This is a genomic window from Chryseobacterium shigense (genome assembly GCF_014207845.1).
GTDB classification, from domain to species: Bacteria; Bacteroidota; Bacteroidia; order Flavobacteriales; family Weeksellaceae; genus Chryseobacterium; species Chryseobacterium shigense_A.
The window spans coordinates 1-115,343 of record NZ_JACHLC010000004.1 but is presented as its reverse complement, the minus strand read 5'-3'; the positions used below and the strand labels follow the sequence as shown (position 1 = coordinate 115,343).

Here is a 115,343-nt window from a genome sequence, read left to right as displayed (position 1 = left end):
TCAAGTTTTACATTAGCTAGAAAATTATTGGCCTGGATTACAGGATCCTCATCAGCCCTGTAAAAATGGTAAGCTCCGCGAATCAGGTTGTGCTTTTGTGCTTCCACCCAGAACTCATCAAAATGCTTATCTGCATTCCGGTTGCCCATTGTGGCACGCATCACAACAAATTCAAGAGGGATTGTTTTATTCCCGATGCTCAGGCTGTCCCATTTGATATCTTCTTTATTTTGGTAATGGGAAACATCAAAACCATACGTCTTGTCCAGATTAGCCGTAAGGATTTTCTGGATTCTGACTGCTTCTGCTTCACTGTTATGCAGTTTTTTATGATGAAATTTATTAAAATACAACGCATAATAATAGCTGACGGATTGCTTCAGATAAAACCCTGTTCCTATTAAAGCAATAATTAAAATAGCCAATATCACTTTTCGTCGGAAAAAATAATTCTTCCGGCGGTTCTCATGTACTTTTTTGGCAGTTTTTTTGGTGTACTTTTCTGGTGTCATAAAGTTTTGCAAAACTAACTTATTTCACTACTAAATGCTAAATAAAATCAGTAAATTTGTGTACTATGGAAACACGCGAAAAGATCATCATTATAGGAGGAGGATTTGCGGGACTGCAACTTGCCAAAACATTGAATAACAAGAACAAAAAGGTAATTGTTCTGGACCGGATGAACCATCATATGTTTCAGCCGCTTTTTTATCAGGTGGCATGCGGGAGGATAGAACCGTCCAACATTTCTTTTCCTTTCCGTAAGATTTTTCAGCAATCCAGGAACACACAGTTTCGTCTTACAGAAGTAAAAGAGATTGACCCTGTCAACAATAAAGTAATCACAGATGAAGCTGAATTTACCTACGATAAACTGGTCATTGCCACAGGATGTAAAACCAATTTCTTTGGTAACAAAGACATGGAATCAAGGGCTTTCGGGATGAAAAATACCCAGGAAGCAATAAGCATCAGGAATCATGTGCTGATGACCTTTGAAAAGCTTATTCTTGAAAAAAGCAGAAGCGATGACGGTAACTGGAATATCGTTATTGTAGGAAGCGGTCCTACCGGTGTAGAGCTGGCAGGTGCTTTTGCGGAAATGAAAAAAGAAATTCTTCCGAGAGATTATCCGTACATGAATTTTGACCAGCTTAAGATTATCCTGGTAAGCTCCACAGAGAAACCGCTTGCTGTAATGAGCAGTGAAGCGCAGGAGAAATCTGAAAAATACCTGAAAGACCTTGGAGTTACCTTTCTAAGCGGTGATGTTGTTACAGATTATGATGGTAATAAAGTATACCTGAAAAGCGGGAAAGATATTCCTTCCAATAATGTGATCTGGGCAGCGGGTGTTACAGGAAATATAGTAGCTGGGTTTCCGGCAGAAAAATTAGTTAAAAACAGATATATAGTAGACAGATATAATAAGATAAAAGGGTACGATAATATTTACGCAATCGGGGATATTGCCTACATGGAAACACCAAAGTATCCGCAGGGGCATCCGCAGGTAGCCAACGTAGCCATTAATCAGGCAAAAAATTTAGGTAAAAACTTTTTGAAGAAGAATTCCGGCGATTGGGCAGAATATGAATACAAGGATAAAGGTTCCTTGGCAACTATTGGAAAACACAGAGCTGTTGTAGATCTTCCGTTTATCAAGTTCCAGGGATTCCTGGCCTGGTATTTCTGGATGTTCCTTCACCTGATGCTGATCCTGAGTGTAAGAAATAAGCTTGCCGTCTTTTTCAACTGGATGTGGAGCTATTTCAATAAAGATTCCTCTTTAAGATTAATTATTTCGCCTACTAAGAAAAACGGTACTTTACAATGAGAATTGATATAATAAGCGTGCTTCCCGAATTAATGGAAAGTCCGTTTCAGACTTCTATTTTAAGAAGAGCAATGGATAAGGGATTAGTAGAAGTTCACTTCCATCACCTGAGAGACTGGGCAGTCAATAAGCACAGGCAAATTGATGATGAGCCTTATGGAGGCGGAGCAGGAATGGTGATGATGATAGAGCCGCTGGACAAATGCATTTCTGAACTTAAATCCCAGAGAGCATATGATGAGGTAATCTATCTGACGCCGGACGGTGTTACCCTAAACCAAAAAATAGCGAATACCCTTTCCATAAAAAATAACCTGATCTTTCTTTGCGGCCACTACAAAGGTATTGACCAAAGAGTCCGTGACCTTCATATTACCAGGGAAATTTCAATCGGTGATTATGTGCTTACAGGAGGAGAACTGGCAGCGTGTGTTCTTGCAGATTCCATTATAAGACTCCTTCCGGGAGTTCTGAATGATGAGCAGAGCGCCCTTACAGACAGTTTCCAGGATGATCTTCTTTCGCCGCCTATTTATACAAGACCCGAGGTTTATAAAGGATTGGAAGTCCCAAAAGTACTGTTGAGCGGGAATTTTGCAAGGATTGAAGAATGGCGTCACGATGAAGCCGTAAGAATTACCCAGGAAAAACGCCCGGATTTACTTTAAAAATAACAATCAACATCTTTTAAAAAAAATATTCTTTTTTCATATTTATAAGATTTTATACATGAAAAAGAATGAAAACACGCATTAACTTTAAATTAACGGAAATTATTAGTTGTATCCGTTAATGCTTATATTTTTTTTCACACTAATTTGATATGTGTAAATTATTTTAATTTTATTTTCTGTGACAATAATTTTAAATACTTAATAATTTAGTAGTATAAATATGTTTTCTGTTGATGTTTTTTGCTAAATATTACATACTGCTTATATAACATTAATATGAAAATATTATAAATAAATTAACAAAGTTTAAAAAAAAATAATAAATTTACAACGAAAAAGAAATTGATAATTTTAAGATAGCAATTTTGCAGATGGAGATGTTCTCTTTTTATAACGTTGAAAATTTATTTTTGCCTGATCCTGAACCTGTTCATAGGTTAGATCCTACAAAATCAGGCTTGAAAAATTGGGATGAGAAAAGATACAGGAATAAGCTTTTTAAAATTTCACATGTTTTTCAGTTAATGAAGGAGGAAAATGGCACCCTCCCGTTTTTAATTGGACTTTCTGAAGTTTCCGGAAGGAAGGTTTTGGAAGATCTGGTAGAAATGGAACCTTTTAATTCTGAATACGGAATTGTGCATTACAATTCTATGGATGAGAGAAAGGTAGATGTAGCCATGTTATATCATAAAGACAAAGTAGAGATTATAGACTCAGAAACTATTACCTTCTTCTTTGAAATTATAAATAGAAAAAACACAGAAAATTACGACACAACCAGAGACGTACTATTTTCTAAAATTAAATATAAAGGAACTGTTATTAATATTTTTATCGCCCATCTTCCCTCCAAGCGAGAAAAAGACGTTAATAAGCCCAAAAGAGACTTTATACTTAATGAGATCCACGGCAGGATACTGAAAATTGTAAACAATGAAAAGGAACATGTAATATTGTGTGGTGATTTTAACGAAAACCCTGATGATGAAAATTTAGTAAAAATTCTCTACGACAACAATCACGAAAAGGTTCTGATAAACCCTTTTCAAGAGTTGTTCCAAACAAGAAATTATTCTACTTTTCATTATAAGTCCGGACTGCTGTATGACCAAATTATCATGTCAAAATCTCTTTTTGCTCATGATGTTTTGAATTTTCAGAGCGCCCATATTTTTAATTCTGAAAATATAAGCAGCCGAACGAGAAATTTTAAAGGACGTCCCTTCCGAACCTATGCCGGTACACGGTATTTAGGCGGATATAGCGACCATTTTCCGGTTTTTGTAAAATTTGAGCTAGCAAAAACATAAATAATAAAGTAGAAAATGAAAAATTCAACTAACACAAGTTATCATTTAGACTCGATTGACAAGGAAATCATTTACATGCTGATGGATAATGCCAAAACATCCTTAGCCCATATTTCAAAAAATGTTGGAATATCCACAACAGCAGTACATCAAAGGATTAAAAAACTCGAGCATGCGGGGGTTATTGAAAACTCTATTTCATTTCTTAACCCTAAAAAAATCGGTTATAAAGTAATTTCCTATATCGGAATGTTCTTAGACCAGCCCAGTCATTACCCTGACGTTGTGAAATCTCTTAAAGATGTGAATGAAGTAGTGGAAGCCCATTACACAACAGGGAATTACACCATATTCTTAAAAGTTCTTTGTAAAGACAATGATCATCTGATGCAGATCCTGAGCAAACTTCAGAAGCTGAAAGGGGTGACAAGAACAGAAACTTTCATATCTTTGGAACAAGGTATTTACAGACAACTGAAAGTATAACAATTATGAACATTGCCCGATATTTGGATTCAACCTATTTGAAAACACCTGCACAATCAGGTATTTCAGACGAAGAAACATTACAAATAGACAAAAAGCTTGCGCAGGAAGCCATTGATAATGGTATTTTTGCAGTAATGATCCGTCCGGATTATGTAGCTGATATCAAAAAGTATATTCAGGAAAGAAATTCAAATGTTGTGGTAGGAACGGTAATAGGTTTTCATGAAGGAACCTATTCTGTTGAAGAAAAGCTTGCCGAAGCTTCAAAAGCAATTGAAGACGGAGTAGATGAACTGGATTTTGTAATTAATTACAGTGCCTATCTCAAAGGAGATCTGGCATTGGTCAAAGATGAGTTTATACAATGTACAAAACTTGCTTTGCAGAATCATAAGATTGCCAAGTGGATCATTGAGATAGCTGCGCTCACAGATGTACAGATTGCAGATATTACTAAAAATATTTCAAACTGGGCAGAGGAAAGCTTCTCTGAAAATGATTTTCCGAACATTTTTGTAAAATCTTCCACCGGCTTTTATCAGACAGAAGAGGGTAAGCCCAATGGTGCAACATTTGAAGGCATACAAATAATGCTGGATAATGCAGGAAAACTTCCTGTAAAAGCTGCCGGAGGAGTAAGAACACCCGAAGATGCCGAAAAAATGATCGGCATGGGAGTAAAAAGAATAGGAACTTCTTCAGCTTTAGGCTTAATAAAAAACGAATCTTCTTCAGGAGGATATTAAAAACAAAAAAACCATCAGATCTGATGGTTTTTTATTTATACCTGTGCCTGATATTCTTCGTAGAACTGTTGTGTTTCTTTAATCAGGGCATCCATTTCTTCCAGGGTGAAAACTTCAAGGAATTTTTTTCTGAACTCTTTAAAATGTGGTACTCCACGGAAATAATTACTGTAGTGCTGTCTCATTTCGATAAGCCCTAATTTTTCTCCTTTCCACTCTGCGCTCCATTCTGCATGCTGGCGTACCGCAAGTAAACGGTCTGAAACAGTAGGTTCAGGAAGATGTTCTCCCGTTTTGAAAAAGTGTTTGATTTCATTAAAGATCCACGGATATCCAATGGCTGCGCGACCGATCATAATTCCGTCGCACGCGTACTTTTGCTTATACTCAAGAGCCTTTTCCGGAGAATCTATATCACCGTTCCCGAAAATAGGAATTTCAATATTAGGATTCTGTTTAATTCTGGAAATGTGCTCCCAATCTGCTTCACCTTTGTACATCTGTGCACGGGTTCTTGCATGGATCGTTAAAGCTTTAATGCCGGTTTCCTGTAAGCGTTCCGCCACTTCATCTATATTGATGCTTGTACTGTCCCATCCTAAACGGGTTTTAACGGTTACCGGCAGGTGAGTAGAGCTTACAACCGCTTTGGTAAGGCGTACCATAAGGTCAATATCCTTAAGAACTCCTGCTCCTGCTCCTTTGCAAACTACCTTTTTCACCGGACATCCGAAATTAATGTCAACCAGATCCGGGTTCACAGTTTCCACAATTCTTGCAGACATTGCCATTGCCTCTTCATCTCCACCGAAAATCTGGATACCCACCGGTCTTTCATAATCGAAAATATCCAGTTTCTTTCTGCTTTTTATCGCATCACGAATTAATCCCTCAGAAGAAATAAATTCCGAATACATCAGATCTGCTCCATGCATTTTGCACAGGCGTCTGAATGGGGGATCACTTACATCTTCCATCGGAGCCAGCAAAAGCGGAAATTCCGGCAGTTCTATATTGCCTATTTTTACCATGCGGCAAATTTACGAAATTATAAACATTTGAGAATATGATAATATCTATCATGATAAATGCCGGATATCTATTCGGGGGAAAGTTAAAAAGGGAATGTAATTAGAATCAAGATTTCAGAGATCAGACATCAGATTTCAGATTACTGAAAGCTTAGATTTATTGTTTTTAACCCCATTTACTCTAAGATTCTCAAACCCTCAAACGCTAAAAACTCGCCTTCACCTGCATACTTCCAATATGGATGGTTCTGTCTCCGGAATTCCTGCCTTCATAGTTTAAATTAAGCTGAAGGAAAGAGTTGATTGCCTGCTGGATGAAAACACTCCATACCTGGTTTTTCCCTGGTTTAAGGCCGTCAAGCATCTGGTTTCCTACAATGCTGAAATTGTTTCCGGTAAAATCATTATTGATGAAAGAGAAGTTCCCTCTGATTGAAGTTTTCTTGCGCTCCCACTGAATGGTTCCTGTGATATCAAAAGCTTTCAGTAATTCTTCACCGTCTATTCTCTTTTTCTGACGGTAAGCAGAAGACAATTCAGCCTGGATGGCATCTGTAAATTTATAGGTTGCTTTTGGTTTGGTCTCAATATTATTCAGACGGTAATCTCTTGTGGCAAATAACTGGGATGAATTTTTCAGATCATGGATAGAATTTTCCCAATCGACCCTGAATTCTTTATTAAACCAATATCCGATATTGATAAAATGAGAAACCTGTTCACGTTCTTCGTTGCTGAAATTGGCATTGATGAGGTTATCATTGGTAATGAAGCGGTAATTTCCGTTCCAGCCGGATTTTTCAGTCGGATTAAACTGTACAGAAGCCAGAATATTCTGATTTTTTAAAATCTGATCGCTATTCTTTTCGAAAGGATTTAGAACAAGAACTTTATCTTTTTTATAGAATGAGTTTTGCGAGTTGAGGGAAACATTGAAATTCCATCGCTTTAAAAATGCATTTTCAGAATTGAAAACAATGGAAGGGTTAACAAACAACGCCAGCTGTATTTTATTTTTATTGGAAGGAATATACCGTACAGAATTTGTATAAATCCTGATATACTGGGCAAGATCTGAGTATTCCGCAATTTCAAATTCGTCCAGCTGCTGTACTCCATCACCATTGTAATCCGTCCATTTATAAACACCCTGTCCATCCGTTACTTTTAGATACTGGAATTCTCGCTGTGCTTCCTGTCCGTTTCCAAGTTCGTAAAATGCCTGCAGACGCATTCCGTTTCTGAATAACTGTTGATTGTATAAGATATTTCCGACTACAAAATCATTATTCCTGGTCATATCAGCTTCATCGTTCTGATAAAAGAATTTTCTGTAATGTACCAAAGCATTCAAAGTGGTTCTTTCTGTCTTGATAAGCTGACTTTCAGCCATAACCCCGAGGATATTGTTCATGCTTTCCAGTCTGTTATCCCGCACAGAATCATTATCTCTCATATATACTTTGGCAAGTAACTTTGTACGGGTGCTGTCACCGATCTTTTTCTGTACAAAGATCTCTTTCCAGCTGAAACTGGTGACATCCATAAGCTGGGTATCGTTGTACTTCTTCTCATTATGCTCCATGCTTCCTCCGACAGCCCAGCTTCCTTTTTTGCCGGTATATTCCGTAGAAACTCCGCCCCGGATAAATTTGGTATCCTGAAGGGTCGCAGTTGTGTTTAGGTATGATAAGTTTCCTTTTGTAAAGAATTTTCCGGTGATCCAGCTGAAATCCAGGTCATTTTTCATCCCTTTATAACTGTCCTGCTCATCAAGGTAATTAACGCGGTAATTCAGGGTAGATTTATTATTCCATTTATTTAAAAAGCTGAAAATAAATCTGTTTTGGGTTCTCTGGCTGAATTCCTGAACTAAGTTAAAGTCTCTTGAGAATTCCACATCATTGATTCGGTCTAGAATATGGAACTGTTTATCAATGTACTGATATTCAAAGCTTGGAGTTCCTTTCCAGTTACTCTTTGTGAAACTTTTATTTCCGAAAATACGCCATGCATATCCTATATTTTGAGCTGCATCTTTTGATGAAAATAAATTGATATCATAATTACTCAACGAGAAATCTGCTCCTATTTTTCCTTCCTTTAAAAGATATTCTGAATTTACCGAATAAACCTGTGATTTCTGAGGTGAAGGAAGCTTTCTCACAGCTTTATAATCTCCCATATTATTCCCCACATATTCAAACACGCGGCCATTATTGGTAGTCTGGGTAATTTTATAATCCCCCTGATTAATGCCAAAATACGTAAAAGAAACCTGATAGAGTGTTTCATTCTGGTCTGTAGAAAATTCGTAGAAATTTCCGGCCGTGTTTAAACGGTATAATATTTTATTAACATCATATGCGGTAACCACACCGGATGGAGCGTACATCAGATCGGGGTTATTACCTGCATCGGCAAGGATCTGTTCATCTTCTTTGGAAAGATTTAAGGAAAGAGGGGCATTTTTATTGTCATTTTCCATGAACCAGTTCAGTCCCACTTTAAACTTCTCTCTCTGATGTTCCACCTTTCCGGTAAATAAATAACGGGAATAATTTCTATTGGTATAATTATATGAAATTGTGATAAAATTCTGCTGGAAAATCGGGCGGAAACTGGTAAAAGTTACTTCTCCGGTGTTGTAGTTGATGGTGTAATCCTGGTTTTCACCGCGTTTCATCAGGATACCGTCAATAAATACCTGTTCAGAACCTGAAATAAGAGTAATGAACTGTTCGCCGTTCTTACCGGTCAAACGGTATGGTCCCTGGTTGCCTTCCACCCCCTGAAAACGGACTCTGTGAAATTCACTTCGGGCCACACCCATAGAAACATCTACAAAAGTTTTGTTATCCTTCCCGAATTCAGTCTGGAACTCAAGGCCCATGCTTCGTCTCTGGAACTTGGCAAAATAATTTTTAGCTTCTACAAGATCGAGGTGCCCGGCCCTGAGGATAGATTTATCCTTAATATTAAGCTGCATGTAAATCTTGTCGAATTCTTCCAGGGTTTGTGTATAACCGTCAGCCTGAATAGGAAGATTGTGATCCGAAATACTTGCTAAAATAGTTACATCCTTTGAAAGCCGACCGGAAATCTGGAGATCCATGGAACTTTGTACGGACTGTCCCTGATTGTTACCAAATGTAATTCCACGGATAATGGAACCTTTGGAATTCAGTTCTCCTAAAAATCTTTTTTTATCATTTTTAACCAGTACAGCTTCATCTACAATTATTTTGTTATTGGTTTTTACAAAATCAAGAGTATCTTTTGCGAAAATATCCTGTTCAAATCTTGCGGCAAGAATACTGTCCTTTTTGATACTGTCTTCCGGGATATTTGGATTTTTCCATGAAAAAATTTGTGCATGGGCCGAAAATATGCCCATGAAAAACAAACCGATCAGAAGAAAAAGATTACGCAAGCTTATCAAAATAATCCGTAAAAATAACTAAAAAATGTTAATGGAAATGGGTTAATCATTATTAACAAAAAATTAACTCTATTATTGCCCCAAGTGAAAAAAATAATTTAATTTTGAGAGGTAAATTATTAATAATCAAATTTTTTAAATCATGAAAAAACTTTATTCGCTGGCAGTTGTTTTAACATCTGTTTTATCTTTTAGCCAAGTAAGCTTAACAGCTACAGGTGTTGCTTATACAGAAAATTTCGACGGTATGGCTGCAACTACGACATTACCTGCGAACTGGAATGCTGTAAGAGCTGCGGGAACAGGAACTATCGGACAAGCATTAACATTGATCGTAAGTAATGGTTCATCAAATACAGGTGGAGTTCATAATATCGGATTAACTCCAACTGACCGATCATTAGGAATGCTTGCGTCTAATGCAACAGTAGCAGCTGTTGGTGTATCTTTAGTAAATAATACAGGAAGCGCTATTACTCAACTTAGTGTAAGTTATGTTGGAAGACAGTGGAGAACTTCTGATAACAGTGCTGTAAATGAGGTGGTTTCTTTCGGATATAGCCTTAATGCAACAAGTTTAACAACAGGAACATGGAGCCCTGTTACAGCGTTAGATTTTAATGAAATTTTAACTTCAAGTACTACTGCTGCTCAGGTTGATGGAACATTACCTGCCAACAGCGTTAATAAAAGTGCGGTTATTACAGGTTTGAATATTCCAAACGGAGCTACTTTCTGGATCAGATTTGCTGATGATAACCTAACAGGTACAGATGGTTTATATGCTATTGACAATTTCTCATTAACACCAACAACAGGTGCTTTAGCTGTTTCAGATATCAAAAATCTAAAGGCTGGAAACTTTGTAAAAAATACTTTCGTGAAAAGTGACGAGATTACTTTCGGTGCTGATGTGAAAGATGTAAAAGTTTACAATATGTTCGGACAGGTAGTTAAATCTGCTTCTGTAAAAGAAAATGGCAGTGTAAACGTTGCGGGATTAGCAAAAGGAAACTACATTGTTACAGGAACTGTGAACAACGAGCCGGTATCTCAAAAGATTTTGAAAGACTAATTTTAGTTTCTTTATCAATAGAATTCCGGGCCATTTCGAAGAAATGGCCCGGAATTTTTATGTAACCGGATAATATGATTTTATTTAAAATTTTCGCAATATTTCAAATGGAAGGAAAAATATTTCGCTTCATTGGAAGTATTTATGATGATTTGATTTTTATGGTATTGTATTTGTTATGTATTGAATACAAACAAGAATGTTTATTTTAAAAATATTAAAGTTAGTTTTCAAATATAACATGTTAAAGAAGCAGCTGTTTTTACAACAGTTGCTTTTTTATGTTAATACCATCCTCTTCTTGCAGCATTAATGACTGCTCCTAGGTTTAATACCAATGTATATCTGATGCGTTTTGCATAATCCTTGAAAGAAGGCTCAAAGCCTAATGAAGACTGTATAGGGAAATAAATTTCAAGAAAATCAGGAATAAGCCTTACTTTAATACCGCTGTCCCAGATAAACTCGGCAGGGCGGTTTTTGTTTTTATAGATCCCTGCGTCTGCATACACATGAAATATCTTCCAAACACTTGAGTCTACATTAAGAGAAGAAATCCACTGATTGACAGATCCCGGTATGAAAGATTTGAAGCCACCGTCAGCCAGGATAAACTGCTGTGAAAGAAGGCCGCTGTTAGCACTTTCTCCCAATAAATTATAAGAGAAAGAATAATTTGATACTCTTGAAATTCCGTAGTTGAATGTGTTATTACGCGTATCATTTCTTAAGAAATAACCGGCAAATAACCTGACGCTTAATTTTTGTTTCGGAGCAAATTCCCATCTGTAAAATCCTTCAGCAGTTATTTTGTTGAAGTCCTCCATACCTTGTGTGCTTAAGCTTAAACTCTTTTCATGGATCATCTGGCTGTCGCTGTAGCCATATCCTGCACTCCAGAGGTTATATTTGTCATAATCTTTGCTGGCAATCATTTTGGGGCTCAGATCTCTCTCCAGATAATTGTAAGAAAAACCTAAGCTTCTGCTTACCGTACTTCGCGGATTTTTCCTGAAGTTGAAATTGGAAAATATAGAACCCTTTCTGTAAGCCAGGCCGTAATCATAATGGTAATAAGCGCCGGATACCCCAAAAGTAATGCTTCTGAAAATACTTTCAGCAGGCAGAAAAGAGTAGGAGATAGCTCCTGATCCGGTAAGTTTTCCTGTTCCCGTACTGTAAGTTGGAGTGAAGGAATACAGAAACTTCTGATCGAAGAACGACTGGTTTTTAAGATTCACTCCCAAAAGGAATTTATCGTAAGTATTGTTAAAACGGACCCTCGGGCTGATATATATTTCGTTGTATTCAGGATTGGGGATGTCTTTAATAAGCTTGAACTTTATTTTCTTTGCATTCGAAAACAGGCCTTTTGCGTATAAAAAGTTGTCGCGGTATCTAGATTCAGGGAAAATATAGTCCGAATTCAGAGTTACTTTGTGAATATCTTCCGAAGCAGGAATCGCAAAATTTGTGATTCTTTCGTTTTCCTGGGTTTCTATCCAGTAGGATTTTATTTCGCCTTCGCTTGTTTGTGTTTCAAGCCGTACAGGGATTGGAGAATCTGTATTTTTACCGATTTTGATGTTTAAGGAATCATCCTCTTTCCGGATATTTTTCATCCTGAAATTAACCCTGTTCTTTTGTTTTAAAAAACTGGTGAGATATCCTGATGTTTTTTCTTGTTCAGCCAGCTCTTTAAGAAATTCTTCGGGCTCAGTTTTCTTATCTGTATTTTTGGCGATATAATCTTTCACAATATCATTGAAACGATCATAGCCCATCTTTTCAGCGGTATAATTGAAAAGGCTTCCGGTTTCAAAACTGCTGACAGCCATATCATTAAAGTTGCTCAGAACGGTAAAGTTTTCACTGATCTTCTGATCCAGGTTCTGGGACATGATATATTGATAAGCCAGCCCATAACGGTCTATAAGTTTTACTTTGGACGCATGGAATAATTTTAATGGTTTTACCCCGAACACTTTAGTCTCAGGTAAAGTACCCAATAGCTTGGCATCTTTATAAAATTTCTGTAAATACTGAATTTCAAGATAAGATTTTAAACCGTTTTTGAACCAGTGATTTTTTTGTTTATCCGCAATAATGTTTTCGTCAAGAATCTTTTTTGTGATGATTCCGAAATAGTCAAGATCCGTTTTTTCCGAGTCGGTAAACAGCTGGAATCTGAATTTCCAGAATGTAATATCATTATTCCCGAAAAAGTCTTCCAAAGCCCTGAATTTGTCCGAAATAAAAAGATTTTTCGGAAGAAAACCTATTTTCTCTTTAATGAATTTCAAATGTAAAGGCAGGTAAAATTCAAGATTCTGTTTTTCTTCCGGTTTCAGATTATATCCGAATTTAACTTCAGTATCTGCGCCATCTATATTTACTTTTATAGAAGGAAGTCCGCTCTCTGAGATTACAAATTCAGGATCAGAATCAAGATAGCCTTTGAATGCATTCATCTGGATCTGTGGCAGGTTACTTTCTATAAAGCTGTTGGGTGGAAGATCAAAATTAACAGTCCAGAAAGTATTGAAACTCACAGATTCTTCAATATCATGGTAGTTTCTTTTGGAAATATTGTCCGGATCAAAGTGATCCGGAACAATAAAGAAATATTTTAATGCGGTAATCTGATCAGAAGTACCGTAGCCCGTAAACTTTTTGTCAGGAAGGTGCATTCTGTAATGAAGCTGTAATCTGGTGCTTTCGCCCGGCTTCAAAGCCTGTGTTAAAGGAAGAAAAAGATTCTCATCTGTATTGGAATTTACTGAAACCGTTTGCTGTTCCTGGTTCTTAATCTGCAAATCCAGAAGTTTACCCAGCTCATCAGTTTTAGCAAAATGAAGGTCACTGTTCCTGTCTTCCAGTTTCCTGTAGACTAATGAGGTCCCTTTTTTATTGTAAGCAGAAACCCAGTTTAGAAGCTTTACAGACTGCAGGTCCTTATCGGAATTATTGTAATATACAATCTCCTGGTTAACCTCCAGTGTTTTTCTGTCGGCAGATAATTTCGCTTCAATATATATGCTGTCTTTTTGCCCAGAAACCTGTACAATTCCCCAAAACAAAACAAGGCAAGTGGTAATCTTTTTCAATATCCTGTGATAAAGCCCAAATATAAACTTATTTTGAATATATTCAGCAGGATTTTAGCCCTGTACTGCGTTTTTTTGTAAAGAATTAACATAAGCGTTCCAGCCCTCATTTTTATAGGTAATGGCTGCGGTTTCGGGATCATCAGATTTGTAAATTCCCCTTCCTACAATAATAAAATCGGAGTGAAGCATTTTGAAAACATGTTCAGGGGTATTGTACTGCTGTCCTTTTCCGTCTCCTGAATCCGCAAGATTAACACCCGGGGTGAACAGTAACAGTTCTTCAGGAATCTGGTTCTGTGATACGCCCCCGATTACATTTGGATGCGATAATGCTACTTTTAAAGCCTCCTCACGATAGCTGGCTGTGGTTAGGGTCCCTTTGGAAGACATCCCCACAATTGCTACAACACCTACATTTTTGAAGCAGTCTAAAGATTCAAATCCTCCGATCACTTGTGAAGTGACAAAATCTGCCCAATCTGTAATTTTAAATACGCCGCTGGTAAACTGCAGTTCCTGTGTATTACCGATATCTGCAAATTTTCTGTCCTCCATTAATAAGAACTGATGTTTTTCGGCCAGTGCTTTTAACGGAACAATTGTTTTTTCGTAATCAAAATCCGAAATAATATCAATATGAGTTTTTAATGCAATAATGTGAGGGCCTACTTTTTCAGCAAGAGCAAGCAGTGCCTGTGTTGTAGTAACGTCTGCCGATGCAATCAGGTTTGATTTTTTTGCTAAAGCGGTTTCCAGTAGTTTTTTAGAAACTGAATGCTGTGCATGTTCTAATTTCTGTTCATAAGAACTTCTTGCTTTCTCTTCAAACTGAATATGGTTTCCCTGAAGGAAATCCTGGATTCTTTTTACTTCTTCATCAGACAGTTCTCCGGTTTCCTGAAGAATGGCACAAACTTCTGAAATATTGAAAAGTGTATGAACTCTGTACCCTTTGCTTTCTAACAATTGTTTTCCGCCTTGCTCTCTGTCAAGAACTACAACGATATCGGCTACTTTAAGGTCTTCCTGCTCTACCTCTGCAATAGTTTCCACAAGAGATTTTCCGGAAGTGATCACGTCTTCTACCAAAAGACAGTTCTGGCCTTTCTGATAAATTCCTTCAATCAGCTTTTTTGTTCCGTAGCTTTTTGCTTCTTTTCTTTTAATAATTAATGGGATATAGCTTTCCAGAGACATTGCAGTGGCCATTGGAAGGGCAGCATAGGGCACTCCGCAGATGAGATCAAAATTATCCAGCGGAAGCATTTCCAATAGATAATTAGCCAGATTCTTTAAGATTTTAGGGTCTGAAGCCAAAGGTCTCAGGTCTACATAAAATGGACTCTCAATACCACTTTTTAAGGTAAATCTTCCGAATTTGATGATGCCCAGCTTGTAGCACTCTAAGAAAAACTCTTTTTTACTTTCCATTATTTTTTATTAGATACTGCAAATTTAATCATTTGAAATAAGGCTTAAAAATTTTGTCAAATAAAAAACCACCCTGAAATGTTTCATGATGGCTTAAAGAATATTTCTGTAAATTATTATTTTACAATTTCTGCATCGATAACTTTAGTGCCTCTAAGCCTTTGCTCGGCTTCCCACAGTAAAAATTTATCCACTTCTTTGATAAGCTTTGGAATGGTTAATGACAGTACTGCTAAGTCATCCATAACCCCTAAAACAGGTACAGCAAACTCAGGAAGCAAGTCAATAGGGGAGATTACATATAAAAGCCCCAGAAGAGGAAGGATGATATCGATGGATCTCATCGGATATTCTCCTTTTCTCCATAGTTTAACCATTCTGAAAATATCAGGGATTTTTTTTACGAAGCCTTTGTGGCTTATGGCTTCTTTTGCAAGATTCAGTTTTGAATATTTCATTTTTGTGTTTAGTTTTAATAATTTTTCAACGAAGTAAATTTCGCAAATTCCATACCAAATCCATTATAAAATTTAGTTAAAAAATTTACTTTATGATATTGTCAATGAACTGATGCACAGTCTCTGTGTTCCAATCCCTGTAGGCATCTTCTTTAATGATAATTCTTCCGTGCTGATCAATAAGAAAAGTGGTAGGGAATACTTTGGGAAGAATTTTCTCGGAAATAGGACTTTGGGCAATATATACAGGAACTGAATAATTATTTTCTTTTAAAAACTTTTTTACATCTTCTTCTTTGTCGTTCATGGCGATAAGAACAAAATCTACATTTCCTTTTCGGGAATCATATAATTTCTGGATTGTAGGCCATTCTTTTCTGCACGGAGGGCACCATGTTCCCCAGAAGTTAAGAAAAACGGGTTTGTTCTTGAAAGTCTTAAGATTGGTGCTGGGTACATTGATCCCTTTCAGCTCAATGTCATAATCTTCCTCACTTACATGTACGGCATTTTCAATGGTGGCAATCGGGAAAAACTGATTTCTCAGGAATTCTTTTACTCCCGGAACGAAAGCTACCACACCGATAATGATGATAAGGACAAGATAGATGATATTCTTTTTCATAGTTGATCTTTACTGTTATTGTTGCCGTCTGGGATTCAATTTTATTATAAGAGTTCTAGAATTTCCTGAACGGCATCTTTACCTCTGTTTTTGGCATAGTACAGCTGCAGGTCGTTGTAGAAATTGTCTTTAGGATAAGCTTCAGGATCAGCCTTGTGCTTCATTAAGAGCTCATATCCGTATTTCGGACGAGGGCCCCATGAATTCTTTACATTGAAATCCTTATCGAGAATGATTACTTTGGGAATAGATTCCGTACCATTGGTCAGGTATTGACTGATCAGGCTTTTATCGCTGTCTCTCAGGAAAATCTTCACCTCATTGTGTCCTTTGAAGAAAGTAACAAGAGCAGGAACGGTTGCGCTTGCATCACCACACCAGGCTTCTGAAATGATCAGTATTTTTCCGTCAAAATTTTTAGAGGTTAATTCTTTTAGCTGTTCTTCATCCGGAACATACTTCTTTAAAGTTCTGTCCATTCTCTGAAGTCCAAGCTCATAGTATTGCTTATATTCGGTTTCCTGTTGGTTGGAAGGATTTTCTAATCTTTCTTTTGCAATGGTGATGTATTCTTCAAAAGAAATTCCCTGATCCCAGTAGTTTTTCATTATCAAAAATAGGTGTTAAAAATTATTGATGTTTCTTGTTTTGTTAATTAAAAACAGATCGGCCAGCACAAACGCGGCAAGACTTTCCACAATGGGAACGGCTCTTGGCACTACACATGGATCATGGCGCCCTTTTCCTTCTACAACTACGGGATTTCCATGTTTATCCACACTGTCCTGAGGTCTTAAAATAGTGGCTACAGGTTTGAATGCAGCACGGAAATAAATATCCATCCCATTGGAAATTCCTCCCTGGATTCCTCCTGAAAGATTGGATTTTGTGGTGAAATCCGTATTGAAGGCATCGTTATGTTCTTTGCCTGTCATTTTAGCACCGCAGAAACCGCTTCCGTACTCAAACCCTTTGCAGGCGTTGATATTCAACATGGCTTTGCCAAGTTCAGCCTGAAGTTTGGAAAATATGGGTTCTCCGATACCTACAGGAACATTTTTGATCACACAGGTAACAGTTCCGCCGATGGTATTGCCTTCTTTCTTGATCTCTTTGATTCTTTCGATCATTTTTTCGGCTGTTTCAGCATCCGGACAGCGGACGTCATTGCTTTCCGTTTTTGAAAAGTCTAAAGCCTGATACGGTTTTTCACAGAAAATATCGCCTACGGAAGATACGTATGCATTAATCTCGATTCCGGATAAAAGCTGTTTGGCTAAAGCTCCCGCAACCACCCAGTTGATGGTTTCTCTTGCTGAAGATTTTCCACCGCCACGATAATCCCTGATGCCAAATTTCTGGTCATAAGTGAAATCTGCATGGCTCGGACGGTACGAATCTGCAATATGATCGTAGTCCTTAGACTTCTGGTTTTCGTTTTCTATAATAAATCCAATTGGAGTTCCTGTGGTTTTTCCTTCAAAGATCCCCGAAAGGAACTTTACGGTGTCACTTTCTTTTCTTTGAGTGACAATTGCTGACTGGCCGGGCTTTCTCCGATCCAATTCATATTGAATTTTATCGAAATCTACCGTTAAACCTGCCGGGAAATTATTGATGATGCCGCCATAAGCCACGCCGTGACTTTCTCCAAATGTTGTAAGACTGAGAAGATTACCTAATGTGTTGAACATGTTACAAAATTACCTATTTTTCTTCAGATAATAAAGTTTCAGGATTTGTTCTATTTATCAGTGTTTTTGATATTATTGATAACATTGTCCGCCTGTTGCTTTTCCTGTGGTGTCATTTTTTTCCAGATAAATCCTTTCCGTATATTTTTTTCATCAATGTATTGCGGAAAAATTCCTGTTTTTACATCGTCAAAAATATAACTTGCTGAGATGGCGGGAACGGGAGTATCGAAATTAAAAGGATAATCCTTTGATACGTTGAATTTTAAATTCCCTGTTCTGAAAGTTTCAAATTTCCTGTAATGGTAAGTTGAAGGTTTGTAAAGTTGCTCTTTTTTTACTCCTGCCATGAAATCTCCGGGTCTGAAACTTGGAATATATTGGCGGATAGTATTAGGGAAACTTAAAATTCCTACCACTAATACGCATAACGCTGTGAAGAAAATAAAAGAGTTTCTTTTATTGAAATGAATAAACAGAATGAAAAATATCACAAAAAATACATCGATAAAAAAGCGGTATTGCGCTGAAAAAACTAATACCAGTATACTTTTTATTAATACAGAAATGCAGATCAGGATAATGACCTTTTTCTTTTTGATGAAAGCAAATACCGAAAAAACGATCAGACTTAAAATGAAAAGAATATTGATTTTTGATTTGATCCCGTCCAGTGTAAACCAATTTCTGACAGCACCAAAAGAGGAGAATTTCTCAATTTCCTCATAGTTATACTGCATGTCATATGTTTTCAGGATAGCATATTGTGATGAAATTTTTAATATTTCAGGGTTAGGTTTCCAGCTGAACCCAAAATCACCTGCTGCAACCGGAAATATTGGATATCCGAATATCCAGATGTTTTTGATAAAGAATAAAATAAGGATTCCTGTTCCTAAGATCCAGTTTTTATAATTAGGTTTAAAAATAAATAAAGAGCAGAAAAATACCAGTAATGGAAGCCATATCATTGTTGGCTTTATAGAAAAAACAAAAACTGAGTAAGCAAAGAGAAGACCTGTATTTTTATTTTCTTTAATGATTTCGTTTAAAATAATTAATGATAAAGTAATGACGGGAAGATCAGGACTGGGCGACTGTGAAAAAAGAAGTAATATTGGAACAAAACATAACTGGATCCAGCTTTTGTTTTCAAATATATATAATGTATAAACAATCAGCAGTATAGCATTGATTCTTAAAAAAGGATCTGAAAAACCTGAAAAGCCAGCCTGGAAGATATGCCATACAGACATCTGTCCCAGTGTAAGGTCCAGGTTGGAAATACCTTTTACCAGGCCATATTCTGAAATCCATTTGATAGTGGGAACATAATACCCGAAATGATCCAATATATAAGGATGAAAAGAGCCGCTATATAAAATAACCAGTGAAACAGCACCGATTAAAATGGTATCTTTCTTTGAAAACCGGGTAATTTCCCGGTATATTTTCTTTTGTAAGAAAAAGAAGATTCCGGCTAATACAAAAGGTATTTCTACATATATATTGATAGGTATGAAAAAAGCCAGAATAGTCCATATAAGGCTGAGACCTAATATTCCTGATAATATACTGCCTGAAATTCCTCCGAAGAGAACCCCGAAGAATGTTTCCATGACTTTCCCCCAGCCCGCGAGTACTGAAAGAATAAGAACTGAAGAAAGTAAAAGTAGAATCATAAAAAAAGATTGCCTAAAAATAAGCAATCTTTAAATGGTATCGTGAAAATATTAATTACGCGGCTGAACTCTTCCGTCTTTTCTGTCGCCAGCTCTACCGATGGTATAACCGGTTGCACCACCTACTACACCACCAATCACGGCTCCAAGTCCTCTGTTTTTCTTAGCAACAATGGCTCCTACTGCGGCGCCACCTACGGCACCAATAGCAGTTCCTTTGGCAGCTTTACTCCATCCTTTTTTCTGTGTGGCGGTTGTTCCTGTTCCCTGTGAAGAACTGTTTCCGTTGTTTGCATAATTTCCACCTCCTGAATTAGAGTTTGATCCTCTGTCTCTGTATACTGTTCTTGTTTCTCTTATAATCTGAGGTTTAGAATTATTAGCAGCTGCCGCCTGAGATTTTTTACTTTCAGATATGCTGTCTGCTTTTTTCTGTGCCTCGTACACTATTTTTTCTTTCTCAATGGCCAGCTTTTGCTTTTCTATTTCAAGCTGTCTTGCCTGAAATTCAAGTTTCTGCTCTTCAAGAGATTTTTCAGCTGTTCTTTCGTCTTTTTTACAGGCTGTCAGTAAAAAAACTGATAAAAAACCTGCTAATACTATCTTTCTCATAATTCAAATTTTAATAAGTAGTCTTAGCCAAAACGGCGATAACTTTCTAATTATTTTCAATTATGAAGCCAAAATTCAGTTAAGAAGTGTTAAAGTGATGAATTTTATGATAAAATTAAAAAGGCGATCATGCTGTTTCCACCTGTGGGCTGGGGTCTGATGTAATTTTAAGTTAATTAAAAATTTTCATTCAGTTCATATGAATTGGTTAATTTTGAAAATACCAAATTACTTTAATATGAAAATATCAATTTTTAAGACAATGGCTTTTGTGGCATTGTCGGTTATGACTGTCTCGTGTTCTTCAAATGATGATATGATGGCAGATGTTCAGTCCCAGACTCATACCGGGGCTGCTAAAGAAACTTCAAAAACGAAAACCTATAAGCTAAGATTCGGCATTGTCAATTTAGATGGATCGAAATCGCTTTCAGGAAATTATGATGTAGGAAGCTTTTTAGCAGAGAATACAGCTACAGGAGAAGTTTATGATACGTATTATGGCGGAGGCTTCCAGGGGCTTCCTGCATATAATGAAGGTATTCCGGCGGGAACATATACATTTTCCGCGATGCAGGGACAAGGAGGCTGGGCCGGTTATGGCTCGGTAACGGGAACTGTATCAGATGCTCAGGTGGATGCAGATGGATATGTTACTGTGTATATTCCGATGACATGGGCTGAGTAGTTTGAAAATTAATCTACTTTATTAATCCTTATAAAAGGATCTGATTTGTGTTTTTAAGCCTTCTGAAAGGGAGGCTTTTTTTGTTTTTTTGATTGAAAATAAAAAAGCTTCTCATTTCTGAGAAGCCTTCACTACGTATTGAAAGTTGCTTTAACTTTATTGATGATCCGGTAAAATCTTTGAGTCTGATAATTAAGAAGCCCGTAAATCTCCTGTGAGCTGGTGTATATTTCCGGAACGATCTTATTGTTTATTGTTCTGATTCCTCTTCTTTTCATCGTATCGTGGATTACTTTGGCAAAGGACTCTTTTGCTCCCTGTTTAAATCTTTGCTGCGAGATACCGTTGGAATGCAGACGGTAAAGATACAATGGTTCTTTGATGTATTTTATATTGCCATGTTCCAGAATCTTCAGGTAAAGATCCTGATCTACAGCGCTTTTTAATTGAGGATTGATGCCTGAAGTTTTCAGGTAGGTTTCTTTTTTAAAAGTAAAGAAATGGGCAAACTGGGTAGGGCAGTTGAAAAAATATCTGCTGTTGTAGATTTGTTTTGTTCCTGCGAACACCTTATCCGGGGTAAGATTTTCATTGCAGAGCATCATTTGGGAATAAGCAGCTGTAATATCTTCTGTATTAAATTCCTGAATGGTTTTTTCTAAAGCATCTTCATATAGCGCATCATCAGGGTCCAGATAGGCGCATAATTCTCCCGATGCATGTTTCATGCATTCTCGTTTGGTATACCCACAGCCCTGATTATTGGTGTTCCTGTAAATCTTAAAGCGTGGATCATTCTTTATAATGGCTTCAATGATTTCTACTGAATTATCAGTTGAGGAATCATCAACAATTATTACTTCCCAGTTTTCATAAGTTTGGGCAATCAGTGAGTTATAGCAGTCTCTAAAGTATTTGCCGTTATTATAATTGGCTATGAGTATAGAGAATTTTATCACTTTTTATTGATTTGAATAATTGGTGTAAAGCTAAAAAATAAAATATTGAAAAAATATAACTTAAATCAAAGTATATTTGAGTATTTTTTAATATTTTATATGATTATTTTGAATAATGTTATTTCGTAATTGTTTATTGATGATAATGTTTAATATTTTAAAAGCTAAGCTTCTGTTTCTGAGCATGAAAGTTTTATTTATGAAACAGTAAAGCACTAAAAACAGGTTTTATGACTGTACTCATAAAATGTAGAAAATAAAAAGTACTATTTTCGGAATGTAGAATTAATCATGAATAGTTTTTTATTTAAATTATAAAAATTTTTTTCATCATTTGTGTTTTTGAGGCCTCCGGTAAGGGGGCTTTTTCTATTTCAGCAGGAATGAAATTTGTATTTGAACAGCATTCTTTTACGATGTTATACTTTTCTGATGAAAATGTCGTTTTAAATGTAAAAGATCACGGTTATTATAATGGTGCCAGAACATGATATTGATCATGGAAATACATTGAAAGTCAATAAGAACCGACTGCAATTGCTTTATCTGTAGACTTATTCTGTGGAATAATTTGAAAAGGGGATTGTAATTATATGTAAAAAGTATTTTCAATACGAACAACTTTGGCACGATTTTTCAATATATGAAGCAACTCATGTTTAATTTGAGTTTTCATGGTTATTAGTTTTTATCCCCGAAGCAATTCGGGGATTTTTTATTTGTATTCCGGTGGTTTTATAAAAAAGTTATCTTGAAAATTGAATTTTCGTGAGCTGGATGTTTATGGATTTTTGATTGGGTTTTGTATATTGATCATATCAAAAAAGAGAAATAAAATTTCAATTAATTCCGGTAAATGAAATGTATGATCTTGATAACTGCTTAAAATGAAAATGTTGTAGTTTTTCACTGTCCCAATTCGAAGGTTAATCTTTGTAATTATTCAGGATATGAATTTTTCGTATTGGAGATCATAGATATCAAAAATAATCGGATAGGAAAGTGGTTGGAATATGTGAAAAATAAAAAATCCCTATTCTATTTTTAATCAATAGTTTAGGGATTTACTCTGAGGTACCTAGCGGATTCGAACCGCTGTAGATGGTGTTGCAGACCACTGCCTAGCCGCTCGGCCAAAGTACCATTTTTACCATTTTTGAGGTGTGCAAATATAGTAAAATTTCTTTATGAACAAAAGTTTTTAAATAATTTCTTTCGCTCCAATACTGTTGATATCGCTTTTTAGCTGTCTTTCAGCTTCATAATCTTTGATGTTGATAACACGTGTATTGCTCCAGTTATCGTGGAAGCCATTTTCGCCCAAAAATGACAGCTGGTCAACCAATATAATTCCTCTTATGATATTCCTTAGAAAATAGTTTCCGACAGATGGCTTTTGCCCGTCAATCATAATAACTCTGGTTCCTGTAATTAATTTTCCCAGGCTTCTTCCTCCGGTTACGGTTTCCATCAGGAAAGAAAACAATATATAGGTAATAATACCCATCAATCTTTGTGCAAGATCACTGGAATTGGCAAGCCATTCTCTGTAAGCGGGACTGATAGTCATTACTATCATAAGAATGACAAAAAAGAAAATGTAAAAAGCAACAAGGTCTATTAAATAATTGGCAAATCTCGTTCCTTTGGAAGCCCTGTGCCTGTCGACAATCTGTAGATATTTTCTCATTTGTGGTGGTTTAGTTTTTTTATTAGTTTAAATTCCGTTAAGTATTAATTTTAAAGTTGCGCTGGTTTCAATAACCGCTGTGATTCCGGATTCATTTAACAGGACACTGCCCGGTTTAAGACTGAAAACCTTTCCATTCATCTTTAAACCTTTATAATATTCTTTATTAAATGCTTCCTCGATGCTCTTCTTCGAGGCCAGTTCCAGATCCTGGGTTGGAATTCCGTATTCGTCTTCAATCATCTTCACAATTTTTCCTTTAAAAAGCAGAGTTGCCGTTTTCTGTAGAATATTAGCTGTTTTTAGATTGAATTTCGTATTGGAAAGTACAATTTTCCTTTTCGTTTCATCATATACAGGAACTCCGGAAATAATGGCCTTACCATTCACATAACCTTCTGTTTCAGCTTCAACAATTACCCTTCCTTCAGCACCATAAACCCGGATGTCCTTGATCTTTACTTTAGACCCTCTCACATCATATTCTTTATTCATGAACATGTTCCGTGCAATATTCGTGGCTTCTGAAAAAGGAACGTTAGCGGTGGTCTGCAGCAGAAACTGGTTGGCCAGAGTGGGAACAATATTGAAATTTCCCGCTGATTTTATCATTGGCGAAGCGGCAGGCTTGCTTCCTGTAAAGGTTTCCGAATAAATATCCATTCCGATATTGGTGGTGATTTCATTTCCATAGAATTTCAGTGGAGTCATATTCACGCCAATCGGGCTAATTTTCAGCCACGTATTATATTCCTCCGAAATATTAAACGGTTGGGAGAAAACATTCCAGGCCATTACCGCATATTGCTGGAAATTCAGTTGGGTAGCCATCTGCTGATCAATAGTTTTGGCAAATTTCCCCTGCTGTTCTTTCAGGCTTTTCTCTACCAGTGAAGTGATGGGGATTTGTATTTTACCATAATCCAGAACAGGTTTTGTGACCCATCTGAAACCATTGGGCTGTGTGTTTGTAGTAATGGTCCAGTTATTTTTAAAGCTGATTGTTGTGTTGAAAGACATCACCGTTTCAAAAGTCGTATTCTGATAGGAGTATACTCCCAGCGTACCGATACCTTTTTCAGCCCAAATCTTCAGTGGAACTTCAATCAGGATATTCTGGCTGGTTCCGCCTACCAGACGGATGGGACGGGTTTTCCATACTTTTACCTTGAACTGGTCATTATTATTATCCGTGTATGAATCATCCTGAAATACCAACTCCTTTACAGAAGCATTAATCATATTGCTGATTTCAGTAAGTGGAATAGTTACCGGCATGGTAATATTAGACCGTATTTTCGGGAAATTATATACAGGAGACTGATCACCCGCGGCCTGGCCAAAAAACATGGCAAAGCTTAATAAAAATAATAATTGGATGGTTTTCAACTTCATATGTTTTTGTGAAAATAAGAATTTTTAAATATCACCGGGTTTGAAACTTCTTTCCAGTTCAATACTTGCCCCTTTCATTTCGCCTTCCATTGGCGGAGAAGTTTTTGTAATTTTCAGCTTAATGTAGGAAATCTGGGGAAAACTTTCATGAATCTTCATCATAATTCTTCCCGCCACATGTTCCAGTAATTTGGATTTGATGGCCATTTCCCGGTGAATGATCCCGTTGATATCGGCGTAGCTAATTGTATCATTCAAATCATCTGTTGCAGCAGCCTTCCAAAGATCTGTGTGAAGTTCCGCATTTAAAATATAATAGGTCCCGATGATATTTTCTTCGGGAAGTACGCCGTGATAAGCATATATTTTTACATCTTCAAGAAAGATCTTACTCATTTGCCAGTGATTTTTATTTCAGCAAAAATCGTTTTAATTCTTCAAAATCCGCATTAATTTCTACAGTTTTTTTCTCCTTTTTCATAATGTCACCCAGCTCTTCCGGAACTTCAATGGCGACTTGAATTGCTTTTTCCACTGCATCAGGGAATTTCACAGGATGCGCCGTCCCCAATATAAATCCTTTTCTGTCCGGATTTTCGTTCAGATACTGCTCCAGGGAAGCAAATGCGACAGCACTGTGAGGGTCAAGAGTATATCCATATTTTTCATGAACCTTTTTTATGGTCTGTAATGTAGATTCATCATCAATGGAATACCCGGAAATCATATTCTTCAAGGTATCAAACTGATGTCCGAAAAGCTCCAGGACTCTTGTGAAATTACTCGGATCTCCCACGTCCATGGCATTGGATAATGTTGCTACAGCCTTTTTAGGATGATACTGATGGGTTTTTAAATAATCGGGAATCACATCATTTTTGTTACACGCAGCAATAAAATGTTGAGCCGGAAGTCCCCGGAAATAAGTGAGAAGTCCTGCACAGATATTTCCAAAATTACCACTTGGAACACTGATTACCGGGTCTTGATCTTCCTGTTGTTTCCATTGTTTTAAAGCCAGTAAATAATAAATCTGCTGGGGAAGCCACCTCGCAATATTAATGGAATTGGCTGATGTTAAAAATAGCTGGGAATTGATACTTTCATCAGAAAAAGCCTGTTTTACAAGATTCTGGCAATCGTCAAAGTTTCCGTTAACTTCCAGCGCAAAAATGTTTCCACCTAATGCGGTAAGCTGTTTTTCCTGAACTGCACTTACCCTGTTTTTGGGATAAAGAATAACAACATTAATTCCGGGAACATTGTAAAACCCATGAGCAACAGCACCACCGGTATCGCCGGAAGTAGCCACAAGAACGGTTACCTTTTTGTTCTGATCTTTTAAAAAATATGACAGGCAACGGCTCATAAATCTGGCTCCTACGTCTTTAAATGCTAAAGTAGGCCCATGAAAAAGTTCCAGAACAGAGATGCGGTCATTGATTTTTTTCAAAGGAATATCAAAACTGACCGTTTCCGCAGCAATTTTCTTTACTATATCCGATGGAATTTCATCACCTGTAAAATCTTTCATACATCTGAAAGCGATTTCCTCATCAGAATGCAGATGCAGGTTTTGAATGAATTCTTTATCAAACTGGGGTATGCTTTCCGGAAAAAATAACCCTTTTTGGTTGCCCTGGCTTTTTATAGTAGCTGTTTTAAAATCAACAATCTCCTGATTGTCTTTTAAATTATAATATTTCATTGCTTTTAATTTGTTGGTTCCATCATTCACTTTCTTCAACAGTCTCAATCCCGGAAGGATTTATTTTTGAGATGTATACAAAGTTCTCTATTTCAATTTCATCATATACGGATTTCATGAGCCGGGCAATTTTTTCTGCCGTTTCTTTTTCTTCTGCCAGCATGAAAATTGAAGGTCCGGAACCGGAAATACCGCCTCCAAGTGCCCCAGCCTCCATACTTTTTGTTTTGATCTTTTCAAATCTGGGAATCAGGATACTTCGGACAGGTTCTATCAATACATCATTAAGGCTTCTTCCGATCAAAGAAATGTCATTTTTAAGAATACCGGCTACAAGACCTGCAATATTTCCCCATTGCTCAACGGCATCTTTTAATAAGATATTTTTCTTTAAAATCTGCCTTGCATCAGATGTTTTTACTTCTACCTGCGGATGTACTGCAACTACAAACAGATTGGGCGTTCCCAACGGTATGATATCAATAGGAGAGGAAGATTTTACCAAAGTAATGCCGCCATAAATGCACGGAGCAATATTATCCGCATGTCGTACTCCGGAAGCGAGCTCTTCTCCAAACATGGCAAAGTGAACCAATTCTTCTTTGGATAAAACATTTCCTAATAAAATATTGGCCCCAAAAGCGGCTCCGGCGGCACTTGCCGCGCTGGAGCCGAGCCCACTGCCGGGCTTGATGTGCTTGCGGATAGTAACTTCAAAACCTTTTGTGAGTTTTAAATGCTGTATGATATTTTGAAGTACAACACCGGCTACATTTCTTGACGGATCTTCAGGAAGCCCGAAATGATCTTCATGTCTGATAATGATCTCCGGACTTTCCAGTAATTTCAGTTCCATTTCATCATAAGGCTCATGGATTGCCATGCCCAGGATATCGAATCCGCAAACAAGGTTGGCAACCGTAGCCGGGACTTTTATTTTTATTTTTTTCATAGTATTTATTTTAAACGGAACGTATAATATCTGCAAAAACTCCGCTTGCGGTTACTTCTGCACCTGCACCCGCACCTTTTACCACAAGAGGCTGTTCGGAATATCGTAAGGTTTTGAAGATAACGATATTGTCTTTCCCGTACAGATGGTAAAGATCGCTTTCCGGGGCAACGTGCTGCAGGCCTACTTTGGCTTTTCCGTCTTTAAATTCAGCGGTATATTTTAAGATCTTGCCGTTTTTTTGCGCTTCATTCACTAAATTCTTAAAGTGATCTTCATATTCTGTAAGCTTTTCATAGAAGTTTTCCACACTTCCTTGAAGGCATTCTTCCGGCAGGAAACTTTCATTTTCTATATCTTCAAACTGAAGTGGGTATCCGGCTTCTCTTGCCAGGATCAATATTTTGCGGGCTACATCGGTTCCTGTAAGATCCAGCCTTGGATCTGGCTCGGTAAAACCTTCTTTCTGAGCCTGGGCAACAACATCTGAAAATGTTCTGCTTCCATCATAATTATTAAAGACAAAATTTAAAGTTCCGCTGAGTACTGCCTGGATAGAGGTAATTTTATCGCCACTTTTCATAAGATCGTTAATGGTTCCGATAACAGGAAGTCCGGCTCCTACATTGGTTTCAAAATAAAAACGGCAGCTGTGGTTCCGGGCGGTATTTTTTAAATTTTTATAAATTTCAAAATCTGAGGAAGCTGCAATTTTATTACAGGCTACAATATTAATGCTCTTTTTCAATAGTTTTTCATAAACTTCAGGTACAGATGAACTGGCTGTAACGTCAATAAACACAGAATTCCGGAGGTTTCGTGAGATAATTTCTTCTGCAAAACCATGAATGGAGGCTTCAACTCCTTTTTCATTCCAGCTGCTGTATTCACTTTCAGAGATTCCCTGATCTGAAAAATACATTTTCCGGCTGTTGGAAAGTCCGGCGATTCTTAAATTAATCAGGTTGTTTTCGCGGAGATATTCATTCTGTTCGAAGATCTGTTCCACCAGTTTTGAACCTACATTACCGATTCCACACAGATAAAGATGTACCTGCTTTATTTCAGATTCGAAAAATTCTTCATGAAGTACATTCACTGCTTTTTTAATGTCTTTTTCTGAAATAACAATACTGATATTCCTTTCCGAAGATCCCTGGGCAATAGCTCTGATATTGATACCGTTATTTCCGAGACATCCGAACATTTTAGCACTGATGCCGCTTCGGTTCTTCATGCTTTCTCCTACAAGGGCAACAATTGAAAGTCCGGTTTCTATTTTTACCGGGGCCATCCTCTGTAGTTGTATATCATCTTTGAATGAAGCATTCACTACGTTCTCCGCATGAAATGCATCTTTTTCATTAACAGCTATAGTAATGGAATGTTCTGAAGAACCTTGGGTAATCAGAATAACATTTATTTTTTCGAAGCTCAGACATTGAAACAGTTTCGCTGAAATTCCGGGAATTCCAACCATTCCGCTGCCTTCGAGGGTAAGAAGAGCAATGTGGCTCATATTGGAAACTCCTGCTGCAATCTGATGCTTTTCATTAGCAGGCCTGCTCAATCTGTGGGAAACCAGCGTTCCACAGGCATCTGGATCAAAAGTATTTTTAATCTGAAGATCGATATTTTTTGCCATAACAGGCTGTATGGAAGGCGGATAAAGAACTTTAGCCCCAAAATGGGAAAGCTCCATTGCCTCATGATAAGAGATCTCCGGGATTGACTTTGCATTGGAAGCAAGGCGTGGGTCTGCTGTCATCATACCATTTACATCTGTCCATATCTGAAGCTCATCAGCCGAAACAGCAGCTGCGATAATAGCTGCCGTGTAATCTGAACCGCCTCTTCCTAATGTTGTAGCATTTCCATTTTGATCTTTTGCAATAAAACCTGGAGTCACAATGATCTGGTTTTTATGATCATCTGCAAATTTCTTTATGTTTTCTTCAGTGATATTGAAATCTACTTTTGCGTGGGTAAAATTGCTGTCTGTTCTTATCTGGTCTGCTGAGTTCATCCATAAGCAATCCAAGCCTTCGTGCTGGAGCCTGGTTGCAATAATATTGGAAGACAGAAATTCTCCGTATGAAGTAATCCTGTCTTTGATTTTATCTGTGAATTCGCCTAAAACAAAAATTCCGTTATAGATATCTTCCATATCATTACAATGTTTTTTAACGAAACTGAGCCACGAACTCTGTTCTAAAACGGGGATAAGTTCTTTGACTAAATTCAGGTGTTTTTCTTCCAGGTCTTTGAGGATCGGGATATAATTTTCATCTTTAAGGGAGGCATATTCTGCTGCTTTTATCAGGCTGTCGGTAACACTGTGAAGCGCTGAAACTACAACAATAATTCTGTTCTGTGAAGACTCTTTTTTTATAATATTTTCTGCCAGAAGGATATTCCGGGCATTGGCAACTGAGGTACCGCCGAATTTTAAGACTTTCATCTGATGGGTATTTGAAGTTGGATAAAATGAGTGGATTACTCTTTAAACAAAGAGCACGGGTACAGGAAATGATATGTGAAAATTTACCCCGCTACGGGGTAGTTGTTGTAGATGTAGAAACAGATGATAGCTCCGAAATAAGTGATTCCGGTGTAAGAATATCTGATATGTTTCTTAGAAAATTCATTCTTTACTGAAACAAATGTACAAATTATTTGGAAGTGACAAAATTATTTCTGGCTATATCGTGTTAATTTGTAATTCATAATTTAGAGATATATTTTGTGTTTTATTGTTATTTTTTCCTTTAAAATATTTATATTTAAATACTAAAACAAAATAAAATGAATATGAAAAATTTAAAGAAACTTTCGAGAGAAGAAAAAAGTAAAATCAGTGGTGGGTTTACCGAAATTCAGATTGAAGCTTGCGGCGGGGCTGCTTATGTATGTTTCCGTGGGGGCGGAGCTTGGGGCTGCTGGAGAACGCCGGGAGGAACATGTTATGCTCCAATGTTGTAATTATATGCATTGGAAGATTACTTATACTTCGGATCGATGCAATAAAAAAGCACTGTGAGAACAGTGCTTTTTGTTATTTTATACTTTTTGAAAGATCCAGCATCGCTTCAATGGGTTTCAGGGCTCTTAAACGAAGCTCTTCGTCGATAAGGATTTCCGGAAGTTCATATTTCATACACAGATATAGTTTTTCCATGGTGTTGCGTTTCATGTAGAAACATTCTGAGCAGTTACAGCTTTCGTCGAAAACAAGTGCCGGAATAAGCTCTTTGTGCGGAGCACGCTTTTTCATTTCGTGAAGAATTCCTTCTTCGGTTGCGATGATGAATTTCTGACAGTCGTCTTTTTCCACAAAATTCAACAGGGCAGAAGTAGAGCCAATGAAGTGGGCTAATTTTAAAACAGCTTCTTCACTTTCAGGATGCGCAATCAGTTTTGCATCAGGATTTTCTGCAAGCTGCTGGGCAATTCTCTCCATGGAAAATGCTTCGTGTACGATGCAGCTTCCGTCCCAAAGGATCATATCACGGCCGGTTTTCTTAGATAAATATCTTCCTAAGTTTTTATCCGGTGCAAAAATGATCGGCCTGTCTTTTGGTAAAGCTTCAATTACGGTTTCAGCGTTGGAACTGGTAACGATAATGTCGCTTTCTGCTTTTGTTTCCGCATTACAGTTGATGTAAGTGGCAATTAGGGCATTAGGATGCTGTTCACGCATTTTTCTAAGGCCTTCTCCTGAACATCCGTCTGCCAGAGAGCATCCTGCCATAGTATCAGGAAGAACTACTTTTTTAGTTGGATTCAGGATTTTAGCAGCTTCAGCCATGAAATGTACCCCGCAGAATACAATCATATCTGCATTGGTTTCTTTGGCCTGTCTTGCCAATTGAAGGGAATCTCCAAGGAAATCGGCAATATCCTGAATTTCTCCGGGCTGGTAATAATGGGCGAGGATCACCGCATTTTTTTCTTCTTTAAGTTTCAGAATGGCTTTCACCAAATCTTCTCCTTGAGGGATTGCTATATCTTTTATATCCAGAAATCCTCTTACAGGAATGGCAGATTTAGCTTTTTCTAATGTTTCGGTACTCATATCAACCTCAATGTTTTTTGAATGTAGAAATTAGAAGCTAGAAATTAGAAGTTAGAGTGGTATGCTTAAGTGCTTCCATCTCCGGACTTCCATCTTCCATTCTAATTGCCAACAAATTTTTTTATTAAACTTTCTATTTCTCTTTTTGCTTCATCAAGATCGGTATTAATGACGATCCTGTCAAATTCTTTTGCAAAAGCCATTTCTTCTCCTGCTTTTGCTACACGTGTTTTGATGGTTTCCGTATCATCCGTGTTTCTGGAGATCAATCTTCGTTCCAATTCTTCTATGGAAGGTGGTTCAATGAAAATTGACAGGGCTTTTTCGCCAAAATATTTTTTCAGGGAAATTCCTCCTTTCACGTCTACATCAAAGATTACTACTTTCCCTTGATTCCAGATTTTTTCCACTTCGGATTTTAAAGTACCGTAATATTTGTCAGTATATACTTCTTCATATTCTACAAAAGCATCTTCCGCTATTTTTTGTCTGAATTCATCAGGACTTAAAAAATGATAATCTACTGCATGTATCTCACTTCCTCTCGGTTGTCTTGTCGTGCATGAAATAGAAAATGCCAGTTCAGGAAATGTTTCCAGAGAATGTTTTACCAATGTAGTTTTTCCGCTTCCTGATGGGGCTGAAAATATAATTACTTTATTCATTGTTTAGTTTCGGGTTGCAAGTTCCCGGTTGCGGGTTTGGGATTTTGTTCCTGAGCACGCATTCCGTACCTCGTAACTTATAATACGTTTAACGTCTGTTCTTTTATTTTTTCCAGGTCATCCTTCATCATCACCACCAGTTTCTGGATTTCTGCATGGTTGGCTTTTGAACCTAAAGTATTAATTTCTCTTCCGATTTCCTGTGAGATAAAACCAAGTTTTTTCCCATTGAAATCTTCATTGTCCATCACTTCCTTGTAATATTTCAGATGCTGGGTTAATCTTACTTTTTCTTCGGCTATGTCAAGTTTCTCTGTAAAATAGGCCATTTCCTGGTAGAAACGTGTTTCGTCTACATTCTCGAATTCTTTCAAAGACTTCTGATAACGCTCTTTTACAGCAATGATTCTTTCTTCTTCAAAAGGAATAACTTCCGAAAGATACTGATCAATATTCCGGATATTTCTTTCCAGTTCTTCATGTAAAATACTTCCTTCTGTCTTTCTGAATTCCATAAAGCGGTCTACAGCTGCATGAACAATTGCAGCCAAAGATTCCCATTCTCCTTCCGTAAGCTCATCAGGTCTTGAAGTAATGGCATCAGGAAGTCTTACCGCCATTTTCAGGTATTCAAAGTCCGGACCGTCGGAAGCGATGTTGCGAAGTTCGTTGATATAAGAATCTATTAAACTCTTATTGATTTTCACATCGTTTGATTCTTCAAGGTTCTCCAGATTGATGTAGCAGTCTACCTTTCCACGGATAATTCTGTCGTTAAGGATTTTTCTGATCTCGAATTCTTTCTCCTTATAGCGTAAAGGAACTTTGATATTCAAATCAAAGCTTTTGCTGTTCAGTGATTTAATATCTATCGAAATCTTTTTACCTTCAAAAACACCTTCGGCCCTGCCGAATCCCGTCATTGATAAAATCATAGTTTTTTATTGTTGTACAAAGATAAACATTTAAATTAGCAATGTGAAAAATTTGATTTCTGTTGTAGGACCCACTGGAATAGGCAAAACAAGACTGGCAATTGATCTGGCAAACCATTTCAATACCGAAATTGTTTCCTGTGATTCGCGCCAGTTTTTTAAGGAAATGAAAATAGGTACTGCATCACCTTCGGAAGAGGAATTGGCGGAGGCTCCACATCATTTTATCGGGAATCTTTCGGTTCAGGAATATTATTCTATAGGGCAGTATGAAGAAGATGCCCTGAAAAAGCTCAACGAACTTTTTCAAAATCATGATACCGTCATTTTAGTCGGTGGAAGTATGATGTATGAAAAAGCAGTTATTGAAGGGTTAAATGATTTGCCTGAAGCAGATGAAAACAATCAGAAAAAACTACAGGAAATTTTTGAAACGGAAGGAATTGAAAAACTTCAGGAAATATTAAAAGAACTGGATCCTGAATATTTCGGAGTGGTAGATTTTCATAATCACAGAAGACTTTTAAGGGCTATTGATGTGATCTGGCAAACAGATAAAAAATATTCTGAACAGATTGCCGTTTCACAGGATTCCAGAGATTTTAATACCATTCGAATTGGAATTGAAGCGCCGAGAGAAGAATTGTACGACAGAATCAATAGGAGAGTGGATATAATGATGGAGAAAGGACTTTTGGCGGAGGCAGAGAGCTTGGAAAAGTTTAAAGGTCTTACGGCACTGAAAACTGTAGGTTATTCTGAATTGTTCAAATATTTTGATGGTGAATGGGACCTTGATTTTGCTGTTTCAGAGATCAAAAAGAACAGCAGGAGATATGCAAAACGGCAACTGACATGGTACAGAAAAGCGGATGATATTCATTATTTGCCTTTGGGATATTCTCAAAAAGATTTTGAAGAATTGCTGCAATGGATTTCTGAACAGGTTCATTCGTAAATTTTGTCAATAATATACTGGATTTTTATCTCTAAAACTTTAATTGATCTTCTTCAATCTTCTTAATGGTTCAAATCATGAACACACAATAATGTCAATCTGCTAAATCTGCTCAATCTGTGAGATCTTTATAAAAAATAACTTCAGGATAAGTAGATACTAAAAACTTTATCAAATATTAATCTCTCGCAGATTGAGCAGATTTGGCAGATGTTTGCGTTATTTTTACCGGATTAAGTAGTTTGTGTGGCGAGAAAATAAAAAAACGGTTTCTGATTTTCAGAAACCGCACTTCAAAACAATATAATTAAATTTACTACTTCCAACCGCCGCCAAGCGCTCTGTAAAGATCTACAATGCTACTCAGCCTTTGTCTTTTTACGGATGCAAGATTCAGTTCAGCCTGCAGGGAATTTCCCTGAGCTGTAATCACTTCTAAATAGTTGGCCATACCGCCTTTGTAAAGCATTTCGGCACTTTTTATTCCGCCTTTCAATGTGGTTACCTGTTCTGCTGCCTTTTGTTCCTGAACTTTTAAACTTTCATTGGAAACCAACGCGTCAGAAACTTCACCAACTGCATTTAAAACAGATTGACGGAAGGCCAAAACGTTTTTCTCTCTTTGAATTTTAGCCACGTTAAGGTCTGTTTTCAATTGTCTTTTCTGGAAAATGGGCTGGGTAATTCCTCCCAATACAGATCCGAACAAAGAAGCCGGGATCTGGAACCAGTTATCAAATTTGAATGAATTTACCCCTCCGTTTGCTGTGATTTTCAGTGCCGGATACATATTGGCCTGGGCAATTCCAACCATTGAATTGGATTCCAGTAAAACAAGTTCCTGCTGGCGAACATCCGGGCGACGGCTTACCATTGCTGCCGGAAGCCCCGTTGAAATATCCTGCGGTAAAGAAGTATCGGACATTTCAATCGTTCTGTTGATCTTAGTTGGATTTTCACCTACGAGAATACTCAATGCATTTTCCTGAATGGCAATATTTTGTTCTAATTGAGTGATCAGAAGTTCTGTAGACTGCTTTTGTGCTGTTGCCTGCTGAACACCTAAAGAAGTTGTATCACCACTTTGCCACATTTTTTCTGTGATGGAAAGGGTATTGGTGCTTAGTTCCAGGTTGGCTTTTGCGATCTGGATCTGTTTGTCAAGCATTAATAAATTATAATATCCCTGGGCAATAGCGGCTACAACCTGTGTCTGTACTGCTTTTGTAGCTTCATACGTCTGAAGGTACTGCATTTTTGAAACTTCCTGCTGGTTTTTGATTTTACCCCAGATATCTGCTTCCCATGAAAGGTTGAATGCTGCATTGTAATCTTCAACGTGACTCTGGCCTAAAAATGAATTTAAGCTTTTCCCGTTCATACTGTTTTCAGAAGGTTTTGAAATCTGTGCAGAAACTCCGAAACCTACATCAGGATACTGAAGAAATCTTGCCTGTTTCAGTTTTTCCTGTGAAGAAGCAACCTGCTTTAATGCAATCTGTAAATCATAGTTGTTCTTGATTCCTTTTTCAATCAGTTCCTGTAAGGCGGGATCACTGAAAAATTGCCTCCATTCCAGGTTGGCGATGCTTGCTGTATCGGCAGTTGCGGTGTACTGGAATTTTTCCGGAAGCTGAAGATCCGGCTCCGTGTATGCCAGTTTAGACACACAGGAAGCCGAGGCCACAGCCAATATAAATGTTAGAAAAATATTCTTTATTCTTTTCATAATTTTTTGAATAAATTTTTAATTGATCACAAAACTTTGAGAAGTTGGTAGCAAAGATGTCTTTAGTAGGAGAGTGCTTGCTTTATTATAATTTGACCACAGATTTCGCAGATGATTGCGTTTAAATTTTAATCAAGATTTGAATGCCGTGTTCTTCTTATTCACTAAGTTTTTAACTTAAAATAAATAATGTAAAATCTTTTGTGCCTTTTGTGGTTAAAATATTCTCAAAGTTTTGTCAATCATTTTTATTAATGAGCAGCTGCCAAAAGCTCTTCCTGCTGTTTTTTCAGAAGTCTCTTTTTCTTTCTGCTAGGCATTTTTTCATGCAGATACTGGAAAATTACATACATCACCGGAATAATGAAAATCCCGAATACCACTCCTGTAAACATTCCTCCCACAGTACTGATACCAATGGAATGGTTACCTTTAGCAGCAGCCCCCTGAGTCCAAACCAATGGAAGCATACCGATAATGAAGGCAAATGAAGTCATTAAGATAGGTCTCAGACGTAATCTTGAAGCCTGAAGCGCTGATTCAACCAGTGTTTTTCCGGCTTTTCTTCTCTGAACGGCAAATTCCACAATCAGAATGGCATTCTTCGCCAATAATCCGACAAGCATGATCAGACCTACCTGAACGTAAATATTATTATCAATTCCAGCTAATCCTGTAAAGGCAAATACCCCGAAGATTCCTGTAGGAACTGTAAGAATAACAGCGAATGGAAGAATGTAGCTTTCATACTGCGCTGCCAGTAAAAAATACACGAATAATATACTTAAAAGGAATACAAATGCTGTCTGTCCGCCGGTTTTAATCTCTTCACGGGTAATTCCTGTCCATTCATATCCGAAACCTCTCGGAAGGGATTTCTGGGCAACTTCTTCTACTGCTTTGATGGCATCCCCGGTACTGTAACCCGGTTTTGGTGTTCCGTTGATGGTTACTGCGTTGAAAAGGTTATTTCTTGTTACTGTTTCAGGCCCGAAGGTTCTTTTCAATGTTACCAAAGTCTTTACTGGAACCATTTCACCTGCATTATTCTTGACGTAGATTCCTTCCAGTGAATTCGCATCTGTACGGTAAGGAACATCTGCCTGAGCCATTACCCTGTAATATTTTCCGAATCTGTTGAAATCTGAAACGAAGCTGCTTCCGTAATAAATCTGCATGGTCTGCATCAGTTCTGTTACGGAAACTCCCAGCTGATTGGCTTTGTCTGCATCCACATCAATGGTGTATTGCGGATTTCCCGCGGCATAAGTGGTAAATGCAAAAGCAATTTCGGGACGTTTCATCAATTCTCCGATGAAGGCCTGAGTTGTGGTTCCCAGCTGCTCAAAAGAACCGTTGGTTTTATCCTGAAGCATGAATTCAAAACCGGAAACGTTACCGAAACCTTGTACTGTAGGGAAGTTAAAGAAGAATGCATTGGCATCTTTCACCTGTGATACTTTCCCGGTAAGGGTGGCTGCAATCTGGTCAGGATCTTTCATTTCACCACGGTCTTTATAGTCTTTAAGTTTAATAAAGCCTGCGGAATATGGAGAAGCGTTGGCGTTAGTGATGAAGTTCATTCCATCTGCCACCCAAAGGTGGTTCATTGCCTTTTCACTTTTTACAATCTTATCGATCTGTTCTGTTGCTCTGTTAGTTCTGTTCAGGGAGCTTCCCGGAGCTGTATTTACTGCATAAAGAACGAATCCCTGGTCTTCCGTAGGGATGAATCCTGTAGGCGCTTTTTTAATTAAGAAAATACTTCCTGCAATGATAAGAGCTAAACCTCCTACGGCTACCCATTTGTTTTTAATTAAAAATTTAAGGCTGTAAATATATTTTCTGGTCATGTTGTTAAAGGCGACATTGAATGCGTTGAAAAACTTCGCTCCGAAACCTTTTTTTAGACCATGTTCTCCATGCTCTCCTCCCTGAGGATCATTCAGGAACAATGCACATAGAGCAGGACTCAATGTTAATGCATTTACCGCTGAGATCATAATGGCAATAACCAATGTAAAGGCAAACTGTCTGTAGAAAACTCCCGCAGGTCCCTGCATGAAACCAACCGGAATGAATACGGCACACATTACCAGCGTAATGGAAATAATGGCACCGGAAATTTCGCTCATGGAATTGGTTGTTGCCTGTTCTACGGGCATTCCTGTATGCTCCATTTTGGAATGGACGGCTTCTACCACTACAATAGCATCATCTACCACAATACCGATAGCAAGTACCAATGCAAACAGAGTCAACATATTGATACTGAAGCCAAATAACTGTAGGAAGAAGAAAGTACCGATAATAGCTACCGGAACCGCAATGGCAGGAATCAATGTAGATCTGAAATCCTGAAGGAAAATGTACACTACAATAAATACAAGGATGAATGCAATAACCAGAGTTTCAACAACCTGGTGAATGGACGCATCCAAAAAGTCTTTGGAATTGTACATGATGATCGGCTTTACGCCTTTCGGAAGGGTAGTGGAAAACTTGTCTACCTGATTTTCAATTTCCGTTAAAATGTCATTGGCATTGGAACCAGCGGTCTGTAAGATAGCGAAACCTGCTACAGGCTTTCCGTCAACCCTGTTTTGCGCTGTATAGGTATAAGAACCGAATTCTACTCTTGCCACATCTTTCAGCCTTAAAAATGAACCGTCATTATTGGCTTTGATTGCAATGTTTTCGTAGTCTGCATTCTGGTTTAATTTACCTTTATACTTCAAAATATATTCGTAAGTTTCTTTACTTCCCTGGCCCAGACGTCCCGGAGCGGCTTCAAGGTTATGGTCTTTTATAGCGGCCATCACTTCCTGTGGAGAAAGGTTATTGGCTGCCAGACGGTCCGGTTTTAACCAGATTCTCATGGAATAATCCATAGTTCCGAAAACCTGAGCCTGTGCCACACCCGGAATACGCTGAATTTGCGGGATGATATTGATTTTAAGGTAGTTTTGAAGAAACAGCTCGTCATATTGCTTAGGATCATCGCTGGACAATCCCATGAACATAATCATACTGTTCTGTACTTTCTGCGTGGAAATTCCTGCCTGAACCACCTCCTGAGGAAGCTGGCTCATTGCTTTGGATACACGGTTCTGAACATTCACCGCAGCATTGTCCGGATCTGAGCCCTGCTTGAAAAATACACTTAGGCTCATAGTACCGTCATTACTTGAGTTGGAGGTCATGTACGTCATGTTCTCAACTCCGTTTACGGCCTCTTCAATAGGCGTGGCTACTGATCTTGCCACTACTTCTGCATTCGCTCCCGGATAAAAGGCTGTTACCTGAACACTTGGAGGCGCAATATCGGGAAACAGGGTAATCGGCAGGTTGAAAACCGACAGTGCTCCCAATAGTAGCAGTATGATGGAGATGACCGTTGAAAGTACCGGTCTTTCTATAAATTGTTTTAACATAAGAAGTTTATTTTTTTAAGTCTCCTGTATCGGGATGGATTACAAAGGTTTAGCTCTCAACAGGCTGTCAGACGAAATTGCTTTCGGCTTGATAGAAACACCGTCCTTTAAGTTTCCGATTCCTGTGTATACGATTTTCTCTCCCGGAGCAACTCCTTCAGAAATAAAGTAATAGCTTTCTGTTTTTCCTGAAATCTTAACCGGTTTGCTGGTCACCTTGCTGTCCTTACCTAAGACATATACATAGGTTTTATCCTGAATTTCAAATGTAGATTCCTGAGGAATAACCACAGCATTGGAAAGTAGTTGAGGCATGCGCACTCTTCCCGTATTTCCGGTTCTTAGAGCACCCTGTGTATTGGGGAAAACGGCACGGACACTGATCGCTCCGGTTGTTTTATCGAATTGGCCGTCTACAATGCTCATTCTTCCTTTTTCAGGGTAAATGCTGTTGTCGGCAATTACAAGATCTACCATTGGCATGTTTTTCAGTTTTTCCTCTAAGCTTGTTCCCGGATATTTATTCTGAAAAGCAATGAAATCCAGTTCGCTTAAAGAAAAGTAGGCGTAAATTTCGCTGATGTCCGATAATAAAGTCAATGGATTAGGATCTGTTCTGGAGATCAGGCTTCCTTTTTTGTAAGGAATTCTACCTATATATCCGCTTACCGGTGCTGTAATGGTTGTGAATCCTACATTAATTCTTGCGTTTCCTACTGATGCTTTTGCCTGTGAAGCAGCGGCAACAGCAGCGGCATAATTAGCTTTTGCCGTCTTAAGCTGTACATCGGAAACTACTTTTGCGGCTACCAGCGGCTGAAGTCTGTCAACTTCCACTCTGGCTTTTTCAATATTGGCATTGGCAGCCTGAAGATTGGCCTGAGCCATATTAACCTGCTCGCCGTATGCTCTTGAATCTATTTTAAATAAAGGCTGTCCGGCTCTTACGTAAGAACCTTCCTCCACATAGATCCTGTCCAGATATCCGTCTACCTGAGATCTGATTTCTACGTTATTTTTGCCTTCCAGTGCGGTAGGAAATTCCTGGTATGTTGTAGCTGGAGATGAGATCACGGTGTATACCGGAAGCTCCGGGGCAGGCGGTGCTGCATTGGAACCTTCTGCTGCCTGAGTACAGTTCTGTAAAAGGATGATACTTGATATAAGTATGATAAACCTTATTTTTCCAGATATTTTCATTGTTGGTTTAATTTTTTTAATGAAGTGTTAGATTTAAGTAATAGTGTTCTTTTAACGAATTATGTTATTTTCCCTAACAGTGTTAATGATTAGTTCAAAAAAAATTCAGAATTTTTTAATGATGGAGTCAGATCGTCATTTTCATAATAGCTGTCTGTTTTTTAATGTTGATTTATATATAAAATGGGGTGTATTAATTATGTGCTAATTTATCTAACGGTGTTAAGTGAATCGTAGGACTTTTCCGTAATTATAGTTTTTATTGGTTTTCTTTTTAGTTTTTATGTGAATATTCTAATAATATTCAATGTTATTTTTCCTAACGGTGTTAATTTTTAGTTCAAAAAAAATTTACAAAGACTTAATGAAAGCAGAAACTGTTTCGTCCAAAGTCGTTTTGTTCATAGTAGAAGGAATGTCTGCGTTTCTCATCATCATAATAGAGATCAGTCCGTGTACCGCTGAAAATAGGGCGTGAGACATATGACAGGCATTATCCGTATTTGATCCGTTCTTCTTGATAATGTTGTAGGTACATTCATAGATAAGATCCTGGAAAGATGAAAATTCTTCTTTCATCTGGCCTTTACCGCTGCACTGCATTCCCAAACCAAACATCAGCTGATAATATTCTTTATTTTTAAAAGCGAAATTCCAGTAAGCATCTACAATTGCGGTAAGTTGTTCTTCCGGAGTCTCGAATTTTCTCTGAGCTTTTAATAATTCTATATGAAGACAGTGGAAACCATTGATAGAAATCTCATACAATATGGCTTCTTTGTTTTCAAAATAATCATAAACTACAGGAGCACTGTATTCAATAGCATCTGCTATCTTACGCATTGAAAGTGATGCCCAGCCCTCTGTTTTAGCCAAATTGAAAGCCGCCTGCAAAATATTTGCACGGATAGATTCTTTTTCTCTTTGACGACGTTCATGTAGGCCCATGATTATTATTTACTAACAGTGTTAGCAAAACTACAAACTTTTGAATATATCTTCCAAATAATATTTGATAATTAACATTTAACGCAAGTTTATAAATTCATGGATTGGCTTATATTAAAAGAAACTTTATCTTTGCGGATAAAGAAATAAAGGATATGAATACTCCCTCAAATATGCTGGCATTAGGAACCAAAGCACCGTTTTTCGAGCTTCCGAACCCATCAAAAACCAATGAAATTCAGTCTCTGGAAGAACTGAAAGGAGAAAAAGGAACTTTGGTGATCTTTATGTGCAATCATTGTCCGTTTGTTCTTCATGTAATCGACAAGATTAACGAGCTGTATGAAGATTATAATGATAAAGGAATTGAATTCATTGCAATCAACGCCAATGATGTAGAAAAATATCCGGCTGATGCTCCCGATAAAATGATCGAGTTCCAGATCGAGAGAAAATTTGATTTTCCTTATCTATATGATGAAAGCCAGGCGGTGGCAAAAGCCTATGATGCAGCCTGCACACCGGATTTCTATTTTTTCGATGATAAATTGGATCTTATCTACAGAGGCCAGATGGACGATTCAAGACCCGGAAATAATAAGGATGTTACCGGAGAAGATCTGATTATTGCTTTTGAAAACCTTCTGTTGGGTGAGTCACAGGAAGAAATCCAAAGACCGAGCATGGGATGCAATATTAAATGGAAATAATATACCTGTGAGTTAAGATCTTATCATTGATAATTTTTGATTACCACATTGTAAAATATAAAGCTGTTCTTTTTTCTGGGACAGCTTTTTTATGTGCAAACATCTGCCCAATCTGCCCAATCTGCGAGAGATAAAATATATGCTTCGACTTCGCTCAGCATGACAATGAGATAGTCAAAGCTGGACAGTATAATTTTTCAACAAAAATATTTTCTGTCAGAAATGTCATGCTGAGCGAAGTCGAAGCATATATATAAAGAAGGATAAAAGACTTGTTACACACTCACCTTGTTGTGCGAATAATTCTTAATAAACTCAGAAGGTGTTTTCTCCGTATATTTTTTAAACATCCTGTTAAAATAGGTCACATTATTAAACCCGCAGCTATAACTGCATTCTGAAATGCTTTTATCCTGAGCCATCAACAGACAAGCCTTATTAATACGATACCGGTTTACAAATTCCGTAAAAGTGATCTGTGTTGCCTTTTTAAAAAAATTGCAGAAAGCCGGCAATGTAAGATTCGCCAACTTTGCAACATCTTCAATATTGATCTCTTTATCGTAGTTATGTTCAACGTAGGTGAAAATATTTTCCAGCCTCGTTTTGTTTCTTGAAATGATAGTATAGGGCATGATTTCCTTGTTCAAAAGATCATAATCCTTACACTTTGAGAGCTCAAACAGAATTTCAAGCAGAAGCAGATACCTTTTATAACCTTCCGATTCCAGAAGCAGCTTCAGTTTCGGAAGCATATTCTTTTTTATCTTATGATGAAAGTGTATTCCGTATTTTGAAAGTTCCAGAAGATTTTTAATAGATCTTGCTTCCACTTCCTGTTGAGGAAACTGGAGAATCTCCTCCCTGAACTGAAGAACAATTTCTTCATGCGGATCTATAGAATTCAAACCGAAGCCGGAGTGTGGGATATTAGAACCTATCAATACCAGATCTCCGTTTGTATAATTGCTTTTATGATAGCCAACGTGGCGGGTTCCGCTTCCGGATATAACACACACTAGCTCTATCTCCGGATGATAATGATACTCCCATTTGAATTCCGAAATAGGCGAATTATTGTGGAGTGTACGAAAAGAGCTTTTTTCGCTCGGAATTATTCTTTCAAAACTAACTTTCATTTCATTAATCGTATTTATTCAATAAAAATACTAATTATATTAATATAGTTCAAATATTCATTTATTGTGTTAAATTAATGTTAAGTGAAATGCTTCTATCTTAGCCGCCAAGAAATGACCTCCATGAAAAATTTCAACATTAAAGCTGTATTGTTTTTAAATTATTTCGTTTTCGCGATTCTTCTGAATTCCGTGGGAACAGTCATTCTGCAGGTACAGCAAAACTTTGGAATCTCAAAATCTTCAGCAAGTGTATTAGAAGGGTTTAAAGATCTTCCGATAGCCATCTGTTCATTTATTCTGGCTTCATTTCTGCCGAAAATAGGAATCAAAAACTCTATGCTTATTGCTCTTTTTCTGGTGAGCTGCATGTGTTTTGTAATGCCTTTCACCAGTGAATTCTGGTTTTTTAAGCTGTTATTTGCCATCGTTGGAATTTCATTTGCCCTAATAAAAATATCGGTTTTTACTTCTATAGGTCTTGTTACTGAAACAGATAAGGAACATTCAAGCTTTATGGGATTCCTTGAAGGATTTTTCATGATCGGAGTGTTGGCCGGAAACGTATTGTTCAGTTTATTTATTGATGATCACAACCCTAAATCTACCCAATGGCTGAATGTATATTGGGTGCTAGGAGCACTTTCAGCAGTGTCATTCCTGTTTTTATTCTTCTCAAAACTGAATGAAAGTGAAGCGAGAAGTGAAAAAACTGATCTTTTGGGAGATCTTAGAAACAGTATCAGTCTGTTCAGCTATAAAAAAGTTCTGTTTTTTCTTCTGTGTGCTTTCCTTTTCGTGTTGGTAGAACAGAGTTTCCAGACATGGACACCCACTTTTTATAAAGAAATTTTAAAACTTCCTACTTCTATGAGTATTCAGGCCGGAGCGGTTTTAGCCGGAGCTTTTGCCCTGGGAAGGTTTTTATCAGGCTTTTTCTCCAAGAAATTCAGTTGGATCTATGTGGTTTCCTTCTGTGTGATAGGTTTTGCGGCAAGTATACTTTTGGTTTTGCCTTTAACACACAATATTAAGATCAATGAAGGAACAGGTTGGTTCAATGCACCTCTTGTAGTATACCTGTTTCCGTTAATGGGAGGTTTGCTGGCCCCCATTTATCCGAGTATCAATTCGGTGATTCTTGCCTCTATTCCTAAATATTTGCACAGTGCAATGTCCGGGTTGATAGTAGTTTTTTCAGCCATAGGAGGAACAATAGGCTCCATGATCACAGGTTTTGTATTCCAGGAATTCAGTGGACAGCAGGCATTTTACCTTTCACTGATCCCGCTTTCACTGCTGATCATTTCAGCCATATTCATGAATAAACTAAAAATAAATCCTAAGAAATAATAATGAATAAGCAGCTTTACATAAATGAAATCCAGGCCCTTTTCGATGATGTTCAGAGAGCCAGGGTATTTGAAGATCAGAAGATGATGACTGATGCAGTTCCTGTGTTTCCTGTTTCGCAGATTAATGCGGAATACGAAGAAAAGAAAGGAAGAAAAGATTTTGATCTGAAAGATTTTGTAATGGCCAATTTTGATTTTCTGGGAGCCAAAATTTCAATTCAGAGAGAAGAGCAACTGCCGATTGAGCAGCATATAGAAAAGCTTTGGGATGAATTAACCCGTACTGCTTACGAAGAAAAAGGAACATTATTGAAGCTTCCGAAACCATATATTGTTCCGGGCGGCCGTTTTAACGAATTTTTTTACTGGGACAGCTATTTCATTATGCTTGGGCTGCAGGCTTCAGGAAGAACGGAAATGATGGAAAATATTATAGAAAACTGTTCTTATTTGATTCAGAATGTAGGATTTGTCCCGAATGCGAGCAGAACCCATTTTTTAAGCCGTTCACAGCCTCCGTATTTCTCGCTGATGCTGGATCTGCTTTTTGAAACCACAAATGATGAAAAAATTTATATCAGATATCATGATACTTTAGAGAAAGAATATGCCTTCTGGATGAATGGGGAAGAATGGCTTGATAATGAATCCAGTGTAAAAAGAGTCGTGAAAACGAAAAACGGGGATATTCTGAACCGTTATTACGATGCAGAAAACGCACCACGACCTGAAAGCTATCTCATTGACATTGAAGACAGCGAGAATACAGGAAATGAATTTTACAGAAACATAAGAAGCGCTTGCGAATCCGGCTGGGATTTTTCCAGCAGATGGTTTGCAGACGGGGAACATATACAGACTATAGAAACACTGAATATTGCAGAAGTGGACCTGAACAGCCTTTTATGGCATTTGGAAAAAACTTTAGCCAAATCTTCAGCGCTTCAGAACATGACAGATCAGGAAAATTATTTTGCTGAAAGAGCAGCAAAGCGCAGACAGATGATCAATACATACTTTTGGGATGAAAATACTGAATGTTATAAAGATTATCACTTAAAAAAACACAAAAACACACCGTCTGAACACATTGCTGCTCTTTATCCTTTATTTCTTGAACTGGCAGACCAAAAACAGGCGGAAGCAGTAGCGAAACATATTGCTGAAAAATTTCTCTATCAGGGAGGGCTTGTAACCACCACTAAAAAAAGCGGCCAGCAGTGGGATCTTCCGAATGCATGGGCTCCTTATCAGTGGTTAGGATTTAAAGCAATGAAAAACTACGGCTTCAATGAGCTTGCCGAAAAAATAAAAAACAACTGGTGCGGAAATGTAGAAAGGGTATACAGCAACACCGGAAAATTAATGGAAAAATATAATGCTCTGGACACCGAAACAATTGCAGGAGGAGGAGAATACCCGAATCAGGACGGATTCGGATGGACAAACGGGGTCTATCTCAAATTAAAACAAAACTAATTATAAAAAATCATATGCTATGAAAAAGAGATCGATATTTTTAATGGCTGCCACCGCTACGCTTTATTTTAACAACGCGTATGCACAGGAAACTCCGCAGGACTCCATCAAAACATCTTCTATTGACCAGATTGTTATCACCGGTAACTCAGGTCCGAAAAAGAAAATAGAATCCAGTACGGCTATTTCTACATTTACGGCAAAAGAAATCCAGAAACAGAACCCTATCAGTGCTGCTGCATTATTGCAGAGAGTTCCGGGGTTTGCTGTGGAAACTTCCGGAGGTGAGGTAGGAAACAACCTTTTTGCAAGAGGTATTCCTTCTGCAGGAGCTTACGAATTCGTGCAGGTTCAGGAAGACGGTCTTCCGGTTTTTGAAGACGGTGCGCTTCAGTTTGCCAATGCGGATAACTTCTTCCGTGTAGATAATTCTGTGAGCCGTCTTGAAGCCTTGAGAGGAGGTTCAGGATCCATTTATGCCAATAATTCCCCTGGAGGTTTGATCAACTTTATTACTAAAGAAGGAAGTAATGATTTTAAAGGAACTGCCAAACTGGAAACCAGTACTTACGGCCTTATGCGTACCGATATGAATGTAGGCGGTGCTTTAGTTCAGGATAAGCTTTTCTTTAACGTTGGAGGGTTCTACAGAACAGACAACGGAATCAGAAAGACAGGTTTCAGAGCCAACAATGGAGGACAGATCAGAATGAATCTTAAATACGTCTTCGATAAAGGGTATGCTAAAGTATATTACAAAAAACTGGACGACAGAAATACTTTCTTCCTTCCGATTCCTCTAACTCAAAATGGAAATGATTTGAAGGAATTCTCAGGTTTTGATGCTAATTATGGAACTTACAGTTACAGAGCAATCAGCCAGCTGAATATTCCTCAGGCCGGAGGCGGTTTTTTCAGTAGAAATCTGGAAGATGGAATTCATCCGAAAGTTGATGTTTTAGGTGCTGAATTCAAATATGATCTTGGAAATAATTTCTCTGTTTTAAACAAAACAAGATATACCAATATCAATATGAATTATACAGGGATTTTCCCTGCAGGAGGTCCTGCTACAGCAGCTAAATTTGCAAGCGATAACGGAATCACAGGAAACAGCTATCAATATTTTGCGGTAGGTAGCGGAGCGGCTGTAAATCCGGCTTTTGTTCAGGAACTGGGCTTCTGGGCCATTGATAAGCAGATGAATAATTTTGTGAATGATTTGCAGTTTAATTATAAATTTGACAAAGGGAATGTAACGGCAGGCTTCTATAAATCAAACTGGAAGTCTCACCAATACTGGAACTGGAGTAATATTTTGACGACAGCATCAGATAGGCCGATGCTTCTTAATTTGGTTGATACTTCTCTTAGCCCAAATTCAGTAGGTTATTCTAAAACTTATAACGGAGTTACTGACATGTCTTTCCTGTTGAGAGATTCTCAGGTTCAGGGAAGCTTGAATGACCTTTATGCAAATTTAGATTATAACATTACAGATAATTTAAGTGTTAATGCAGGACTTCGCTACAGCCGTGATTTCTACAAAGGATATTCGGTAAATACAACCACTGCAAATCTGAATAATTCCGGTTTAACAACTGATGGCACACATAGCTTCGCTACAACAACTGCAGATGATAACATGAGTGTTTTAGGAAATAAATATAACTACTGGAGTTACGATATTGATAAGGTTTCTTATACTTTGGCAACAAACTATAAAATCAACAAGGAAAATGCCGTTTATGCACGTTTCTCCCATGGTTTCAGATCACCGAATGAGGAAGCTTATTACAATTACTTCACGACTACTAATCCGGACCAGCCTTTAAAACCAGTACTGACCAATCAGGTTGAATTAGGGTATAAGTACTACTCACGTACATTTGATGTTGCTGTGATCCCTTTTTATTCAACACTTAAAAACCTGTCATTTACAGATGTGTTTTCTAACGGAACATCAGAAAATACTTTTGCAAATACCAAAAACTATGGAGTTGAGCTTGAAGGATATGCAAGATTGTTTAACAATATGTTAGAGCTTACTTTCAATGGAACCATTCAAAATCCGAAATACAGCGGATTGGAAGAAGGAAGCCTTTTGGAAGGGAATGTTGTAAGAAGAATGCCAAAACTGTACTTTAATATCTCGCCAGCTGTAAATATTACAAAACAGTGGAGAACATATGTAAGCTACAACTACTATGGAAAACGTTTTCAGGATCAGTTAAATGTTCAGACTCTGCCATCATTCAGTGAATTTGGAGCTGGAACTTCTTATCAGCTGGGTAAAATCCGTTTTGCAGTTGATGGAACTAACATCTTTAATACAATCGGCATTACAGAAGGCGATCCAAGAGCAGGTTCTCCAACCGGAGACGGAACTATTATGGCAAGACCAATTATGGGTGCAGCTGTAAGAGCTTCAATCACTTTAGATTTCTAATCTTATATTTTCTTCATATGAAACCGTCAGAGATTTTTCTCTGGCGGTTTTGCTTTTAGGGTTGGGAAGAAGGGGCCGGGAATCAAGAGGCAAGAACCAAGATCCTAAATGCCGGATTTCAGACTTTTACCGTAAGCTTGGAAACTTATAACCGGCAAGTCAACTGATAACCCGCAACAATTAACCCCGCATCCCGAAACTCTCAAACCCTCGAATTCTCAAACGCTATCACGTATCTATTTAAAAAACGGATTATACTGTTTCTCAAAGCCTATTGTAGTAGGATTACCGTGGCCGGAAAAAACCTGAGTTTCACCATCAAGGATAAAAAGTTTATTGGTGATGCCTTCAATTAGCTGCTCGTGATTTCCTTTGTAAAGATCTGTTCTTCCGATACTGCCTTCAAAAAGAACATCACCGGAAATCATGAATTTTTGATTTTCATTATGGTAAACTACACTTCCCGGAGAATGTCCCGGAACATGGTAAATTTTGAATTTTTCCCCATCCAGATCAAGTATTTCTCCTTCATTTACATAGACAGTGTCTGCTTTTACGGGATTAACAGAGAAGCCGAATCTCATTCCGCTTGCCTGAAGCATATCAAGAACTTCCTGATCTTCCTGGTGCATATGAACGGGTACTTTAAAAGTATCAAAAGCCCATTGCAGCCCTAAAACATGATCAATATGGGCATGAGTCAGAAGAATTTTCTGAATGGTAAGGCCGTTTTCAGAAATAAAGCTTTCTATGGCTTTGGTTTCCTGTTCATTCATATTTCCCGGGTCAATCAGCCAGGCATTTTTATTTTCGTTATAAAGGATATAAGTGTTTTCGCTGGCAAAATTGAATACGAAGCCTTGAATCTGAAGCATATTGTGAATGTTTTAATAGAGGCAAATTTAGTACAAAAGTTCCTTTTTAGAATACATGAGTTATTTTTCGTTTAAATATTTAGTAATAAAGATGCTTCGGCTCCGCTCAGCATGACAAAGTCAAAACTGACTGGCCATATCTTTCAACAAAAAATGTTTGGCGTTAGAAATGTCATGCTGAGCGGAGTCGAAGCATGTCACGATCTTACGGGGATTAAAAAAATGGTTTTAAATTTCATACAGTTACGGAAATTTCCTGCACGTTATTTAAACTTTACGAATGGAAGTAAGGCTAGGTCAATAGAAGTATAGTCAAATGTGATTCTGCAGATCATTTGTGTTAAAAACTTTCGTGACTTCTATGGTTTAAAATCGATTTTTCGTTATCTTCGTCATAATGAAAACTTTGCGAATACTTTTACTTTCTTTGGGCGGATTGGTTTTTGGACAAAATATCCAAAGTATACAATTATTCAACCCGCAGACGAATGATGAAACGCCGGTGATTAAATTCGGGGAACAGTTGGTTTTAAGCTTTGATGATCTCAGTAATGCCAGTGAGATTTACAGGTATACCATCAAACATTATGACAGAAACTGGAATGATGATAACCTGTTTTTTACGCAGATTGCAACCGGAAGCCTGAACGGGCTTTTGGATCAGTTCCAGTACTCTTTTAATACATTGCAGCCTTATACCCATTATAAACTTACATTCCCGAATGATAAAATACAGCCGAAGATTTCAGGGAATTTTGAACTGATTGTTTACAAAGATTCAGCAGAAAGACCTCTTTTCAAAAAACGTTTTTACCTGGTGGAAGATGCTGCAACAGTTGCTTTGAATATTTCAAGAATTGCAGATGCCAAAAACCCGAATATCAATCAGAGGGTAGAAGTAAAAGCCACTTCAAAGGGAGGAGATCTTTCCTCCAATGTCAATTCCATGACCTTGAATGTCATGCAGAACAACAATTCCAATGTGGTGGTTAATAATTTAAAACCTAGTGCCACTTTAGGGAATCAATTGCTTTTTCAGCAGATGAACTTAACATTTCCGGGCAATAATGAATTCTATTATTTTGATAATAAGAATATGAATATGGCAGCGGATATGGTTCAGGCTACAGAACTGAAGGACGGTATCAACCAGACTTATCTGCATCCGGTATGGGCATTTCCGTTGAATTACCAGTATCAGCCCGATGTAAACGGAGCATGGTATTACAGAAGAAACGATTTGGGGCTGGAAAGAAATGCAGAAAGAGAAGCAGATTATTCCTGGGTACATTTTTATCTGGATTCTGAACCTGTGGATAAGGAAATCTATGTGCTGGGAGGATTCAATAACTTTAAGCCGGGCAAAGAAAACCAGATGCAATATGATGCAGCCAATAAAAAATATGTAGCCAAAATATTTTTAAAACAAGGTTTCTACAACTATATTCTTGCTACAAAAGAAAGTGACGGAACCCTGAATTTCGGAGAGATTAACGGCAACTTCTGGCAAACTGAAAATCTGTACCAGGCATTTTTATATTATGCTCCTTTCGGACGTGATTACGACGGGCTGATGGGATATGGCGAGTTCAGAACACCTGTAAGATAACATCATAAAAATAAAAACCTTACAGGCATGAGCTTATAAGGTTTTTTGCCAAAGGCATACGAATATAATAATAGTGTCTGAGTTATTTTATTAATTTAATTCTTTAAAAATAGCTGTTATAAATAAGTTTTCCTCGTTTTCAAAAACATAGTGGATAACTACAGGAAAGTTATCCATTTTATTCACTGCAATTTCACTGGATTTTATTATTGAAGTTTCCAGAATCTGATGGATGGATACTTTCAGGTCTTCAAGGAAATCAATTCCTTTATTTTCTTTTTCCGCGTTAAAAACCCGCATAAGCATTCTTATGTCATTTTTGGCGATGGAAGAGAGAAGGATATTCATTTTTTTAGGCACAGCTCATTTTCAGTTCAGAAATATTTTCATAAAAATCAAGTTTTGTTTTCGGATTTTCCTGATGAAACTGAATTCTGTACAAAACTTCATCAATCTGAAATTGAGGAACGGATAATTTGTTCTGGATTTCTAAATTCTCAACCATTTTTGCTAAGGTTTCCAGCAGTTCCGGTGTAAAGTTTTCAATCTTATGTACTAAAATTTGGGCTGTAGCATTCATCATTTTCATTTTTTGGGGTTAATGATGTTGTTTGATAGGGTAAAGGTAATAAAAATATTTAATATTTGTATTTTATTGAAAATTAAAAGGGGTGCATCTTGAATATTTATGTTTTTTTTAAAATTATTATTGTTTTTTTTTAGGGGTGTTTTATATTATTTTTAATACTTGACCGTTAAAGCAGGTTTTTGTAAAGAATTATTGATAATGCTATGCTTATTTATATGAGAATTTTATAGTTACTTGAATTAAAACCTGCTTCATGATAGGTCATTTTCATTAAAACTATGATGAATAAATAATTTTAGGATATTTTATATACCGTACAGAATAATCAATTATTATGCTCCACATATTGAAAAAAATATTTCATAAAATATTGAATTATGTAAAAAATATTAGTCTATTATTTTTATAGAAATAAAAATATTTTCAATTAATTACATTGTTTTTAAAAATATATTAAATTTAAAACATTTGTTCTATTTATTTTTTAAATTTTATTTAATTATTTCGTTGCTTTTTTACAAAAAAGATATAAATTCGTTTCACACTAAACAAAATTTTTTATGAAAACAAAATTTATCTTCGCAGTAAGCATTGCTGCTTCTGCCTTTGTTTTTGGGCAGGAAACTCCATCAAAATTAATTCCGGGTAAAAGTGGTCTCCACGCAGAATTCATGAGATTTGATAAAAATGGCCCTGCATTTAAAGGAGAGCCTGTTTTATTTGATGAAACATCTCAGAGACTTTCAGTGGGACAGGCACGTAAGTTGGGATCAGAAAAAGATCACATAGGCTTTGAAACTCACAGATTTCAGCAGACAATTAACGGAATTCCTGTAGAATACGGGATGATGGCTGTACAGACCAAAGGCGGAAAAATTGTAGGAGAAACCGGAAAGTGGATTATTAAAGAAACGGTAGCTGCAGAAAAGAAAGCAAATATTTCTGAAAGCACAGCATTACAAAGCGCCCTGTCTTTTGTAGGAGCCGACTCTTATAAATGGCAGAACAAAGAAGAAGAGGAATTCATTAAAAATGAATCTAAAAATGCTAATGCAACTTTTACCCCAAAGGGAGAACTGGTATATTATTCAGATCCTTCTGATGAAAAAATGGGAGATCTGAAGCTTGCTTACAAATTCGATATTTATGCAGAAAAGCCGTTAAGCAGACAATATGTTTTCGTAGATGCTAAAGATGGAAAAGTTTTGGGAACCAATGCCCTGATTCATGAAACCAATGCTCCGGGAACTGCAACAACAGGGTATAGCGGAAACAGATCCATTGTTGCCGATTCATACAGCGGAAGTTACAGATTAAGAGAAGCCGGAAGAAACGGAGGAACAGCCGTAGAAACATACAACCTGAAAAAAGGGACCAACTATTCATCAGCGGTAGATTTTACAGATACTGATAATAATTGGAACAATGTAAATACCAATAAAGATCAATATGCTACTGATGCGCATTGGGGAGCTGAAATGACCTTAGATTATTATTACACGAAATTCGGAAGAAAAAGTATAGATAATAATAATTTTGCTATAAAATCTTATGTCCATTACTCAACCAATTATTTTAATGCATTTTGGGATGGCTCCAGAATGACGTATGGAGACGGAAGTTCTTCTACCAATGGAGGTAAACCGTTAACAGCTCTTGATGTTTGTGGTCATGAGATTACCCACGGCTTAACCACCAAAACAGCAAATCTTGCTTACCAGAGAGAATCAGGAGCTTTAAATGAAGGTTTCTCAGATATTTTCGGAAATACAATTGAGCTTTGGGCAAGACCAACACAGGCAAGCTGGAAGCTGGGAGAAGATTTCAGTTATGTGATCAGGGATATGGCCAATCCTAACGCCTATAGCCAGCCTGATACGTATAAAGGAACTTACTGGAAGGATGCAAGCAGTTCATGTACTCCCCAGGGAAATCCTAATTTGCCGGGTTATAACGACTATTGCGGAGTGCACACCAATTCAGGGGTTCTTAACTTCTGGTACTATTTACTGGTAACCGGAGGATCAGGAACTAATGACAAAGGTTTTGCCTATAATGTTTCAGCAATAGGACTGGATAAGGCAGGGGCTATTGCCTACAGAACACTTACCAACTACCTTACTTCAAGCTCTACATTTGCCAATGCAAGAACGTATTCGCTTCAGGCAGCCGCAGACTTATACGGAGCCGGAAGCAATGAAGTAACACAGGTTACCAATGCATGGAATGCAGTAGGTGTTGGCGGAGGTACTTCTGCGGCTGGAAAAGTAGCTGCACCTGATGCATCACTTTACACCATCAGCCCAAATCCGGCTACCGACAAATTTACTGTTGAATTTGAAGGTAAAGAAGGAAAAGGAATTGTTGAGCTGGTAAGCCTGACAGGAAAAAGAGAACTTTCTGAAAAGATTAAAATTACAGACGGTATCAATAAAGTAGATATTCAGCTTCCGTCCAGTATACTTTCCGGAGTATATGTAGTAACGGTTAATGGACAAAAAGCAGGAAACCTGATTAAAAAATAAATTTTAATATATCCGAAAAAGGCCACAAGATTTATTTTGTGGCCTTTTATTTTATGTATGGTAGAGCTTTTATATTAAATAGAAATCGTTCAGCTTCTCTTCACAGAGTGTTTTTACCACTTCTATCCAGCGGTCTTCATCATTCAGGCACGGGATGTAATGAAAATTTTCTCCGCCTCCGTGCTGAAACTGTTCTTTCCCCTCCACTGAGATTTCTTCCAGGGTTTCCAGGCAGTCGGAAACGAAAGCCGGGCAGACAATAGCCAGATTTTTTATTCCTTTTTTAGGAATCGTTTCTAAAGTTTCATCCGTATAAGGCTCTATCCATTTGTCTTTTCCTAACCTTGACTGGAAAGAAACAATAGTTTTTTCTTTCGGAAGCCCTATTTTGGCAATAACCGCTTCTGTAGTTTTATAGCACTGATGGCGGTAACAGAACTGGTGGCTTGGATTGGTGTCTCTTGAACAACAGTCATTAAGATTACAGGTCTTTGTAGGATCTGTTTTGTAAATATGTCTCTCCGGAACCCCATGATAAGAGAACTGCAGGACATCGAAATTTTCAGGAAGTTTTTCTTTGATGCTTTCTGCCAGGCAGTTAATGTAAATGTCCCTATTGTAAAAAGGCTGGATATAATTGATCTTTACCTTTGGAAATTTCTTTTTTCTTACTTCCTCCGCCTTTTCAATAACGGTTTCTGTAGTACTCATCGCATATTGAGGATACAGTGGAAATAAAACAATCTCAGAAACTCCCTGGTCAACCAATTTCTGAATTCCCGTTTCAATGCTAGGTTCGGCATATCTCATCCCGATTTCCACAGGAACATCAACAAGCTTCTGCAGCTTCTTTCGGATTTTTTCAGTGATGACAATTAAAGGAGAGCCTTCATCCGTCCAAACTGTTTTATAGGCTTCTGCGGATTTTGCGGGTCTTGTATTCAGAATAATTCCGCGAACAAGCAGTGCACGGAAGATCCAGCGGTAATCAATTACCTTTTCATCCATCAAAAATTCGTCAAGATATTCCTTTACATCATTTACAGCTGTAGATTTTGGAGAACCAAGATTTACCAGTAAAATTCCTTTTTTATCCAATATTTTTAATTTTAATTATGAATGGCGTTTTCGAAATCTGATATCAATGCCGATACTTCCGCAAAGGTATTATTTTCAGCTAAGCCGTCATTGTTAAATTTTCCCTTTATCCCTTTTATTAAAAGCTGATGCCGGTTTTCTGTTTTAGCTCCGAGTGTTTTCATAATCAGGATTAATTCCTCATGTCCTTTTTCTCCATTGGCAGATGCCGTTATCACAGCAACCGGTTTTTCAGAAAAAACAGTGGTGGAAACGCACCATTCCAGTAAGTTTTTCAACCTGCCCGGAATACTGAAGATATATTCAGGAGTAGAAAACAAAATGCCGTCTGAATTTTCAATTTCTTTCCTGATCTTCAATACCTCATCCGGTGTATCAGTATCAGTCAGTGAAGTGTCAAAATGCGGAAGAACAGAAAGTTCATCATAAATCTGGAAATCAGTACCTGAGTGCTTTTCCAGAACCTGTTCTATTAATTTCCGGTTGCTGGAATGCTTTGTGGCACTTCCGATAATGACCAAAATCTTTTTTCCACGTAGCATTTAAAATGGATTATCCGTTTACAGCTTCCACTTTTTCCACCAAATCAGGAACGAATTGTTTTAAAATATTCTCAATTCCGTTTTTCAAAGTAGCGGTAGAGCTTGGGCATCCGGAACAGGCTCCCTGTAGCAGCATTTTAGCGGTTTTGTTTTCCTGGTCATATTCCATAAGAGAGATTTTTCCGCCATCATTTTCTACTGCAGGAGCTACATATTCATTTAGAATGTCTGAGATTTTCTGCTCGTCATCAGTATATTCCCTGTTGATGATTTTTTCAACAGGATTTTCATGTTTCTGAGGCTCAAGATTTGAAATTTCACCTCCACTCTGAAGATATTCGGCAATAAAACCGCGTACAGCCATCATTACCTGATGCCATTCTACAGAATTATCTCTTGTTACGGCAACAAAATTGTCAGAAATGAAGACTTCTTTTGCAAAATCGAATTCATTAAAAATAGCCTGAGCCAAAGGAACGCCTTCTGCTCCCTCTTTTGATTTCACTTCCACAAATCCTTCTATAAGCAGTTTGTTGGAAACAAACTTCATCGCATTGGGATTAGGTGTCATTTCCGCATAGATCTGGTACATTTCCTTTCTTTTCTGAAGGTAAATTCTCGGGTTGGCCAATAATTCGTCCTCAATTACATTTTTAAGGCTTTCCGCCACATGTTCCCATTCTATGGTATCCTGTTTGGCTACAGCTACAAAATTAGCCGTAATGAAAATTCTTTCCACAAAAGGATAATTGAAAAGTTCCTGGGCTAAAGGAATTTCTGAAATATCTGAACTTCTGTCCAACTCTAAAGATCCCGGGATCAGGTTATAATCCGCGACAAATTTCATCACTTTCGTGTTTTCGGTTGGTTCTATAAGTATCGTACGCATTTTTTTGTTAAATTTGAGATACAAAAATACGCAATTAGAAATTAGAAGTCAGAGATTAGAGATTAGATTTTTGCTATCACGGTTATATAAAAATAGAAGTTGAAAGCTAGAATAGTCCGTTGCAGAAATTATTATTTTCAAATGAACTCATTTTCAAATTATCAAATCAAAGCTATGGCAATTGTAAAAGAACTTTTAGGAAAGACACCTCAGATAGGAGAGGGTACATTTTTGGCAGAAACGGCTACCATTATAGGGGACGTTACGATGGGGGAGAACTGCAGTATCTGGTACAATGCGGTGATCAGAGGGGACGTTCATTACATCAGAATGGGAGATAAGGTAAATGTTCAGGACAATGCCATGCTGCACTGTACCTATCAGAAGCATCCTTTAAATATAGGAAACAATGTTTCCATCGGGCACAATGCCATTGTTCATGGCTGCACCATCAAAGATAATGTACTTATAGGTATGGGCGCCATCGTTATGGATGCCTGCCTGGTAGAAGAAAATTCCATCGTAGGAGCAGGTTCTGTAGTAACGCAGGGAACTCATATCAAATCAGGAGAAGTCTGGGGGGGAGTTCCTGCAAGGAAAATCAAAGATATTTCTACCCAATTACTGGAAGGGGAAGTCAACAGGATTGCAGATAATTATGTGAAGTATTCTTCGTGGTATAAGGAAAATCTGGAAGTTTAAAAGTTAGCGGATATATAAGTTGCGGGCTACGGGTTGCGAGTTAAGAGTTTTCACATTTACAATAAAAAGTCTGATGTCTGAAATTTGGTATCTTGATTCTTGGCTCTTGTTTCTCAACTCTAAAAAATTTCATTATTTGCCCCTAAAACAAAATAACAAAGCTCCATCATAACGATAGAGCTTTTTTCAATCCTTAGTATAAACTCCTGGGTGAGTTTTGTTGCTGATTATTCAGCAGATATATAACCTTTGCTTTGATTTTCTTTTTATTGTTCCGCTGTTATAAGCTGGGCTTTTCCGTTAATACACTTCACTGAGGTTGGGGGCATTACCATCATACAGTCGGAAACAATATTGTATTTTTCGTTGAATGCTTTTACCTTCTGTGTATATTCTTCAATTCTCGGAAGAAGGGCGGTTTCTATCTTTTTAGGATAGGCAATATATTGCTGTGGTCCTCCGCAGGCTTTGGTTCCCATTGGGGCAAAAGTCCATTCCGAAGCATTGGTGCATTTTTCGCGGGAGGCTTCAGATTCAATGGACGCTTTTAGTTTATCCAGCTGGGCCTGTTCATATTTTTGGCTGTCCTCGTCAGCAGGTCTTTCCGAAATATCTTTTGGAAGATTTGTATTGGTGTTCTTGGATGTATTGCATGAAACGGTGGCAAAAATAGTGCATAATGCTAATAGTGGAGTATATATGAAACTTTTTTTCATTATAATTTCTTTTCTGTTAAAGAATTTTCAAAAGTTATGCCAAGGTAAGAAATTCAAATTCATTTCCGTAATTTTGAAGCACAATGAACAATCATTTTTTTGACTTAATAGAGCATACGAACAGAAGCATTTTTCTTACAGGAAAAGCCGGGACCGGGAAAACCACCTTCCTTAATGACTTTGTGAAAAAGACAAGGAAAAAGTATATTGTGGTTGCACCTACGGGAATTGCCGCGATCAATGCAGGAGGAGTTACCATTCACTCTATGTTTGGATTGCCTTTAAGGACGTTTTTACCTACTACGGACCGTATTGATGGAAGTCTGGCAAATAATATTGCCGATCTGATGCCTCATTTCAAATACAGAAAAGATAAGCTTAAACTTTTAAGAGAAGTAGAAGTTCTTATTATTGATGAGGTTTCCATGTTGAGAGCAGATGTTCTTGATATGATGGATTTCTCGCTGAGGTTTATCAGGAGAAACAACCAACGGTTCGGTGGGGTGCAGATGCTGTTCATTGGGGATCTTTACCAGCTTCCTCCGGTGGTGAGGGACGAGCATATTTTAAAAATGTGCTACCAGTCACCATTTTTTTTCGACAGTCTTGCTGTTAAAGATATTCCGCTTCTCACGATTGAATTAACGAAGGTTTACAGACAGTCGGATGAAAAATTTCTGGAAATCCTGAACGCGATCCGTGACGGTGATGTAGCCAATATCAACTTTGAAGATCTTAACAAACGGTATGATCCGGATTTTAAAGCAGGAACTGAATCTTACGTTTACCTGTGTTCTCACAACAAGATGGCAGATGAAATCAACCAGGAAAAACTGGATGAGATTGACCTGACGGTTAAAACGTATGAAGCCAAGCTTTTCGGAGATTTCAAGGAAAATCAGTTTCCAAACGAGCAGTTTTTGGAACTGAAGATTGGAGCACAGGTCATGTTCATCAGAAATGATATCAGTGGTGAGAAAAAGTATTTCAATGGAAAATTGGGTGAAGTTTGTGCTTTAGATGATAATGAGATCAAAGTTATTCTTGATGGTAGCGAAAGAGAAATTACCGTAAAGAGGGAAGTCTGGGAACAGAAAAAATATTTCCTCGATACCGAAAAAAATATCAAAGAAGAAGTTTTAGGCAGCTTCGAACAGTTTCCGATAAAGCTGGCGTGGGCGGTTACCATTCATAAAAGTCAGGGATTGACGTTTGATAATGTGATTATTGATGCAGGGAAGAGCTTCACAGCCGGTCAGGTTTATGTAGCCCTTTCAAGGTGCCGTACGCTGGAAGGAATTGTTTTAAAATCCAAAATTACGCCTGAAGTTATTTTTAAGGATAACAGAATCATGCAGTTTCAGGGGAGTACCCTTGCCAATGATAATGTAGAAGCCATCCTGAACCGTGAAAAATATGATTACAGCATTAAAAAAGTTCTTCGTACCGTAAATTGCCTGTGGTTTCTGCATGAAGTGGAAGAATGGAACAAGCTTTCCGTTGCTACAAAAAGTATAGATCATGTAAAGACTAACCAGCTTTATCTTCAGCTGAAACATGAGACAGTTAACCTCGGAAAAATCTTTGAAAAACTGGAACGGGTAATTTCCCAGAAAGTCAATAATTTTATTGAAAATAAGGAAGAATGGTCTGATATTGAAAGCAAAACCAAAGGAGCCGTTAATTTCTTTTTTACAGAAATCCGGGATAAGGTTTTCAATCCGCTGAAAGAATTTTATGCTGAAATTAAAGGAGCCAAAGGTCTGAAACAGTATAATGAAGAATTCAGGAACTGGCTGGAAGACACGGAAGAATATCTGAACAGCTTAAAGGAAATTCATCTGCTGGAAACGAAACTTTTAGATGAAAAAAATGATCAGGAAATCAATATGAAGATCGCAAAAGTTCCTTCACAGGTTTTGACTTTTCAATTGTTTGAACAGGGGAAAACCATCGGTGAAATTGCTCTGGAAAGAGGTCTGGTAAAAGAAACTGTGATCGGCCACCTGGCAAAATTTGCAGAACAGGGATTGCTGGATATTTCAAGAGTGATTACCTCTGATAAGATTAAGGCATTTGAAGAAGAATTCTATAAAAACCCCCATGAAACCTTAACGGAATGGAAGAACGCATTGCCAAATGATTTTGAGTTTAATGAAATCAGGATTCTGATTAATCATTATAATTTTAAGAAAGAGAAATCAAATTCTTAGCTTTTTGAAGGGGTTGTTATGGAAATATAAACTCCTTTATGGTCACTCAGAACATCTTTGTTTATAAAAGTATCAACTTCAATAATATTATTCTTAAATGTATCAGGCACAATAATATGATCAATATTTTCTTTGATTTCTAGAGTTGTATTGATCAAATTTAAATCTTCAAAAAGATTTTTTAATGATTTTGTTATTTTGGAATTAATAGAGAATTTTTCTTCAGCTTTTCTAAATGAAGTATTCAAATCGCCGATAATAAAAAGGTTTGGATTCATTGAATGAATTTTCCTGCAATTCTGAATAGTATTTTGCAATTCATTATCGACAAAAGGTTTTCGATTAAACCAAGTTCCGATGATTGTACAATAGAAAACGATGCTTCCAAATTCTGTTTCAAACTCTAGCGCGAGATTGGTTTTGTCATCCGTTACCTGATATTTTTTCAAATAGGGAATCTTTGAATATAAAATAGTTCGGAAAGCTTTTTCGTCCTTCAAATATTGTGAGTAATTGAGATTTTCATAAACAACATTTTCAGGAATTGGCGAACAGAGATATTTGTACGGAAAATTTTTAAGATTAAGATCAACAGCTTCTGTCAGAATAAGAAAATCAAAATCAAACTGATTCAAAAATTCTGTAGTTTTTAAAGATCCTTTTTTTCTTGCCCAATCTATGTTGAGTGTTGCAATTTTCAAACGGAGTAATTTTATTTGTTCAATTTTTTAAAGTCATATAAAGTGATAAAGTCAATTTTATGACTCCAGATTTCATTTATTTTTGCTTCGGGGAAAACCCCTGATATGGAAGTATTTTCAAATTCATTTTTAAAATAATATTTTATATCAGCCTTATAATTTAATGGAACTTTTACATTACTTTTTAAAGATAAGAGAGATTTCCAATCTTTATCTTCTTTCCCTTCATTATAATAAGCTCCTGTAAAAAATATTTCAATAGTATTTTCTTTTATACTCTTTGAAAAAATATTTTTCTCCTTACTTAAGGGGTAATATTCTTTATAGGTTTCCATATTCAAGACACGGTATTCGTATGTACCTTCTTTAGTTTCTTTAAGTTCAAGAGTTACCTTTGAGCCGATTGGGAAGGTAAAAATACCATAATCAGTTGGAAATTTGGTTGGAATGTTTTTATGTTCTTGAGAAATCAGTTTACTTCCAAAAATTAAAATTGTAAAAATTAATAATATTTTTTTCATACATCAGTTATGTTAAAATAGTCTATAAGCAAAAGTAAGTAACACAAACTCAATTTCCAATAGTTTTTCCCTGAACTATCTGATCCATCCTATCAATTACAAAAAGTAACTAATGCAATTTATAAGGGTTAAATTTGTTTGGTTTTTTCAGACCTAAAATTTAACCTTATGAAAAATTTTGAAATATCGGTGCTTGATCTTGCTCCCGTAAAGCAGGGGAAAAGCATTCATGATACCTTTCAGGACAGTTTGTCTTTGGCAAACCACACTGAAAATTTAAATTATAAAAGATTCTGGCTTGCCGAACATCACAATATGGAAAGTATTGCAAGCTCTGCAACCTCAGTTCTGATTGGTTTTATTGCCAACGGAACAAAAACAATTAGAGTAGGCTCCGGCGGAATCATGCTTCCCAACCACAGTTCATTAATCATTGCCGAACAGTTCGGAACACTGGAATCCCTTTTTCCGGGAAGAATAGATCTTGGCCTGGGAAGAGCTCCCGGAACTGATGGGCTTACTGCTCAGGCTTTGGGGAGAAATCCATCGATCATCAATCAACAGTTTCCGAGACAGATCTTAGAACTTCAAAGATATTTTTCCAAAGATAATTCAGATGCCTTAGTTCGTGCCATTCCCGGTGAAGGGTTGGATATTCCGCTTTACATTCTGGGATCAAGCACAGACAGTGCTTGGCTGGCTGCAGAATTAGGACTTCCGTATGCTTTTGCAGGACATTTTGCTCCCGAGCAGATGGAAATGGCATTCAACATTTACAGGGAGAATTTTCAGCCTTCGGAACAGCTGGATAAACCTTACATAATGGCATGCATCAATGGAATAGCAGCAGAAACTTCGGAAGAGGCTCATAAAATTTCCACCACTTTATTCCAGGCGTTCATCAATATCATAAGAAATGACAGAAAGCCTTTTGCTCCACCTGTAGATGATATGGATGATATCTGGTCGCCAATGGAAAAAACGATGGTGCTTCAGAAACTGAAATACACATTAATAGGAAATCAGGCAGAAATTGAAGAAAAGCTGAAAAATTTTCAGGAAAAATTCAATGTTGATGAATTAATTATCAATTCACATATCTACGATCATCAAAAGAGGCTTAGGTCTTATGAGATTTTCAGAGACGCAGCCAACTCTTTATCCAAAGCCTAACAAACCCTTCACATTAATTGGCAGATGCCTATTTTTATAAGTATCTTTGCACAAATAAAAAGTAAACATGTCTGATATTAAATTGAATACTATTCCAGAGGCCATCGAAGACCTTAAAAATGGTAAAATAATCATAGTAGTGGATGATGAAGACAGAGAAAACGAAGGTGATTTTCTTTGTGCTGCGGAACTGACAACGCCGGAAATTATCAACTTTATGGCATTCCACGGAAGAGGGCTGATCTGTATGCCACTTCCGGAAAAAAGATGCGATGAGCTTGGCCTTGAAGTAATGGTAAGCAGAAGCAGCGATCCTAAAGAAACAGCTTTTACCGTTTCTGTAGACCTTCTTGGTAACGGAACTTCCACAGGGATTTCTGCCGGTGACAGAGCCAAAACAATTCTTGCTTTAATGGATGAAAAATCCAAGCCGACAGATTTCATGAGACCGGGTCATATTTTCCCGCTTCGTGCAAGAAAAGGAGGAGTATTGAAAAGAGCGGGGCATACCGAAGCTGCCATTGATCTTACAAGCCTTGCAGGATTAAAAGAAGGAGGAGTAATCTGTGAAATCATGAATGATGACGGAACCATGTCACGTTTACCGGAACTTCACGCTTTTGCTCAGAAACATGATATGAAAATTGTTTCCATTGAAGATCTGATCCATTATCAGCTTAAAAAAGGAAACCTTATTGAAAGACTGGAAGAAAGAAAAGTGAAAACGGCTTACGGTGATTTTGATTTCTTCGCATTCAGGGAAACATCCAATGAACAGATCCATTTTGCACTGACAAAAGGTTCATGGACGGTTGACGAGCCTGTTTTGGTAAGAGTTCAGTCTTCAGATTCTTATTTTGATGTATTGACAAGACTTAACAACGGTGAAAAACCTTTGCTGGAAAAAGTAACCAACATGATCAATGAAGCCGGAAAAGGAGCTGTAATTTTCATCAATAACGTTTCCAATTCTGAAAACACACTGAGAAAACTTCAGCAGTTCCTGAACTATCAGGACGGGCAGGAGCAGCATCCTACGCTGGCATACAATTACAGAGATTACGGTATCGGAACTCAGATCCTGAAAAACCTGGGCATCAATAAATTCAAGGTAATCACGCAAAACCCTAACATAAAGCCACAGGTTGGCGGATATGATGTAGAGGTTACGGAGCTGGTTCAGCTGTAAAAGTAAATTGTGAATTAACTTCGCTGTCAATTTTCAGAGAACGAAAACTAAAATAAATTCAATATAAAGGTTTAGGATTTTTCTAAACCTTTTTTTATTTTTAAGCCATGACAGAATCTTTAAAAAGACACATCAGAGAATATATTGAGATTTCAGATGAAAAGCTTGAAAAATACAGCAGTGCTTTTAAAATTGAGAAAATAAAGAAAAAAGAGTTTCTTTTAAAAGAAGGAGACATCTGTGAGGCTGAAGGATTTGTACTGAACGGATGTCTTAAAGTTTTCCGGACAGACAAAAATGCCGATGAGCAGATTTTATATTTTGGAATAGAAAACTGGTGGATCTCGGATATTGACAGTTTCATCAATAAAATTCCATCCCAGCTCAATATCCAGGCTATTGAAGACAGTGAAATTCTTTTGATTTCGAAGGAAGATAAAGAGAGGCTCTATCAGGAAATTCCGGAAATTGAAAGACTGATGAGGTTAAAGTTTCAGATGTCAATCATTGCTCTGCAACGTAGAATTATTGATAATTTAAGCAAACCTTCCGACGAACGTTACCAGGATTTTTTGAAGGAATATCCCAAAACGGCTCACCGCCTTACCAATATCCAGATTGCCGCTTATCTGGGTGTTACCCCTGAATTTATCAGCAGGATCCGCCGGAAAATTGTGAACAAGAGCTGAGATGGTGGAAGTCAATGGTAAAGTTTTTAGAACCAAGAACCAATATTTTAGATGCTGGATTTCAGATATCAGACATCAGACATTTACTATTTTCTATAAGATTGGCAACCCGGAACTCATTAACCCCGCATCCCGTACCTCGCATCCCCAATCACAAACTTATCTCATCAAAGTTCCTGAAACCATTCAGAAAGTCCTTTACAGTCATTCTCTTTTTCCCTTCAAGCTGAAGTTCCTGTGGAAAATAAATCCCATCTTCTGTATAAATCTTGAATTCATTCTTGGAAATATCCAGAATTCCGGAAGTTTTTCCATGATCTGTAATTTCAAATTTTCCTGCGAATATTTTTAATCCTTTTTCTTCTTCACCAATTTTTATAGTTGTAAAAGCAGCAGGATACGGTGACATTCCAAGGATAAACTGGTGAATTTTTTTTGACGGGGCTTTCCAGTTAATTCTGGTATCTTCTTTAAATATCTTGTAGGCATTTTTAGGATGATCCACATCAGGCTGAGGTTTTTCAGTAATGGAATTTTCTGCCAGACCGTCAAGTGTTTTTACAACCAGTTTTGAGCCCATTACCATTAATCTGTCGTGTAAACTTCCTGCGTTTTCGTCCGGTAAAATTTCAAGCTCTTCCTGGAGAAGAATATTTCCCTCATCTATTTTTTCATTAATAAAGAATGTAGTTGCACCTGTTCTTTCTTCACCATTGATAACAGCATAATTAATAGGGGCTGCTCCTCTGTAATCAGGAAGCAGTGAAGCATGAAGATTGAAAGTCCCCATTGCAGGCATTTCAAAAAGAACTTTCGGCATCATTCTGAAAGCAACCACTACAAAAACATCAGCATTAAGTCTTCTAAGTTCTTCCAAAAATTCAGGATTTCTCAATTTTTCTGGCTGAAAAACGGGGATATTATTTTTTGAAGCATAAACTTTTACCGGTGACTGGTTGACTTTCTGACCACGCCCGCTGGCTTTATCCGCCACAGTTACAACACCTACAACTTCATGATTTGACTGATGGATTGCCTCCAAAGAAGTTTTCGCAAATTCCGGAGTTCCTAAAAAAACAACTTTCAATGATTTCATAGGGCAAAGATAAGGGTTTTTTGAGTTTCGGGGTGCGGGTTATCAGTTGATGGTTCAGAATTATTAACTGTAATAAAAAAGTGTCAAATCTTGGCTTTTGATTCTAAAAATAATTCCTATTCACTGCAAAGCAAAATTTTCATTTACAAAAATATTTACTGTGAATCACTTAATGCATACGTTCTGAAATTCAGCATTTTTACTTTTCCTGAATCTAACAGGAAAATCAGGTTTTCTAAAATATTGTTTTTAGAATGGTAGTTAAGCTGAACAGAAAGGTCTTCAATGGTAGAAGGCTTTTTTGCCAATAAATTAATGATCTGCTGGGAAATATTTTTTCCGAAAATAGATTGCTTGTTTTTTTCACAAACTGAACATTGTCCACAGTTTTTTGTGTTTTTTTCTCCAAAATAAGCAAGTATTAGTTTCATTTTACAGTAATCACTATTTTCTATAAAAAACTTAATCTCTTCCCACTTCTGTATTTTATTTTTTTGAATATGTTCAAAAAGTTTCCAGTATTCTCCACTGATTACCCTTTCATCACGAGGTTTCAGAAATTTGATGCTTGACAGGGCTCCGTCTACATATTCCAGATAATTTTTCTGTTGAAGCTCTTTAAGCCGTTCTTTAATCAGTGGAATACCTACTCCGATTTTATTGCTGACCTGCTGTTCACTGAACATTACCTTATGTGTGGTAATTCCTGAGACCGTACGAAGCAGAAGCTCTATGAAATAAGCATCTTTCTGTGGAAGCTGATCTATTATTTCTTCAGCATTGAAGAGAAGTTCCAGTGAAGACAGGCTTTTGTTATCATTATGATAGATGATCTCCTGATTATGCAGGAAATTGAGAACATTACTGATCTTTGCTTTTGACAGTCTGGTGAAATTCTGAATTCCCTGAATGTTCAGCTGGAAAACTTTTTCCGGCAGCTCATATTCTGCTACCTGAAAAATAGAGTAGAGATAAGTAATGATTTTTAGAAATTCATCTTTATTAGGAGTCTGATTTTTTAAAATTTCATCAAAATTGAGCAGTTCCTGTTTGTTCCAGAGAAGGAATGCAAAGCTGTCTTTACCGTCTCTTCCTGCTCTCCCGATCTCCTGATAATAGTTTTCCAATGATGGTGCCGGGGAGAAATGAATTACAAAGCGGACATTATCCTTGTCTATCCCCATACCGAAAGCATTGGTTGAAATCAGGACATGGTGATCACTTTTATTCCAGAGAGCCTGTTTTGCATTTTTTTCTTTCGTGGTTAAGCCGGCATGAAAATAATCTACGTTTTTTACCTGGTTTTTTATAAGGAATTCTGCCAGCATTTCTGCATCTTTCCGGGTTCTTACATAGACAATTCCGGAGTCATTATTGTGCTTTAAAATATCAAATACACGTTGAAATTTATCAGAGACTTCATCCATAAAGATCCTGATATTTTCTCTTTTAAAGCTTTTCTGAAAAACAAACGGCTTTTTAAGTTCCAGTTTATTTTTAATCTCTTCCAGTACTTTTGGAGTTGCGGTAGCGGTTAAAGCAAGACATGGAATTTTAGGATGATTCTTTCTGAATTCTTTGATATTCTGATAGCTCGGGCGGAAATCCTGGCCCCACTCTGAAATACAATGGGCTTCATCTACAGCAATAAATGACAGCTGTATCTCTTCAATATTCTGAAGAAATTGAGTATTTGTGAGTCTTTCCGGAGATACATATAAAAGCTTGGTAATACCGTCTTTAGAGCGGTCATAAATAGCTTCGGCATCATATTCATCAAGTTCGGAAGACAGATATTCTGCTTCAATGCCCCGGTGTTTAAGCTGGCTCACCTGATCTTTCATGAGTGCAAGAAGGGGGGAAATGACAAGGCAGGTACCTTCCTTCAATAAGGCCGGAAGTTGGTAGCAGAGTGATTTTCCTGCACCGGTAGGCAGAAGAACAAGACTGTCATTTTCATTAATAACAGAATCTATAACTGCTTCCTGAGAATCTCTGAAAGTATCATAACCCCAAAAGTATTTGAGGGTATCATATTTTAGTTTTTGAAAATCCTGCTGAGAAATCATAAGGTAAAAGTAATAAAAGTATTACAACAAAAAAAGCCGTGCATGGCACGGCTTTGATATATTTACTAAAAAGTTTATTATTTAGCTTCGAAATATACTCTTCTGTTTGCTCTGTTTTTCCATTCAGGACATTTAGTAGCAGGTTCGCACTCAGGGTATTTAAGGTCTTTTTCACCTTTACCGATTGCATTTAACTTAGAAGATTGTACTCCATTTTTAACCAAATAGTTTTTAACGCTATTAGCTCTTCTTTCAGATAGTTTTTGGTTATAAGCATCAGAAGCTCTTGTATCTGTAGCTCCAATTACGTTATATGCACCGTTTGAAGAGTTGATGTAAGAAACAGCATTGTTAAGGATTGGAGTGTTTGAAGGTAAAATTCTGTCAGAATTTAAATCAAACTCAATTCCTTCTAAAGTTCTTGTGTCATCTGTTACAGGTCCTGTAGTTACAGGTGCTGTTGTAGGACAACCGTTGTTTTCAACCGGTCCAGGAACAGTTACACACTTATCGTAAAGGTCGATTACACCGTCAAGGTCAGTATCAAGAGCAACACCAGCACCATCCACTCTTGCACCAGCAGGAGTATCAAGCTGTCTGTCCCAATCGTCACAAACTCCATCGTTATCAGCATCACCTTTTTTACATACTTCAATATCCTGGTTTTTGTTAGCCAAAACATCAAGCTTGTAATAGATTTCCTGAAGTGGGTCGTGCCACATTAGGTGAGATTCGTGTTTTCCTAATTTTAAGGTAAGACCTAAAGTTGCATTGAAGAAATTATCAGATACCTGCTCTTCACGCTTGTTGATAGTACTGTATTTTTCACCTCCACCGTCAAACTCATCATCACCGGTTACTACATACATTAATCTACCTTCAATATCAAGTCTTCTGTTGATTTTGTATTTTAAACCAGTACCAGCCTGCATAAACATTGAACCTAGTTTGAAAGGTTTAACTTCTGTAGCCAGTCTTTGTCCTGTAATGTCTTTTTGATAAGCTCTGTATGCAATAGTACCGATACCTGCATAACCGTGAAGTGCCCATCTGAAAGGAGAGTGGTTATCAACTCTTCTCAATAGGTTAGAGAAGTTGATATCTCCTAGTAAAGAGATCGCATCATACTGAGTTCTTGCACCTACAGCTTTTGCATCTGGAGCAGCATCTTTAGTATTGAACCATCCTTGTCTTGTTTCACCTCTGTCGTATTGTAATTTTAAACCGAACGCATGAGTGATCGCTTTATCAATACTTACATAAGCAGAGTATCCGAAAAGGTTTTTACCGTTACCATTCTTGATAGAAGTTAAATCAGCTGCTTGTACCAATGGTACACCTGCACCGGCTGAAATAGACCAGTCATTAAATCTTTTTGACTGATTAGTAAACGGAGAAACATTGGCAGAACCAGAAGAAAATGTATTCGGGTATTCTCCATTTGAAACTGCTGTTGAGTCTTGCGCATAGCTTGCGGCTGGGATTGCCATTGCTAATGCTACAATTGCTAAACTTAATTTCATAGTGTATTTTTATTTAGTTAATTAAATGATTTTATTTTGCTTGGAAGTAAACTCTTCTGTTTGCTTCATTTTTGTCTTCAGTACATTTAGTTGCAGGATCACATTCTGGATATTTCAGATCTGTTTTTCCTCTTCCTTCAGCGGTAAGCATACCTGCAGAAACTCCTTTACTGTTAAGATATTTTACAACAGCATCAGCTCTTCTCTGAGATAATTTCAAATTGTATTCTGCAGAACCTCTGGCATCAGTTGCACCGATTACTAGGAATTTATCATTAGAATTCAGTCCTTTGATAACATCAGCTGCGTGATTTAGTTTATCAAAAGATTTAGGTCTGATTTTATCACTGTTCAATTCAAATTCGATACCTTCAAAATCTTTATTGATATCTCCTATTTGGTCTACCGGGGCAACAGGAGTCGTAGGGCAACCGTTGTTTTCAACAGGTCCGGGAACTGTTACACACTTATCGTATAAATCTATCACACCGTCAAGATCCATATCTAAAGCTACACCGGCACCATCTACTCTTGCTCCTGCAGGAGTATCAAGCTGTCTGTCCCAGTCATCACATACGCCATCATTATCTGCATCACCTTTTTCGCATACAACAAGATCTGTAGCGGTATTTTCTAAAACGCTTGTTCTGTAATATGCTTCCTGAAGTGGGTCATGCCATGCTAGGTGAGATAATTTGTTTCCTAATTTGAAAGAAACCCCTAAAGTCACAGCCAATGCATTATCAGATCTTGAATCACTGATCATATTATACTTTGAGCCTGGAGTTGCAGGGTCATAGTCGTTAGCTTCAGCCCATCCGCCTCCATCGAATTCATCATCACCACTTACAAGGTACATTGTTCTTGCCTCGATGTCGATAAGTCTGGATACTTTATATTTTAATCCAACACCAAATTGATAGTAGATTGAACCGATATCAAATTTCTGATCAATGAACAAAGGAACTCTTTTTGGGCTGTCGCTCCATCTGAATTCATTTGCGTCATGCAGAGAAGTATTGAATTTCTGAATTCCGATACCTGCATATCCATGTAATGCCCATCTGTAGGGAGAATGGTTATCAACTCTTCTTAATAGGTTAGAGAAGTTGATATCTCCCATTAAAGCAAGCTGGTCAAATTTGGTAGTTGCTGTTGCTACACCCGCTGCAGCGCCTGCTGCCCCATCTAACATTGCTTTCTGTTTGGTTTCACCTCTCTGATAGATAAGGCTTAATCCAAATGTATGCGTGATTTGCTTGTCAATGCTTACGTAAGCATTATACCCCCAGTTTACCTTTTTGTCATAAATAGATCTAAGATCAGAGTGCACCATGAAAGCAGCTCCTCCACCAACGGAAATAGCCCAGTCATTAAAACGTCTGGCTTTGTTGTCGAAACGCTGTACATTAGCAGAACCTGAAGAAAAGGTATTAGGGTACTCATTAGACGAGTTTACTGTGGTACTATCCTGGGCATAAGCCGCGATAGGTAGTGTGGCCAATAATAATAAACCTAATTTCATATATGTTTTTTATGTTTTATTTTAGATAAAATCTTTCAATAATATTTTAGAAAATTCCCTTTCGAATAAATGTTTATGATGGGGTATCTCCAATTTTTCTGATCTGAATTTCAGATCATCATATTTAATGATATCAATATCTATTATTCTATCATTATACTCGCCGGACGCTGATGAATCCTTGGTTCTTCCCATCTCAACTTCTATACTTTTAATAAAATCAAGCAATTGAATAGGCGATAGATGCGTGAATATTGATGATGCAATATTACAAAAAATATTGGAACTGACAAATTCTACGGGTTCGGTTATTAAAAATTCGCTTATTTGTGAAATGTGATTACCGCCTTCACTGATTCTCTGTAAAGCCAGTTCCAGATTTTTTTTTTGATCTCCCAGGTTACTTCCGAGTAACAAAACTACCTTATGCTGCGACATATTGGAAAATTGATTGATTTATGAGAAGTTTCTTTAAAAACGTCTTGGCAAATATAGTGGCAATTGTCCTATTATGCGCCTTATTTTTCGTCTTTTTCATTATGATGCTTGTGTTCAGTTCCATGGGAAATGACAAATCTGTAGTAGTGAAAAATAATTCCGTTCTTACGATTAACTTAAAAACTAATATAATAGACAGCCCTACTGAAGAAGAGGCGGGGATATTCAATATCGGGGACAAAAATAAAAGCGTTATGCTCTATGATGTGCTGGAAGCTATTAAAAAAGCTAAAACAGATGATCATATTAAAGGTATAAGTATTGAAGCTGATGATCTTCATGCGGGAATAACCCAGATTGATGATATCAGAAGTGCTATCGAAGATTTCAAAAAGAGTGGAAAATTTGTATATGCCTATGGAAATGCCGTTTCGCAGGCTTCTTATTATTTAGGGTCTGTTGCAGATCAGTATTATCTTAATCCGTCAGGAATGATAGAATTGAAAGGTCTTGCTACAGAAGTTACATTCTTTAAAGATTTTGCTGATAAATATGGAATTGGTATAGAAGTAATAAGACACGGGAAATTCAAATCAGCGGTTGAACCTTTTCTAAGAAATGATATTTCACCGGAAAATAAAGAGCAGCTGAGTACTCTTTTGAATGATATCTGGAAAAATACATCCACTAAAATGGCTGTTTCAAGAAAAATTGATACCGCACAGTTTAGAATGGTTGTTGACAGCCTATACGGAATGATTCCTGAATTAAGTTTAAAGCATAAGCTTGCCGACAAATTAATCCAGAAAACAGAGTATGAACAGATGATAAAGACTAAACTTAGTCTTAAAGAAAAGGAAAAATTGAATAAAGTATCTTTAGCCGGTTATATCAGTTCTTATTCAGATGAAGATAAATCCGGAGAAAAAATAGCCGTATTATATGCTTCCGGAGGAATTAATAATGGTGACGGTTATAATGAAATCTATTCTGAAAAATATGTGAAATATATCAAGGATCTTCAGAATGATGATAAAGTAAAAGCTGTTGTCTTCAGAATCAATTCTCCGGGCGGAAGTGCCAATGCTTCGGATGAAATTTTGTTTGAATTACAGCAGTTGAAAAAGAAAAAACCTTTAGTTGTTTCTTTTGGAGATTACGCAGCTTCAGGTGGATATTATATTGCTATGGCTGCCGATAAAATATATTCAGAACCGAATACGTTAACAGGATCTATCGGGGTTTTCGGTGTGATACCTTATTATAAAGATATAGCCAACAAAAATGGAATTCGTTCAGATATTGTTGCTACCAATGCCAATTCTCAATATTATTCACCTTTAAATGGTGTTACCCCTTACGGAGTAAACCTGATTACCAGAAGCGTAGAGGGAACTTATAAAAGATTTGTACATTTTGTTACTCAAAACAGAAAGCAGACTTTCGAGCAGATTGACAGTGTAGGAGGTGGAAGAGTATGGAGCGGTGTCCGTGCTAAAAAAATAGGGCTTGTAGATGAGCTTGGAACATTGAATGATGCTGTGAATTTCGCTGCACAAAAAGCAGGGCTGAAATCTTATCAGGTATCTTCTTATCCTAAAAGAATGTCTCCGTTTGAACAGATTTTCAAGGATCTTAATGAAGAAGACATCTCTGCAAGGGTTATTAAAAACAAGATAGGAAAAGCAAATTATGAAATCCTTCAGCAGATTACCAACGAGAAACTGCAGTCTGAAGTGAAAATGGAAATGCCTTATCAGGTTAAAATCAACTAACTATATTATATTGTACAAAAAATCCCGGAGCTGAATTTCAGTTCCGGGATTTTATTTTTTATCTGCTTATTTTAGCCTTTCTTTGTGGCCATTCCGTAGATCCAGAGAACAACTAATGCTCCTCCTACAGCTAATAGCATGCTTTTAAAATCAAAGCTCTCAACCGATCCCCAACCGATAAGACTACCGATAAATCCTCCAACGAAAGCTCCAACAATACCTAAGATAATTGTCATCAGCCATCCTCCTCCTTGTGTTCCCGGCATAATAAGTTTTGCAATTGCACCTGCGATAAGACCAAATATGATCCAAGTTAAAATTCCCATAGTCCTAAATTTTTTTGTTATTTGTATAAAATTTGTTGTACTAATTTAGAGATAAATATGATAAAAATCATCTCTTCTTGAAAAAAGAATCTACAAATTCTGTACCATTGAACAATTGGAGGTCCTGCATTTTTTCGCCTACTCCTATATATTTTACCGGAATCTGGAACTGATCTGATATTCCTATAACTACACCGCCTTTGGCAGTTCCGTCCAGCTTGGTTACTGCCAGTGCATTCACTTCTGTGGCTGCTGTAAACTGTTTGGCCTGTTCAAATGCATTCTGTCCTGTAGATCCGTCAAGAACCAATAGAATCTCATGGGGAGCATCAGGAATTACTTTCTGCATTACCCTTTTGATCTTGGAAAGTTCATTCATAAGGTTAATCTTATTGTGAAGTCTTCCCGCAGTGTCAATAATAACTACATCCGCATCCTGTGCAACGGCACTCTGTACGGTATCGAAAGCCACAGAAGCCGGATCTGAACCCATTTCCTGCTTAACGATAGGAACACCCACTCTTTGGCTCCAGATCGTTAATTGGTCCACTGCTGCCGCTCTGAAGGTATCTGCTGCTCCCAGAACAACCTTTTTACCTTCGGATTTAAATTGGTGGGAAAGCTTTCCGATGGTAGTTGTTTTCCCAACACCATTCACGCCAACCACCATAATAACGTAAGGTTTTTTTGAGGCATCAATGTTTCCTGTTCCGGCATGTGGGTTTTCAAGAAGTAATCCTGAGATTTCTTCACGGAGAATATTGTCAAGTTCGCTTACATTTACATACTTATCGCGGGCGACACGTTCTTCTATCCTTTCTATGATTTTGATGGTTGTGGAGGCGCCTACGTCAGATGCAATAAGTATTTCCTCAAGGTTATCCAGAACTTCATCATCTACTTTGCTTTTACCGACTACGGCCTTCGTCATTTTTTCAAAGAAACCCTGGCTGGATTTTTCCAGACCTTTGTCTAAAGTTTCTTTTTCTTCTTTTTTGAAAATATTTTTAAACCAACTCATAGTTTATTCTTATTTGTTTTTTATAACTGCCGTAGCTTCTACTTCTATAAGCACATCATCTCGGAAAAGACGGCTTACTTCCACAAGGCTGCTCACAGGAGGGTTTTGTAGGTTGATATACTGATCACGGATTTTTCTAAAGTCCGGTGTTTTGGAAATATCGGTAATAAAAATTCCCAGCTTTACAATATCTTTCCCTGTAGCTCCATATTCTTTCAGGATATATTCAATGTTTTTAAAAACCTGCCGGGTTTGCTCTTCCACATTGTTTCCTACAAGATTTCCGGTGGTATCCAGTGGAACCTGTCCGGATAAGAGGATCATTCTGGAAGTCCCGCAGTCAATGCTTGTTGATTGCGAAAGTCCTTTAATGGTAAAAACTTCTGCGGAGTTTTTATATTCTACATTGCTCATCTTTTTCTGACCGAATGAAAATAGAAAAATTTCTGTGAAAACCAGAATAAGAATCTTTTTCATAGGGTTGTATATTTAGTTGATTAATAATCTGGTGAACAAAGATAACAAAAAAACTACCCAAAATATGAGTAGTTTTTTATATTGTAAATAAAGCGGAGATTATTTCTTCAAATAACCGTCTACTTCGTCTGCATTCATTACTTTTTCTTCGAAAACGTAAGCACCTGATTTAGATGACTTAATCATTTTCACAACTTTAGTCATTTTTTTTGACTGACCGCTTTGTAGGGTTGCTACTACTTTCTTTGCCATGGTAAATTATATTTTATAAATTACTTGATTTCTTTGTGAACTGTAACTTTCTTAAGAACAGGATTGTATTTTTTCAATTCCAATCTCTCTGTAGTGTTCTTTTTATTTTTAGTAGAAATGTATCTTGACATTCCTGGCATACCGCTTTCTTTGTGCTCTGTACATTCAAGAATTACTTGAACTCTGTTTCCTTTTTTTGCCATGATGTATTAATTCTTTTTAATCAATCCGTTTCTAGTAGCTCTTTCAATAGCTTCCTCGATTCCAATCTTGTTAATCACTCTCAATCCATGAGCTGATACTTTCAGTGTTACGTGCTTATCTTGCTCCGGAAGGTAAAACTTCTTCTCTAATAAGTTAATTTCAAAACGACGCTTCGTTTTGTTATTAGCGTGAGAAACGTTGTTACCAACCATTGCACGCTTTCCTGTTATTTGGCAAATTCTTGACATATCTCGATGTTCTTATTTGTATAATATTTGAGAGTGCAAAATAACGAAGAATTTTTTAGATAGACAAATCTTTTAGAAAATATTTACAAATAACTGGCTGATTAATAATCATGAATTTTAATATAAAAGAAATGGTGGTATAGCCTTAAGCCAAGTGGCTGATATATTTCATGTAAACTTTCCCATAAAACAAAATTCGAATGTTTTATCTTTGTTTTTAATTAATCTAAATAAAAATAATATAAAAAAGATCTGTATTTTTTTACTAATGCTTCCGGTCGCACTTATAGCTCAAAACTATACTGAAGTTCAGACAGGTATGAAGAATTTTTATTACGGGGCATCTGATATGGATGGTGACGGAAAGCAGGATATAATAATCAACGGGGCATCTCTGGTGCCTTATGCAAATTTGGGAAATAATGCGACCTATTTGGGAGATATAAAATTCATAGATTTTAATAATGAGGGTCTTGCTGATTACTATGTCACATCTTCCGAAAGGAACTTATTTATTAAACTGAAAACTAAAAACAAAATAACCGCTCAGAAACTTATGATTAAATAAAATTGAATAGTTCTATTAGTAAGAAAAGCCATGCGTCCAGCTGGCTTTTCTGTTTTATGGTGAATTTTTATTTAAATGAGAATTATTTTTGAACCACCCCGTCAAAAATTCTTTGAATTTTCGCCACCCCTCCATGGGAGGGGAATTTTTACCGCTTGGATATTGGTTGTGCCTATTTGTATAAATAATTATTGGTATTTCTGTTAAACAGATTATGCCTTTTTAGCTCTGTTCCTGAGCTTTTCAATTAAAAAATAGAATAATAAAAAGCCCAACGCAAAAATAGAAAATCTTGAAAGCAGGTCGCCGGCTCTTGTATAGAACGTCATTGTTTCATAAAGATTTACTTTGGCAAATAATGTTGTTTTATCACCATAGAATGTATCGGCTTCTATTTCCCCTTTTGCATTGATATGTGCAGATATGCCGCTGTTGGCAGCACGTGCAATTTCTCTTCTGGTTTCAATGGCTCTTAGTTTTGCATAGGATAAAAGCTGCTTATGTCCTTCTGTGACGCCCCACCATGAGTCGTTCGTCATGATGCCTAAGAAATTGGCTCCTTTCTTTACATAGTCTGTTGTAAATTCCCCGTAGATGCTTTCGTAGCATATGATAGGGGCCAGTCTGCCTTTGTTGTAAGGATTTGCAAAAGCTTTTCTTTCTTTATCGGTCCCTAAAGAAGCGACAGTTCCGCCCAGATTCAGCATTGCATCACCTAAAAGCGGCTTTAAAACATTCATGTAAGGGAATATTTCAACACCCGGAACCAGCTTTCCTTTGTGATATACCTGGATTTTTTGCTGTGGTGCGATCTGAATGGATGTGTTGAAACTTTCAACCCAAAGTTCAGGATTGAGCTGATAGGCTTCTTTCGGGATATTTTCCTGGGCTTTGTAAAAACGGTGAGAAGAGATCCCGGTTGCAAAAACGGCTCCCGGATGCTTGGATAAAAACCCTTTGACATTGTTTAAAAGCAGGCTCTTTTCAAAAGCCGTCTCCGAAATCGAACCTCTTCCCGGAAGAGCTGTTTCCGGGGCAATATAGTAATCTATTTTTCCTTTTGAATTACTTTCGGCTAAGGCTAAAAGATCATTTTCAATGGTAAGGCTGTCCTTTGAGTACTTTTCAGCATAGGGATCAAGGTCCGGCTGCAGCATTAAAACATTAACCTGTCCGGAAGGTTTTTCATCAAAATTATTGTATTTAACTAGTGAAATGATCATCGGAAGAATGATTAAAGCGGCAACAATTGATGAATTCCTGATCAGGTCCTTTCTTTTTCTTCCCGCTTCCCAGGTTCTTAAGGTGTAGAAAATCAAAACATTGATCGAAAGAATCCAGAAACTTCCGCCGGTTGCTCCCAGCGTGTCATACCACTGAATCAGTTTTGGATACTCTGAGAATACATTTCCTAAGTTCAGCCACGGCCAGGTCAGTTCCCAGTTCAGGTGGAATTTCTCAAAGCTCATCCAGATGGCGATCAGAAATCCTAGTCCCCAATAGGTTCCCTGTGCATTTTTATACCAGTGATAGCATTGAAAAACAAGGGAATATAAAAAGGAATTGACAAGGACAGGAAATATTACTGCCATCATGGAATGGCTTCCGTCCGGGTTTCTGGAACCGTACAACCATCCTGTAGTTACGATATTCCAAATCACAAAACAAAGATAGGAGAGTCCGAAAACCATCCAGCTTTTTCTTTTGTAGGAAGAAAATTTAGAGATTCCGTGTTCCATCATCAGAAGCGGAACAAGGGCGAAAAATATAAAGAACGGAACTCCGTAAGTGGGCCACGAAACAGACAGCAGCATCGCTGAAATAAGCGTAAGTAAGATGTATTTCATTGAAATAAAATATAATGCAAAAGTAGGGTTTGTAAAAAGAACCTCAAAGTCAAACGGAATTATTAAAACATTAATTTTTCAGAGTCATATCTTTGAGCCCCCAATCCTGGATGGTCATAAGTACGGGCATAAAGGTTTTTCCGTATTCCGTAAGTTTGTATTCCACTCTTGGCGGAATTTCGGCATAAATTATTCTTTCAATAATATTGTCTTCTTCCATTTCTCTCAGCTGGTTAACAAGCATTTGCTTGCTGATCATGGGAATTGCTTTCTGAAGAAGGCTAAAGCGGTTGACATTCATGCTTATTCCGTACATAATCACCGTTTTCCATTTTCCTCCTACTTTGTTGTAGAAATGAGTGACCGGACAATTATTAGGATTGAAATCTTTATTTTTTCTTTTATTTTCCATTGGTCTAAAAAAATATACTATAACTAATTAATGAGACTAGTATTATTTATTTTAACAAATATAATAACTTCGTATCTATAAAAACAACAAAATATGAACAATAAAGAATTGGTATTAAAGGCAATTACAGATGTATTTGTTAACCGGGATATTTCAGCGTTTGATACATATTTCTCGGATAATTATATTCAGCATAATCCAGGAATTCCCAATGGAACTGAAGTTTTAAAACAATTTGTTCCTTCCTTGCCGGAAAACTTCAGGTATACTCCCGGAACAGTTACAGAAAGTAATGGAGTTGTGATGATACATGGCCGTTATGAAAACTGGAATGGTAAAAATATGATCGCGGTAGATATCTTTAAGGTAAGCGAAGGCAGGATAACGGAGCACTGGGATGTGATGCAGGAAGAAGTAAAAGCTGAAGATTCAGCTAATGGCAATGTAATGTTTCCGATATAATTCATTTAAAAATAAAATAATATGTTGGAACAGGTAAAACAGAATTCTTTAGGGAATTGGGAGAGTATTGCTGTTGAAATTCGTCCGAGTTCTTTAAAGAATGAGAACGGGACTTTGAAACCGTTTTATTTAAAAAGATCATTTGCTTTTCTTCCGGAAGACCGGTTTGAGCTGGAGATTATCAATTATGCAGACTCGTTTGGTGAAATTCCTTTGGCTAAAATGTTCATTAAAGGACATACGGAATGGAAGGGGGCTCATCCTATTGCAAAAGATGCGCAAAAAGTAGATTTTACTGCGGATGAAGCTTATGAAGTAACTCCTTTGCACCAGGGATTTGCAGATCTTCTCAACAATTTGGCTAAAGATGATTTTGAAAACTGGGAAGTGAATAAGCCTCAAAATATTTTAAAGAAAAAGTTTCTCCCTTTCGGTTTGGCTGAAGGACAGGTTTTTAAGGAATATGACCTTATTTATATTTTTAATGACATGATGTTCTGGGGAGCAAGAAATATTGACGGGAGAGGCTTTGATACAGAGGAAAACCGGCCAACGAATCTACAGATTCCAATGATAAGAAAATAGCAATGATTGAATAACAAAGAGAGCCGGACCGGCTCTCTTTTTATGCTCTGTGATTTTTTATACTGCTTTAAATTAATTTAACAATGGATTTAATGTTTTTGAAATGAATAAATTTGCATCCGATGTTAAAGAAATTTTATAAAATCATTATTGCGCCGTATACATTGTTTTTACTTTACCTCATGTTTTTTGGAATGGGGAGGTATCAGTATGAAGATAACCAGATTACGGTGGAACCTGTTTTTTCCACGTTAGAATTTATCCACAATGCTGTTGAACTGAAATATATTGTGACTATTGTTTTAGGTAATATCGTAATGTTTGTGCCTTTTGGATTTCTTGGCTGGGCTTTCCCCCGGTTCAGGGACCTGAGAACACTTCTTTACGCATTTATTTCCTCCATTGTTATTATTGAGGCGCTTCAGTACTTTACAAGAATGGGAATATTTGAGGTAGACGATATCATTCTTAATACTTTTGGGGTGTATCTCGGATGGTTGCTTTGCCGGTTGATTGAGAAAAGATTTAGCCGTTTAGTTCTTTAGCTCTCTTTTCTGCATTTAAGATTCCGCTTTTTAAAACTTCTTTAAGATTTTGATCGTTGAAAGTTTTTAAAGCAGCTTCAGTAGTTCCGCCTTTGGAGGCTACATCTTTAATAAGTTCTTCAAGGCTCTTTTCAGAATTGTTGATCAGGTGATAAGCGCCAAGCATAGTCTGCTTTACGAAAAGTTTAGAGAGATTTTCCTCTATGCCCATTTCTATACCGGCTTTTATCATGGCATCAATAATATAGTAGAAGTAAGCAGGCCCGCTTCCTGAAAGTGCGGTGACACCATCAAGCAGATCTTCATTTTCCAGATATACGGACCTTCCGGTACTGTTCAGTAGTCTTTCAATATTAATCAACTGGCTGAAAGAAATGCCTTCTGCGGCAGTATAGCCTGTAATTCCCATTCCTAAAAGGGTAGGAGAGTTCGGCATGGCTCTTACAACAAGAGGATGATTTAATAATTTCTGAATTTTCTCAATCTTGATTCCGGCCATGATGGAAAGAACCATCTGGTTTTCTTTTAATGTAAACTGAAAATTCTGGGTAACATGCTGGAAATCCTGAGGCTTTACAGCAACAATAATAAGATCGGCATCCAGTTCTTTGGTTTCTTCAAAAGTGGAAATGGTGGATTTTGGAAACTCTTCTGCTATCCTGGAAATTTTGGACTGATTTCTTGTGATCAGGTGAAGATTTTCCGGTTTGATCAGTTCATATTTTAAAAATGATTTTGAAAAGGACAGGCCCATATTGCCGGCTCCGAGAATAGCGATTTTCATGTTATGTGCTCTTTTTTCAGCTAAAATAATGTTTTTATCTTTCCCGGATGTGATCCGGTAATTTTTATTTTTGAATATATTAAAAAAAAGTATTCCCAAATTTGTGAATAATGTAAGATTTGCTAACTTAGAGAAAAACTATTTTGATATGGTGAGGTTTGATATTTTATGGAAAAATCACCCGGGTAACGGGGTATTTCCTTGTGACAGATCGAAGCATGCTAATCAATGTGCCATTCGTATGAGCGTAGCTCTCGAAAAATCAGGGGTAGATCTGATGTCATTTGGAGGTGTGAAATGTTGGGAAAGGCATGAAGATGGCTTTAAACATATTTTGAGGGCACAGGAACTTGCCAGCTGGATTAATACACATTCTGAAATTTTTGGAAACAGGTTGCTGTTGGAACGGGAAAAATATCCAACGATGAGCCATAAAAGCTTTAGAAACGCAAAAGGAATTATCTTCATTAAAGATGGATGGGGCGCTACCGATCACATTGATGTATGGAATGGTATAGAACTGAAAGGCGGTGATGCTTACGATTATCTGTCCAGGGGTACTGAGATCTGGTTTTGGCCTTTAATTTAAAATGATCATGAAAAATATATTATTTGTAGTTTCAATTTTATTTCTCATTCTTTCATGTAAAAAAGATAAAGAGAAATTACCTCAATCAATTACTGAAAGTAATGCTGTAATAGTTACTGATACCACATTGATTGACGGGGTGTTATTAGAATTAATAGATAATAATGGAAAAGCGGAATTAAAGATTGATTCAAAACTATCCGGATCAGGAAGTATAAAAATTTCACCTCCATGCTATTTTCTCAGGTGGGAGGGAAATAAAGTTGAAAATTTTTCCTACCCTGATGCAGGAGTGGATCATACTTTGGTAATTCTGGGGAATATAGATAAAAAGTCCGGCAGGATTTGTGGGAAAGGATTGCAGGGATTATTATTTAAAAAAGACAGTATTGTTATTACTCCGAAAACATTAACCCATTCCTTCACCTGCGCAGATAGCGGAGCCGATGAGAAAATTTTTTGGGGGTTTGCCCATGATTAAAAAATATGGAGCTCGAATTCTTTCATAATTAATTATAAAATATTCACTTCCCGCTCAAGCTCAATCCCGAATTTCTCTTTAACAGAATTAATAATCTCTGTTGAAAAATCAAAAATTTCCTTTCCTGTAGCTTTTCCTGTAGCATTCACAATGACCAATGCCTGAAGTTTATGCGAAGCAACATTGCCTATTTGTTTGCCTTTCCATCCGCATTGCTCAATCAGCCATCCGGCAGGTACTTTTACTTCATTTCCGTTCGGATATCCCGGAATATTTTCAAATTTCTGTTTCAGGTCTTCAAACTGAGTTAAAGGAATGGTGGGGTTTTTAAAGAAGCTTCCTGCATTTCCTGTTTCTTTTGGATTCGGCAGTTTGCTTTGTCTGATATTGATAACAGCCTTTGAAACATCCTGGATTGTAGGTGAAGAAATCCCTAGATTTTCCAGTTCTGTTTTTATCGCTCCGTATTCCGTTTTGATGCGGTGATCTTTCTTTGTTAATTTAAAACTCACTTCCAGAATCACATATCTTCCTTTTCCTTCCTGCTTGAAAATAGAATCCCTGTAACCAAAACGGCACTGTTCAAGATTAAATGTTTTAAGTTCAAGGCTTTCAAGATCCAAGACGGTACAGCTGACAAAAATGTCTTTTATTTCAGTTCCGTAAGCTCCAATGTTCTGCATGGGTGAAGTGCCTACATTTCCGGGAATCAGGGAAAGATTTTCCAGCCCGCCATAGTTTTTTTCAAGACTGTATAACACAAATTCATGCCAGTTTTCTCCGGCCTTTGCGGTTACCAGTACTTCATTCCCGTTAAGATCTTCCTCTGAAATTCCTTTTAAGCTGAGTTTAATGGCCAGGCCATCAAAATCTTTAGTCAGCAGGATATTGCTTCCTCCGCCCAGAAGTAAAATTGGAAGCTCATGTTTTCTTGAATAGCTGATTGCGTTTTTCAATTCTTCAATACTCTGTACTTCAGCAAAGTATTTTGCATTAACGTCAACGCCGAATGTATTATAAGGTTGTAAGGAGAAATTTTCTTGCATGGTTTATCTGTATTCTTTGGGAATAATAATGCTGAGCTGTTCTTTAAACTGCTTTAGCTGTTTGTAATGCACTGTGTCTGCATAAGAATTAACGTAGATATGAGCCTTCTTCGGGGTTCTTATCTGGAAAGTCTCATCAATGCCGTCTACGGATTGTTTGCTTGGAGAGCTTTGTATTATATCAAGATCTTTTGTATTGATCGATGAGATAAGATATTCCCATGTATGTGCACTAATGGCCGAGTCCCATTCTGTGTGAATCCGGCGGGCTGTAATGCCCTGTTCTGCATGTATGGAATCTTTTGTGACTTTAATGATTTTGTAGTCTCCCTGGTCGCCACCGATATTGGATAAACTGATAAAAGTTATTTCATTCGCGTTTTTTTGACCAGAAGTTTGTTCTTTCTTTCCGTCACAGGAAAAAAATGCCGGCAGCAAAAATATTGAAAACAGGAATTTCAGGGATTTATTTTTTCTTGCCGGCATCATATATTATTTTTTTAGAGACTGAATTCTTCTCTGTATTTCTTTAATGCATCTTTAAGAATCTCAACACTTTTCTTAAGATCTTCCTCTTTCAGGACATAAGCAATTCTTACCTGTTTTTTTCCCAATTCAGGGTTGCTGTAGAATCCTCCTGCAGGAGCTACCATGATCGTTTCCTTGTTAAGGGAATATTTTTCCAAAAGCCATTGAGCGAATTTCTCAGTATCATCTACCGGAAGTTCTGCAACACAATAAAAGGCTCCTCTCGGTTTTGGACAAATTACTCCGGGAATGGCATTCAGAAGATCTACCAGTATATTTCTTCTGTGGGTATATTCTTCTCTTACCGATCTGATGTAAGCTCCATCGTTTTGATGTGCAGCCGCAGCTGCAATCTGGCCCAAAAGAACGGGGCTAAGTCTTGCCTGTGCAAAAAGCATAGCTGCATCATGGATCTTTTTAGAGCGTGTTACCATACATCCGATTCTCACTCCACACATAGAATAACGCTTGGATTCTGAATCTATGATAATACAGTTGTCGCTAAGTTCAGGAAAATCCAGCATAGATACCTGCTGCTTTCCATCATAAACATATTCCCTGTATACTTCGTCCGAGATAACAACAATATCATATTTTAAAGCAATTTCAGCAAGCTTCTGAAGCTCTTCACGGGTGTAAAGATATCCTGTAGGATTGCCCGGATTGCAGATAACGATTGCTCTTGTTTTTTCTGTGATTTTTTTCTCAAATTCTTCAACCGGAGGAAGGGCAAAACCTGTATCAATGGTAGACGGTACAGCTACCACATTAACGTTGAACGCACTGGTGAAACCATTATAGTTGGCATAGTAAGGTTCAGGAATAATTACTTCATCACCATCATCACATAAAGTGGAAATAGCAAAGTTTAAAGCTTCCGAACCTCCGTTGGTAACAATGAAATTATCAGGCGTAAGATCTGAAAAACCTAATGAATGATAATACTCAGTAAGAGCTTTTCTGTATTCTATATTACCTTCAGAAAGTGCATATTCCAATACTTTAAGGTCAATATTCTTTAAAGCATTTAAAGCTGTTTCCGGTGTTTCAATATCAGGTTGTCCGATATTAAGGTGATATACTTTTATCCCCTGCTGTTTTGCTTTTAAAGCGTAAGGAACCAGTTTTCTTACCGGTGAGGCAGGCATATGCTGTGCTCTGTTTGAAATATTTGGCATTGTTCAAAAATTTGTATGGCAAAAATAAGATTTAATTTCCCAATAATAAAATAACCTGCTGTTCATTTTAATGGCTTTTTAATTGTGTTGAAAATCAGTTTATTAAAATTAATTCTTGCTTTCTGATTATTACAGTTGCTAATTGAAATGATAGCTGTTGGAAATTGATAGCTGTCAAAATGATTGAAATTGTTAAAATAATACAATAAAATGTGAATAAAACATTTGGTCAGTAGATAATGTTTTTATATATAAATATCAATATCGTAATATTATTGATGAATATTTATTTATTGTGTAAAAATATTTGTTTTATATTGGTTGTTTTATTAAGTTTAAGCACTAATAAAAATAATTATGAAAATACATTTACCATTGGGAGTCCTGCATGCCTTGACTCTATTCGCGGCATCAGTAATACATGCCCAAAATTTTCAGACTATGCCTGTTCAGTCCGGATACACGGCTGATGTAATTGCTAATGGAATTGGTTCTTCCGCAACATCTACCACAGATGATGTAGACGGTGTATCTTTTGCTTTTGTGGCAAGGGACTTTCAGCTTACTTCCAGCAGTACTCCGCTTACTTACGGGCTTCCGGTTAACGGGATCATTAATTCAGCAGTGGCCTCTACATCAGGATTGAGTTTCAAGCTTGGTGATCTGTCCGGAAACAATTCTTTAAAGATTTCCAGCAATACAGCCGGAAGTAATAGCGGGATGCTTACGTTTACCAATCCGGTTCCTGCCTTTAAGCTGTATATGCTTTCTACCGGTGGTAGCGGTGCATGTACAGTTAATGTAACAGTTAATTTTACAGACAACACTTCCCAGGTATTTTCCGGGGTAAGTATCTCTGACTGGTATGGCGGGTCAAGCTATGCAATCCAGGGAATCGGAAGAATCAACAGGACCAATAATGTTTTGGAACCGAATTCTACAAATCCGAGATTATATCAGGCCGCACTGAGTATTGATGCAGCTAACCAGACTAAACCTATTCAAAGTGTCACCGTAACGAAAGTAAGCGGTACAGGAATAGCAAATGTTTTTGCTTTTTCAGCTGATGTTTATACGGATTGTGTAGCTCCCACACTTCAGCCTGTAGGAACTCTTACTTCAAGTTCAGCTCAGGTTTCATGGACGGTACCAGCCAGCGTTCAGGCAGTGGGTTATGATATTTATTACAGTACCAGCTCTACAGCGCCTACAGCTGCCTCAGCGCCTAATCATCCGGGAGTAACAGGAACATCATTTAACATTCCGTCTTTATCACCCAGTACAACTTATTATTATTGGGTAAGAACCAATTGCAGTACTGCGACGTCCCAAAGCGGCTGGTCGTTTTCAGGAACATTTACCACTTTGTGTGGTTCTATGGTTCCTGCATATACTAATAATTTCAGCAGCTTTCCGGGAACATGCTGGGGCAGTGGTCTTTCAGGAGGAACTCCTGCTACAGGTCCTACAGGAACAACTTCTTATTGGGCTTCAGGAGGATTTTTAGGTACAGGGTCCGGTGGATCGGCAACAATCAATCTGTATACTACAGGCAGAACAGGATGGCTTAAAACAGTGCCTTTCAATCTTTCTGCAGGAACATATAAAGTTAAATTTGATTATGGTGTGGCAGCATATCTTAGTACCAATGCCTCACCGATGGGATCAGATGATGTAGTTCAGTTTTTAGCCTCCAATGATGGCGGAACTACATGGAACGTTCTGCAAACCTGGAATCAGGCTAATGCACCTGCTAATACATCAACCCAGTACGTTTACACTTTAACAGGGTATAACAGTGCCAATACCGTATTTGCTTTTTACGCAACGGACGGAAGTGTAAATGACGATCCTGATTATAACTTCTATGTTGATAACTTTACAGTTGAAAGCGCGCAGCTGAGTACATCAGAAGTAAAAGAAAGTATGAAGAAAGTATCAGTTCATCCCAATCCGTTCAAAGATATTCTTTATATTTCAGATACCAGAGAAGTGAAATCCGTATCGGTAGGGGATGCTTCAGGCAGAACTGTAAAAACATTTACAGGAGCTGCAAAAGAACTTGATTTAAGCATGCTGAATACAGGGATGTATTTTGTAACCGTCTATTTTAAGGACGGCTCGCAATCTACTGTGAAAGCAATCAAAAAGTAAATTTTTTTAATGTCAATAAAGCTGAGCGGCAGTATGTCATGTACTGCTGCTTTTTTATTTGAAATTTTGAACAACGATATCCATAAATTTTGTTATTTTGGAGGAAATTAAAACTCACTGAACATGCAAATTCCAGCAGACTCCGTAAATGATTATATTTCAAAAATTCCTGAAGAAAGACAGGAAGTATTCAGAAAACTGTTTGATACTATAAGTGACAGCCTTCCAAAAGGTTTCGAGGAAGGAGTCAGTTATGGAATGGTTGGCTGGCAGGTTCCTCTTGAAACATACCCGGCAGGTTATCATTGTACTCCGGGTTCTCCGTTGCCATTCATGGGGCTGGCTTCACAGAAAAATTTTATTGCATTCTATCATATGGGAATCTATGCGGACCCTCAATTGCTGGACTGGTTCGTAGCTGAATATCCAAAGCATTCAAAAAGAAAGCTGGATATGGGGAAATCCTGTGTACGTTTCAAGAAAATGGATGATATTCCCTTTGAGCTTATTGCTGAGGTCAGCAAAAAAATGACAGTCGAAAACTGGATTAATATCTATGAAACTCAGTTTAAGAGATCAAAAGAACCAGCATCGAAAGGAAAATAGGTTATCTTATAATGAATTGTAAACCAAGGCGCCCAATGAAAGAAATGTTATGATTAAATGCAAAGAAGACCTGCTTCAAAAAAATTCTAAAACCTTACTTTATACTGTTTTCTGTGTTGTAATTGTATTGCTGCAGTATTGCTCTTCTCAGGCTGTGTCCGGGAAACTGAAGAATGGAGATCTGCTTTTTGTTACTGCGAAAGAAACCGGGCTTTCAGGAGCAATCAATAACGTAACCCAAAAACAGAAAGAAGCATCATTTGATCATATAGGAATTGTAGAAAAGGAAAGTAATCATTGGTATGTGCTGCATGCAGCTCCAAAAGGAGGCTCCCAAAAACAGGATTTAAAAGCTTTCCTTAAAGATCAGGCTGATGACGGCCAGAAAGTAATAATTTACCGCCTGAAACAGGAGTATCAGGAATCTATTTCTTCTGCTCTTAAAAAAGCTGAATCCATGCTGGGGAAGCCTTATAACTTCAATTACATCTTGGATGAAAATTCTTATTACTGCTCAGATTATATTGAAAGAGCATTCAGGGAAGATCATATATTCAAACTGGAGCCCATGACTTTCATAGATCCTAAAACCGGTAAAACCAATGAATTCTGGACCGAGTTTTATAAAAAGAAAAACCTTAAAGTTCCGGAAGGAGAACCTGGATGCAATCCTAACGGACTGGCTGCTTCGGAAAAACTGGAAAAAATAGGAGAGTTGTAAATAGACTTTTGAATAAATATTACCTCTGAAGATGTTGGGTCTTTAGAGGTTTTTTTGTTAAATAAATAAGATAATTTAAAGGCAAAGGTTTATTATCAATGTAAATAGTTTAAGAGAGCAAAGGAAAAATCAACTCCGTTGATTTGATGAAGGATCTTTATTATTGTAAAAAAATCTGCTTTATCTGCTCAATCGGCGAGAGATAAAAAACAAAATCCAATATTCATATTTTATTGCCTAATGAAGAAAAATTTTAAAATATTAGTCTACTAATTTGGTGGACTAATAATTTTTTATATTTTTGTCAAAGATTTAACGCAAGAAAGCAACCATGATCTAGAAAATGTTTAACCAAAAAATTATTTAGTGATGATTACACCTAATCCTACACTGCAGGTAATTCATAATAAAATAGGCCTGCCTAAAAAAGAACTGATACTGGAAATAGAATTAAACGGCAAAATGAAATTTGAGCATTTAATGAATACCATCTATAATCAGTTCGGGATCTGCCACAGGGTATTGTCAGCTAATGTAGAATATGTCAATGGATATAGTTTTGGTTCAGTGCAGTTATATATTAATGTGAATTCAGATGATTACCAGCAGCTGGAATTTTATCTGAATAAAAATAAACTTTTAAATACCATGGTGGAATATAACTGCCGGAAGTATTTTTAGGGGAGATTCATATAGTTTTAATTACAAGAAAGTATCCGGTTTTTTATCGGGTACTTTTTTTATTATAATTAAGGATGGGGTATTTAAAAAAAATCGATCAAGGCTTTAAAAATCAGAATGATTGATCTTAAATGTACCTTACCTTACATCCCAGCTAATGTGCTAAACAGACTAAAAAATAATTAATTCCCTTTCTGATCCAAAAAAACATTACTTTTAAAGAATAAAACATAAAAATTATGACCATAATCATTATTATTGCTTTAATAGCAATCTGCCTTATTTATGCAGTATCCATCTACAACCGCCTGGTAAAACTGAAAAATTTGGTTCAGGAAGCCTGGAGCAGTATTGATGTCATGCTTAAAAAGCGTCACGACCTTATCCCTAATCTTGTGGAAACTGTAAAAGGGTATGCCACTCATGAGCGTGAAACCCTTGACAGTGTGATAAGAGCCAGAACCCAGGCTGTAGGCGCAGATTCTGTTCAGGCTAAAGAAGCAGCAGAGAAAAACCTGAATCAGGCAATGATGAATTTATTTGCCGTAGCAGAACAATATCCGGATCTGAAAGCTAATGCCAATTTCCAGCAGCTGCAGGGTGAACTTACTTCTATAGAAAATGATGTTGAGAAATCCAGAAGATATTACAACGGAACTGTCCGTGAAAATAATACATTAATAGAGTCTTTCCCAAGTAATATGATTGCCAATATGTACAAGTTTGAAAAATCGCCATTCTTTGAACTGGAAAATATTGCAGAAAGAGAAGTTCCAACCGTAAAATTTTAAGAAATGAAAAAGTTGCTGCAGATCTTCCTGCTTCAGTTTTTTTGTATAGTCTTTGCCCAGAATGATTTGGAGCGAACTGATCAGTCCACTATTACCGGTCCGGAAAAGATCATTTCTTTCCATTCCGATATTGATGTGGATGAAAATTCGGGAATTACCGTTACTGAAAATATTAAGGTATACAGTCTCGGAAATAATATCAAAAGAGGAATTTTCCGGGCGTTGCCTTTATCCAGGAACCTGAATAATAAAACGCAGAAAGTAAGGTACAATATTATTTCAGTGAAAAAAAACGGGGAAAATGAAGACTATCATGAGGAAACAGGAGACGGTTATCTGAAAATATATGCTGGGAATAAAGATGTTATCCTCGATCCCGGAACTTACGACTATGAAATAAAATATAAAACGGGAAACCAGATTGGTTTTTTTGATCAATACGATGAGTTTTACTGGAATGTAAATGGCACGTATTGGGATTTTGATGCAGATACTATTTCCGCCAGAGTAAACCTTCCTGCCGGAGCCGGGATCATTCAAAACTCCTGTTATACGGGAGCTTATGGCAGTAACAGCCAGAACTGTATTTCCAAAATACTTTCGGATAATTCCATAGAATGGGGCGCTTCAGGGCTTAAGGCTAATGAAGGGCTTACTATTGCGGTAGGTTTTAAGAAAGGAATAATGATTCCACCGCCGCCACCTACTTTTCTTGAAAAGTACGGGATTTTAATTGTTGGCTGCATTGTCTTTCTGGGATTACTCCTGTATCTTTATTCAACATGGATGAAATATGGAATAGACCCCGAATCACCTACAGTTTATCCCCAATTTAATGTTCCTGAGAACCTTTCGCCGGCCTCTCTGGGATATATCAATTCCGAAAGTTTTAAAAATAAATATCTCACGGCAGCCATTGTCAGCCTTGCCGTAAAAGGATATGTAAAGATCATAGAAGGTGAAGATTCAGGTGTACTGGGATTTTTTAATACCAAAACCTTTACATTGAAAAAGCTGAAACCGGCAGACGAGAGCCTTCCAAAAGAGGAAATTAACCTGTTGAACAGCCTTTTTTCAGAATATGGAGATTCTGTAAAATTTGATGGAAAATACAATTCGAAGATTGAAACGGCTGTTCAGAATTTTAAAGGAACACTGAGCTTTCTGCATGATAATTTTTTAAATGAAGGAAACAATACAACGAAATTGGTGCTTCCCTGGCTGATAATCACCATTGTGTATGGTCTTGGGTTATTTATCAGCTATACTTTACTGCCGGAATTTGAAAGGGTTTTTGCAGGGGCAGCTTTGTATTTTATTCTTTTTATCGCATTGGTTGTAATAACCTTTTTAATGAAAAATGCTTCATGGAAATTTTTGATTCCCCTTCCTTTTGTTGTAATTCTGGGAGTTGGAGGAATCATTTCTGCGGGAGGTGGCGGTGCTGAAAATATGAATTTCAATGCCTGCTATATTTTTTATGTGCTGGCATTTTCGGTCATGGTGGTATACCAATATTTAATCAGGCAGCCATCGAAAGAAAAACTGAGGAAAAAGTCTTTGATAGACGGGTTTAAAATGTATATGGGAGCGGCAGAAAACGAACAGCTGAAATTTCACAATCCACCCCAAATGACTCCACAGGTTTTTGAAACCCTTCTTCCTTTTGCTATGGTAATGGGTGTAGATAAGATCTGGGGACAGAAATTTGATGATTTGCTGAAAAATACAGCCGCAGAATATCATAATACCTGGTACTACGGTGGTGTAATGAATCACTATGCTTTTGCCAATACGTTGAACTCAAGCCTTACGCAATCCATACAGTCTGCATCTACCAAACCATCCAGTTCAAGCAGTGGATCTGGTGGTGGTGGGTTCTCTGGCGGAGGCGGTGGAGGTGGTGGTGGAGGCGGCTGGTAGCTTCCAAATAAACCGGAAGTTATCATACAATTACCAGAAAAGTACAGAAAATGATCTGATAATTTTCATCATCTTATAAAATACAAATCCCGGAATAATTGTTCCGGGATTTGTATAATATGCACCTTATGTTTTACTTAACCTTTCTTGAAAACATAAGCTGTTTCAATTTATTGCATTTATTTTTTTAACAATTTTTCTATGAGCTTACTTTGTAATTCTATAAGCTTGGCTATCTGTTCCTGATTTTTTAGTATGCTTTCAGTAATTTCAGAAGACTGAATATTAAATATTGGGTTATATTGGTTCACGGCAGCAACAGCATGATCACTGAACTCATTATTTGTCATAATATTGTTTGAAGAATCACTTAACAGATCATTAATATCTACTTCTAGTTCTTTCGCAATTTTACTTAATAATACAGAATTAGGAATATTTTTATCAGATTATATATTGGAAGTAGTAGTCTGTGTGGTATCCAGGCGTACTGCAAGATCTTCCTGAGACCAGTTTTTAGCTTCCCTGTATTGCCTTCCCTTAGTGCTTATACTTATAATGTTGGCAGAAAATTTATTTTAGCTTTGCCTCATATCACTTCATAGTGATATGGTGATTTTTTTATATATTTAACCACTTAAAAACACAAACAATCTATGAGAAAAAAATTATTTCTCCGGCTGGTCTTTCTAACAGCCGTGGCCTTTTCTCTGCATTCCTGTAGAACGGAAGACGAATATCTTTCTGTAAAAGAGACGTCTTATTCTTCAGATAAGTTCCAGGTATTTACTCCGCTTAGCAAGGAGCCTGTAAATTATGCATCAGGATTCAGGAAACTGCTGGAAAAGTATGACAGTATTAATGGTACCGGGCACAGCCGTTCAGGGTTCCTCATGCAAAAAGGTATATCCAATGGCAGCTATGTAGAGTTTAGCATCCACTCCCAGGATATTATTCTTGAAAACGGTGACCGCTGGATTATTTATCCTCGTATAAGCAATTCTTCTGTATCGGGATTAACAGTAGCTGTCCTCAACAAGAAAGAAACATTTGTAGAATACCTGGATCTGAACCCTGCTTCTGAATATTACGTAAAAATAATAGATCTTTTCCGGCTACAGTATCAGAAGAGTGTGCGTAAAGCCCAATCTGCCAATAAAGGAGGAAATGATTGCGGATGGGATGTGTCTAATCCCTGTGATATAGAAGATATTATTATTACAGTTCCTCAACCGGGAGGAAATGGCGGTGGCCCGGGAGGCTGGGGCGGAGGTAATACTTCCGGCGCCTGCTCTCAGTTTCAAAACTGTATAGATCCTAATCCGGCAGGAGGAGGAAATGGACAGGGGCCCTATGTGAATAACAACCCCTGTGCGAAAACAAAAGCAATAGCAAATAATCCTGAAAGACAGACGGGCATTAATGAACTGCGTGACAAATCTAAACTGGGTGGCGAAAAAGGATTTATGACCAAACCCGATGGTACACCGGGACCTATTATGAATGGAGGCGATCATGAAGTACAGTTTGGTGATGTTTCTGGGTATCAGGGATATACCCACAACCATACACCCACTGGGGTTAAAATGTTTTCTAATGAAGATATTCATAAACTGTTTGCATTTATTATCAAGCAGCCTGCAGGTGCTCCCATAGATGATGCCTTTGGGGAGATGATAGGCTCACAGGTTTGCCCTAACTGCCCAGAAGGATATGAGTATTATTATTACATCATTAGGTTTACAGGCCTTCTTTATGAAGCTGTTAATATTTATCAGACGGCCTATGATTTTGATGCTTTAGGAAGTAGCTATGAAAAATTTGAAAGAGAACTTAGGAATAAATCTGGTTACTCTTCTCAAAATGGTAATTTTATGAGTACAAAAGGGCTGGAAGAAGTTTTTTTCAATGCATTGGATAATATGGGAATTGATAAAAGTAAAATGCTATTGCAAAAAGTAAATCAAAATGGTAATGTAACCAATGTAATACTTGATGCAAATGGGAAACCTCAGGATATACCATGTCCCTAATTAATATAAATAGATAACAATTATGAAAAAAATATTATCATTATTTGCTTTATGTATGACATTATTAGCATGTAAGGCGCAACAAATCTATCCCTTAAATACATTTTACAAGAATGCACCTAACTATTCTTACATGAAAGATCTAAATAATTATCTTTCTCCTTATATTGGTACTTATAAAAATACCTATCAGGGAAATGAGATTACTCTTTATATAACAAAAGAAGATAAAATGCTAATCGATACTAGGCTTCAAGGAAGGATTTATTATCAGGATGTACTTCATGTAAAGTATACTGTGAAGAATGCATCAACTGGGGCTATACTTCAAGATAACCAAAATTCTATTGACCCTAAAAGAAATAATATAGTAAGTATGGGTACCAATGATTTGGATAATAATAGTGTTGATTTATATTATAGCGGGACCAATTGTCGTGTAGGCTGGGGAAGAATAACCTTACTAAAAATCAATAATACTCAAATTAGTTGGTCATATTATCCCAATGATATGATTTTCACCCAAGGAGACTGCCCTGGAAATCCTGATATAAAAATTTATCTTCCAGAAGCGGAGAATCTTGTTTTTATTAAGCAGTAATGAAAAGTTTGATAATATGTTCTAGCCTTTTTGCTGTGTTTTCATATAGAAAACAGCAAGTTTATTCTTTAAAACTTACAATATATACCGTCTTTTGCTTTATTCTATTAATTTCTTGTGTTTCACAAAAAAACGCAGAAGAATATATTCAGTTTAAACATGAAAATATTATGGTTATAAGAGGAGATAAACTTATAATCACTTTAATTCCTAAAATAAGTAAAAGAAAAAAATCAGTGGTTGTAAAAACTTTAAAAAATAATGAATCATATGATAATAGAAGAATAACTTATAATGAGTATAAGAAAATCTACGAATTGGTGGTAAAAACTAGTCAAAAAGATATAGAGCTGCCTCAAAATCCCAACAAATTAGTTTCTATTGTAGATGGAGGAAGTAATTCGATTACCCTCAAAAAAGGCTCAATCGAAAAAAAATTAAATACACAAGGAATCTCTAAAGAATATCATGGAAGTTTTTTTGAAGCAGTTGAACTTATCCTAAGATCAGCAAAACTTACGGACAATGACATTAATTAATGTGAATAAGAATAAAAATAGGCTGTCTAACAAGACAGCCTATTTTATTACAATAAATATATTTTAAATCCTTTCAATATCCGCCCCAATGGCTTTTAGTCTTCCATCGATATTTTCATACCCTCTGTCAATCTGTTCAATATTGTGGATAATAGATTTTCCTTCTGCAGAAAGTGCTGCGATAAGAAGTGCGTTTCCGGCTCTGATATCCGGGGAAACCATTGTAGTGCCTCTCAAAGGAGTTTCCTGGTTTAATCCGATTACCGTAGCTCTGTGCGGATCGCATAAAATAATCTGTGCACCCATGTCGATCAGTTTATCCACGAAGAATAATCTGGATTCGAACATTTTCTGGTGAACCAGAAGGCTTCCTTTTGCCTGGGTTGCCACCACTAAAATAATGGATAAAAGATCCGGTGTAAATCCTGGCCACGGGGCATCCGAAATCGTAAGAATAGATCCGTCAATAAACTTCTGGATTCTGTAGTTTTCCTGGGCAGGAATAAAAATATCGTCATTACTCTGTTCAAGCTGGATTCCTAATTTTCTGAATGTGTTTGGAATAACACCAAGCTGGTTCCAGTTTACATTTTTAATGGTAATTTCAGATTTGGTCATGGCAGCAAGTCCTATCCATGATCCGATCTCTACCATGTCCGGAAGCATAGTGTGTTCCGTACCGCGAAGATGCTCCACCCCTTCAATGGTAAGAAGATTGGAGCCTATTCCTGATATGTTGGCACCCATTCTGTTCAGCATTTTACATAATTGCTGAAGATAAGGCTCGCAGGCTGCATTGTAAATTCTTGTTTTTCCTTTGGCAAGGGCTGCAGCCATTACAATATTGGCAGTTCCGGTTACAGAAGCCTCTTCCAGAAGAATAAACTTTCCTCTTAGCTCTTTAGCCTTTAATGAATAAAAATATTCATCTTCATCATAATTGAATTCAGCGCCAAGCTCTACAAGGCCCTGGAAATGAGTGTCCAGTCTTCTTCTTCCGATCTTGTCCCCTCCCGGAGTCGGCATATAAGCTTCGCCATAACGGGCAAGCATAGGGCCCATCAGCATAATGGAGCCTCTCAGTTTAGCGCCATCTTTCTTAAATTCATCAGATTTAATATAATCAAAGTTGACTTTATCCGCTTTAAACGTGAAATCTCCCTGGCCGTTTTTAGTAACCTTAACCCCAAAATCACCAAGAATTTCAATCAGTCTGTTTACATCGTGGATATCCGGAATATTTTTAATTCTTACCTCCTCATCCGTTAGCAGAACAGCACATAAAATCTGTAAAGCTTCGTTCTTTGCCCCTTGTGGAGTGATTTCACCATGCAGTCTTTTTCCTCCTCTTATTTGAAATGTTCCACTCATTACTTTCTGTTTTTATGATTGTTGTTATGTCTTCTTTTGTTGGTCTGGTTCTTATTGTTGTTGTTATTATTGCCGCTGTTTCTGCTGCTGTTATTGTTGTTTCTGTTATTATTGTTATTGCTGGTGTAGTAAATCTTACTTTTTTCAAGAGACTCTATTCCGGTAAGGTCCAGCCTGTTTTCAGAAAGCTCTTTCAGGTGGCGGAAAATAACATCGTCTGTTACATGTTCCTTATTATATACATTGTAAGACTTTTTCATGTTATTGGCAATAACTTCTATCAGGGCTTCCTTTTCATCACCCGGTTCCAGTTCTATAGCCTTTTCTATCAGTTGAAGAATACTTTTTCCGTAAAATTTAAAATCTCCCTGAAGTTTAGGATATTCCATTTTTTTTGGTTTTTCTGCCAGCTGTTCCCTGGTAGGAAAAGGGTATGGTGATTCTACATCAAGATCATATTCTGCTAAAATGAAAAGATGATCCCAAAGTTTATGCTTATAATTTTCTTCGTCACGGAGCTGAGGGTTTCTCTGACCCATAAAATCAATAATGGCCATAGCCATTTCACTCCTTTCCTCTTTGGTAGGGAGCTCTTTGCAACGTTCAACCAGCTGCTGTATGATTCTGCCATATTCCGGCATATGAAGCTGAGTTTTTTGGGTGTTATATTCCATAGTATGCAAATATATGGATTAAAAGAAAAATTGCTTTCAAAATATTGAAAGTTTATGTTTTTTTAATGAAAATTTTATACAGCTATTGATTAAGATCTTTTGGTTAAAATGAAAATATTTCACATTTTGTAGACTTTGTTTCAATAAAATTGTATTTTAGTTGTTAGATTAATAATTAAAATAAAGTATGAAAAAAACACATTTCTTAGTTTCGATGCTGGCTTTAGCATTGTTTAGTTCCTGCCAGAACGGCGATGAGAATGACAATGAAAGTCGCGGGTCACAGGAAGTTCATTCCAAAACCGTAAACGTTACGAATCATGACGGACGTCCTTTCAGTACCGGAAGCGGATCCATAAACGGAAAATTTGTATCAGGACCCGGAGGCGGAGTTTTAATGCAGGGCTTCTATTGGGATGTTCCGGATGGCGGTAACTGGTGGAATACAGTAAAAGGTAAGCTTACAGACTGGTCAAACGCAGGAATCAGTGCAGTATGGCTTCCACCTGCATCAAAGGCTCAAAATGGAGCTTACTCTATGGGGTACGATCCTACAGACTATTATGATTTCGGAAACTTTAACCAGAACGGAAGTGTAGAAACCCGTTTTGGATCCCGTACAGAACTGGAAGCCCTGATTACAAAAGCCCATGCTGAAAATATGCAGGTTTATGCAGACATTGTTATCAACCACAACAGTGGGGGGCAGTCTCAGGCTAATCCTTTTACAGGAACAAGCACATGGACGGACTTTTCAGGAGTTGCTTCCGGAAAATTCCAGCGAAGTTATAATGATTTTTACAAAAATTCTTACGGAAATAATGACGAAGGAGCTTTCGGAGGTTTTCCGGACCTGTGCCATGCTAATCCCTATGTACAGGATTGGTTGTGGGGAAGAGACGACTCTGTTGGGAAATATTACAAAAATGTTATGAAATTTGACGGCTGGAGATTCGATTATGTTAAAGGCTTCGGACCGTGGGTTGTCAATAACTGGAATTCCAACGTAGGTGGATTTTCTGTAGGTGAACTATGGGATTCCAATGTAAATACCCTGGAATGGTGGGCTAATAACGCCAATAGTTCCGTATTCGATTTTGCTGCATATTATAAGATGGATGAAGCTTTTGACAACGGAAATTTAAATGTTCTGAATGATGATATGATGTGGAAGAGAAATCCTTATAAAGCAGTAACATTTGTTGCCAATCATGATACCGATATCATTAACAATAAAATGCCGGCTTATGCCTATATTCTTACCCATGAAGGTTATCCTACCATTTTTTACCGTGATTATGAAGAATGGTTAAACAAAGAAAGGCTGAACAACCTGATCTGGATTCATAACAATAAAGCCACAGGAACCACTTCCATCCTGTATACAGATAATGATGAATACATTGCAAGACGTAACGGCTATAACGGAAATCCCGGATTGGTTGTCTACATCAACAATTCATCGAGTTGGCAGGAAAGATGGATAGAAACCAACTGGAGCAGCCAGCAGATTAAAGATTTTACAGGAAATTCAAGCTGGTACCCAACAACACAGGGGGATAAATGGGTGAAGATCCAGGCACCGCCAAACAGCTATTCAATATGGTCACTGAACCAATAGAATGTATAAAAGCAAGGATGATTCATCCTTGCTTTCTTATTTACTTAAACTTTCTCAAAGCTTACACTTCAATAAATTTTTTCTTCTGATCTCTGTCCGGAAGAAAACACTTCTGATTGGCAAGTTTCATTCTGTTTCTTGAGACCATATCATATACCTGGTCACTTAAAACCGGAGGGAATATTTTTCCTGCAACCGATAATTTGTAAATTCCGCCTAATATATTGGCAATTTGCAGTACAGCCCGTGATTTAGTGAAATAGTATTTTCCGGGCTTCCACAGGTAAAGGGTATTGAATACTTTGGTTTCCAGGCCTCTTTCAGATAAAAATTTTTGCCCGAAGCCGGATTGTAAAGAAGCAAACATGAATCTGTCGTTTTTATCACGTTCAAGAATCCACTGCACCCAGAAATTACAGACGCCGCATTCACCGTCAAAAAATACAATATGTTTATCTTTCCAGTTCTCCTTCATAATTTAGGTTTTTAAAATGTCATTTTCCTCTCGGTCTCTTCTTTTACTTTTTTGAAATACTCTACAAGCTCTTTACGCTGTTCTGCAGTAAGTTTGGCATCCTGATGCCCCACATAATAAGATTCCAGAGGCATTTCCTCTTTCTCTGTCATTTCTATGCATTCTTCCAGTTTATGCGCCTGTCTTTTGGGATCATACATGGCAAAGGTAGAAAAATTAAGATGTTTTCTGCCTTCATCTATATGATTTTTAACAAACCATGAAGCCGGAGAAATACTTGCATACCATGGATATTTAGTCTCATTGGAATGGCAGTCATAACACGATGTGCTTATGATCTTTGCAACAGGTTCCGGTGTATTCTTAATCCTTAGAAAATCCATGCCGGGAGTAGGAGGAGGATTGGTTTTTTCAATGGGAAAAAACTGTATAATAACAAATGCAACAAGGAGAACAACAAGAACTTTTTTCATATCAATTTTATCTTAAAATATAAAAATAATCAAATTTTATTAAATCGGAATGAGCTGGTTATCAAAATGAAAATGTTTATTTGAATCATTCTAAATATGATAAGTTGCTCTTGTTTTTTATGCATCTGTTCCTGGATTTTTATTAACTTAATTGCATTATTGTACCTTTTGATAGTATGCTTTCAAACAATTTGTAAAATTGAATTTATTATAGTTTTTAACTATCGCTTAAATAATTATTAATAGATTGTATTTATAAAATAGCCTTTGTAAGTTTGTGATATCTTAAAAAAGAAACTGTATTGATCAACATAAAAAATTAAATTACAATGGAAAAAGATTTAAATGACATCAGTAAGTGTCCGTTTCACAATGGAACAATGAAAAAAGAAGCCGTAGCAGGCGGAGGAACCAAGAACCTTGATTGGTGGCCGGATCAGCTGCGGGTGGATATTCTTCGTCAGCATTCATCACTTTCAGATCCTATGGATAAGGATTTTGACTATGCTGAAGCATTTAAAAGCCTTGATCTTGAAGCCGTAAAAAGAGACCTTCATGCATTAATGACAGATTCTCAGGACTGGTGGCCGGCTGATTTTGGTCACTATGGTCCCCTGTTTATCCGTATGGCATGGCACAGTGCCGGGACATACCGTGTTGGTGATGGCAGAGGAGGAGCCGGAGCCGGACAGCAGCGTTTTGCCCCTCTAAACAGCTGGCCGGATAATGTAAGTCTGGACAAAGCAAGAAGATTATTATGGCCAATCAAACAGAAATACGGAAAAAAAATCTCATGGGCAGACCTTTTGATCCTTACCGGAAACATTGCTTTAGAATCCATGGGCTTTAAAACATTCGGATTTGCGGGAGGCCGTGAAGATGTTTGGGAACCGGATATGGATGTATATTGGGGAACAGAAAAAACATGGCTGGGCGGTGATTTGCGTTATGCTCACGGTTCAGAAGGAGTAGCAGAAAAACACGGAGTACTTCCAACTGACGATGATGCAGATGGAGATATCCATTCCAGAAACCTTGAAAAACCTCTTGCTGCCGTACAGATGGGGCTTATCTATGTAAATCCCGAAGGTCCGGACGGAAATCCCGATCCCCTTGCAGCTGCTAAAGATATCCGCGATACTTTCGGGCGTATGGCGATGAACGATGAAGAAACAGTTGCTTTAATTGCCGGTGGTCATACTTTCGGAAAAACACATGGCGCCGGTCCGGCAGATAATGTAGGAAAAGAGCCCGAAGCTGCCGGAATTGAACTTCAGGGATTCGGATGGAGCAGTACCTATAAATCAGGAAAAGGAACAGATGCTATTTCCAGTGGACTGGAAGTAACCTGGACCGAAACACCAACTGAGTGGAGCAATTATTTCTTCAAAAATTTATTTGAAAATGAATGGGAACTGACCAAAAGTCCTGCCGGAGCCCATCAATGGATTGCCAAAAACGGAGCTGAAATCATTCCTGATGCATTTGATTCCAATAAAAAACACAGACCTACCATGCTTACAACGGATCTTTCATTAAGATTTGATCCTGTGTATGAAAAAATATCAAGACATTTCTATGAAAATCCGGATGCATTCGCAGATGCTTTCTCCAGGGCATGGTTTAAGCTAACCCACAGAGATATGGGGCCTAAAGCAAGATATCTGGGACCTGATGTACCCCAGGAAGAGCTGATCTGGCAGGATCCTGTTCCGGAAGTGAATCATGAACTGGTAAACGATGCAGATGCTGATTCTCTAAAAGAGAAAATTTTAAATTCGGGATTAAGTGTCTCTGAGTTGGTTTCTACTGCATGGGCTTCTGCTTCTACATTCAGAGGAAGTGACAAACGTGGCGGTGCAAACGGTGCAAGAATCAGGCTCGCTCCTCAAAAAGACTGGGAGGTAAACAATCCTGCCCAGCTTCAGAAAGTCTTGGGAATTTTAGAAGATATTCAAAAAGAATTCAATGGAGCTCAGGTTAATGGTAAAAGAATTTCATTGGCAGATTTAATTGTTCTTGCCGGAAATGCAGGAGTTGAAAAAGCCGCGAAAGATTCAGGGAATTATATTAAAGTTCCGTTTGCGCCGGGAAGAACGGATGCTTCACAGGAACAGACAGATGTTGAGTCTATGGGCTATCTGGAACCTGCAGCGGACGGCTTCCGCAATTACCTGAAAAGAAAGTTCAGCGTATCTACAGAATCTCTTTTAATTGATAAAGCACAGCTTTTAACCCTTACCGCTCCGGAACTTGCCGTACTTATAGGAGGAATGCGCGCATTGGATACGAATTTTGACGGATCAAAGAATGGCATATTCACCAATCGTCCGGGAGTACTTACCAATGATTTCTTTGTAAACCTTCTGGATATGGGAACACAATGGAAGGCTATTTCTGAAGATAATGAATTGTATATGGGAACTGACAGGGCAACCGGGCAGCCAAAATGGACAGCAAGCCGTGCAGATCTTGTATTCGGATCAAATTCTGAGTTGAGAGCAATTGCAGAAGTATATGCAAGCTCTGATGCCCAGGAAAAATTTGTAAATGATTTTGTGTCAGCCTGGGTGAAAGTAATGAATTCCGACAGATTTGATTTGAAATAATAATCAACTTAACATAATATTATGAAGGTGGCTGTAAAAGTCGCCTTTTTTTATTATATCAATTAATATTTATTATGAAAGTGATTGAATTTTAAAATAAAACATATATTTGTTGAGAAATAAAAAAACAAATACATGACGAAAAAATTATTTCCTGCCCTGTTATTGGTAGGCTCATTTACTTTTGCTCAGGTTGGGCTTAATACAGACACTCCACATGCTACTTTCGATGTAGTAGGAAATCCTGATGATACTTCAAAATTTGACGGAATTATTGCACCAAGAATTACAGGAGAACAGCTGAATGCAAAAGTTTACACCACCTCACAAACGGGAGCGTTGGTCTATGTAACTGCTACCGGGACTTTAGGAACACAAACAGCTGATGTAAATTCAGTGGGGTACTATTACTTTAATGGAGACTTGAATAAATGGGTAAAATTAAATACAGGAACTGTAGCTTCACCGTGGAATATACAAAATACTGCAAACCCTGCAACCGCTAATACCCAGAATATCTATCAAAACGGTAAAGTAGGGATCGGTTTCACCAATGCAGATACTGTATCTGACAGACAATTTGAAGTGAAAGGCGATATGAAAGCCCAATATGGAAGCGCAGGTAATTACTTTGGAGTAGATACCAATCTTTTTGGGATAGGCAGCGGAATTTATTACTCCGATAATAGTGATCTGTCGGCAGCCACAAATACAAGTGTAGTTGTAGCGAGATCGGGAATAAGCAGCTTACAGTCAAATTATGGAATAGGAGGAGGAAGTGTTGCCACTTTTTCGCAGCCTTCCGGAGGATCTTTTGCTCTAATTGCCAATAATCAGGATCAAAGTGTAAATGCTTCTATTTGGGGAATAAGTAATGGAACTGTTAATAATCTTACCCTGAGCCACAATGCGGGATCAACGGAATCAACAGATGTTGCTCTTGAGAAGAGTAAAGGAGTTACTTTTTCCTACAAAGATACATCCGGTAATCCTCAGGGAGCATATACTTTTCCAAGAACAAGCGGCCAGGCCAGCCAGGTTTTGACAACAGACGGAGCCGGCACATTATCCTGGAAAAATAGCTCATCTTTAAACGCAAAAATAACAGCTTTGTCCTCGGGAGCTATTGCTGGTGATGATTATACGATTCTTGTAACCGGAAATATTTCACTTCCGGCCGCAAGTACTGCCAATCAGGGAAAAATCTATAATCTGGTTAATGATACTGCCGGAGTTGTTACCATTTCCGGAACATTTAGAATTAACGGAGGTAATTTTACCAATTATGATTTAAATAACAGTAATTTGGGAAGAGCAATCGTTGTACAAAGTACAGGTTCAGCCTGGGTAATCATTTCAAGATATTAAATATTTGATTTAAGGTTTTAAAATAATTCAACAGCCATTCTAAAAAAGGATGGCTGTTTTTTTGTCCTGAAATTAAGAAATGAGATAATAATGAAAGCTAAATAATGACTGCTTAACTCTAATGTTTTTTGATCCTTTCAATATATAATTTCTTAAAAATCTGTTTCTGTTTTCATAAACAATCAGTCAGATTCGGAATGCTTTTTTATAGTTTTTCCCTGGCTAACTGTTATTTTTAGCATAATTGTATCGTCAGTTTTTGCAGAATTTTAGATGTTTATCAGAATCAAAAGAGGAAATAAAAGAAATAAGAGGATCACAAATTTTATTTATTTACTTCATTTGAATCATTTATGTTTTTGATAATCATACATTTACATTGTTGAGTGAAATTGAGGGGTATTCTAAGTGTGATTAAGGGGGTATCTCTTTCTCATGTATTGTTCATGTTGGGTTAATATTGCAAACGTTTTGATGAAAAAAATATCAGTAAATGTGAATGCGTTACATCGATTTTTTTACTAATCAAATACTCCCCTAACTGACACTCAAATTAAAACACACAATGAAAAAAACTAGACTTTACATTTCTCCAAAAGATACACTCCTCTAAAAGTATCATGTCCATTTATAATGGACGATTAAATTTTTAAAATTCCTGCAGCGTATTTACTTGAATACGTCTTCACTCGATTTTTCAGTTTACAAAATTTCTGAATGCTGTAATAGATTCGGAATGATAAGGCTATGAATTATAATTACTAAAATATAACAATGATGAAAAAACAACTCATTACACTTTTATCCTTTGTAAGTATTGCCACGTTTGGCCAAGTCGGGATTAATACTCCTAATCCCAATCTTAAAACCGGATTGCATATTTCTGAACGTATTGATCAGAATAGTGCTAATCCAGATAAGCTTAATGGTTTACTCATCCAAAGGTATACAACTTCGGAAAGAAATAATATCAATCCCGGATCAAAAGAGAACGGTCTTACTGTTTACAACAAAGAAACAAACTGTTACAATGTATGGAACTGGAACGGAGTTTCCTCTACAGGTGCATGGGCACAGTTCTGTGGTGAAAAACAGGGAGTTGCAGATTTTTCCGATTGTAGTTCTATAAAAGTAATCGGTAAATATGTAACAGACAAGCCGCTCAGCGCACAGTCTGTACGTATCGATGTGCCGGTAAAGGTTACCCAATTGGGAGCTTATTCCTATACTACAAATACAGTAAATGGTGTTACTTTTACCGCTCAGGGAACTTTTGTGAATCTGGGGCCTCAAACGGTAAGTCTTTATCCAACGGCTATTAGTGGAACTCCTTCAGCAGGTACCTATAATTACTCTGTAACAGTAAGCCCTACAGCAGCAAGTTCTTCCGGAATCATCTGTAATAATATACCTGTTTCATTTATTAGCAGAGCAAATTCAACTATGAAAATTGTTAATGTAAATGGTACCAATGGCTCATCCTTAGTTACAGGAACCAATTCATCAGGATTGGTTTACAAATGGTTAACAGGAGATAACCAAATTGCTGCATCTAATTCTGCTGTTTCTTATTCCGGAACAAGCCAGATTCAGGTTGTAAACGTTACCTTAAACAGTTTGGCAGAATTGGAAGATAAACTGGCAGATGCTTCAGGTATTATTGTCGGTGCCAATAACGGTATCAGTACAGGTTTTGCCAATATTATAAAAGAATGGAATCAGTCTACAGGAGGGTTTGTTATTAATTATGCAGACTCTGTACCTGAATCAGGTTTGGCAGACGTATTGAAATTCTATGTAGAAAATGGGAGTACAACGGACGGTATTGTAAATTCAAATGTGACCGTGATTCCGCAGATATTCGGAACAGGGCAGCCGTTCATTGTCTCTAACGGCCTGAATATAGGATATGACGGAGCAAATTCCGGACAGATTTCCACAAGCCAAGGGCTTAACTTTGTCGATGTTGCTTCAAGAAGAGGAGCAGTAATAGATCAATCCCGAAACATAATCATATTTGGAGATAAGTTCGGAAATGGTACAGCAACATCAGCAGGGGACAAACAAAACTTTGCAAGAATTTTATGTGATGTTTTTGCCTATTTCATAAAAAATGCTCCGGTTTATTAAACAGATTATTTCCCGTATTTGACGGGCAGATATGAAAGTTATAATAAAACATAAGGCAAATATCTTATAAGTTTTGAGCTGCCTTGAATACAGGCAGCTCTTTTTAATCATAAAAAAAATTACCTTGAAAAAAAATCTATTATTGGTAGCATTCCTGCCTTTTGCGGTGTCTGCCCAAAGCCTATTTCAGATGGAGGTCTCCACACAGAATAATGATGTGGAAGTAAGAGCTGATAATACAGCTGATATCACAAGTTCTGATCTTGAGCTTGCAGGAAAAGATGGTGCAACCCTTCAGGAAACCTTTTTACGCTTTGAAGGCATTTCGCTACCGGCGGATGCAGCTATCAACAGTGTTTATCTTGTTTTTAACGGAGATGAACCAAGTACATCTTCCACAACAATGAAGATCACAGGAGAAATAGGAAACTCACTTCCGTATCCTGCATCTGCCGCCGCTTCTACAGGCTTGAATTTAAAATCCCGGATTTATTCCACATCTTTTGCAGAATGGATCACTTCCGGATGCGTGGTAGATCAGCAGTACCAATCTCCGGATCTGAAAAACGTACTCAATGAAATGTTTGCCAATGCAGGCCTTAACAATGCCAGTCTCGCATTTCGTATTCAAGGAAACGGGCAGGGAGCATTTACAGTACGGTCGTATTCTGCAGCAGCTGGAAAAAGACCCAAGCTGGTGATCAACTATTCTACCCAGACGGTAACAGTTACAACAGTAGTTTCTTCAGGGAATAACGATGCTGAGCAAACCCTTACTAACGGGAATATGGATTTGGCAGGCGGAATTCTGGAACTGGGAGGTAAGTCCGGTCTTACACCGCAAGTAACCGGTTTAAGATTTGAAAATGTTCAGATTCCTGCAGGTGCGGAAATTACAAAAGCTTACATAGAGTTTTATTCCTACGGAACCAATCCGAACAATGCAGAACTGGTTTTCCGCACAGAATTAGGTAATGCCCCGGTTTATACAGCTGCCAACAGCAATATTTCCGGAAGAAATTATTCTCACCGGAAGGCAAAGTGGGTTACTGCTCCCTGGACATCTGGAAATACAATATATAAAAGTGCCGATTTAAAGGAAATCATAGATGAAAACAGATTAAACGGCTGGCAATCCGGTCAGGCCCTTGCTTTCAAAGTTGAGGGGAACGATGGAAGCGCTACGGCCTGGTCTGTAAACGGGTGGCCGAATTATCAGCCTAAACTGGTTATTGAATACAAAAATAACGGTGCCGGACCAAGCGTAGGGCCGGCTCCTCAGGATGAAACCATCAGAAAATATGTTTCTGCCGGAGAGAATGACGGAATACAGAATCTTTCCACAGGCGGAATGGATCTGGTAAGAGGAATTCTGGAGCTTGGAGGGAAATCCGGGGCAACAGCACAGACTACAGGTGTCAGGTTTGAGAATATCCAGCTTCCTGACAATGCCCAGGTTACCGATGCCTACATTGAGTTTTATGCTTATGGAAACAGTGCAAACGCTAGGGTGAAAATATCTTCTGAAATGTCAAATGCAGAAGTATACAATACCACTTCAGGGAATATTACAAAACGTGATTATTCATCAATATTTGTAGACTGGAATACAGGAAACTGGACATCGAATTCCAAGTACAGAACTGCAAACCTCAGAAACCTTGTTGATCAGGCAAGAATTAACGGGTGGCAGTCAGGGAATTCACTGTCGTTTAAGTTAGAATCAGATTCCGGGGGAGCAAATGTATATTCCAGAAACGGTTCAGAGCTTTACCAGCCGAGATTGGTTATTGAATATCTTAACAATAACGGAGGCCCCGAAATTGATATAGAAAGCAATCCTGCCAATATGAGTAAGCTTTATATTAATGAAGTTTCCTCAGAAGGCACCCAAAGCCAGGACGAAGACTGGATTGAAATCTATAATGACCACGATTATCCGGTATATTTCAATAAGCAGAACAGCGGAATCTACCTTTCCGATAAAAATGGAAACCGTACTTTAAGCGAACTGAAAGACATTTATATACCAGCAAAAGGCTTTACAACTTTTATTGCAGACAGTGATCCTTCCAAAGGAAATAACCATCTTAATTTCGGGTTGGGTTCAGATGGGGAGACCGTTTATTTTTCAAGAAAGGTTGGCGGAAATGTGATTCAGCAGGATATTTTAACTTATCAGGGCATTCCTTATAACCAGACTGTAGGGAAATTCCCTGACGGTACAGGAAGTTTAGTCAATTTTATTACACCTACCTACAATACTTCGAATAATGAAGGAAAGCAACGTGTTGATCTTGGTTTCAGTAAAACAAGAGGTGTTTATGATTCAGGATTTGATCTTACAATTTCTGCGCCTGCAGGAACTACGGTAAAATATACTTTGGACGGGAAAACACCATCAGCAATAGTAGGAACAGTTTATACGGCCCCGATTGCAATTAACAAAACTTCGGCAGTAAAAGTATATGCTTATGATGGCGGAGGAAACAATTCGGGAGTGGTTGCCCATACGTATGTTTTAAGAAACAATTATGCCAATGAATCCACTGCAGACGGTTACTGGCAATGGTATTACAAATCCAATATCACTGCTGCAGAATATGCCCAGGCAATCGGGGAAGTTCCTATTGTTTCGGTAACAACCAATTCCGAGCCTAATACAACATGGGCTGAAGCTTCCGTAGAATACATCGACAATAATGTTTACAGCGGAAGAAAAAATTTCTTCAGTAATTCTTTGGCAAGAAAATTCGGACAGGAAAGTGTAGGTTTCTATAATCCTAATCTTAAGTTCAAGTTTAACAGTGATTCTGGTGTAAAAAAGGCCAATTATACCTTCTTTGACGATTATCCGAATGATGCTTTTGAAAATCCGGGTAAAATTCAGACTTTAGAATTGAAACAGGGACAGGATAATGCTTCACGGAATGTTTACAATATCGGATTCATGAGATTCAGTGAAAAAATATCAATGAATCTGCAGAAAGAAATAGGAAAATATGCTTTGAATACCAGGTATATCAATCTGTTCATCAATGGTAAATACCGTGGCTTAAAGACCATGAGGAATGATTTCAATGCGAATAACCTTGAGGAAGTTTTCGGGGACGACGATAATAATTACACTAAAGTAAACCTTCAGGACGGATATTTTACGGGAGGTGTTGTAGAATCAGGAGACGGAAGCCAGGCTGTATGGAATAACATCCGAAATACTGCGGCTGCCAAGAAATTCCAGGACTTCAAAAAACTGGTGGATGTTGATGATTTAATCAAGTTCCAGCTGGTATTTATGTTTACCGATACTGAGAACGAGGCAGCTGCTATTACGCACAATACCAATCCCGATGTGATGAAGGCTAAATTTATGATTAATGATACGGATGGTTCCTTCTTTGGCGGGATTACGGTTTCTTCATCAGATGTGTCAATGCCTGCAAGAGGATTTGCCGGAGGCGGAGGCAATTATAAATTTAAATGGCTTTACTCGCCGGGCAGTATCAATGGACCGGGTGGGCTATTCGGGAATTTCATGGGTTCAAATACCAATGCAACAACCGGAAATCTGGAATTTAAAACCCTGGTAAAAGATGCTGTCCTTAAATATATAGGGCCTGCTTCGGGGAATTTTGCCGGAGCGGATGGTGCTTCCTTATCTGTGGTGAATGTGCAGAATAAGATTCAAACTACAATGACGGAGCTTGACAGATTATATAAGCTTGATGCAGCGTATATGGGCTATACAGGAAATGTTTACGAACAGTGGAAAAATGTAGACGGACCAAGAATTATTGCTCAGGTTCCGGAAAGAGTTTCATTCAACTTAAAGAAATGGCTGGAATATAATATGGCGCACACCCTTCTGCCTAATGAAATTCCAACACCGGCAACGATCAGGAAAACAGATACTATCCAGATCGATAATCCGAATTCAGGAACTCAGGTTTATTACACATTAAACGATACGGACCCGATGGGGAATGACGGAGTGGTTTCTCAGGAAGCATATCTCTATAACGGAACATTTACTTTACCGGTTGGAACCTACAATATTATTACACGTGCCTTTACCACAAATAACTGGGGGCCAAAGTTTTCAAAGATGATCAAGGTTGAAGATGTGAATCCGGGTAAATTTGTTATTACAGGGATTAATTACAAGCCGCAAACCAATGGTGATGCAGAATTCTTAATGCTCACAAATGCAGGAGGATCTGACTTGGACGTTTCCGGGTATACTGTTACAGATGCTGTTACTTATACATTCCCCCAGGGAACAATTATTTCACCGAATCAGACGATCATGCTGGTGAAAGATCTTGCACTGGTTACAGGATTCAGCCAACACAACAAATTCCAATGGACAAGCGGCAGTTTGAGTAATTCCGGTGAACCGATCACCTTTAAGGATAAGTCAGGAAGTACTGTTGATTATGTATTTTTCTCCGGCATTTCACCATGGCCGGTTGAAGCCAACGGACAGGGATCTTACTTGAAACTGATTTCTTCTGATCTGAATAATGAACTTCCGGCAAGCTGGGAAGCTAAATCTATCTCAAGTGATGCTGCTAGTGCTAAAATGGCAAAACCGACAGGGCAAAGGATGAGAACAGATATAGATACTGTGGATAATAACCGCGGGATTAAAATTTACCCTGTTCCAATGAAGGACATTTTATTTGTCAATCTTAATGAAGAATCTGTGATTTCTATTTACAATATGACAGGACAGATTGTAAAGACAGAAAAGCTTGATACCGGAAAAAATTCTATTGACGTATCCGGACTAAGTCAAGGTGGATATCTTATAAAGATTCAAGGTGAGAAAGAATCTAAAGTTTTCAAAGTAACAAAAGACTAATCCTATCTGATTTAAATAGTACATTAAAACCCTCCAAGTTTATTGGAGGGTTTGTTTATTTTAAATTCCGGGCTTTTAAAATTATGGTTTATCCTCTTAATACGACAAGTTCTGTCGCTTTGCCCGAATACCTTTGTTTTTATTAGGGGAAATAACACTTTAAGACACGGATAAGTGAAATTATCGATATTAAATCTCAATAACGAGATTTGCATGTGTGTTAAAAAACGTTAAATTTGCCGGAAAATTATAAAAACCAATATTAATTAATACACAAACGGATGAAGAAAATATATTCTGGTGCATGTATTCTATGCGCTGTTTTCGGGCTGTCTGCCCAGGAAGTATTGTGGCAGAAAGATATCAAATCCTCAACGCAGGATTTTCTAAGCCAGGTTACTACAACTATTGATGGGCAATACTTAATTACAGGAAGCAGTATTCAGAGCAGTAAGCTTCAGGCAGAAGGCAGTAAGCAGAACAACGGCTACGATTTCCATTTAATCAAACTCAACCAACAGGGCGATGGGGTTTGGGAAAAATATATTTCAGGACAAAACCATGATTACCTTTCAGGATCTGTAGCTACCCAGGATGGAGGCTTTTTAATTTCCGGAACCAGCTATTCCTGTAAAGGCTTGGATAAAAAAGAAGATTCCAAAGGCGGCTCAGATATTTGGTTCGTAAGACTTAATGAATTCGGGGAAGAACTTTGGCAGAAAACTTTAGGATCAGCATCTGATGAAGAAGCAAGATCGGTAATTCAGACTACAGATTTAGGATTTTTTATTGCCGGATCTTTCATGAACTCCGTTCGTAATCTTTCAGATTATGCTCAGGATTCTAAATACAAAGGTTATGGTTCCAAAGATGTTTTGATTGTAAAACTTGATAAAGACGGAAAAGAATTATCCCAATTAATTTTAGGCGGAAAAGGATTGGATGAGGTAGAAAAAATGATTCCAACTAAAGATGGAGGTGCTTTGTTAGGGATCTATTCGAGAAGTAATACAAGTGGTTCAAAGAAAACTGAAAACTTCGGAGAAGGAGATTACTGGATCGTCAAATTAGACAAAACCGGGAAAGTAGAATGGGAAAAGAATTATGGAGGTAAAGGAGATGACCATCTAAGAACATTGGCTTTGATTTCAACCGGATTTATCATCGGAGGTGAATCGAGATCTGACAGGTCAGGAAACAAAACCACAGGAATTGAAGAAGGAACCGATCTGTGGTTGATTTCCTTAAATGAAAAAGGAGAAGAACTTTGGCAGAAATCCTACAATTTCGGAAATAGGGATATCCTGATGGGAACGAGTATTTTAAATTCAGCAGATGATAAATCTTCTAAAGGAATCCTGTTAGGTGGTTACACCCAAGCCGAAGGAAAGATACAGACCGATGATGAAACCTTCTGGATGCTATATTTGAATCAAAACGGAGAAGAGCAGTGGAGAAAACATGTAAAAGGAGAATCCAGAAAAAGAGAAGAAAGACTTTCAGATATAAAACTGAACAGGGACGGCTCAATCATATTGGCTGGAACCAGTGCTGAAGAGCTCGGAAAAGAGAACTGGAAAATTGTAAAGCTTGGAGACAAACAACTTGACCAGCTGATCGAGAAACAGGACATCAAGATTTATCCGAACCCTGTTTCAGATTATGCTTATGTGGAAATAGGCTCCGATTTCAAGGAAGCAGATATTCTACTTTATGATATGGGAGGAAGACAATTCCAGAGTTTGAAAACTAAGAATAAAGTGACTAAGATTAATACCCAGAATTTAATTCAGGGAGCTTATCTGGTGACGATAAAAACAGATACGAACAAAACAGCAAGTGCCAAATTAATCAAGAAATAAAACACTGATAAAAATGAAAAAAATTGTAATTTGTGCAGGCCTTATACTTGCCAATAATTTCACAGCGCAAGAGTTTAGCACTTTGATGAAGACAGGTCAAAATGATGATGACTCATCCCTTAATATTAATCCTCCGTCTCCTGAATCCTATTACAGAACCCAATTCGGAAACTTACAGTTTAATGAATTTAAAGGAAATCCCAATGTAAGCATCCCTATTCACACTATAAGCTCAAATAAACTTAAGCATCCTATATCTTTAACATACAGCAAAGCTGGGGTAAAGGTAAATGATACACCGAATACTGTGGGAATGAACTGGGTATTGGAAGCGGGTGGCGTGATTAATAGAACAATATATGACAAAAAAGATGAAATGGCTGGTTACAGGCTTTTGTTGGATGTTAATGATCTAACTCAGCTGTCCAGTCCGCAGGAAGAATTAACGTTGGTAAACTATACCCGGGGTAATGTTGCACATTATGACCACCAGCCGGATATTTTTAATTTTTCATTTCCTGGCTATAGCGGGAGCTTTTATCTTGACCATAATTTCAAACCTGTTCTTTTGACTCAGGATAATAACCTGAAAATTGAGACCGTAGGAATCTTTAAAGAAACGTATACTTTTATTATTACCACTTTTGACGGCACAAAATATACTTTCGGAGGCACAGGAGCGACTGAAAAAACAACAGTAAGGGCAAATGCTTTTCTTAATGGTGTGACCAGCTTTTTTTTAACAAAAATAGAGAATACGGCTGGTCATAAGATTGAATTTTCTTATACACAGGTAAGCCCAAATGTCACCCTGTTGGGTTTAAATGAATCAGCATCTCTGGCCAGCTCTCTTTACGACCAGGGGATGCCTGCCGAAGGTACTAGTTCGTTCCCACCTTCAACCTCCTACAGTCAGTCCATTAAAAAACTCAATATCAATGATCCTAAAATCCTGACGCAAATCACAACAGACACCGAAAAAGTGCTTATAAATTATGCGACAGTACCCTCCGAAACTTTTCAGAAAGTAGGAAATATAACTATTGCTTCCCATAACATAAACAACAGGAAAATTGTATTTGAGTATATCCACAATTCTGCAACAGACCCTCAAAAAAAACGTTTTTTTCTTGAAAAAGTGAAAGAGTATACCCTGAAAAACGGCCAGGAAAATTTTGTTCAGGAACATCAGTTTGAATATAACAATCCCTTGGCTCTTCCCGACAGGCTATCGTTCAGTATGGATTATTTAGGGTACAGTAACGGCAAAAGCAATCCCAATACACTGCTTCCCAATTTGAACTTATTTGGAGCCGATTATACTCTTTTTAACCAGAATACTGATTATTATGCAGACCGGAGACCTGATTTTAATTTTACGAAAAACGGAACACTGGCTTCCGTGATCTATCCTACAAAAGGTAAAACTGTTTTTGAGTACGAGCCTGTACCGGCAAGAAGCTTAAAGCCTGTTGAAGGAGAAAAACAGCAGGTAATAGGAAATACTCAAGCTTTATGGGCAGACGATTCTTTAATTGATTATGATCTGGTAAATTCGCATCTTCCTTTATCGGGAGAATCGTCAGGCAGTCTGCAGGCTTCAGAGGTAGAAGGAAACAGTATCCAGATAGAGCTGAAACTTCATTCAAACGTCCAGACTAACTTTGCTGACAAAGGGAAAGCTCAGTTTGATATTATTGACACTGCCACCGGGCAAGTTGTTTATACGAAACCTATATTCCTTTCTAAAACAATATACTATATAGGAGAGTCTGACAACTTCACTGTTCAACCTAATAAGACATATCAGTTAAAGTATAGAATCCTAAATAATATCTGCCGGGAATGCAGCGGAACCGCTGTGATAAAATACCCTAAAAAAGGCGAATGGAATATCGTACAAAACGGAAATATAAGACTTAAAAAGCAGTATGATGTTTCTGAAAACGGACCGGTGAACATCAAAAGAATCTATTATACTGATTATAGAAATATCAATAACATTGCTGCCCTGGATTTCCAATACATCCCTAACTTTAAATCTTTCAGATTTGATCAGAAAATATATGCCCCTTATACTCCTCCTTCGCAAAATCCTACGTCAGGTAGTCCCTTGGTTGGAAGTATTTCTGAAACCATACTGAACTCAGAACCACAGGTAACGATGGTTAATAAATCAATACTCAATAATGATGGGGAAATCAACGATTACAATTACAATATTTATGATCCTGTATATCCGGTTGTAAGTATTAGTTATGGAGGGGATATGTTTGAAAATGGCGGGGAGGAAAAAAAATTTACAACCAGTAATATTCAAAACAGCTATACCTTCAGACCTCCTACAGATGATGGTTTGTTTAGTAATTCAGGCAGTACGTTAAGTAATATTATAGGATCTACCCAGAATACCATGCTTTGGGATGTACCTGTAGGAAATCTTAATGGAAATCTTATTTCACAAAAAGTTTTTGGAAACAGGAACGGGCAGCTGTATTTAAAAAAATCTACGCAGAATGATTACAGGCCTGATCAGGTAAATCTAATATCAAGTGTGGCAGGAATGACTGTATTTCCCCTTGCATTTGTTCCTTCGGGATCAAATGCCGGAACTTACATCAATAATATGTATATCTCAGGGTATATGCTGCCATCCTATTCTGTCTTTTTAGATAAGAGTATCTCGAAAGAATACATGGAAGACGTTCCTGCAAATGTTACTGATGACAGCGGATATAAAAAAATGGTTACCACAACCCATTACAATTATGATAATGTAGAAAAACAGCTTTCAAAGACTACTGCTGTTTTACCGGATGGCAGAACCGAAGAAACCGGCTATAAGTATGCCCACGACAAAGGCAATCAGAAACTTATCAATGCCAGTATGATAGGGATTCCCTTAGAAACAGAAGTAAAAAAGGATTCCAAAACCATCTCTAAAACAGAGACAAGATATGACAATCCTCTGAATTTACTTCCAAGTTCAGTTTTATCCTACGATATACAAACTCCGACAGCTTCATCCACAGAAGTCACCTATGACAAATATGATGAAAAAGGAAACATACAGCAGTATACCTCAAGAAGCGGTGTTTCCACAACTATCATCTGGGGCTATAACAAAACCCAGCCTATTGCCCGGAT

The 115,343-nt window shown here is 37.5% G+C and carries 100 protein-coding genes and 1 tRNA gene (1 of these 101 running past the window's edge); 43 read left to right on the top strand and 58 right to left on the bottom strand.

Translation table 11 applies throughout. The features are described 5' to 3' along the window. Positions 1–512, bottom strand: partial view of a glycoside hydrolase family 25 protein gene (locus HNP36_RS15380; protein WP_184165510.1) — the 5' portion only. The gene continues 352 nt to the left of window position 1, outside the view; 512 of the gene's 864 nt are visible here — the first part of the coding sequence; it begins with the start codon at positions 510–512; its stop codon lies beyond the left edge, outside the window. Positions 513–577: 65 nt separating this feature from the next. On the opposite strand from HNP36_RS15380, the gene HNP36_RS15375 reads away from it, so the two are divergent. The 5 genes from HNP36_RS15375 (at position 578) to deoC (ending at position 5,062) form a co-directional block, all read left to right on the top strand. Next, complete coding sequence (locus HNP36_RS15375) at positions 578–1,840, top strand: NAD(P)/FAD-dependent oxidoreductase (protein WP_184165507.1); 1,263 nt, start codon at positions 578–580, stop codon at positions 1,838–1,840. Beyond that, entirely contained in the window at positions 1,837–2,508 is a 672-nt protein-coding gene (trmD, locus tag HNP36_RS15370) for a tRNA (guanosine(37)-N1)-methyltransferase TrmD (protein ID WP_184165505.1), read from the top strand. Before HNP36_RS15375 ends, trmD begins: the two co-directional genes overlap by 4 nt. 377 nt (positions 2,509–2,885) lie before the next feature. Beyond that, positions 2,886–3,827 carry an endonuclease/exonuclease/phosphatase family protein gene (locus tag HNP36_RS15365; RefSeq protein WP_184165501.1) on the top strand — a complete coding sequence of 314 codons (942 nt, stop codon included), beginning with the start codon at positions 2,886–2,888 and terminating at the stop codon, positions 3,825–3,827. 15 nt (positions 3,828–3,842) lie between these two features. Continuing rightward, positions 3,843–4,313, top strand: coding sequence for an Lrp/AsnC ligand binding domain-containing protein (locus HNP36_RS15360; protein ID WP_184165497.1), 471 nt, complete (start codon positions 3,843–3,845; stop codon positions 4,311–4,313). Between the two features lie 2 nt (positions 4,314–4,315). Next, complete coding sequence (gene deoC, locus HNP36_RS15355; protein ID WP_184165947.1) at positions 4,316–5,062, top strand: deoxyribose-phosphate aldolase; 747 nt, start codon at positions 4,316–4,318, stop codon at positions 5,060–5,062. Positions 5,063–5,097: 35 nt separating this feature from the next. Here deoC and dusB read toward each other — a convergent pair whose 3' ends face one another. Both dusB and HNP36_RS15345 read right to left on the bottom strand, forming a co-directional pair. Next, complete coding sequence (gene dusB, locus HNP36_RS15350; RefSeq protein WP_184165494.1) at positions 5,098–6,093, bottom strand: tRNA dihydrouridine synthase DusB; 996 nt, start codon at positions 6,091–6,093, stop codon at positions 5,098–5,100. A gap of 205 nt (positions 6,094–6,298) precedes the next feature. Continuing rightward, the gene (locus HNP36_RS15345; protein WP_184165491.1) at positions 6,299–9,490 is read right to left on the bottom strand and encodes a hypothetical protein; all 3,192 of its coding nucleotides are present in this window, start codon (positions 9,488–9,490) and stop codon (positions 6,299–6,301) included. Positions 9,491–9,677: 187 nt separating this feature from the next. On the opposite strand from HNP36_RS15345, the gene HNP36_RS15340 reads away from it, so the two are divergent. Then, positions 9,678–10,610, top strand: a complete 933-nt coding sequence (locus HNP36_RS15340) for a T9SS type A sorting domain-containing protein (protein WP_228456401.1) — start codon at positions 9,678–9,680, stop codon at positions 10,608–10,610. A 284-nt stretch (positions 10,611–10,894) separates the two neighbouring features. Here the strand turns inward: HNP36_RS15340 and HNP36_RS15335 are convergent, their stop codons facing one another. From HNP36_RS15335 to HNP36_RS15300, 8 genes are all read right to left on the bottom strand, one after another. Then, positions 10,895–13,717 carry an aminopeptidase gene (locus HNP36_RS15335; RefSeq protein ID WP_228456398.1) on the bottom strand — a complete coding sequence of 941 codons (2,823 nt, stop codon included), beginning with the start codon at positions 13,715–13,717 and terminating at the stop codon, positions 10,895–10,897. 54 nt (positions 13,718–13,771) lie between these two features. Continuing rightward, on the bottom strand, positions 13,772–15,151 hold the full coding sequence (pyrF, locus tag HNP36_RS15330; RefSeq protein WP_184165488.1) for an orotidine-5'-phosphate decarboxylase: 1,380 nt from the start codon (positions 15,149–15,151) through the stop codon (positions 13,772–13,774). A 116-nt stretch (positions 15,152–15,267) separates the two neighbouring features. Continuing rightward, the gene (locus HNP36_RS15325; RefSeq protein WP_184165485.1) at positions 15,268–15,609 is read right to left on the bottom strand and encodes a YkvA family protein; all 342 of its coding nucleotides are present in this window, start codon (positions 15,607–15,609) and stop codon (positions 15,268–15,270) included. An 85-nt stretch (positions 15,610–15,694) separates the two neighbouring features. Further along, entirely contained in the window at positions 15,695–16,234 is a 540-nt protein-coding gene (locus tag HNP36_RS15320; RefSeq protein ID WP_184165482.1) for a TlpA family protein disulfide reductase, read from the bottom strand. 44 nt (positions 16,235–16,278) lie between these two features. Continuing rightward, entirely contained in the window at positions 16,279–16,842 is a 564-nt protein-coding gene (locus HNP36_RS15315) for a thioredoxin family protein (protein WP_184165479.1), read from the bottom strand. Positions 16,843–16,857: 15 nt separating this feature from the next. After that, a complete protein-coding gene (gene aroC / locus HNP36_RS15310; protein ID WP_184165476.1) occupies positions 16,858–17,928 on the bottom strand; it encodes a chorismate synthase in 1,071 nt (356 codons plus the stop codon). A gap of 50 nt (positions 17,929–17,978) precedes the next feature. After that, positions 17,979–19,610, bottom strand: coding sequence for an LIC_10190 family membrane protein (locus HNP36_RS15305; RefSeq protein WP_184165475.1), 1,632 nt, complete (start codon positions 19,608–19,610; stop codon positions 17,979–17,981). Positions 19,611–19,661: 51 nt separating this feature from the next. Next, complete coding sequence (locus HNP36_RS15300; RefSeq protein ID WP_184165472.1) at positions 19,662–20,222, bottom strand: YMGG-like glycine zipper-containing protein; 561 nt, start codon at positions 20,220–20,222, stop codon at positions 19,662–19,664. A gap of 238 nt (positions 20,223–20,460) precedes the next feature. On the opposite strand from HNP36_RS15300, the gene HNP36_RS15295 reads away from it, so the two are divergent. Continuing rightward, on the top strand, positions 20,461–20,910 hold the full coding sequence (locus tag HNP36_RS15295) for a hypothetical protein (RefSeq protein ID WP_184165469.1): 450 nt from the start codon (positions 20,461–20,463) through the stop codon (positions 20,908–20,910). Between the two features lie 131 nt (positions 20,911–21,041). Here HNP36_RS15295 and HNP36_RS15290 read toward each other — a convergent pair whose 3' ends face one another. The 8 genes from HNP36_RS15290 to thrA form a co-directional block, all read right to left on the bottom strand. Beyond that, positions 21,042–21,869 carry a glycosyltransferase family 2 protein gene (locus HNP36_RS15290; RefSeq protein ID WP_184165466.1) on the bottom strand — a complete coding sequence of 276 codons (828 nt, stop codon included), beginning with the start codon at positions 21,867–21,869 and terminating at the stop codon, positions 21,042–21,044. A 1,072-nt stretch (positions 21,870–22,941) separates the two neighbouring features. Continuing rightward, positions 22,942–23,012 (bottom strand) — tRNA-Cys (locus tag HNP36_RS15285). A gap of 58 nt (positions 23,013–23,070) precedes the next feature. Further along, positions 23,071–23,559, bottom strand: coding sequence for an RDD family protein (locus HNP36_RS15280; protein ID WP_184165463.1), 489 nt, complete (start codon positions 23,557–23,559; stop codon positions 23,071–23,073). 27 nt (positions 23,560–23,586) lie between these two features. Further along, positions 23,587–24,954 carry a DUF4403 family protein gene (locus HNP36_RS15275; protein ID WP_228456396.1) on the bottom strand — a complete coding sequence of 456 codons (1,368 nt, stop codon included), beginning with the start codon at positions 24,952–24,954 and terminating at the stop codon, positions 23,587–23,589. A 24-nt stretch (positions 24,955–24,978) separates the two neighbouring features. Then, positions 24,979–25,350: a dihydroneopterin aldolase gene (gene folB, locus HNP36_RS15270; RefSeq protein ID WP_184165460.1), complete on the bottom strand. Its 372-nt coding sequence runs from the start codon at positions 25,348–25,350 to the stop codon at positions 24,979–24,981. Between the two features lie 13 nt (positions 25,351–25,363). Further along, positions 25,364–26,662 (bottom strand): threonine synthase, encoded by a 1,299-nt coding sequence (thrC, locus tag HNP36_RS15265; RefSeq protein ID WP_184165938.1) that lies wholly within the window; start codon positions 26,660–26,662, stop codon positions 25,364–25,366. A 22-nt stretch (positions 26,663–26,684) separates the two neighbouring features. Beyond that, positions 26,685–27,614: a homoserine kinase gene (locus HNP36_RS15260; protein ID WP_184165457.1), complete on the bottom strand. Its 930-nt coding sequence runs from the start codon at positions 27,612–27,614 to the stop codon at positions 26,685–26,687. 10 nt (positions 27,615–27,624) lie between these two features. Continuing rightward, positions 27,625–30,075, bottom strand: a complete 2,451-nt coding sequence (gene thrA, locus HNP36_RS15255; protein ID WP_184165454.1) for a bifunctional aspartate kinase/homoserine dehydrogenase I — start codon at positions 30,073–30,075, stop codon at positions 27,625–27,627. A gap of 350 nt (positions 30,076–30,425) precedes the next feature. Here thrA and HNP36_RS15250 point away from each other — a divergent pair, with 350 nt between their 5' ends. Further along, a complete protein-coding gene (locus HNP36_RS15250) occupies positions 30,426–30,596 on the top strand; it encodes a bacteriocin-like protein (RefSeq protein WP_184165451.1) in 171 nt (56 codons plus the stop codon). 73 nt (positions 30,597–30,669) lie between these two features. Here the strand turns inward: HNP36_RS15250 and nadA are convergent, their stop codons facing one another. From nadA to HNP36_RS15235, 3 genes are all read right to left on the bottom strand, one after another. Further along, on the bottom strand, positions 30,670–31,689 hold the full coding sequence (gene nadA, locus HNP36_RS15245) for a quinolinate synthase NadA (protein ID WP_184165448.1): 1,020 nt from the start codon (positions 31,687–31,689) through the stop codon (positions 30,670–30,672). Between the two features lie 101 nt (positions 31,690–31,790). Further along, a complete protein-coding gene (gene gmk, locus HNP36_RS15240) occupies positions 31,791–32,354 on the bottom strand; it encodes a guanylate kinase (RefSeq protein WP_184165445.1) in 564 nt (187 codons plus the stop codon). Positions 32,355–32,431: 77 nt separating this feature from the next. Further along, positions 32,432–33,289, bottom strand: coding sequence for a YicC family protein (locus HNP36_RS15235; RefSeq protein WP_184165441.1), 858 nt, complete (start codon positions 33,287–33,289; stop codon positions 32,432–32,434). A gap of 43 nt (positions 33,290–33,332) precedes the next feature. On the opposite strand from HNP36_RS15235, the gene miaA reads away from it, so the two are divergent. Beyond that, positions 33,333–34,247, top strand: coding sequence for a tRNA (adenosine(37)-N6)-dimethylallyltransferase MiaA (gene miaA / locus HNP36_RS15230; protein WP_184165439.1), 915 nt, complete (start codon positions 33,333–33,335; stop codon positions 34,245–34,247). A gap of 316 nt (positions 34,248–34,563) precedes the next feature. Here miaA and HNP36_RS15225 read toward each other — a convergent pair whose 3' ends face one another. The 4 genes from HNP36_RS15225 to HNP36_RS15210 all read right to left on the bottom strand — a co-directional run bounded on the left by HNP36_RS15225 (position 34,564) and on the right by HNP36_RS15210 (position 41,558). Continuing rightward, positions 34,564–35,976 carry an efflux transporter outer membrane subunit gene (locus HNP36_RS15225; RefSeq protein WP_184165436.1) on the bottom strand — a complete coding sequence of 471 codons (1,413 nt, stop codon included), beginning with the start codon at positions 35,974–35,976 and terminating at the stop codon, positions 34,564–34,566. A gap of 251 nt (positions 35,977–36,227) precedes the next feature. Beyond that, positions 36,228–39,410: an efflux RND transporter permease subunit gene (locus HNP36_RS15220; RefSeq protein ID WP_184165433.1), complete on the bottom strand. Its 3,183-nt coding sequence runs from the start codon at positions 39,408–39,410 to the stop codon at positions 36,228–36,230. A gap of 39 nt (positions 39,411–39,449) precedes the next feature. Continuing rightward, on the bottom strand, positions 39,450–40,610 hold the full coding sequence (locus tag HNP36_RS15215; protein ID WP_184165430.1) for an efflux RND transporter periplasmic adaptor subunit: 1,161 nt from the start codon (positions 40,608–40,610) through the stop codon (positions 39,450–39,452). A gap of 351 nt (positions 40,611–40,961) precedes the next feature. Further along, positions 40,962–41,558 (bottom strand): TetR/AcrR family transcriptional regulator, encoded by a 597-nt coding sequence (locus HNP36_RS15210; RefSeq protein WP_184165427.1) that lies wholly within the window; start codon positions 41,556–41,558, stop codon positions 40,962–40,964. 155 nt (positions 41,559–41,713) lie between these two features. On the opposite strand from HNP36_RS15210, the gene HNP36_RS15205 reads away from it, so the two are divergent. Next, positions 41,714–42,268 (top strand): thioredoxin family protein, encoded by a 555-nt coding sequence (locus HNP36_RS15205; protein ID WP_184165937.1) that lies wholly within the window; start codon positions 41,714–41,716, stop codon positions 42,266–42,268. 275 nt (positions 42,269–42,543) lie between these two features. On the opposite strand, the gene HNP36_RS15200 is transcribed toward HNP36_RS15205, so the two are convergent. Next, positions 42,544–43,407 (bottom strand): AraC family transcriptional regulator, encoded by an 864-nt coding sequence (locus tag HNP36_RS15200; protein ID WP_184165424.1) that lies wholly within the window; start codon positions 43,405–43,407, stop codon positions 42,544–42,546. A 123-nt stretch (positions 43,408–43,530) separates the two neighbouring features. Here HNP36_RS15200 and HNP36_RS15195 point away from each other — a divergent pair, with 123 nt between their 5' ends. The 3 genes from HNP36_RS15195 to HNP36_RS15185 are packed head-to-tail and all read left to right on the top strand — an operon-like array spanning position 43,531 to position 48,690. Continuing rightward, the gene (locus HNP36_RS15195) at positions 43,531–44,760 is read left to right on the top strand and encodes an MFS transporter (protein WP_184165422.1); all 1,230 of its coding nucleotides are present in this window, start codon (positions 43,531–43,533) and stop codon (positions 44,758–44,760) included. A 2-nt stretch (positions 44,761–44,762) separates the two neighbouring features. Further along, the gene (locus tag HNP36_RS15190; protein ID WP_184165419.1) at positions 44,763–46,241 is read left to right on the top strand and encodes a trehalase family glycosidase; all 1,479 of its coding nucleotides are present in this window, start codon (positions 44,763–44,765) and stop codon (positions 46,239–46,241) included. 19 nt (positions 46,242–46,260) lie between these two features. Continuing rightward, a complete protein-coding gene (locus tag HNP36_RS15185; RefSeq protein ID WP_184165416.1) occupies positions 46,261–48,690 on the top strand; it encodes a TonB-dependent receptor in 2,430 nt (809 codons plus the stop codon). A 236-nt stretch (positions 48,691–48,926) separates the two neighbouring features. On the opposite strand, the gene HNP36_RS15180 is transcribed toward HNP36_RS15185, so the two are convergent. Beyond that, positions 48,927–49,565 (bottom strand): MBL fold metallo-hydrolase, encoded by a 639-nt coding sequence (locus HNP36_RS15180; RefSeq protein ID WP_184165413.1) that lies wholly within the window; start codon positions 49,563–49,565, stop codon positions 48,927–48,929. A gap of 397 nt (positions 49,566–49,962) precedes the next feature. Here HNP36_RS15180 and HNP36_RS15175 point away from each other — a divergent pair, with 397 nt between their 5' ends. Continuing rightward, positions 49,963–51,174 carry a type IX secretion system plug protein domain-containing protein gene (locus HNP36_RS15175; protein WP_184165410.1) on the top strand — a complete coding sequence of 404 codons (1,212 nt, stop codon included), beginning with the start codon at positions 49,963–49,965 and terminating at the stop codon, positions 51,172–51,174. Between the two features lie 90 nt (positions 51,175–51,264). Here HNP36_RS15175 and HNP36_RS15170 read toward each other — a convergent pair whose 3' ends face one another. Together HNP36_RS15170 and HNP36_RS15165 are read right to left on the bottom strand one after the other, a co-directional pair. Next, entirely contained in the window at positions 51,265–51,522 is a 258-nt protein-coding gene (locus HNP36_RS15170; RefSeq protein WP_184165407.1) for a hypothetical protein, read from the bottom strand. 4 nt (positions 51,523–51,526) lie between these two features. After that, positions 51,527–51,757, bottom strand: a complete 231-nt coding sequence (locus HNP36_RS15165) for a hypothetical protein (protein ID WP_184165404.1) — start codon at positions 51,755–51,757, stop codon at positions 51,527–51,529. 566 nt (positions 51,758–52,323) lie between these two features. Between HNP36_RS15165 and HNP36_RS15160 the strand changes: the two genes are divergently transcribed. Then, positions 52,324–54,288 carry a M4 family metallopeptidase gene (locus HNP36_RS15160; RefSeq protein ID WP_184165402.1) on the top strand — a complete coding sequence of 655 codons (1,965 nt, stop codon included), beginning with the start codon at positions 52,324–52,326 and terminating at the stop codon, positions 54,286–54,288. Positions 54,289–54,357: 69 nt separating this feature from the next. Here the strand turns inward: HNP36_RS15160 and hemH are convergent, their stop codons facing one another. The 3 genes from hemH to HNP36_RS15145 are packed head-to-tail and all read right to left on the bottom strand — an operon-like array spanning position 54,358 to position 56,817. Then, positions 54,358–55,386 (bottom strand): ferrochelatase, encoded by a 1,029-nt coding sequence (hemH, locus tag HNP36_RS15155; protein WP_184165399.1) that lies wholly within the window; start codon positions 55,384–55,386, stop codon positions 54,358–54,360. A gap of 11 nt (positions 55,387–55,397) precedes the next feature. Continuing rightward, a complete protein-coding gene (locus HNP36_RS15150) occupies positions 55,398–55,928 on the bottom strand; it encodes an NADPH-dependent FMN reductase (protein ID WP_184165396.1) in 531 nt (176 codons plus the stop codon). A gap of 10 nt (positions 55,929–55,938) precedes the next feature. Beyond that, positions 55,939–56,817 (bottom strand): NifU family protein, encoded by an 879-nt coding sequence (locus tag HNP36_RS15145; RefSeq protein ID WP_184165393.1) that lies wholly within the window; start codon positions 56,815–56,817, stop codon positions 55,939–55,941. Positions 56,818–56,991: 174 nt separating this feature from the next. Between HNP36_RS15145 and HNP36_RS15140 the strand changes: the two genes are divergently transcribed. Beyond that, complete coding sequence (locus tag HNP36_RS15140; protein ID WP_184165390.1) at positions 56,992–57,519, top strand: gamma carbonic anhydrase family protein; 528 nt, start codon at positions 56,992–56,994, stop codon at positions 57,517–57,519. Positions 57,520–57,785: 266 nt separating this feature from the next. Here HNP36_RS15140 and HNP36_RS15135 read toward each other — a convergent pair whose 3' ends face one another. Continuing rightward, positions 57,786–58,235, bottom strand: a complete 450-nt coding sequence (locus HNP36_RS15135; RefSeq protein ID WP_184165388.1) for a hypothetical protein — start codon at positions 58,233–58,235, stop codon at positions 57,786–57,788. A gap of 83 nt (positions 58,236–58,318) precedes the next feature. Here HNP36_RS15135 and HNP36_RS15130 point away from each other — a divergent pair, with 83 nt between their 5' ends. Further along, complete coding sequence (locus HNP36_RS15130) at positions 58,319–60,448, top strand: helix-turn-helix domain-containing protein (RefSeq protein ID WP_184165385.1); 2,130 nt, start codon at positions 58,319–58,321, stop codon at positions 60,446–60,448. Here HNP36_RS15130 and HNP36_RS15125 read toward each other — a convergent pair. Beyond that, positions 60,445–61,149 (bottom strand): endonuclease/exonuclease/phosphatase family protein, encoded by a 705-nt coding sequence (locus HNP36_RS15125; protein WP_184165382.1) that lies wholly within the window; start codon positions 61,147–61,149, stop codon positions 60,445–60,447. The genes HNP36_RS15130 and HNP36_RS15125 overlap by 4 nt on opposite strands. An 11-nt stretch (positions 61,150–61,160) precedes the next feature. After that, positions 61,161–61,670 carry a hypothetical protein gene (locus HNP36_RS15120; RefSeq protein ID WP_184165379.1) on the bottom strand — a complete coding sequence of 170 codons (510 nt, stop codon included), beginning with the start codon at positions 61,668–61,670 and terminating at the stop codon, positions 61,161–61,163. Positions 61,671–61,838: 168 nt separating this feature from the next. Between HNP36_RS15120 and HNP36_RS15115 the strand changes: the two genes are divergently transcribed. The 3 genes from HNP36_RS15115 (at position 61,839) to HNP36_RS15105 (ending at position 64,721) form a co-directional block, all read left to right on the top strand. Then, complete coding sequence (locus tag HNP36_RS15115; protein WP_184165376.1) at positions 61,839–62,843, top strand: LLM class flavin-dependent oxidoreductase; 1,005 nt, start codon at positions 61,839–61,841, stop codon at positions 62,841–62,843. Between the two features lie 67 nt (positions 62,844–62,910). After that, entirely contained in the window at positions 62,911–64,032 is a 1,122-nt protein-coding gene (gene ribB, locus HNP36_RS15110; RefSeq protein WP_184165373.1) for a 3,4-dihydroxy-2-butanone-4-phosphate synthase, read from the top strand. Positions 64,033–64,139: 107 nt separating this feature from the next. Beyond that, on the top strand, positions 64,140–64,721 hold the full coding sequence (locus HNP36_RS15105; protein ID WP_184165370.1) for a Crp/Fnr family transcriptional regulator: 582 nt from the start codon (positions 64,140–64,142) through the stop codon (positions 64,719–64,721). 151 nt (positions 64,722–64,872) lie between these two features. Here the strand turns inward: HNP36_RS15105 and fmt are convergent, their stop codons facing one another. From fmt to folK, 5 genes are all read right to left on the bottom strand, one after another. Continuing rightward, positions 64,873–65,817 carry a methionyl-tRNA formyltransferase gene (gene fmt / locus HNP36_RS15100; RefSeq protein WP_184165367.1) on the bottom strand — a complete coding sequence of 315 codons (945 nt, stop codon included), beginning with the start codon at positions 65,815–65,817 and terminating at the stop codon, positions 64,873–64,875. Positions 65,818–65,972: 155 nt separating this feature from the next. Continuing rightward, positions 65,973–67,886, bottom strand: a complete 1,914-nt coding sequence (locus HNP36_RS15095) for an ATP-dependent DNA helicase RecQ (RefSeq protein WP_184165364.1) — start codon at positions 67,884–67,886, stop codon at positions 65,973–65,975. Between the two features lie 77 nt (positions 67,887–67,963). Next, positions 67,964–69,409, bottom strand: a complete 1,446-nt coding sequence (locus HNP36_RS15090; protein ID WP_184165361.1) for an OmpA family protein — start codon at positions 69,407–69,409, stop codon at positions 67,964–67,966. Between the two features lie 31 nt (positions 69,410–69,440). Beyond that, complete coding sequence (locus tag HNP36_RS15085; protein ID WP_184165358.1) at positions 69,441–70,934, bottom strand: OmpA family protein; 1,494 nt, start codon at positions 70,932–70,934, stop codon at positions 69,441–69,443. A 21-nt stretch (positions 70,935–70,955) separates the two neighbouring features. Beyond that, entirely contained in the window at positions 70,956–71,372 is a 417-nt protein-coding gene (folK, locus tag HNP36_RS15080; RefSeq protein WP_184165355.1) for a 2-amino-4-hydroxy-6-hydroxymethyldihydropteridine diphosphokinase, read from the bottom strand. Positions 71,373–71,392: 20 nt separating this feature from the next. On the opposite strand from folK, the gene sppA reads away from it, so the two are divergent. Next, on the top strand, positions 71,393–73,147 hold the full coding sequence (sppA, locus tag HNP36_RS15075) for a signal peptide peptidase SppA (RefSeq protein WP_184165352.1): 1,755 nt from the start codon (positions 71,393–71,395) through the stop codon (positions 73,145–73,147). 71 nt (positions 73,148–73,218) lie between these two features. Here the strand turns inward: sppA and HNP36_RS15070 are convergent, their stop codons facing one another. The 6 genes from HNP36_RS15070 to rpmB all read right to left on the bottom strand — a co-directional run bounded on the left by HNP36_RS15070 (position 73,219) and on the right by rpmB (position 75,675). Further along, the gene (locus tag HNP36_RS15070) at positions 73,219–73,473 is read right to left on the bottom strand and encodes a GlsB/YeaQ/YmgE family stress response membrane protein (RefSeq protein WP_184165349.1); all 255 of its coding nucleotides are present in this window, start codon (positions 73,471–73,473) and stop codon (positions 73,219–73,221) included. A gap of 67 nt (positions 73,474–73,540) precedes the next feature. Next, a complete protein-coding gene (gene ftsY, locus HNP36_RS15065; RefSeq protein WP_184165346.1) occupies positions 73,541–74,494 on the bottom strand; it encodes a signal recognition particle-docking protein FtsY in 954 nt (317 codons plus the stop codon). Positions 74,495–74,503: 9 nt separating this feature from the next. Then, positions 74,504–74,971, bottom strand: a complete 468-nt coding sequence (locus HNP36_RS15060) for a RidA family protein (RefSeq protein ID WP_184165342.1) — start codon at positions 74,969–74,971, stop codon at positions 74,504–74,506. Positions 74,972–75,070: 99 nt separating this feature from the next. Further along, positions 75,071–75,223, bottom strand: coding sequence for a DUF4295 domain-containing protein (locus HNP36_RS15055; RefSeq protein ID WP_073175385.1), 153 nt, complete (start codon positions 75,221–75,223; stop codon positions 75,071–75,073). A 20-nt stretch (positions 75,224–75,243) separates the two neighbouring features. Further along, positions 75,244–75,426 (bottom strand): 50S ribosomal protein L33, encoded by a 183-nt coding sequence (gene rpmG / locus HNP36_RS15050; protein ID WP_027379950.1) that lies wholly within the window; start codon positions 75,424–75,426, stop codon positions 75,244–75,246. A 6-nt stretch (positions 75,427–75,432) separates the two neighbouring features. Continuing rightward, entirely contained in the window at positions 75,433–75,675 is a 243-nt protein-coding gene (gene rpmB, locus HNP36_RS15045; protein ID WP_002976757.1) for a 50S ribosomal protein L28, read from the bottom strand. 268 nt (positions 75,676–75,943) lie between these two features. On the opposite strand from rpmB, the gene HNP36_RS15040 reads away from it, so the two are divergent. Beyond that, on the top strand, positions 75,944–76,243 hold the full coding sequence (locus HNP36_RS15040; RefSeq protein ID WP_184429282.1) for a hypothetical protein: 300 nt from the start codon (positions 75,944–75,946) through the stop codon (positions 76,241–76,243). 212 nt (positions 76,244–76,455) lie between these two features. On the opposite strand, the gene lnt is transcribed toward HNP36_RS15040, so the two are convergent. Together lnt and HNP36_RS15030 are read right to left on the bottom strand one after the other, a co-directional pair. After that, the gene (lnt, locus tag HNP36_RS15035) at positions 76,456–78,090 is read right to left on the bottom strand and encodes an apolipoprotein N-acyltransferase (protein ID WP_184165334.1); all 1,635 of its coding nucleotides are present in this window, start codon (positions 78,088–78,090) and stop codon (positions 76,456–76,458) included. Positions 78,091–78,160: 70 nt separating this feature from the next. Next, positions 78,161–78,502, bottom strand: coding sequence for a winged helix-turn-helix transcriptional regulator (locus HNP36_RS15030; protein WP_184165331.1), 342 nt, complete (start codon positions 78,500–78,502; stop codon positions 78,161–78,163). A 93-nt stretch (positions 78,503–78,595) separates the two neighbouring features. Here HNP36_RS15030 and HNP36_RS15025 point away from each other — a divergent pair, with 93 nt between their 5' ends. From HNP36_RS15025 to HNP36_RS15015, 3 genes are all read left to right on the top strand, one after another. After that, on the top strand, positions 78,596–78,964 hold the full coding sequence (locus tag HNP36_RS15025) for a nuclear transport factor 2 family protein (protein WP_184165328.1): 369 nt from the start codon (positions 78,596–78,598) through the stop codon (positions 78,962–78,964). Between the two features lie 21 nt (positions 78,965–78,985). Beyond that, on the top strand, positions 78,986–79,549 hold the full coding sequence (locus tag HNP36_RS15020) for a hypothetical protein (RefSeq protein WP_184165325.1): 564 nt from the start codon (positions 78,986–78,988) through the stop codon (positions 79,547–79,549). Positions 79,550–79,671: 122 nt separating this feature from the next. Further along, positions 79,672–80,094, top strand: a complete 423-nt coding sequence (locus HNP36_RS15015; protein WP_184165322.1) for a VanZ family protein — start codon at positions 79,672–79,674, stop codon at positions 80,092–80,094. On the opposite strand, the gene proC is transcribed toward HNP36_RS15015, so the two are convergent. Further along, complete coding sequence (gene proC, locus HNP36_RS15010; RefSeq protein ID WP_184165318.1) at positions 80,075–80,878, bottom strand: pyrroline-5-carboxylate reductase; 804 nt, start codon at positions 80,876–80,878, stop codon at positions 80,075–80,077. The genes HNP36_RS15015 and proC overlap by 20 nt on opposite strands. 70 nt (positions 80,879–80,948) lie before the next feature. Between proC and HNP36_RS15005 the strand changes: the two genes are divergently transcribed. Further along, the gene (locus HNP36_RS15005) at positions 80,949–81,467 is read left to right on the top strand and encodes a type VI secretion system amidase effector protein Tae4 (RefSeq protein WP_228456394.1); all 519 of its coding nucleotides are present in this window, start codon (positions 80,949–80,951) and stop codon (positions 81,465–81,467) included. A gap of 7 nt (positions 81,468–81,474) precedes the next feature. Next, complete coding sequence (locus HNP36_RS15000) at positions 81,475–81,948, top strand: hypothetical protein (RefSeq protein WP_184165315.1); 474 nt, start codon at positions 81,475–81,477, stop codon at positions 81,946–81,948. A 32-nt stretch (positions 81,949–81,980) separates the two neighbouring features. Here HNP36_RS15000 and murB read toward each other — a convergent pair whose 3' ends face one another. The 3 genes from murB to HNP36_RS14985 are packed head-to-tail and all read right to left on the bottom strand — an operon-like array spanning position 81,981 to position 84,700. After that, positions 81,981–82,994 (bottom strand): UDP-N-acetylmuramate dehydrogenase, encoded by a 1,014-nt coding sequence (gene murB, locus HNP36_RS14995; protein ID WP_184165312.1) that lies wholly within the window; start codon positions 82,992–82,994, stop codon positions 81,981–81,983. 3 nt (positions 82,995–82,997) lie between these two features. Further along, on the bottom strand, positions 82,998–83,483 hold the full coding sequence (locus HNP36_RS14990; RefSeq protein WP_228456392.1) for a hypothetical protein: 486 nt from the start codon (positions 83,481–83,483) through the stop codon (positions 82,998–83,000). An 11-nt stretch (positions 83,484–83,494) separates the two neighbouring features. Next, positions 83,495–84,700, bottom strand: a complete 1,206-nt coding sequence (locus HNP36_RS14985; protein ID WP_184165309.1) for a pyridoxal phosphate-dependent aminotransferase — start codon at positions 84,698–84,700, stop codon at positions 83,495–83,497. A 357-nt stretch (positions 84,701–85,057) separates the two neighbouring features. On the opposite strand from HNP36_RS14985, the gene HNP36_RS14980 reads away from it, so the two are divergent. From HNP36_RS14980 to HNP36_RS14955, 6 genes are all read left to right on the top strand, one after another. Continuing rightward, positions 85,058–86,854 (top strand): T9SS type A sorting domain-containing protein, encoded by a 1,797-nt coding sequence (locus tag HNP36_RS14980; RefSeq protein WP_184165306.1) that lies wholly within the window; start codon positions 85,058–85,060, stop codon positions 86,852–86,854. Between the two features lie 123 nt (positions 86,855–86,977). Continuing rightward, positions 86,978–87,460 carry a DUF1801 domain-containing protein gene (locus HNP36_RS14975; protein WP_184165303.1) on the top strand — a complete coding sequence of 161 codons (483 nt, stop codon included), beginning with the start codon at positions 86,978–86,980 and terminating at the stop codon, positions 87,458–87,460. A gap of 49 nt (positions 87,461–87,509) precedes the next feature. Next, positions 87,510–88,181 (top strand): YiiX/YebB-like N1pC/P60 family cysteine hydrolase, encoded by a 672-nt coding sequence (locus HNP36_RS14970; protein ID WP_184165299.1) that lies wholly within the window; start codon positions 87,510–87,512, stop codon positions 88,179–88,181. Positions 88,182–88,550: 369 nt separating this feature from the next. Further along, entirely contained in the window at positions 88,551–88,862 is a 312-nt protein-coding gene (locus tag HNP36_RS14965) for an NIL domain-containing protein (RefSeq protein WP_184165296.1), read from the top strand. Between the two features lie 239 nt (positions 88,863–89,101). Then, complete coding sequence (locus HNP36_RS14960; protein ID WP_184165293.1) at positions 89,102–89,653, top strand: LemA family protein; 552 nt, start codon at positions 89,102–89,104, stop codon at positions 89,651–89,653. Between the two features lie 3 nt (positions 89,654–89,656). Continuing rightward, positions 89,657–91,576 carry a DUF2207 domain-containing protein gene (locus HNP36_RS14955; RefSeq protein ID WP_184165290.1) on the top strand — a complete coding sequence of 640 codons (1,920 nt, stop codon included), beginning with the start codon at positions 89,657–89,659 and terminating at the stop codon, positions 91,574–91,576. Between the two features lie 449 nt (positions 91,577–92,025). On the opposite strand, the gene HNP36_RS19375 is transcribed toward HNP36_RS14955, so the two are convergent. Next, on the bottom strand, positions 92,026–92,127 hold the full coding sequence (locus tag HNP36_RS19375) for a helix-turn-helix domain-containing protein (protein WP_410494193.1): 102 nt from the start codon (positions 92,125–92,127) through the stop codon (positions 92,026–92,028). A 105-nt stretch (positions 92,128–92,232) separates the two neighbouring features. Here HNP36_RS19375 and HNP36_RS14945 point away from each other — a divergent pair, with 105 nt between their 5' ends. From HNP36_RS14945 to HNP36_RS14935, 3 genes are read left to right on the top strand one after another with little or no spacing between them, the layout of a single operon-like run. Then, on the top strand, positions 92,233–93,609 hold the full coding sequence (locus HNP36_RS14945) for a hypothetical protein (RefSeq protein ID WP_184165283.1): 1,377 nt from the start codon (positions 92,233–92,235) through the stop codon (positions 93,607–93,609). A 22-nt stretch (positions 93,610–93,631) separates the two neighbouring features. Then, positions 93,632–94,210, top strand: coding sequence for a DUF6705 family protein (locus HNP36_RS14940; protein WP_184165280.1), 579 nt, complete (start codon positions 93,632–93,634; stop codon positions 94,208–94,210). Next, positions 94,210–94,749, top strand: a complete 540-nt coding sequence (locus tag HNP36_RS14935; protein WP_184165277.1) for a hypothetical protein — start codon at positions 94,210–94,212, stop codon at positions 94,747–94,749. The genes HNP36_RS14940 and HNP36_RS14935 overlap by 1 nt, the downstream gene beginning before the upstream one ends. Positions 94,750–94,812: 63 nt before the next feature. Here the strand turns inward: HNP36_RS14935 and murA are convergent, their stop codons facing one another. Both murA and HNP36_RS14925 read right to left on the bottom strand, forming a co-directional pair. Further along, positions 94,813–96,120, bottom strand: coding sequence for a UDP-N-acetylglucosamine 1-carboxyvinyltransferase (gene murA, locus HNP36_RS14930; RefSeq protein ID WP_184165274.1), 1,308 nt, complete (start codon positions 96,118–96,120; stop codon positions 94,813–94,815). Next, positions 96,120–96,794 (bottom strand): DUF4290 domain-containing protein, encoded by a 675-nt coding sequence (locus HNP36_RS14925; protein WP_184165271.1) that lies wholly within the window; start codon positions 96,792–96,794, stop codon positions 96,120–96,122. The genes murA and HNP36_RS14925 overlap by 1 nt, the downstream gene beginning before the upstream one ends. 187 nt (positions 96,795–96,981) lie before the next feature. Here HNP36_RS14925 and HNP36_RS14920 point away from each other — a divergent pair, with 187 nt between their 5' ends. Further along, entirely contained in the window at positions 96,982–98,415 is a 1,434-nt protein-coding gene (locus HNP36_RS14920) for an alpha-amylase (protein ID WP_184165268.1), read from the top strand. Between the two features lie 61 nt (positions 98,416–98,476). Here HNP36_RS14920 and HNP36_RS14915 read toward each other — a convergent pair whose 3' ends face one another. Continuing rightward, positions 98,477–98,890 (bottom strand): thiol-disulfide oxidoreductase DCC family protein, encoded by a 414-nt coding sequence (locus HNP36_RS14915; protein ID WP_184165265.1) that lies wholly within the window; start codon positions 98,888–98,890, stop codon positions 98,477–98,479. Between the two features lie 11 nt (positions 98,891–98,901). Continuing rightward, a complete protein-coding gene (locus tag HNP36_RS14910; protein WP_184165261.1) occupies positions 98,902–99,363 on the bottom strand; it encodes a heme-binding domain-containing protein in 462 nt (153 codons plus the stop codon). A gap of 329 nt (positions 99,364–99,692) precedes the next feature. Between HNP36_RS14910 and katG the strand changes: the two genes are divergently transcribed. The 6 genes from katG to HNP36_RS14880 form a co-directional block, all read left to right on the top strand. Beyond that, complete coding sequence (gene katG / locus HNP36_RS14905; protein WP_184165258.1) at positions 99,693–101,972, top strand: catalase/peroxidase HPI; 2,280 nt, start codon at positions 99,693–99,695, stop codon at positions 101,970–101,972. Between the two features lie 135 nt (positions 101,973–102,107). After that, entirely contained in the window at positions 102,108–103,340 is a 1,233-nt protein-coding gene (locus HNP36_RS14900; RefSeq protein ID WP_184165255.1) for a hypothetical protein, read from the top strand. 774 nt (positions 103,341–104,114) lie between these two features. Beyond that, positions 104,115–105,470 (top strand): hypothetical protein, encoded by a 1,356-nt coding sequence (locus tag HNP36_RS14895; protein ID WP_184165252.1) that lies wholly within the window; start codon positions 104,115–104,117, stop codon positions 105,468–105,470. A gap of 124 nt (positions 105,471–105,594) precedes the next feature. Continuing rightward, the gene (locus tag HNP36_RS14890) at positions 105,595–110,334 is read left to right on the top strand and encodes a lamin tail domain-containing protein (RefSeq protein ID WP_184165249.1); all 4,740 of its coding nucleotides are present in this window, start codon (positions 105,595–105,597) and stop codon (positions 110,332–110,334) included. A gap of 281 nt (positions 110,335–110,615) precedes the next feature. Then, the gene (locus HNP36_RS14885) at positions 110,616–112,196 is read left to right on the top strand and encodes a T9SS type A sorting domain-containing protein (protein WP_184165246.1); all 1,581 of its coding nucleotides are present in this window, start codon (positions 110,616–110,618) and stop codon (positions 112,194–112,196) included. Positions 112,197–112,209: 13 nt separating this feature from the next. Next, positions 112,210–115,343: hypothetical protein (locus HNP36_RS14880; RefSeq protein WP_184165243.1), on the top strand; the 3,134-nt coding region annotated here is incomplete at its 3' end.

What these genes read in the sequence shown, in the direction of transcription:
- rpmB (WP_002976757.1), bottom strand. Translation starts at nt 75,675, where the DNA reads ATGTCAAGAATTTGCCAAATAACAGGAAAGCGTGCAATGGTTGGTAAC.
- HNP36_RS14965 (WP_184165296.1), top strand. Translation starts at nt 88,551, where the DNA reads ATGATTACACCTAATCCTACACTGCAGGTAATTCATAATAAAATAGGC.
- HNP36_RS15130 (WP_184165385.1), top strand. Translation starts at nt 58,319, where the DNA reads ATGAACAATCATTTTTTTGACTTAATAGAGCATACGAACAGAAGCATT.
- HNP36_RS15275 (WP_228456396.1), bottom strand. Translation starts at nt 24,954, where the DNA reads ATGAAGTTGAAAACCATCCAATTATTATTTTTATTAAGCTTTGCCATG.
- HNP36_RS15015 (WP_184165322.1), top strand. Translation starts at nt 79,672, where the DNA reads ATGTTAAAGAAATTTTATAAAATCATTATTGCGCCGTATACATTGTTT.
- HNP36_RS15140 (WP_184165390.1), top strand. Translation starts at nt 56,992, where the DNA reads ATGGCAATTGTAAAAGAACTTTTAGGAAAGACACCTCAGATAGGAGAG.
- HNP36_RS14935 (WP_184165277.1), top strand. Translation starts at nt 94,210, where the DNA reads ATGAAAAGTTTGATAATATGTTCTAGCCTTTTTGCTGTGTTTTCATAT.
- folB (WP_184165460.1), bottom strand. Translation starts at nt 25,350, where the DNA reads ATGAGTAAGATCTTTCTTGAAGATGTAAAAATATATGCTTATCACGGC.
- HNP36_RS15220 (WP_184165433.1), bottom strand. Translation starts at nt 39,410, where the DNA reads ATGTTAAAACAATTTATAGAAAGACCGGTACTTTCAACGGTCATCTCC.
- HNP36_RS15165 (WP_184165404.1), bottom strand. Translation starts at nt 51,757, where the DNA reads ATGATGAATGCTACAGCCCAAATTTTAGTACATAAGATTGAAAACTTT.
- HNP36_RS15150 (WP_184165396.1), bottom strand. Translation starts at nt 55,928, where the DNA reads ATGCTACGTGGAAAAAAGATTTTGGTCATTATCGGAAGTGCCACAAAG.
- fmt (WP_184165367.1), bottom strand. Translation starts at nt 65,817, where the DNA reads ATGAAATCATTGAAAGTTGTTTTTTTAGGAACTCCGGAATTTGCGAAA.
- aroC (WP_184165476.1), bottom strand. Translation starts at nt 17,928, where the DNA reads ATGTTCAACACATTAGGTAATCTTCTCAGTCTTACAACATTTGGAGAA.
- HNP36_RS15120 (WP_184165379.1), bottom strand. Translation starts at nt 61,670, where the DNA reads ATGAAAAAAATATTATTAATTTTTACAATTTTAATTTTTGGAAGTAAA.
- HNP36_RS14895 (WP_184165252.1), top strand. Translation starts at nt 104,115, where the DNA reads ATGATGAAAAAACAACTCATTACACTTTTATCCTTTGTAAGTATTGCC.
- ribB (WP_184165373.1), top strand. Translation starts at nt 62,911, where the DNA reads ATGTCTGATATTAAATTGAATACTATTCCAGAGGCCATCGAAGACCTT.
- HNP36_RS15195 (WP_184165422.1), top strand. Translation starts at nt 43,531, where the DNA reads ATGAAAAATTTCAACATTAAAGCTGTATTGTTTTTAAATTATTTCGTT.
- HNP36_RS15115 (WP_184165376.1), top strand. Translation starts at nt 61,839, where the DNA reads ATGAAAAATTTTGAAATATCGGTGCTTGATCTTGCTCCCGTAAAGCAG.
- ftsY (WP_184165346.1), bottom strand. Translation starts at nt 74,494, where the DNA reads ATGAGTTGGTTTAAAAATATTTTCAAAAAAGAAGAAAAAGAAACTTTA.
- HNP36_RS15095 (WP_184165364.1), bottom strand. Translation starts at nt 67,886, where the DNA reads ATGATTTCTCAGCAGGATTTTCAAAAACTAAAATATGATACCCTCAAA.
- HNP36_RS15365 (WP_184165501.1), top strand. Translation starts at nt 2,886, where the DNA reads ATGGAGATGTTCTCTTTTTATAACGTTGAAAATTTATTTTTGCCTGAT.
- HNP36_RS15250 (WP_184165451.1), top strand. Translation starts at nt 30,426, where the DNA reads ATGAAAAATTTAAAGAAACTTTCGAGAGAAGAAAAAAGTAAAATCAGT.
- gmk (WP_184165445.1), bottom strand. Translation starts at nt 32,354, where the DNA reads ATGAATAAAGTAATTATATTTTCAGCCCCATCAGGAAGCGGAAAAACT.
- HNP36_RS15300 (WP_184165472.1), bottom strand. Translation starts at nt 20,222, where the DNA reads ATGAGAAAGATAGTATTAGCAGGTTTTTTATCAGTTTTTTTACTGACA.
- HNP36_RS15170 (WP_184165407.1), bottom strand. Translation starts at nt 51,522, where the DNA reads ATGAATATCCTTCTCTCTTCCATCGCCAAAAATGACATAAGAATGCTT.
- HNP36_RS14990 (WP_228456392.1), bottom strand. Translation starts at nt 83,483, where the DNA reads ATGATGCCGGCAAGAAAAAATAAATCCCTGAAATTCCTGTTTTCAATA.
- HNP36_RS15040 (WP_184429282.1), top strand. Translation starts at nt 75,944, where the DNA reads ATGCTTCCGGTCGCACTTATAGCTCAAAACTATACTGAAGTTCAGACA.
- HNP36_RS15345 (WP_184165491.1), bottom strand. Translation starts at nt 9,490, where the DNA reads ATGGGCATATTTTCGGCCCATGCACAAATTTTTTCATGGAAAAATCCA.
- HNP36_RS15315 (WP_184165479.1), bottom strand. Translation starts at nt 16,842, where the DNA reads ATGAAAAACTACTGGGATCAGGGAATTTCTTTTGAAGAATACATCACC.
- HNP36_RS15375 (WP_184165507.1), top strand. Translation starts at nt 578, where the DNA reads ATGGAAACACGCGAAAAGATCATCATTATAGGAGGAGGATTTGCGGGA.
- HNP36_RS15360 (WP_184165497.1), top strand. Translation starts at nt 3,843, where the DNA reads ATGAAAAATTCAACTAACACAAGTTATCATTTAGACTCGATTGACAAG.
- dusB (WP_184165494.1), bottom strand. Translation starts at nt 6,093, where the DNA reads ATGGTAAAAATAGGCAATATAGAACTGCCGGAATTTCCGCTTTTGCTG.
- HNP36_RS15225 (WP_184165436.1), bottom strand. Translation starts at nt 35,976, where the DNA reads ATGAAAAGAATAAAGAATATTTTTCTAACATTTATATTGGCTGTGGCC.
- HNP36_RS15280 (WP_184165463.1), bottom strand. Translation starts at nt 23,559, where the DNA reads ATGAGAAAATATCTACAGATTGTCGACAGGCACAGGGCTTCCAAAGGA.
- HNP36_RS15235 (WP_184165441.1), bottom strand. Translation starts at nt 33,289, where the DNA reads ATGATTTTATCAATGACGGGATTCGGCAGGGCCGAAGGTGTTTTTGAA.
- HNP36_RS15025 (WP_184165328.1), top strand. Translation starts at nt 78,596, where the DNA reads ATGAACAATAAAGAATTGGTATTAAAGGCAATTACAGATGTATTTGTT.
- HNP36_RS14980 (WP_184165306.1), top strand. Translation starts at nt 85,058, where the DNA reads ATGAAAATACATTTACCATTGGGAGTCCTGCATGCCTTGACTCTATTC.
- HNP36_RS14960 (WP_184165293.1), top strand. Translation starts at nt 89,102, where the DNA reads ATGACCATAATCATTATTATTGCTTTAATAGCAATCTGCCTTATTTAT.
- HNP36_RS15030 (WP_184165331.1), bottom strand. Translation starts at nt 78,502, where the DNA reads ATGGAAAATAAAAGAAAAAATAAAGATTTCAATCCTAATAATTGTCCG.
- nadA (WP_184165448.1), bottom strand. Translation starts at nt 31,689, where the DNA reads ATGAGTACCGAAACATTAGAAAAAGCTAAATCTGCCATTCCTGTAAGA.
- HNP36_RS14915 (WP_184165265.1), bottom strand. Translation starts at nt 98,890, where the DNA reads ATGAAGGAGAACTGGAAAGATAAACATATTGTATTTTTTGACGGTGAA.
- HNP36_RS15190 (WP_184165419.1), top strand. Translation starts at nt 44,763, where the DNA reads ATGAATAAGCAGCTTTACATAAATGAAATCCAGGCCCTTTTCGATGAT.
- HNP36_RS15180 (WP_184165413.1), bottom strand. Translation starts at nt 49,565, where the DNA reads ATGCTTCAGATTCAAGGCTTCGTATTCAATTTTGCCAGCGAAAACACT.
- sppA (WP_184165352.1), top strand. Translation starts at nt 71,393, where the DNA reads ATGAGAAGTTTCTTTAAAAACGTCTTGGCAAATATAGTGGCAATTGTC.
- HNP36_RS15205 (WP_184165937.1), top strand. Translation starts at nt 41,714, where the DNA reads ATGAATACTCCCTCAAATATGCTGGCATTAGGAACCAAAGCACCGTTT.
- pyrF (WP_184165488.1), bottom strand. Translation starts at nt 15,151, where the DNA reads ATGGAAAGTAAAAAAGAGTTTTTCTTAGAGTGCTACAAGCTGGGCATC.
- HNP36_RS15215 (WP_184165430.1), bottom strand. Translation starts at nt 40,610, where the DNA reads ATGAAAATATCTGGAAAAATAAGGTTTATCATACTTATATCAAGTATC.
- trmD (WP_184165505.1), top strand. Translation starts at nt 1,837, where the DNA reads ATGAGAATTGATATAATAAGCGTGCTTCCCGAATTAATGGAAAGTCCG.
- katG (WP_184165258.1), top strand. Translation starts at nt 99,693, where the DNA reads ATGGAAAAAGATTTAAATGACATCAGTAAGTGTCCGTTTCACAATGGA.
- HNP36_RS15295 (WP_184165469.1), top strand. Translation starts at nt 20,461, where the DNA reads ATGAAAATATCAATTTTTAAGACAATGGCTTTTGTGGCATTGTCGGTT.
- HNP36_RS15340 (WP_228456401.1), top strand. Translation starts at nt 9,678, where the DNA reads ATGAAAAAACTTTATTCGCTGGCAGTTGTTTTAACATCTGTTTTATCT.
- HNP36_RS15175 (WP_184165410.1), top strand. Translation starts at nt 49,963, where the DNA reads ATGAAAACTTTGCGAATACTTTTACTTTCTTTGGGCGGATTGGTTTTT.
- folK (WP_184165355.1), bottom strand. Translation starts at nt 71,372, where the DNA reads ATGTCGCAGCATAAGGTAGTTTTGTTACTCGGAAGTAACCTGGGAGAT.
- HNP36_RS14955 (WP_184165290.1), top strand. Translation starts at nt 89,657, where the DNA reads ATGAAAAAGTTGCTGCAGATCTTCCTGCTTCAGTTTTTTTGTATAGTC.
- thrC (WP_184165938.1), bottom strand. Translation starts at nt 26,662, where the DNA reads ATGAAATATTATAATTTAAAAGACAATCAGGAGATTGTTGATTTTAAA.
- HNP36_RS15055 (WP_073175385.1), bottom strand. Translation starts at nt 75,223, where the DNA reads ATGGCAAAGAAAGTAGTAGCAACCCTACAAAGCGGTCAGTCAAAAAAA.
- HNP36_RS14945 (WP_184165283.1), top strand. Translation starts at nt 92,233, where the DNA reads ATGAGAAAAAAATTATTTCTCCGGCTGGTCTTTCTAACAGCCGTGGCC.
- HNP36_RS14985 (WP_184165309.1), bottom strand. Translation starts at nt 84,700, where the DNA reads ATGCCAAATATTTCAAACAGAGCACAGCATATGCCTGCCTCACCGGTA.
- HNP36_RS15105 (WP_184165370.1), top strand. Translation starts at nt 64,140, where the DNA reads ATGACAGAATCTTTAAAAAGACACATCAGAGAATATATTGAGATTTCA.
- HNP36_RS15200 (WP_184165424.1), bottom strand. Translation starts at nt 43,407, where the DNA reads ATGAAAGTTAGTTTTGAAAGAATAATTCCGAGCGAAAAAAGCTCTTTT.
- HNP36_RS14910 (WP_184165261.1), bottom strand. Translation starts at nt 99,363, where the DNA reads ATGAAAAAAGTTCTTGTTGTTCTCCTTGTTGCATTTGTTATTATACAG.
- HNP36_RS15160 (WP_184165402.1), top strand. Translation starts at nt 52,324, where the DNA reads ATGAAAACAAAATTTATCTTCGCAGTAAGCATTGCTGCTTCTGCCTTT.
- HNP36_RS14885 (WP_184165246.1), top strand. Translation starts at nt 110,616, where the DNA reads ATGAAGAAAATATATTCTGGTGCATGTATTCTATGCGCTGTTTTCGGG.
- rpmG (WP_027379950.1), bottom strand. Translation starts at nt 75,426, where the DNA reads ATGGCAAAAAAAGGAAACAGAGTTCAAGTAATTCTTGAATGTACAGAG.
- HNP36_RS14900 (WP_184165255.1), top strand. Translation starts at nt 102,108, where the DNA reads ATGACGAAAAAATTATTTCCTGCCCTGTTATTGGTAGGCTCATTTACT.
- HNP36_RS15020 (WP_184165325.1), top strand. Translation starts at nt 78,986, where the DNA reads ATGTTGGAACAGGTAAAACAGAATTCTTTAGGGAATTGGGAGAGTATT.
- HNP36_RS15085 (WP_184165358.1), bottom strand. Translation starts at nt 70,934, where the DNA reads ATGAAATTAGGTTTATTATTATTGGCCACACTACCTATCGCGGCTTAT.
- HNP36_RS14975 (WP_184165303.1), top strand. Translation starts at nt 86,978, where the DNA reads ATGCAAATTCCAGCAGACTCCGTAAATGATTATATTTCAAAAATTCCT.
- HNP36_RS15185 (WP_184165416.1), top strand. Translation starts at nt 46,261, where the DNA reads ATGAAAAAGAGATCGATATTTTTAATGGCTGCCACCGCTACGCTTTAT.
- HNP36_RS15145 (WP_184165393.1), bottom strand. Translation starts at nt 56,817, where the DNA reads ATGCGTACGATACTTATAGAACCAACCGAAAACACGAAAGTGATGAAA.
- HNP36_RS15325 (WP_184165485.1), bottom strand. Translation starts at nt 15,609, where the DNA reads ATGAAATATTCAAAACTGAATCTTGCAAAAGAAGCCATAAGCCACAAA.
- HNP36_RS14920 (WP_184165268.1), top strand. Translation starts at nt 96,982, where the DNA reads ATGAAAAAAACACATTTCTTAGTTTCGATGCTGGCTTTAGCATTGTTT.
- HNP36_RS15090 (WP_184165361.1), bottom strand. Translation starts at nt 69,409, where the DNA reads ATGAAATTAAGTTTAGCAATTGTAGCATTAGCAATGGCAATCCCAGCC.
- proC (WP_184165318.1), bottom strand. Translation starts at nt 80,878, where the DNA reads ATGAAAATCGCTATTCTCGGAGCCGGCAATATGGGCCTGTCCTTTTCA.
- HNP36_RS15260 (WP_184165457.1), bottom strand. Translation starts at nt 27,614, where the DNA reads ATGAAAAAAATAAAAATAAAAGTCCCGGCTACGGTTGCCAACCTTGTT.
- murA (WP_184165274.1), bottom strand. Translation starts at nt 96,120, where the DNA reads ATGAGTGGAACATTTCAAATAAGAGGAGGAAAAAGACTGCATGGTGAA.
- HNP36_RS15135 (WP_184165388.1), bottom strand. Translation starts at nt 58,235, where the DNA reads ATGAAAAAAAGTTTCATATATACTCCACTATTAGCATTATGCACTATT.
- HNP36_RS14940 (WP_184165280.1), top strand. Translation starts at nt 93,632, where the DNA reads ATGAAAAAAATATTATCATTATTTGCTTTATGTATGACATTATTAGCA.
- HNP36_RS14925 (WP_184165271.1), bottom strand. Translation starts at nt 96,794, where the DNA reads ATGGAATATAACACCCAAAAAACTCAGCTTCATATGCCGGAATATGGC.
- lnt (WP_184165334.1), bottom strand. Translation starts at nt 78,090, where the DNA reads ATGAAATACATCTTACTTACGCTTATTTCAGCGATGCTGCTGTCTGTT.
- HNP36_RS14970 (WP_184165299.1), top strand. Translation starts at nt 87,510, where the DNA reads ATGATTAAATGCAAAGAAGACCTGCTTCAAAAAAATTCTAAAACCTTA.
- HNP36_RS15210 (WP_184165427.1), bottom strand. Translation starts at nt 41,558, where the DNA reads ATGGGCCTACATGAACGTCGTCAAAGAGAAAAAGAATCTATCCGTGCA.
- HNP36_RS15305 (WP_184165475.1), bottom strand. Translation starts at nt 19,610, where the DNA reads ATGATTCTACTTTTACTTTCTTCAGTTCTTATTCTTTCAGTACTCGCG.
- murB (WP_184165312.1), bottom strand. Translation starts at nt 82,994, where the DNA reads ATGCAAGAAAATTTCTCCTTACAACCTTATAATACATTCGGCGTTGAC.
- HNP36_RS15060 (WP_184165342.1), bottom strand. Translation starts at nt 74,971, where the DNA reads ATGAAAAAGATTCTTATTCTGGTTTTCACAGAAATTTTTCTATTTTCA.
- HNP36_RS15070 (WP_184165349.1), bottom strand. Translation starts at nt 73,473, where the DNA reads ATGGGAATTTTAACTTGGATCATATTTGGTCTTATCGCAGGTGCAATT.
- thrA (WP_184165454.1), bottom strand. Translation starts at nt 30,075, where the DNA reads ATGAAAGTCTTAAAATTCGGCGGTACCTCAGTTGCCAATGCCCGGAAT.
- HNP36_RS15320 (WP_184165482.1), bottom strand. Translation starts at nt 16,234, where the DNA reads ATGAAAAAGAATATCATCTATCTTGTCCTTATCATCATTATCGGTGTG.
- HNP36_RS15000 (WP_184165315.1), top strand. Translation starts at nt 81,475, where the DNA reads ATGAAAAATATATTATTTGTAGTTTCAATTTTATTTCTCATTCTTTCA.